We start from the raw sequence: 112,284 nt of genomic DNA on the forward strand, positions 1-112,284 counted from the left end.
TCCCACAGCTGCACCTGGGTGCCGTCCGTGGTGCTCGCGCCGGGCACGTCCAGGCAGCGGCCGGAGGCCACCCCCTTGATCGGCCCGCTACCGCCACCGGCGGTCGGAGTCACGGTGGGGCTGGGGGACGAGGTCGGTGACGCGGTGGGCGACGGGGAGGGGTTGCTGTCGCCGAGCGTGAGGTTCTTCTGCTGGACCTGCCACTGGGTGTTGCACAGGCCACAGTTGGGGCCGACGAAGTTGGTGCCGGCCGTCGTGTCGCCCTTCAGCCGCCACTTGAGGTACAGCACCGCCACGCGGCCGAACTCGCCGCCGTTGGTCTGGGTGTAGGTGCCACCGTGTCCGACGTTCAGGTTGCCCATGAACGCGGGCAGCCCCGCCGGCAACTTGCCCCAGTCGTCGAGGGCGTTCGGGTAGGCGATGTCACTGGGCCCGCCGATGAAGTAGGCGATCGGCTTCGTCAGCCGGCGGAGCTGGTAGTCGTCGGAGTCGTTCAGCAATCCGCTGCTGAAGATGGTGGTCGTGGTGATACGCGAGTCGTTGGAGACGGCGTAGGCCTCCAGCCCCCCACAGGACCAGCCTCCTACAGCGATCTTGCTGGTGTCGATCCTGCCGTTGTATTTGCTGCCCTGGCGGCTGTTCTCCGCGATTGCCCAGTCGATGGACTGGGTGAGCATCTGGGACGTCGTCGATCCGGAACCGTTCGGGCTGCCGCTGGCGATGACCAGAAACCCGTGCGAGGCGATCTCGCGGAGGAAGGGCAACTGCCCCGTCCCGTTGGCGGAGCATCCTCCGTTGCCCCATACGAAAATGGGGAGTTTCTCGGACGGGAGGGTTTCGGGCCGGTAGATGGTGTGATTGGGCAGGCTGGTGGAGGTCTCGTAATCAGCCGGGTAAGGGCCCGAGCCGCCGACCGCCGCGGCGGCCGGCGTCGTGGTCAGCCCCACTACTGCGGCGCAGACCGGGGCGACCGCGGCCACCAGTAATGCGCTGATGATCGAGCGTTTTCTCATTTCGCCCTCCGGCATTGTCACGACGGCGCTCCGCGCCGGATGTGGCATACACGGCGCACGCCGACGGAGTCCGACAACGGAACGACAACTCCCACCGCGGTCAGGCTGGTCGGCGCCGACCGAATCTGGAAATCGATATGGCGAACAATCGACTGCAAGTTCCGCCCATGTCAGGCGAAACGAGCCGATGAGAGCAGCGTGCAGTTACTATCACTGCGGTAATACAAAGTGTCAAGCAATAGAACTCGGCCAGTCGAGTGGTACGCGCACGGACCGGTGACGCCCCTGGCTCATCCGGATCCGGGCGTGGGCAGGCCGACCATAGGGACGGTCGCCACCGGTCCCTGCCCGGCGCCGGGAGGGCGGATCGGTGCCGACGATTTCGACGCAGGTCACGATGCCTGGCAGGCCTGACGCTCCGGTGGGATCTCGCGGGCGGCGGCCCAGCCGAGAAGCCGCGCACCGCAGCGGGCACGAAACGCCCCCCGGCGGCCGGGCGGTCGTTCGAGTGCGTGAAAGTTTCTTCAGCCGTCCCCGCCGACCGGGGCCGCAACGGGGTTCTCCGATGCCTGGAAGTGGGTGATCCAGGACGCGGCGTCCGGCCAGTACGGCGTCGCGACCTGGATGAGCCGCGCCTCGGCGAGCGAGCCCAGAGCGGAATGGATCTCCAGCATGAGGTCCCTGGCAGCCTGGCGGGGCCACGGCGCGGGCAGGAGGTGCTCAGGGAGGTTCGGGTCGATGTCCGGGAACTTCCGCCAGGAGTCCATGACGGAGGTCCGGGCCACCAGCGCCCGGGTCGCGTCGATCTCCCCGTTGCGGACGGCCGCCCGCAGGTCCGAGTACTGAGCGATGAAAGCCTCGTAGGCTGAGGCGAGGCCGGCCAGATCGTAGGCGGCGGCCGGGCCGTGCGGGCCGGCTTCCTCGGCGAACCGCGTGTGCATCACCGACCATCGAGCGCCGTCGACGCCGTCCAGGATGTCACGCAGCGCCTGAGTCACCGGACCGGAGTCGGATCCAGGCCGGATCCACACGCTGTCGTACAGTCGCGCGAAACCCAGCGCACCCAGAGCCTTGCGGACCGCGTGCCGTGGGGCCTGGCCGGACTGTGCCTGATTGGACTGTGCCTGACCGGACTGTGCCTGTCTGGACTGGGGGATCGAGAAGGAGACCGTCACCCAGTCGCCGGTCCATGGCCGCGGGCGTGCGCCGAAGCTCAGGAAATGATCCATCCGGACGCGATGCCTGGCGATCGCCTGAGGCGTGAGGTGGTAGACGGGCGGCCGTCCGGACCCCCGTACGGCGATCAGTCCTCGCTTCGTCAGCCGGGACAGCGCGGCCCGCGCGCTGGGCTCGCTGATGCCGAACTCCCTGAGCATCGCGACCACCGCCATCGAGGGAAGGCCCGCGTCGGCGGAGTCGAGGTACTCACCGAGCAAGGTCGTCAGCAGGTGCTGCGGGTTGGGGCCGACCTGCGCCCGTGGGGCTCCGACATCGTCCGGAGGTAGATGGACACTCACGTCATCAGCTTGCCGCAGGACAACGCCCTTGCCGTACGACTCCGGGCCTGAGCTGTCATCCTGCTCGGCAGTGTGTGCTCATCCCGCTCTGAGGAGTTGCTCAAAGGCTCCCCGTGCCAGCGCGGACACGAAGCCAGCCTTCGCGTCCTCGCCGGTGGCACCGGCTACCTGGGCGAGGACCCGGGTCTCGCGTCCCTGCACGACGCCGCCGTGCTTGTCATGATGTGGAGCGTCCTGAACGCCTTTCTCCACGGGGTGGCGCTCCTCACCAAGGCAGGCATACCGGCGAAGGCCGCCGCTGCGGTCATCCAAGGCGGACTCGCAACCACAGCCGGCTGGCTTGCCGGCTACGCCGAGCAGATCGACCAGGGTGCCCACCCAGGCGATGACTCCACTATCGCCACCCACCTCGCCGCGATGGACCACCTCATCGAGGAGTCCGCGGCCAGTGGCATCAGCACAGAGCTGCCGGCGTTCATCAAGGCCATCGCCCAACGCGCGGTCGACGCGGGGCACGGCGCGAAGGGCTATACCGCGCTCATCGAGCTGTTCTTGTCGGACCGGTCGTGACTCGAGCACGGTTCGACCCGCGCGAGCTGCTCGCGAGAAGCGACCTGGGCGTGTTGGCGACGACCAGGCGAACGGCCGGCCGCAGCTGTGACCCGTCACGCCCTTCTACGACAGGGCGCGATCTGCCGGGCAGGCCGCTTCCGTCGTCTCGGTGGAGGGGCGCGGTGTACTCCCGAAACATAAAACCGTCGGACCGATTGTTTCAGACACATCACCGAGAAAATATTGACGCTCAGGTCAGCGGAGGCCTAGTGTCCTGGAGCAATGATCGACGTGACAGCCCGAAACTTTCACACTCAAGAGTGATGTCAGAAGGCTCTGTAGGCGAAACACCAGGTCGGCACGGCGGTGCTGAACTGTCCGGCACGCGCGATCCGGAGCCTGAAGCGGCACGGCACCGTCGCCGTCCTGCACACGTCGGAGGTGCGCGGCGAGCGCAGCGCATTCTCCCGATGCCGGGCCGCACATCAGATCCCTGACCACAGCAAGCGAAAAGAGGTCGCCGTGAAGTTACGCAACGTTTCAGCGGTCGTGTTCGCCGCTACCGCGGCCCTCAGCATGGCGGCGTGCTCAGGCTCGTCGTCCGGGACTTCCTCCGGCGGGTCCGACGGCAAGTCGTTCGAGTTCTGGTCGTTCACCGGGATCAACGCGAAGGGGTCCGCCGAGGAGTACAAGAAGATAAAGCCGGACGTGCAGATCAAGCTGACCGAGGTGGGGAACGCACAGGAGACGGCGCAGGCCCTCACCACCGCGCTCGCCGGCGGCAAGGTGCCCGACCTGGTGCTGATCCAGGGCGACGACTTGCCCAAGTTCGTCCAGCAGCCGCAGAACTTCGTCGACCTGCGCACGATGGGCGCCGACAAGATCAAGGGCGACTACCTCGACTGGGTGATCAGCCAGTCCACGACCAAGGACGGCGCGATCATCGGCATCCCGACCGACGTCGGCGGCATGGCCATCGCCTACCGGACCGACCTGTTCAAGGAGGCCGGGCTGCCGACGGACCGCGAGGAGGTGAGCAAGCTCTGGCCCACCTGGGACGCCTTCATCGAGACCGGCAAGAAGTACAAGGCGGCCACCGGCAAGGCGTTCATCGACAACGCCGGCGGGAGCATCTACTCGCAGGTTGTCAACCAGGGGCAGGAGAAGTACTACGACCCCGCTGGCAATCCGGTGTACGACCGGAGTCCTCAGGTCAAGATCGCCTTCGACCAGGCGCTCAAGGCCGTGGCCGCCGGGATCACCGCCAAGCAGAGCACGTTCACCGACGGCTGGAGCGCCGCGATGAAGAGGGGGGACTTCGCCGTCGTGGCGGCACCGGTCTGGTTGCTCGGCTCCATCCGCGACAACGCCCCCGACACCAAGGGCAAGTGGGACATCGCCACGATCCCCGGCGGCTCGGGCAACTGGGGCGGCAGCTTCCTCGCCATCCCCAAGGGCGCCAAGAACCCGAAGGCCGCCTGGGACTACATCGCTGCCACGCAGTCGCCGCAGGGCCAGCTTGATCACTTCTCTCAGGCCAGGTCACTGCCCTCGACCCCGTCGGTCTACAAGGACCCGAAGCTCACCTCGGTCAAGGACCCGTTCTTCTCCGGCGCGCCCATCGGCACGATCTACACCAACTCGCTGCTCGGCCTGAAGCCCTTCCTCATCGGGCCGGACAGCACCACGATCGGCACGGAGTTCACCAACGCCATCCAGAACGTCGAGCAGGGCAAGGGTGATCCCGCGAAGGCATGGGACGCGGCCGTGACGAACATCAAGAACGCGATCGGCGGCTAGAGCGGCCCCCTGCCACGAGCGCTGCCGGCGCCCGGCGTCCCGGACGCCCGGCACCGGCGGCGGGAAAGTGATCACACCCGTGACGACGAGCATCAGCCTCACCAAGGAGGCCGCGCCTCCGCCGGCGCCGGTGGAGACCAGGCGGGGCCGCCTCACCGAGTTCGTGGCTCCCTACGCCTACATCACTCCGTTCTTCGCGCTCTTCGCGATTTTCGGCCTCATCCCGCTGCTGTTCACCTTCTACGTGGCGTTGTTCGACTGGAACCCGATCGGCGAGCACGTGTTCGTCGGCCTCGACAACTTCGCCCGGCTGTTCCAGGACGTGCGGTTCTGGAACGCGGCGCGCAACACCGTCAGCATCTGGGTGCTGTCGACCGTGCCGCAGTTGCTGGTGGCGCTCGTGCTGGCGCACCTGCTCAACCACGTCCGGCTGCGCTTCGCGGTCTTCTTCCGCATGTCGATGCTCGTGCCGTACATCACCTCGGTGGCCGCCACCGCGATCGTGTTCGCCCAGATGTTCGACCGCGACTACGGGCTGCTGAACTGGCTGCTCGGCCTGGTGGGCATCGGGCCCATCGACTTCATCCAGTCGGTGACGGGCAGCCACGTGCTGATCGCCGTGATGATCACCTGGCGGTGGTTCGGCTACACGGCGCTGCTCTACCTCGCGTCCCTGCAAGCCGTCCCCCGGACGATCTACGAGGCGGCCGCCGTGGACGGCGCCGGCAGTGTGCGGCAGCTCATACACATCTCCATCCCCGCGTTGCGGCCGGTCATCGTGTTCACCATCGTGACGTCGACCATCTACGGACTGCAGACCTTCACCGAGCCCCTGCTCATCTCCCGGAGCGCGCCGAGCACCTGCGGGCCGATCCGCCAGTGCCAGACGCTGACCCTCTTCCTCTTCGAGCAGGGCTTCACCCAGTTCAAGTTCGGTTACGCCGCGGCCATCGGCGTGGCGCTGTTCGTCATGGTCGTCGCGTTCGCCGGGATGAATTACCTGCTGTCCACCCGGATCCGCCCGGAGAAGGCATGAGGAGCGATCATGAGTAGGACGAGATCGCGGTCCGGCGACCGCCTCCGATGGTGGGTCTACGCTCTGCTAGCCCTGGCCGTGTTCGCCTGTGTGTTCCCCCTGTACTGGATGTTCGTCGTCGCCACGACCGACACCGCGACGGCCACGAACCTGCCCCCCGAGATCGTGCCCGGCGGCAACTTCTTCCACCTCGCGGGCCTGGTGTTCTCGACCGTGCCGTTCGTCCGGTCGATCGTCAACAGTCTGATCGTGGCCGGAACGATCGGCGTAGGCCAGGCGATACTGTGCGCGCTGGCCGGTTTCGCGTTCGCCAAACTGCGCTTCCGGGGACGCGATCCGCTGTTCCTGCTCGTCGTCCTCACGATGACCGTGCCGACCCAGCTCGCCATCGTCCCGCAGTACATGATCATCTCCTCACTGGGCTGGGTGGACACGCTCCAGGCGCTGATCGTTCCAGGCCTGGCCAACGCGTTCGGGATCTTCTGGATGCGCCAGCACATGGCCAACGCCATCAGCGACGAGATCCTCCAGGCGGCCCGCATCGACGGGGCGACCACCTGGCAGATCTTCTGGCGCATCGCGTTCCCGCTGGTGCGTCCCGCCGCGTTCGTGCTCGGCCTGCTCGGGTTCGTCTATGCATGGAACGACTTCCTGTGGCCGTTCGTGGTGCTGAAGTCGCCGGAGATGTACACCGTCCAGATAGCCATCAAGGCTCTGCAGAACAGCTTCAGCATCGACCTGGGGCTCGCCATGTCCGGTTCCTTCCTCGCCACTCTCCCGTTGATCGTCCTGTTCGTCTTCGTCGGGCGGCGCATGGTGGCCGGGATCATGGACGGCGCCTTCAAGGGCTGAGGCCGCCGCTCACGGGGCCCCGGCTGTCACAAACGGGGTGGTCGTGACCATGTTCGCGCCGCCGGGTACCCCGGTTCTGACCATGGTCAGCGCCGAGGAGCTGGCCGAACGACGACACCTACGGGTTACCCGGGCATGATGACCATCAGTATTCAGGGTCTCTCTTTCCGCCCGGACCGAAATCGGCCCTCGCGTGCCCTATTCGCTCGGGTTCACTTGGCGATACATACGCATCAGAAGGTCAGGCCGTGGATGGTGACCCGTTGATCAGGCAACCCCCGCGTTCTGCCGAGAGGCGAGAAAGTTGTCGAACTCGGCCTGCTGCTCACTGGTGAAGGCACGCCTGGGGAGGAAACCTGTGAACTGCCTGTTCACGAAGAACAGCCAGAACTCGGTGCCGGTCGTGATCCGTCCGAACAACGCCCACCGCATCGCGGTCGTGGACTGTTCGGTTCGGCACTCGTACCCGTCGTCGCTCACCCGGATCGTGGTCGGCACGCAGAGGTGGGCGAGCTGCCGCCTGCCGGTCCGCCGGATCGACCAGGTCAACACGAGCGGGAAGACGACCGCTCCGACGAGCATGCCGATGCCCGGATATGTGCCGCCGACCAGGATGCAGACAAGCCCCGACAGGATGAGGACCGGCGGCAACGCCAGATAGACGACCTTGAGTTGCTGCCTGAGGCCCTGTCCGAGGGCTCGCGCCATCTCATCGGGAGTGGGTTCGTACCTGACCGTGAAGTCCACCATGCCGCCTTCGTCTATGTGGTGACACATCATTCAGGGGTCTGCGTGGACCCGCAACGCCGCATCCACACGGAGCCGCTCCGGCTGTCTTACGACTGTGCGGCCGCTCGAAAGGCGCGCGGGGTCGCGCTCGGTGACTGCCGGGTGCTCATGCAGGAAAGGGCCGGGACCAATGCCCTTCTGTTGCGGCGCCGGACAGCAGGATAACGAAATCGGTGATCCGAGCCGGGCGTGTGGCGGTCGGTCGTGGTCCAGGGTTGGGTGGGTGCGACCCGACCACCCGTTCGTCGATCTGAGGTCCTGGCGTCGCCCTCGGCGGACATTCCGTACGGTTGTCCGCAGTTCGATTCATCTCGCACCGCTGGAGCGATGTATGTCCTCTTATGTTGCTCAACTGAACGGCCGCGCGGCGAGCGCCGAGGAGTTGGCGCCGCTCGCCTTCGCGGGCTACGCCCACTTCACCGCCATGCAAGTGCGTGGCGGCCGGGTCCGGGGTCTCGACCTCCATCTGGAGCGGCTGCGATCCGCCTCCTTGGAGCTGTTCGGCCGGGCGTTGCCCGACGAGCGAGTGCGGGCCTGTCTGCGGGCGGCGCTACAGGCCGGTCCAGCCGACCTTTCGCTGACAGCCACGATGTATCCCTCACCGGGCGGCACGGTGGTGGAGGCTGATGTGGAGCCCGAGTTGCTCGTGCGTACCGGACCGGCCGCGTCCGGACCGCAGGGCCCGCTCACGCTGGCGGTGGTCGAGCACGAACGGGTCCTCCCGGCGATGAAGCATGTCGGCGAGGTGGCCAAGACATATTTCGCGCGACAGGCCGTCCGGCAGGGCTTCGACGACGCCGCCTTCGTCGACCGCCGGGGCCGGCTCAGCGAGGGGTCGATCTGGAACCTGGCCTTCTGGGACGGCGCCGCGGTGGTATGGCCTGAGGCCGAGATGCTGAGCGGCGTCACGATGGGTATCGTCCGCCGGCAACTGGATCGCCTCGGTGTGCCCCAACGCGTACAGGAGATCACGCTCGCGGACCTGCCGGCTCTGGCGGGGGCTGTGGTGATGAACTCATGGACCCCGGGAGTGCCGGTGCACCGGATCGGCTCTGTGTCCTTGCCCGAAGCGTCATCATTCGTGCAGTTGTTGCATCAGGCCTACCAGGCCGAACCGCTCACCTCGCTGTAGCGGCAGGCCCGGCCGTGTCCCGGACCGGCCTTCGGGTACGGCCGGCCCACCTCGGCCTCGCCGCCCCCGTGCGATCCGCTGGACGGGGGCGGACGGCTCAGCCGTGGGCGCGGAGGGCGGCGATCAGCCAGGTGAAAGCGGGCATGGCCGACGGAGCGGGCTCACGGCCGTTGAGCACGGCTGTCAGCTGCCAGTAGCGCTCCACCCGGGCGTCTGCGACGGTCTCAAGCCAGCGACGCAGTTCGTCGCGTTCATCGGCCGGCATGCCGGGCTTGATGATCTGGTCGAGAATCGACCGGCCCTCGGCCGAGTCCGGTGCGATCGACTCGGCTGTCGCCCGGTCGGCGTGTCGCAGGGCCAGTGACCGGAGCTCATAGCCGTAGCGCGACGCCGCGGATGAGGCACCGGCCAGGGCGATCCGCCGGAGCCGTTGCCGGAAGTCCTCGTCGGTGACCAGGTCGGTCAACTCGATCCAGGCGTCCACCTGGCCTGGTGCCGGGTCGTCCGGGAGCTCGTCGGGCAGCTCCCGCATCCACGTCGCGACCACCTCGGCGTCGTCGTCCAGCGCGATCCCCGAGAACGTGTTCTCGATGAACTCGTCGATGACCTGCTGTCGTTGGGCGGCGGACAGATGGGCGAGCTTGTGCGTCATCGTCGTCTCCTCGGTTGTGCCGCCGCGCTTGGCGATCGTGCGGAGCACGGCGCGGCGAAGCTTCAGAGCCTTGATCTCCGCGTCCAGCGCTTGGGCGTGCACTTCGGCCACCTCGGCCACCGTTGCTTGTCGCGCCAGGATCCTCCGGACGGCCTCCAGCCCGATGCCGAGTTCGCGCAGGGCCCGGACCAGGTCGAATCGGGCCACGGCGGCGGCGTCATAGAGGCGGTACCCGCCGGCCGAGCGGTCGGTGGGTGCAATCAGGCCGCTGTCGGACCAGAAGCGGATGGTGTGCACCGAAAGACCGGTACGCCGAGCGATCTGGCCCACGGTGTACAGCTCTGTTCCGTCAGTCACACGACGAGCCTGCACCTTCGAGCAACTCGAGACTCAAGACGGTTCAGCCCCAGGGGGCTCGGTCAGCCCATGCTCTTGGCGCCGTCCAGGGACTCGCGGATGATGTCGGCGTGGCCGGCGTGCTGCGCGGTCTCGGCGACGATGTGCATCAGCACCCGGCGGGCCGACCACCGCGCGCCCGCCTCGAACCACGGGGCCTTCGGCAGCGGCAGGGTCGCGTCGAGGTCGGGCAGGGTGGCCACCAGTTCGTCCGTACGGCGGGCCACCTCGGCGTAGTCGGCCAGCACACCGGCGAGCGTGTCGCCGGGCAGCATCCGGAACTGGTCGGCCCACGCGGTCCAGTCGGCCTCGGTCATGGTCGTGGCGTCGCCCATCGCCGACGGGCCGTTCAGGATGAAGTCCGCCCAGTTCCGCTCGACCAGCGTGACGTGTTTGATCAGGCCGCCCAGGCACAGCTCACTGGCCGTGGTCCGCTGCCCGGCCTGCTCGTCGGTGAGGTCCCGGGTGGTGAGGCGCAGGAAGTGCCGGCTCTGGGCCAGCATCGCCAGCAGGTCGGCGCGCTCGCCGCTGAGGGCCGGGGCGTCGGCGAAATCGCGAGTGATCTGCTCGTTGGTCACAGTTGCCGCCTTCCGTTGTTCCGCTCGTCGGTCAGGGACCACGTTAGGAGCCATAGCGGTCACTTCTTGACCTGAATCGACGGGACAATCGCAGACATGGCGAACACCAGCACGCGGACGCTGCGGCTGCTCTCCCTGCTCCAGACCCACCGCTACTGGCAGGGCACCGAACTGGCCGAACGGTTGGGAGTCTCCGTACGCACTCTGCGCCGGGACATCGACCGGCTGCGTGAGCTGGGTTATCCCGTCGAGGCGCAGCGCGGCGTCGACGGCGGCTACCAGCTCGCCGCGGGCGCCGCGCTGCCGCCGCTGGTCATCGACGACGAGGAAGCGGTCGCACTGGCGGTGGGGCTGCAGACCGCCGCTCAGGGGGCGGTGGAGGGCATCGCCGAGTCATCGGTGCGGGTGCTGGCCAAGGTGGTGCAGGTGATGCCGGCCCGGCTGCGGCACCGGGTCGAGGCCCTGCGCACGATGACCGTACCCGCCGAGTGGGGCGGCCCGGCCGGGGCGAGCATCGATCCGGACGTGCTCACCACGGTCGCGCTGGCCTGCCGAGACAGTGAACGGCTTCGGTTCACGTATCAGGCGGCCGACGGCAGGCAGACCGACCGGCACGTCGAACCGCATCGGCTGGTCTGTCTCAGCCGCCGCTGGTATCTGGTCGCGTACGACCTCACCCGGCACGACTGGCGGAGCTTCCGGGCCGACCGGCTCATCGAGCCGGAGGGCACCGGCACCCGTTTCCTTCCCCGGGAACTGCCCGCCGCCGACGCCGCCGCGTTCGTCCGTGCCGGCCTGGGCAACCTGCCCCGCCCGTACCGCATGGAGGCGCTCGTCGACCTCCCGGCCGCCGTCGCGCGCCAACGGGTCGGCCGGTGGTGCACCGTCGAGGAGGTCGACGCCGAGCAGTGCCGGGTCCGGATGACCACCAGCTCCCTGGATTGGGCGACCATGGCACTGGGTGTGGTGGGCGCCGGCTTCCGCGTCATCGGCCCGCCCGAACTTCTCGACCGGATCCACGACTGGGGAGCTCGATTCCAGCGCGCCTGAGCCCGGTCGTCGGCGTGACAAGGCGGGACACCCCGTCTACCACTCACGAACCGCGTCCACGCCTGCGGTGAGAGCGTCTCTGGCTGATCTGAGTAGTACGCCAAGAGCCGCCTCGGCGTCGCCCACCATCGCGTCGAGGGCAGCGAAGAGTTCCTCACGTTCCACGGTCTCGATGAACAGTGTCTTGCTATTGAGGAGGTTGAAGCCCCTGCCGTACTCGCGGCCGATCTCGTACAGGCGGGCCGGCTGGTTTTCCTGAGAGCGATCCGATAGCGCTGTCATAAGTTCCGCGCGGGTCTTCTTGTACTGCGCGACGGCCTTCGTGAAGCAGGTTCCGCTGATGTGCGCGCGGCCACCCCAGTCGCGCAACGGGTTATCCCGGTTTTCCGCCACCCACTCAGGTGCGCGAGCAGCGGTGATGTCGACGAAGGTGCCGTACGGGATCTGCGGGCGCCATTTCGACCGCATCGCCCCGGCGTATTCGCGCGGAATGCTGTGCAGACACAACGTCTCCAGCCCCGGAACGCACTCGGGTAGCAGCGCATCGGAGGCGTTCATTCCGAAGAGGCCGGTGATCCGCAGCCGCCGAAGCGACGCCAGCCGGTTGAGACCCGATGCATGGAGAAGCAGGCCGAGGTCGCCGGACAGAGAGAGCGTCGCCAGATCGGGAAAGCGCTCGGCGAGCCGGTCGCAGTCGAGTGACTCGACCTCGGTGACATGCAGGTGACGAATGTCCCGGCGAGGGTCGCCCGGTTCGCTTGTCATCCGGCCGACGTCCGCGCCGGTGATGCTCATCTCATGCGGGTCCGACCAAGGGGCGCGCTCGCCTCTGTCCCAGCGTCTCTGGATGGCGAGCTGTTCGCCGAGCCGCCACCCCGTGGAGTAAATCGGCGAGGGCTTGGTGCACAACAGCGGCAACGAGCCGATGACTGTGTAACTGCGGGGAAGAACCCACTCGTAATTGCAATGGGAAAGGCACCCGTTCCAACTGTGATGGGTCAGCACCAGGGCCGACACCTCGCCGAGGTCCGCCACCGAAGAGGGCTCCGGGCCCGACCAGTTCAGCTCGAGCACTCCCGCCGCTTCCCACTCAGGATTGAGATCGGTGATCTGTGCGACCGTCCACGCATCAAGGACGTCGGAGAACGCAGCCACGACGTCCCCTGGTGCGATCGGCCGTGGGGGCGAGCCCGGCTTCCGGCCAGCCATGCCTGAAGGGTAGTCGGCAGGCGGATCACCCGCATACGCGGGCGATCCGCCCATGCGACACTCAGTCGTCCGCCGGTTGGATGGGGAAGTTCGCGCGGAACACGTTGTCCGGGTCGTAGGCGCGCTTGACCTGCCGCAGCCGGGCGAGGTTGGCCTCGCCGAACGCGTCGAGCAGCCGTTCCGGCCGGATGTCGGTGTCGAAGGACAGGTAGAGGCCGTCGGTGTACGGCGCGACCTCGGCGTCCCACGCGGCATTCAGGGCCGGCTGCGCGGCGCCCATGGCGGTGAGCACGAAGTTCTGGTGCCGGTGCGGATACGCGGTCGCGTCGGGAGCCAGGTCGTGCGCGGCCCCGCCGGTGGCGCGTATCTGCAGGAAGTAGGACAGCCCGGAGTGCGCCATCCGCTCGAAGGCGCGGCTCACGTCGCCGTCGAGATGGGTGACCAGGCCGGAGCGTACGGCCGGGTTCCCGCCGCCGGTGTGGTGCCGTTCGGCCGGCTGCACCACCTCCGAATAGGGCAGCACGTATCCCTGGTGTCCCAGCAGCGGCCCTGCCTCGGCGAGTTTCTCGAGCTCGCTCACCGCGGCCTCGGTGTCCGCGCCGGCGTACACGGTCATGAGCTGGGCCACCGCGTCCTGGCCGCGGCGCGCCGGGGAGAGGATGAGGAAGCTCGTCAGCTCACGCGGGGCCTTCTCCACCGCGGCCCCCCACCGTTCGAGGAGCCCGGCCGTGTCACGGGCGTCCAACGCCATCTGGGAGAAGACGACGTCGCCGAGTTCCATCGCCTCGATCTCGACCCAGGTGACCACGCCGAGGTTGCCCCCGGCGCCGCGCAGGCCCCAGAACAGGTCGGGGTTCTCCTCCCGCGAGGCGTGCAGCACCCGCCCGTCGGCGGTCACGACCTCCGCGGCGACGACGTGGTCGATCGTCAGGCCGAACGTGCGCCCGAGCAGGCCGATGCCGCCCGTCGTCGCGAGGCCGCCCACGCCCACGCCGCCGAAGTCGCCTGAGCTGATCGCCCATCCGTACGGCACCAGGGTCTTGGCGACCGCGCCCCACGTCGCGCCCGCGCCCAGCCGCACCCGGCGTGTGGCCGGATCCACGACCTCGACGGTGTCGAGCGCGCCGACGTCGAGCACGATGCCGCCGTCGTTGGTGGAACGGCCGCTGATCCCGTGCCCGCCGGAGCGCACGCCGAGCGGGACGTCCTGGGACCGGGCGTACGCGAGCCCCTCGACGACCTGGCCGACGGTCCGGGGGCGCAGCACCAGGCCGGGGGACCCGGCGCGCAGGTAGTTGTGCCGCACGGACTCGTAGGCGCGGTCGCCGGGCTCGACGGCGTCGGCCGCGAGGCTCGCCGGGACCTTGTCGTAGTCGATGCCGTCGCGGCGCAGCGCGATCGCGGCGGCTCCGCGGCGGGCGGCCGCGGGGACGGTGCCGGTGGTGGCCCGCTCGCGCGCCACCGCGTCCCGTACGGCGGGGGCGATCTCCTCGCCGTACACCTGGATGAGTCGCGGGTCGTCCGAACCCAGGATGAACGTGCCGATGCCGTCCTCCAGCGCGAGGGCGGTCAGCTCCTCGACCCACTGCTCGACCGGCCCCTGCAGAAAGCCCTCACGGGCCTCGGCGAGTGCGCCACTGATGTTCAGCAGGCGGCGCACCTGCGCCGGGTCGCGGCCGGCCTCCTCGGCGGACTCGTCGATGATCGTGTTGCCGCGCCGCAGGTCGCCGTCCTTGAGGTAGGCGAGAGAGGGCAGCCAGCCGTCGGCCTCGCGCGCCACCAGGCGCAGCATCCGGGGCTTGTAGGCGCCGAGCCAGATCGGGATGTCGTGCGCGGGGGCCGGGCCGCGCTTGGCCCCGGCCACGCGGTGGTGTTCGCCGTCGACGCGGAGGATGCGGCGCTCGCGTACGTCCCAGATGCCGCGGATGATCTCGATGGCCTCCTCAAGCGCGGTCACGGACTCGGCCGGCGTCAGGCGGGTGCCGCCCATCGACTCGATGGCGTCCCAGAAGCCGCCCGCGCCGATGCCGAGCGCGAACCGGCCGCCGGAGAGCAGGTCGAGCGACGCCGCGGCGCGGGCCAGCACGGCCGGCGGGCGCAGCGGCAGGTTCAGCACGTTGCCTGAGACCGTGATCCGCTCGGTGCGTGCGGCCACCCAGGACAGCAACGTCCAGGTGTCCAGGAACCCCGGCTGGTAGGGGTGGTCCTGGAACGTCACGAGATCCAACCCGGCGGCCTCGGAGACCTGGGCGAGCCGGACCGGCCCCTGCGGGTCGTGGTTCTGCGGGGTGAGGAACGCGCCGAAGGCCAGTTCGTGGCCGTAGTCCGTCATGCCAGCCTCTTCCAGAAACTAATCTGTCAAACAGATGATATGTGGCACAACTTATCGAAGTGTCATCCTATTCCGGGCTAGAGTGGACGGTGTGACCGCCCGCGAACCAGCCGACTCCCCGACGCCGTCAGCGCAGGGTTCGTCAGCGCACGGTTCCGTGCTCGGGTGGTCCCTCACCGTGCTGCTGCGGGAGTGGAGCGCACGCGTCGAGGACGCCTCGCGCGACCTGCCGCACGGCGTGCGCGGCTACCAGGTGCTTTCCGCGGTCGTGCACGACGCCCCGCCCACGCAGGCCGCGCTCGCCGCCCGCCTCGGCATCGATCGCACGGTCATGACCTACCTGCTCGACAAGTTCGAAGGGTGCGGCCTTCTGGAGCGCAAGCAGGACCCGGCCGACCGCCGGGCGCGGCGCATCGTGCCGACCGACCACGGGCGGCGGGTCCTCGCCGAGGTGGACGCGAGTGTCGCGCGGGCCGAGGACGCGCTGCTCTCCACCCTCCCGCCCGAGGATCGGCGTGTCCTCCTGGCGCTGCTGGAGCACGCCGCCGCCGGGGCGGCTCCCGGCGAGGACCGCTGCGCCGCCGTCGCGAGATCGGCCGGGCTGACGCAGGAGGCATGACCCGGCCCGGCACGTCCCGGCCGGTCGAGGTCCGTCAATCGGTGCGCTTGTCGTGGAGCTCCGCCGTGGCCTCCACGTACGCGTCGGCGGCGCGGGCGAAGTAGTCGAAGAGGACGGCCTGCTGCTCGGGCGAGTAGCCCTGGACGATGGCGCCGATCTTCTTTCGGGCCGGGGCCAGAGCCTCGTCGAGGCCGCCGGGGCTCGCGACGAGTTCGACGATGACCTTGCGACGGTCGTCCGGGTCGGGCGCCCGGCGCACGTAGCCCGCCTGCTCCAGCCGGTCGATGAGTCTCGTCGTGGGCCCGGTGGTCAGGCCCGTGCGCCGGCCCAGCTCGCCGGGGGTCATCGCGCCGCCCAGCCCCAGGATGTTCAGCGCGTACAGGTCGGTCGCGCCCAGGCCGACCGCCTTGGCGCCGGCGTGACCGTGCAGCATCACGGCGCTGAGGTAGCGCCGGTACACCGCTCCCGGGTTGTCCGGTGTTGACACGTGCCGACCCCTTCCCTAATCTCTTCTTCAGAGAAGAGAAATCTTTCAAGAAGCAAATGCTTCAAAGAAGCTATCACGAGAGGGCATATGCCATGGACGCCTCCACCACCCCCACCACCCCCGCCTCCACCGCCGACGTCGCCGCTGTCACCGCCGTCCTGGATCGCCTCACCACCGCCTGGAACGCGGGGAACGGTGCCGCCTACGGCGCGGAGTTCACCGCCGACGCCACCTACATCACCTACGTCGGCACGCTCTACGTGGGCGGCACCGAGATCGGCACCGCCCACCAGGCCCTGTTCGAAAGCTTCCTCAAGGGCACCCGGCTCGCCTGCGAGATCGTCGGCATCCGCTTCGCCGGCCCGGACACCGCCCTGGTCGTCACCCGCGGCGACGTCCACAAGGGCAGGCCCGGCAAGCTCGGCAAGATCCAGACCTACACGCTGGTGCGCCAGGCGGACGGCGACTGGAAGGTGGCCGCCTTCCAGAACACCAAGCACAAGGCCCTCATGGAGGCCATCTCCTTCAAGGCCCAGCCCGCCACCAAGCCCGCCACCAAGCCCGCGGCCTGACCACCATCGAAGCCCGCCGAAGCCCGCCGCACCGGAGGACCCCCATGACCCGACTCGCCGTCGTCGGCGCCGGCGGCCGCACCGGCCGCCTCGTCGTGGAGCGCGCCCTGGCGGCCGGTCACCACGTGACCGCCGTCGCCCGCCGCCCCGAGAACCTCGACCTCGACCACCCGCGCCTCGTCCGCCGCGCCGCCGACGTGCTCGATCCCGGCGCGCTCCGTGACGCCCTCGCCGGACTACGCGTCGTGGTCTCCGCGCTCGGCTCCACCGGGCGCGGGCCCACCACCGTCTACTCGGCGGGGACGGCCGCGATCGTCGCGGCGCTGCCGCCGGACGCCCGGCTCGTGGTGATCTCGTCCGCCGGTCTCGCGGTCCCGGCCGACGCCGGGCCGGGCGCCCGGCTGCTCGGCCGTGTCCTGCATCGGCTGATGCGGCATACGTACGCCGACATGGCCCGGATGGAAGAACTGCTCGCCGCCGGCGGCCTCAGATGGACGGCGGTGCGGCCGACCGGGCTGACCGACCGGCCGGGGACGGGCCGCCCGCGCGTCTCGATCGGCGCGACAGGGCGCGTCGGCAACCGGACCTCCCGCGCCGATCTGGCCGCCTTCGTGGTGGACCGTCTCGACGACCCACTGACCTTCGGCCGTCCCGTCGCGGTCTCGTCCTGAGCGCCGCCGGTCGTGGCTCGGGGCCTCGCCTACCCGTTCGACGGCACGGGGGCGTGCGGCCCGCGGAAGGGGAGCGTCTCGCTGTAGACGATGTTGGTGGTGGTGCTGCCGAACCGGGCGAGCTCGTCCACCACCTTCTCCAGGTGGGCCATAGAGGTCGCGGTGATCTTGAGCGTGTAACAGTCGTCGCCGGTGGTGCGCAGGCACTCCAGGATCTCCGTACGCTCGCCGAGCAGCCGGTGCAGCGGCTCGTGCCGGCTGCCCGGATACTTCAGCCGCACCACGGCGAGCACGGCGTATCCGACCTTTCCCAGGTCGACCACCGCGCGGTAGCCGCTGATGACGCCGGCCGCCTCCAGGCGCCGCACCCGCTCGGTCGTCGCGGAGGCGCTGAGGCTCACCCGCCGGGCCAGCTCGGTGAGCGGCACGCGGCCGTCGCGCTGCAGCTCGGCCAGGATGGACCAGTCCGTCGTGTCAAGACTCTCGGCCATCGGCCGAATATACCGGGGAATCCACGGCCTGACCGCGTGTAAGCAGGGACTTCTTTCTTCCCGGCGGCCTGATCGCCTGAATACTCTGGTCCGGTGAAACTAGGCGTCAACGTCCCGAACTTCGGGCCGGGCACCCGTCCGGACGTGCTGCGCGGCTGGGCCGAGACGGTGGAGGGGCTCGGGTTCGACCTGCTCATGGTCTCCGACCACGTCGTGGTGACCCCCGACGTGGCCGAGCAGTATCCCGCGCCGTTCTACGAGCCCTTCACCACGCTGTCCTGGCTCGCCGGGATCACCACGAGGATCAGACTGGGCACCACCGTGCTGATCGTGCCCTATCGGCACCCGCTGCTGACCGCCCGGATGGCGGCCAACCTCCAGGAGCTGAGCGGGGGACGGCTGGTCCTCGGCGTGGGCGTGGGCTGGGCCCGGCAGGAGTTCGAGGCGCTGGGCGTGCCGTACGAGCGGCGAGGGGCGCTGACCGACGAGCACCTGCGGGCGATACGCCGGGCCTGGCAGGACGAGGAGGACTACCGGGCCGGGCACGTGCCGATCTGGGTCGGCGGCGGCAGCGACACCGCTCTCCGCAGGGCGGTGCTCCTGGGCGACGCGTGGCATCCCCTGCGCTTCACCCTCCCGTGGCTGGGCGAGCGGGTGGACAAACTGGCCGCCGTCGCGGAGAGCCTGGGGCGGCCCGCACCCGTGCTCGCCCCACGCATCCTGCTGCGGCTCACCGGCGCCCCGGTGACGGGCGAGGGACGCCGGGCCGGCGAGGGCACCCTCGACCAGGTGATGGACGACCTGGAACGGCTGCGCCTCCTGGGCGCCGAGACCGTCCTGCTCGACCCCTTCGGGGGAGACCCCGATGAGACGAACCATCCGGAGGCGGCGTGGCACATGCTCGAGACGGTGGCCGCCGCGTACACGAAGGAGCATTCATGACACCCGACGACGAGAAGTTCCTCCGCAGGGCGATCGAGCTGGCCGCCGAGGCCCGGGCGGGCGGCAACCCGCCGTTCGGCTCCCTGCTGGTGGGCCCGGACGGCGACGTGCTCGCCGAGGAGCGCAACACCTCGCTCACCGAGGCCGACATCACCGCTCATCCCGAGCTGAAGCTGGCGCGCTGGGCCGCCCGCGAGCTCGACCCGGCCGCCGCGGCCGGCACCACCATGTACACGAGCTGCCAGCCGTGCGGCATGTGCACGGGCGCCATCGAGCGCTCCGGACTCGGCCGCGTCGTCTTCGCGCTCTCCGGCGACCAGCTCGGCACGCTCAAGCCGCCGGCGGCCGGCCCGTCGTCCTTCCGGCAGGAGGGGCCGGCGCTCTTCGACGAGGCGCGGGTGCCCGTCGAGGGCTACTACCTCTGACGCGCGCCGTCAGCCGGCGTCCGGGACGTAGCTCAGGTTGAGCACACCGGTCTTGAACGTCTCGGACTTCACCAGCTTCAGCTTGTGCGTCGGGGTGTCCTCGAACAGCCGCTGCCCGCGGCCGACGACGATCGGGTGGACGAGCAGGTTCAGCTCGTCGAGCAGCCCGTTGGCGAGAAGCCACCGCACGGTCGTCGCGCTGCCGGACATCTGGAGGTCGCCGCCCTGGGTCCGCTCCTTGAGCTCGCGCAGCCTGGCCGCGACGTCACCGTTGACGACGGTGGTGTTGTTCCAGTCCGCCTTCTCCAAGGTGCCCGACACGACGTACTTGGGGGCGTTGTTGAAGGCCTCGGCGATCTCGGGGTCCTGGTCCGTCGTCGTCCAGTAGGCGGACCACTCCTCGTACAGCTTGCGGCCCATCAGCATCCCGGCCGAGTTCTGCATGCCCGCCTGGACCACGGCGCCCATCTCGTCGTTCCAGTAGGGGAAGTGCCACTGGTCGGGCGACTCGACGACGCCGTCGAGCGAGATGAAGAAGTTCGCGACGATCCTGGCCATGTGCTCCGCTCCTTGTGTCGTATGACGGTGGCTGCGAAATGAGAGGTTAGGCCGTGACGCCCGCGCGGGTCTTGTACGGAAACGACACGGCCGTACGGCCGGTCGGATCGACGAGGGGGTCACGCTCGGCGGAGCCGCCAGAGCAGGTAGGCGGCGACGGACGACGAGTCGCTGACGGAGCCGTCGAGGATCATCCGTTCGAACTCGGTGCGGTGCACCCACCGCTGGCGCATGTCCTGCTCGGTGTGCTCGCGGTGGGGGTCGCCTCCGGTGAGACCGGTGGCCACGTAGACGTGCAGCCCCTGGCCGGTCATCCCGTGGGCGTTGTCCATGCGCCCGAGATAACGCAGCGCGGCGGCCCGGAGCCCGGTCTCCTCGACCAGCTCGCGCCGGGCCTCGTCCTCACGGGTGTCCGCCTCGGCCGACCCCTGGGGGAAACTCCATGAGCGGCGGCCGATCGGGTAGCGGTACTCCTCCACGATGTGGAAGCCGTCGTCCTCTTCCGGCACGATCAGCACGAAGTCGGGCTTGACCACGTATCCGTACAGGCCGGGAGAGCCGTCCGGGTGCTCGATCGCGTCCTCTCGGACCGTCATCCACGGGTTGCTGTAGACGATCCGGGAGGAGACCTGCCGGATCACGGGCTGCGCTTCGGTCACGTGGCCGGATACTACCCACGCTCCGGCCGCGCGTCCGCGTACGCGCGGCGTGCTCGGAACGCGCGACCGGCCGGCGCTTCTCCGGCCCCGGCGGTCACTTCCCCGTGGTCTGGCCGGAGACGGGCTGGTAGGCGAGGGACAGCACACCCGTCGGGAAGGTCTCCGAGGACGTGAGCGTCATCGGGATCTCCAGGCCGTCCTCGAACAGGCGCTGGCCCTTGCCCACCACGATGGGGTGGACCAGCAGGCGGAGCTCGTCGAGCAGGTTGTGCCGCATCAGCGAGCGGACGAGGTTCGTGCTGCCGCTGATGCCGATCGTCTTGCCCGGCTGCCGCTTGAGCTTGGTGATCTCCTCGGCGAAGTCGCCGGTGACGAGGGTGGAGTTCTGCCATTCGACCGTGTCGAGGGTCGACGAGACGACGTACTTGCGGACGTTGTTGATGAAGCTCGCGAAGGGGTCGTCGGCCTCGTTCTTGCCGGGCCAGTAGGCCGCCCAGCTCTCGTACATGACCCGGCCCATCATCATCGCGTCGGACTCGGACATCAGCGCGCCGACGGCGGCGCCCATCTCCTCGCTGAAGTAGGGGAAGTGCCACTGGTCGGGCGACTCGACGACGCCGTCGAGGGACATGAAGAAGCTGGTGACGATCTTGCGCATCTGGATCTCCTCTGTCTCGCGCTTGCGTGACTCCAGACTCGCAGCCGACGAGTTCAACTGTCAAGACAATTCTTTTTGTCGGAGTGTCGGAGGAGTGCCAGGAGGGATATGCCCCTGCCGATATCCCACCTGGCCCTGGGGTTCAGCTACACCTCGAGCCATCCCTCCGAGCTGTGCGGCTCGAGCGACCCCGCCGAGCGCGAGATCAGCGGAGGGGCGTTGTTGCGGGTGCGGGCGCGGTAGGGCTCCGCCGAGGCAGGCCCGGCGACCAGCACCGTCCCCAGGAACGCCGACGCCATGACTGCGGCCGCCGTCAGACGCCGGAACGGGATTCGCGCTCCGTTTCGCGCGGGGTCATCGTGTCTCCTCTTCGTGGTCCGGCCGGCTTCGAGCCGAATCGGGATCGGGTCGGACCGAGCATCGGACGTGCCGGTATACGAGGCGTATAGCCCCTGGTGGAGACGCCTTCGCCGCCCGGCGGACAGCCCCGATCGGAGGTGCGTCGCCGCCCTGACTGAGACGTTGACAAATCAGGCGATGATCCTGGATTCTTCACTCCGGTGTCCGACAGAGGCGGAATCTGAGTGGAATTTCACGTCCTGGGGCCGCTCAGCGTCTCCCGCGATGGTCACCCGGTCCCTGTCGGCGGAGCGCCGAAACTCCGGCTCACCCTGGCCGCGCTGCTGTCGAAGGCGGGGCAGCCGGTGTCCGTCGACTGGCTGATCGCCGCCGTCTGGGGCGACCGGCCGCCCGCGTCCGCGCGGCGCAACATCCACCTCTACGTCCACCAGTTGCGACGGGCGTACGGCGCCCGCGTCCTGCCTGGACGGCCGGGCGGCTACGCGATCATCCCCGACGCGCTCGACGCGGCGCGGTTTCGCGGCCTCGCCGCTCAGGGAGGCGCGGCCCTGGACCGGGGAGACCTCGAATCCGCGTGCGACCGGCTCCGCGCGGCGCTGAACCTCTGGCGGGGGCCGGCGTTCGAGGAGTTCGCCGACTGCGCGCTCGTCGCCGACGAGGCCCGGCGGCTCGAGGAGTCGCGGCTCGTGGTGCACGAGCGGCTGGCGGAGGCCGAGCTCGCCCTGGGCCGGCACGTCGAGGTGGCCGCCGAACTCGCCGACCTCACCAGGGAGCATCCCTACCGGGAGAACCTGCACGGGCATCTCATGCTCGCGCTGTATCGGTCCGGGCGTCAGGTCGAGGCGCTGGAGGTCTTCCGCAGGACCCGCGACGTCCTGAATACCCAGCTCGGCATCGAGCCGGGCCCCGTGCTCCAGCGTCTGCACGAGGCCATGCTCCGGGGCGACGAGGACCTCCTCCCCGCCCTGGCCCCGCCCCCGGATGCTGAGCGGCGCAGGACGGACGACTGCCCCTATCGGGGCCTGATGGCGTTCCAGCCGGAGGACGCGGACTGGTTCTTCGGCCGTTCCTCGCTGGTCGACCGGCTGCGCGAACTGGTCGACCGGCTTCCCGTGGTCGGCGTGTTCGGCGCGTCGGGGAGCGGCAAGTCGTCCCTGCTGCGCGCCGGCCTGCTGGGGTCCGTCTCCGGCGAGCACGGCGCCGCGGTGCCGTGGCGGGGGCTGCTCATGACGCCGGGGGACCACCCGCTGGACGCGCTGGCCGACGTGGTGGCCAAGACGTCGGGCGGCGACCCGGTCGCGCTGCGCGACGACCTCGCCCGCGATCCGGATGCGCTGGCCGCCGCACTGGCCGCCGCAGTGGGCGGCGCACAGCAGACCCGCCTGCTGCTGGTGGTGGACCAGTTCGAGGAGATCTTCACGCTGTGCGCCGACGACGCGGAGCGCCGCCGGTTCGTCGAGGCCCTCCTCGGCGTCGCACTGGATGCGGGCCGCCGCGTCGTCCTCGTGCTCGGCGTGCGCGCCGACTTCCTCGCCCACCTGACCCAGCACCCCGCCCTGGTCGAGGCGCTCGGCGGCGAGGCCCAGATGCTCGTCGGGCCGGTGTCGTCGCCGGACCTCCAGGAGATCGTCGTACGGCCCGCCGCCCGGGCGGGGCTCACCGTGGACCCCGACCTGCTGGCCACGGTGCTGGCCGACGCCGCCGAGGAGCCGGGCAGCCTGCCGCTGGTCTCGCACGCGCTGCTGGAGACCTGGCGGAACGCCACCGGCCCGAGGCTCACGCTGGCGGCCTACCAGGCGGCCGGCGGCGTACGCGGGGCCATCGCGCAGAGCGCGGAACGGGTCTTCGGCGAGTTCGCCCCTGCGGAGCGGCAGGCCGCCCGCAGGATCTTCCTACGGCTGACCGCGCTGGGAGACGGCACGGAGGACACCAGGCGTCCCATCTCCCGTACGGAACTGGTCGGCGTGGCCGACCCCGACGTCACCACCCGGGTGCTCGACCGGCTCGCCGCCGCGCGGCTCGTCGTCCTCGCGGAGGAGACGGTCGACGTGGCGCACGAGGCGCTGATCAGAGCTTGGCCGCGGCTCCACCGCTGGCTCACCGACGACCGCGAGAACCTGCTCGTCCACCGGCGGCTCACCGACGCCGCCCAGACGTGGCGGGAGCTGGACCGCGACCCGGGCGCCCTCTATCGGGGCGCCCAGCTTCTCGTGGCCGGGACCTGGGCGGAGGACCACCCGCAGGAGCTCAACGACGTCGAAAGCGCCTTCCTGCGGGCCAGCCGCGCGCTGGAGGACGGCGAGCGCAGCGCGGCGCGGCGCCGCACCCGGCTGCTGCAACGCCTGCTGGCCGGGATGGCCGCGCTCTTCCTGCTCGCCCTGCTCGGCGGCGGCGCCGCCGTACGGCAGGGCAGGGAGGCCGGCCACCAGCAGCTGGTCGCCCTGTCGCGGCAGCAGTCCCTGCAGGCCCGATCGCTTCTCGCCACCGATCCCGATCTCGCCGGCCTGCTGGCGATCGCGGCCTATCGGCTCGACCCGGAGCCCGAGACGCGGGGCGCGCTGCTGAGCGTGTCCGCCGCGGCGCGCCGCCGCATCGAGCTCAACGTGGAAGGACCCGCGGTCTTCGGGCTGGCGTTCAGCCCGGACGGGTCGCGGCTGGCCGCGGCCGGCACCGACGGCGCCGTCGGCCTCTGGGACCTGCGGACCCGCACCCACATCGCCTCCTTCCCCGGGCCGCTCATGCCGACGGGGCCGGGGGAGATCCACGCCAGGGCGGCGGCGTTCAGCCGCGACGGCAGGTTGCTCGCCTCCGTGGTCAGGGACGCCGCGCTCGCGTCGAGCAGGGGTGTGGTCGTCGTGTGGGACGTGGCCTCCCGCCGCCCCGTGTTCCAGCGGCAGCGGGAGCGGCTCACCGACGCGATGGCGCTGAGCCCCGACGGCACGAGGATCGCCGTCGGGGTGGGCGAGGGCGCGGTCGAGCTGTGGGACCTGCGCGACGGGAGCAGGCGCATCCTCAAGGGACACCGGGAGGAGGTCGTGGCTCTCGCCTTCAGCCCCGACCAGGCGTTCCTGGTGTCGACCACGGGCGGAACCGAGAAGCCCCTCGTGTGGGACGCGGCCTCCGGGGCGAAGCTCGCCGCGCTCGACGCCGTGAACGTCCACAGGCTGGGCTTCGATCCCGCCGGCGGCATCCTCGCCACGGGATCGTCGCACTACGGCGTGCGGTTCTGGCGGATCGCGCACGACCGGGTGACTCGCCTGCCGGGGCTGCCCAAGCGGTCGCCGTACACCTGGGACATGTCCGCTCCGGTCGCCGGCCGGATCGCCGTGGCCGACGAGGACGGCCTGATCACGATCTGGGACGTGGCACGACGGCAGCCGGTCGAGACCTACCAGGACAGAAGCCGCACGGAGACGCTGGCCCTCGCCCTGAGCGCCGACGGCTCCATGCTCGCCTCGGCCGGGCTGGGCCGGACGATCGTGGTGCGTGAGCACGCCGTTCCTCCGTTCAGCGGACACAACGAGGCCGTGAACGACATCGAGATCAGCCCGGACGGCCGGCTCGTGGCCTCGGCGAGCAGCGACAGGACCGTCCGGCTGTGGGACGTGCGCGGCGATCCGATCGCCGCGTTGGGCGACCACCCCGATCACGTCAGGTCCGTCGCCTTCAGCCCCGACGGCCGCCTGCTCGCGACCGTCACCCGCAGCCACACCCTCACCCTCTGGGACGTCGGCAGCGGACGGAGGCTCGGCACGGCGGCGTACCGGGGGCTCGGCGCGTCCACCGACGTCGGTTTCGATCCGCACGGGCGCTTTCTCGTCGCCACCGCGCTCGGACGGTTCCGCTGGGACATACGCGATCCGGGAAAGCCGGTCGAGGTGCCGTTCTCCGGCGGCTACCTCGTCTCGGCGCTGGCCTTCAGCCCCCGCGATCGGCTGCTCGCCACCACCGGTCCCTCCGGCGACCTGGTCGTCTGGGACCTCGCCCGCGACAGGGAGGTGCGCGCTCTCAGGACCAGGCAGGGCTCCGTGCTCGACGTCGCCTTCAGCCCGGACGGCAGGTCGATCGCCACGGCGGGCGCCGACCGCACCGTGAAGCTCTGGGACACGCGGACCTGGGCGTCGTACGCCACGCTGACCGGCCACACCGCCCCGGTCCAGACCCTCGCCTTCAGCCGGGACGGCCGTTCGCTCGCGTCCGCGGGGGACGACCGCACGATCCTGGTCTGGGATCTGGCGACCAGGCGGCCGGCGGCCACGCTGACCGGGCACACGGCTCCGATCAGGGGCCTGGCCTTCACCGCCGAGGGAGACCTGATCTCGGGCGGCGAGGACGGCAGGATCATTCGCTGGGAGCTGCGGCCCGGCCCGCTCGTGGGACGGCTCTGCGAGGAGATCGGCCGCGACCTCACCCGCGCGGAGTGGGCCGCCCACTTCCCCACCGTGGACTACCGGCACACCTGCTGACGGTCGTCGCGGCCCTGGACCGGCTCCGCTCGCGTTTGTGAGACTGCCGGGCATGACACGCCGGCCTTCCACCGCCGATCTCCGCCGCAGGCTCGCGCACGTCCGCTGGATAGCCGGCGGCACCGGAGCCGGCAAGAGCACCGTCACCCGTGCCCTGGCCGAACGGCACGACGTGCTCGTCTACGACGGCGACCGAGCCGAACCCGGCTACGTCCACAGGTGCGATCCGCAGCGACAGCCCCACCTGTGGGCGTTGCTGCGGACGCCCCGCGAGGACAGATGGGCGAGCCGCACCGCCGAGGAGATCTTCCACGCCATGCCCAGCCTGCACGGCGAGACGTTCGGCTTCGTCCTCGACGACCTGCTCGCCCTGCCCGCCGACCGGCCCGTCCTCGTCGACGATTTCCGTACGCTGCCGAGGGAGGTCGCGCCGCTGGTCGCCCGGCCGGAGCACGCCGTCTTCCTCCTGCCGGCGCCCGGATTCCGGGCCCGTGCGCTGGGCGACCGGTTCGCCGATCCCGCCCGGGCGCACGCCAACTGGGGAAACGGCGACCACGCCGCCGCCCTGGCCACGCGGCTGGCCCGCGACCGGCTCTGGGACGAGGAGGTGCGACGCCAGGCCCGCGAACTCGGGCTGCCGGTCCTGCCCGTCGACGGCTCCCGCAGCGTCCCGGAACTGGCCGCGGAACTGGCCGCGATGTTCCAGCTCGTCAGATGACGTAGGTCCGGGTGACGGCGACGAGTTCGCCGTCCTCGCGGGTCGAGGCGACCAGGTCCGGGGGTCTCGGCACGAAGCCCGGCACGGCCGCCAGGCCGTCCCTCTCCGCGATCGCGGTGAGGCGCGCCGTGCGCGTGCCCGGGATCCGGACAGTGATCCGAGCGCCCCGGGGCGGGATGCCGCGCACGCGGATCTCACCCGGCCAGGTGCGGGCGCGGGTGCCGGTCACGGCGGCCGTGACCGGCCGCATCCCGTCGGCGACGGCCGTCACCGAGGTGATCGGGTGGTCGACGCGCAGCGTCACCGAGCGGGCGCCGCGACCGGCGGCCACCCGCAGCGTGACGGTGTCCCCGGCCCGCGAGAGCACGGTCACCCGAGGGCCGGCGGCGTCGATCGCCTGAGCCGGGCCCGTCCACAGCTCCCCCCGGGCGTAGCCGGGCGGCAGCGTCCGCATCTCGTGGCCGCTCACGTAGCGCCGGGTCCACGTGGGCGGATCGACGTCCCCGCTGACCCAGTGGGCCGTGCGCGTGTCCGCGTCCAGCACGTACGCCAGATGGGTCCGCTGGGGGGCCGCGGCGCCGGGACTGTTCGCGTGGAGCCCGAGAGCGGTCAGCGCGAGCACGAGCACGGCGCCGGTCGACGGCACGGCGACGGCGAGGCGGCGGCCCGGCCGGCTCCCGGGCCGGGGCAGCGCCAGGTCCGCGATCGGCAGCAGGGTGAGGCAGAAGAGGGCGAACACCAGCGCCGCGGCCCCGCCGAGCGCGAGGCCCATCCCGTCGAAGACGTTCCCGGCCAGGGCGGGCAGCAGCGCCGCGCCCGCGACCGCCCCGAGGGTCGCCGCGACGACCTGCCCCGGCCGCGCTCCGGGTGAGCGGGGAAGAAGCACGGCCACGATCCCGCCGATCGCGCAGGACAGCGCCGGCAGCGCGAACAGGAAGGACGCCCCGGGCGCGACCTGGGCGCAGACCACTCCCAGCCCGGCCGGCCAGGCCAGTGCGCCGACGGCCGCCCCCACGGGGCCGATCACGCGGCGCGCCCACAGATACCAGAGCAGCACCGCCGGCATCGCCATGACCACGACGGCGGCCCGGTAGGGCAGCGGACGATGCAGAAGACCTCCCATGGCGTCGTAGGCGGGCCGCCACGTCGCCAGTGCGGCCCACAGCCCCTGCGCGAGGGCCACCGCCGCGACGAGCGGCACGATCGCGGACGCGGCGCCGGCGACGACCCGGGGAACGCTGGTGATCCCCCGCCGCCGCGCGAGCATCGTCAGCACGGCGAGCGCCGCGACGGCGGCCGCCGCGAGCGGCCACACCAGGGACGCCGGATAGGTGACCATGACTCCGAAGATCCGGAAGTACGTTGCGTCGTGGTCCGAGGGCAGCGCGGTCAGGTCGGCCCCGCCGAAGGCGCGGGCCAGCGCGAGCATCGTGGCGCCGTGGTGCTGCAGGCTCCCGCGGTCGAGGTTCGCGATCGAGTCCCCCGCGGTGTGGTATTTCGCGGAGTCCTCGATGTAGGCGAAGTTCATGCCGGTGAAGCCTGCCCTGGTCAGGGGAGTGAAGTCGGTGTTGTTCGGCAGGAGCCGATACAGCTCCGCCATCGAGGAGTCGCCCCGGGGACGCGGCGCGGCGTCCGCGTACGTCGCGACCAGGCCGGCGTTGTTCCTCGACGTCTCGAACATCAGTGAGGGGCCGCTGACGCCGCGGGCCTCGAAGTTGAGCAGCACGCCGCCCGCGCGCGCCAGGGGGTGCTCGCGGACGAAGGCCTCGGCGCCGAGCACGCCGTCCTCCTCGCCGTCGGTGATCAGCAGGACCAGGTCGTTGCGGAGGGCGGCGCCGGTGCGCAGCGCGCGTACGGCCTCCAGCATGGCGGCGACGGCCGCGCCGTCGTCCGACGCGCCGGGTCCCATGGCCGCGGAGTCGTAGTGGGCGGCCAGCAGGACGGTGCCCGTCGGGTCCGTGCCGGGCAGCGTGGCCACGATGTCGTCCACCATGCCGAACGTCGCCAGCCCGGCGGACGACCACGTTCCGACGGCCCGGTGGACCTGGACCTTCAGGCCGTCCGCCCGCAGCGTGGCGGCCAGGTAGTCACGGGCGCGGTCCCCGGCCGGGCTGCCGAGGGGACGTGGTTCGGTCGCGAACCTCCGCAGGTGGGCGAGCGCCCGGTCGGCGCTGAACTGTCCGGCGGCGGCCGACGCGGGGAGCGGCTGCATGGTGCTTCCCGACATGGCGGTCAGCATGATCACCGCTGCCAGCACCCCCAGGGCCGCGATCGCCGAGATCATCCGGCGCGGCACGTCGATCAACGCTTCTTTCATGGGTGGGAACGCTAGGCTCGGCCGCCCCGCACCCGGAATGATGCGCGTTTCCGTTCCCTCCTGCGGTTTTCCGCAGGCCGGGGCTGGGGGCCGAGCGCAACTGCACGCAAGACGCCTGCGATTTCCAGCGCAAACAGCCGCAAGATTTTGGCCTATTGCACGAAGAAGTCGGACGCGGTAACCATTACGGCAAGCGGTCCGCCGGACGGAAACGGCCCGGGCCGCTCCGTGCCTCCTGGCGTCCCCGGAGCTCTCCGGAAGGACGGCGCGGTCAGCGAACGCTGCCCAGCAGACCTGCCAGCAGAGGAGTGCACGTGCCGTTCTCTCGCCGTACGTTCATCACGTCCGTCGTCTCCGGCTCCGCTTTGGCCGCGGTGTCGTCCAGTCAGCTGGTGTCCGCGCTGACCGCCGCCGCGAGCGCGGCGAGCGGCCCGGGCGACGTGGTGGGCAAGATCACGGTCGGCTACCAGGGCTGGTTCGCCTGCCCCGGCGACGGGGCCCCCATCAACGGCTGGTGGCACTGGAGCCAGAACTGGTCGCAGGCGCCCTCCCCCGGCAACACCGCCATCGTGGCCTGGCCCGACATGCGGGAGTTCACCCACGCCTACCCGACCGCGTACGGCAACCTCGGCAACGGGCAGCCCGCCACGCTCTTCTCGTCGTACGACCAGCAGACCGTGGACACCCACTTCCGCTGGATGCGGGACAACGAGATCGACACGGCCGCCCTGCAGCGCTTCAACCCGAACGGCGGCGAGGGCGCCACCCGCGACGCGATGGCCGCCAAGGTGCGCGCCGCCGCCGAGGCGTACGGCCGCAAGTTCTACGTCATGTACGACGTGTCCGGCTGGACGAACTTCCACCCGGAGATCAAGACCGACTGGACGACCAAGATGTCGGCCCTGACGGCCTCCCCGGCGTACGCCCGCCAGAACGGCAAGCCGGTCGTGGGCATCTGGGGTTTCGGGTTCAACGAGGACAAACACCCGTCCGACCCGGCGGCCTGCCTCGACGTGGTCAACTGGTTCAAGGCCCAGGGCTGTTACGTGATGGGCGGAGTGCCCACCTACTGGCGTACGGGCGTGGAGGACTGCCGGCCGGGGTTCATCGACGTCTTCAACGCCCTGAACATGCTCTCGCCGTGGATGGTCGGGCGGATCGGCAACGCGGCCGACTCCGACCGGTTCTACACCAATCTCAACGTCCCCGACCAGGCGTACTGCGACGCCCACGGCATCGACTACCAGCCCTGCGTGCTGCCGGGGGACGTGAAGTCGCGGCAGCGCGCGCACGGCGACTTCATGTGGCGGCAGTTCTACAACATGGTCCGCGCCGGAGCCCAGGGCATCTACATCTCGATGTTCGACGAGTTCAACGAGGGCAACCAGATCGCCAAGACCGCCGAGAACGCCTCGATGATCCCGGTGGGCTCCGGTCTCCTCGGGCTGGACGAGGACGGCACGGTCTGCTCGTCGGACTACTATCTGCGGCTCACCCGCGACGGCGGCCGGATGCTCAAGGGTCAGATCGCGCTCACCTCCGTACGCCCGACGCCGCCCGTCGTGAACGGCGGAGGCGACGCCAACCTGGCACGCGGGAAGGCGACATCGGAGAGCGGGCACACCCAGACCTTCGCCTCCGGCAACGCGGTGGACGGCGACGCGAACAGCTACTGGGAGAGCCCGAACAACGCGTTCCCGCAGTGGGTGCAGGTCGACCTCGGGGCGGCCGCGACGGTCGGGCGGGTGGTGCTGAAGCTGCCGCCGTCCGCGGCGTGGGCGGCGCGTACGCAGACGTTGTCGGTGCAGGCGAGCACGAACGGCTCGTCGTTCAGCACGATCGCCGGTCCCGGCGGCTACACGTTCGATCCCGCGTCCGGCAACACGGTGACGATCAACCTGCCGTCCACCTCCGCGCGGTACGTGCGGATCACCGTCACCGGCAACACCGGCTGGCCCGCCGCCCAGATCGGCGAGTTCGAGGTGTACGGCACGGCGGGGAGCGGCGACACGAAGGCCCCCACCGCGCCGGGCGATCTCATCGTGACCGCGAAGACCGCCACCAGCGTCTCGCTGTCGTGGTCGGCCGCGACCGACGACACCGGGGTGACCGGCTACGAGGTCCGCCGGGGGAGCACGGTCGCGGCCACCGTCCAGGGCACCGCGCACACGGTGACCGGGCTCAGCCCGGCGACCGCGTACACGTTCACGGTCGCGGCGCGGGACGCGGCGGGCAACGTCTCACCCGCCTCGAACACCGTGTCGGTGACGACCGACGCGGCGCAGAACACGAACCTCGCGCGGGGGAAGGCGACGTCGGAGAGCGGGCACACGCAGAACTACGGCAGCGGCAACGCGGTGGACGGTGACGCGAACAGCTATTGGGAGAGCCCGAACAACGCGTTCCCGCAGTGGGTGCAGGTCGACCTCGGGGCGGCCGTGACGGTCGGGCGGGTGGTGCTGAAGCTGCCGCCGTCCGCGGCGTGGGAGAGGCGTACGCAGACGTTGTCGGTGCAGACCGGCACCAACGGGTCGTCGTTCACCACGGTCGCCGGGCCGGGCGGCTACACCTTCGACCCGGCGTCGGGCAACGCGGTGACGATCAACCTGCCGCCGGCCTCGGCAAGGTATGTGCGGATCACCGTCACCGGCAACACCGGCTGGCCCGCCGCCCAGATCGGCGAGCTGGAGGTCTACTCCGGGTAGCGGGACGGGACGGCGGCTGCCCCCCGGCGATGTCACCGCAGCGTCTCCCCCTCCGGCAGGTCCAGTGAGGGCAGTTCGGCCCGGGTGGGCAGCCCCTCCCAGTCGCCGGCGCAGGCCACGGAGGCCGCGCCGAGCAGGGTGGCCCGTTCGAGCCGGCCGTACGCGTCGAGCCCGTCGAGCCGCCCGGACAGATATCCGGCGGTGAACGCGTCGCCCGCGCCGACGACGTCCACCACGGGCACCCTTCGAGCCGGGACGTCGAACGAGGTCCGCGCGTCGTGGTAGCTCGCGCCCGCCGCGCCGCGCTTGACGACGACCTCCTCGACACCGGCGTCCAGCAGAGCCGCCACGCGGTCGCGTTCGCCGTCGCCGTCCACCACCAGGTCCAGCTCGTCGTCGGACGCGATCAGCACCGTGACGTACGGCAGCAGCGGGCGCAGCGCCCGCGCGGCCGCCTCCCGGGACCACAGCAGGGAACGGTGGTTGACATCGAGGCTCACCCAGGCGCCGGACCGGTGCGCCTGCCGGGCGGCGGCGGCGACGGCCTCCAGCGGCGCGGGTCCCAGCGCGGGCGTGATGCCGGTGAGGTGCAGGCCCGCCTGGCCCGCGTCGACGGCGGGGCGCACCTCGTCCCACGTCAGCGTCGAGGCGGCCGAGTCCCTGCGGTAGTAGTGCACCCGGGCCCGGCCCCCGGCGGCCACGTCCCGCAGCAGCAGGCCGGTCGGGGCGTCCGTACGCCGCACGACATGGTCGGTCAGCACGCCCTCGGCCCGCAGCGTGCGCAGGACCAGCTCGCCGGGCTCGTCGTCCCCGAGTGCGCCGGTCCAGCGGGCCGTGTGCCCGAGGCGGGACAGGGCGATCGCGACGTTGGCCTCCGCGCCGGCGGTGGACACCCGCGAGTCGCCGCCGAGACGCAGCGGCCCGGCGCAGCGGACCGTGACCATCGCCTCGCCGATCGTCAGGACGTCCGCCCTCATGGAGCACCCACCAGGTCGAGCGCCGTCCTCACCCGGCGGCGTAGGCCGTCCAGGTCGCCGCCGCGCGGGGCGTCGCCCAGCAGCGGCGAGCCGAGGCCGACCGCGACGGCGCCGGCCTCCAGATAGGTATGGGCACTGTCGAGGCCGACGCCGCCGACCGGCACGAACGGCACGGCCGGGAACGGATCGCGCAGCGCGCGCAGATAGGAGACCCCTCCCGCGGAGGCGGGGAAGAGCTTGACGGCGGCGGCGCCCCGCGCGGTCGCGGCGATGACCTCGGTGGGGGTCATCGCCCCGGCGAGCACGGGCAGGCCGAGGCGCAGCGCCTCGTCCACTCCTTCGCCGAGCCCAGGGGTGACGGCGAACGTCGCGCCCGCGTCCCTGGCCGCGACGGCGTCCCGCGCGGTCAGCACGGTCCCGGCGCCGAGGTGCACGCCCGCGCCCAGGGTGGAGGCCGCCTTCCGGATGACCGACAGCGCGTCGGCGCCGCTGAGCGAGACCTCCATCAGGGTCACCCCCTCTTCGGCGAGGACGTCGATGCTGCGCAGCGCCGCCGCCGGGTCGTCGCCGCGGACGATGGCCAGCAGGCGCCTGGTCCTGAGGAGGTCGAGCAGATCGTGTGGTTGCACGCCGGTCACCATTCTGCGAAGGAGCGGTCGGGGTGACGCCAGATCGGAGAGCGCCACGTGTGGCCGTGTTTGCCGGCCTCACGCACCGCGGCCTTGTGCACCACGATGCCCAGCCGGGGCGGGCTTTCTGCGCGCCCGCTGGGAAAGTACCCCAAGGAGGACCTGGAGGGCCTGCGTCCCGCCGCCCGTCGCCGGGGAGTGATCCGAACCGGATAACGTCGGGGCCATGCGGCTTCATGTGGGGTGCGCGATGTGGACGCACGCGCCGTGGCAGGGGCGTCTCCTGCCGCACCCGCTTCCTCCGGGGGAGCGGCTGCGGGCCTACGCCACCTGGTGCAACGCGGTCGAGGGCAACACGACGTTCTACGCGACGCCCTCGCGGAGCACGGTGGAGTCCTGGGCGCGGCAGACGGATCCCGGCTTCCGCTTCGTGGTCAAGCTGCCCAGGCCGATCACCCACGAGCGCCGCCTGGCCGGGGCCGACGACGACCTGCGGGCCTTCCTCGACGCGATCGAGCCGCTGGGGCCGCGCGTCCACGCGCTGTGGGTCCAGCTTCCGGGCTCGTTCGGTCCGGCGGACGCCGGCGCGCTCGCGGCCTTCCTCGGCCGCCTTCCCGGCGACCACCGCTACGCCGTCGAGGTCCGTCACCGCGCGTTCTTCGAGGACCCCCGGGCCGCGCGGCTCCTGGAGCGGGTGCTGACCGGGGCCGGCGCCGAGTGGGTGCCGTTCGACACGACCGTGCTGTTCCGCACCCCGCCGACCAGCGACGCCGAACGGGACGCCTGGTCGAAGAAGCCGCGCGTGCCGCTGCGGACCGCCGCCCTCACCGACCGCCCGATCGTCCGCTACATCGGCCGCGACGACCCGGAGCGTACGGCCGAGGGCTGGCGGCACTGGGTGGACGCGGTCGCCGGGTGGCTGCGCGAGGGCCGCTCGCCGACGGTGTTCGTCCACACCCCCGACAACGCCGACGCGCTGACGCTCGCCCGCCGGTTCCACGACGACGTACGCGCCGAGGTGCCCGGCGTGGAGCCGCTGCCCGAGCCCATGAAGGAGACGCTGCCGGACGAGCCGCTCACCCTGTTCTGAGTCAGCGCTTCACGGCACGGAGCACGACGAACTTCGGGTCGCTCGCGACGACCTCGCAGTTGCCGAAGAGCCGGCGCAGCTTGACGTGGTAGCCGAGGTGGCGGTTGCCCACCACCCACAGCTCGCCGCCCCGCCGCAGCGCCGCACGCGAGCCGTTGAACATGCGCCAGGCGGTCGCGTCGGTCCTGCCCCGATGGGTGTGGAACGGCGGGTTGTTCAGCACCAGGTCCGCGGTGCCCGGCGGGAAGCCCGCGAGGCCGTCGGCCGCAACGAACCTCGCGACGGCACCCCCTCCGGCGTTCGCCCCGAACGTGGCCTCGGCGGAGGCCAGCGCCTGGTAGGACTCGTCGATGAACGTCACCTCGGCCGCGCCGTTGGACAGCGCCGCGGCGAGCCCGATCACCCCGTTGCCGCAGCCGAGATCGACCACGTGCTCCGGCCCCGTACGCGCGGGCAGGCTGCGCAGCAGGAGGCGGGTGCCGGCGTCGAGGCGCTCGGCGGAGAAGACGCCGGCGTGGTTGACGACGGTCAGGCCGGAGACCACCCCGGCGTCGGCGGGCAGCGCGTAGCTCCGCGGCCACGGATTCGCCCCTCGCGACAGCCCGGGGTCGGGCGAGCAGAAGATCAGCCGCGCCTTCTTGACCGCCAGCGAGGTGCGAGTGGGCCCGAGGACGCGCTCGAACAGCTTCAGCGTCGAGGTGTGGATCTCGGTGACCATCCCCGCGCCGACCACCACCGTGTCCTCGTGCACGCGGGGGGCGAGGCGGTGCAACTGGTCCTCCAGGAGGGCGAGGCTCTTGGGCACCCGCACCAGCAGCACGTCGATCCGGTCCGGCGGCTCGTCCCTGGTCGTGCGCAGCAGCACGGCGTCCGCGTCGAGGCCGTTGCGCTCGAGGTTGGCGCGGGTGGCCTGCTGGCCGAGGAAGGAGTCGCCGATCTGGACCGGGCGGTGGACGGGACGATGGACGGCGAGCGCGGTGGCGAGGGCGCCCCACCGGTCGCCCAGCACGACCAGGCTCCCCGACAGGTCCACCGGCCCGCCCTCGCGTTCGTCGAGGTGCCGCAGCAGGTATTCGTCGGCCGCGTCCCATGCGCGGAGCTGGTCGCGGGGATCCTCGGGAAAGCGGGCGAGGTCGAGAGCACCCCGCGCCGTCGTCATACGGTCCATCGCCGCTCAGGCTAGCGGGCCCTCCGCTCGGGTCCGTGCGACGAGTCCCGCATCAGCCGCGCCTGACGTCTCAGGACAGGCGTGCCGGCGGTCGGGTGTCAGCCGGCTGACGTCCCGGCAGTGGTCGCCGAGGCTGTCTGCCCGCGATCTGGGCGTGCTAGGGAGCGCTGTCCGAAGTCGTGTCGGTTCTCGTGTGGAGGATCTCGCGGGCCTGGTCCGCGGCGCGGACGATGCTCTCGGAGACGAAGGCGACGAAGCGGGCGATGTTCTCCAGGCGCGCGGCGGCCGGGGTTCCGGGGCCGAGGACGCCCACGCCCTGGCGTGCGACCTCGCCGAGGTGGGCGGTGGCGCGGGCGCTGGCCATCATCGACTGGTACAAGACGTCGTCGTCGACGACGTAGCGCTCGCGGCGGCGTTCGTCGCGTTCCCGGCGGATGAGGCCCTGGCTCTCGAGGAACGTGGTCGCTTTGGAGACGGACGCCGGGCTGACCTGCAGGCGTCCGGCGAGCTCGGAGGCGGTGAGGCTGCCGGCGTCGGTGGTGTAGAGGCTGGCCAGCACCCGTGCCGTCATCTTGGGCAGACCCGACTGCATGAAGACGGTGGCGAACACCTCCTCGTACTCGCGCACCGCCTCGGCATCGCGTCCGTGAGCCTGGGAGGACGTGCCGGAGTTCCGGGGCGCGGCCTTCCTGCGGTGGTGGGTGCGGCGTTCGGTGGCGCGGTGCGCCAGGTCGGCACGGTAGGCGGTGGGACCGCCGTTGCGCATCACCTCACGTGTGATCGTCGAAGTGGGTCGGTCGAGGCGCCTGGCGATCTCCGCGTAGGCGAGGCCGTCGGCCAGTCCCAGCGCGATCTGCTGGCGGTCCTGCTGGGTGAGCCTGCCTCCCGGCATCGCGGTCTCCTCCGTGGTCTGCGGCCTCGCAAGCATAGCGTTCACTTTTGATCCGTTGCAACGATTTCATCGGGCACCGTTGCATTGAACTTAGATCCACTGCAACGATTTCTGCACTCTGACGTGCATATATCTCTCACCAACGCAACAGATTCCTTGCATGGTCTGGAAATGCAACGTAGCGTTTCCGGCGTTGGAAACGAAAAGTCACAGGAGAGCGCGATGCAGAAGTTCGACACTCCCGCCCCGATCTCGGTCGTCCTCGACGTCCCCGCCGGGCGCGTCCAGCTCCTCGCGGCCGATCGGGCCGACACCGTGGTCGAGGTCCTGCCCGTCGACGCCTCGAAGGGCCGCGACGTGAAGGCGGCGGAGCAGACCAAGGTCGAATACGGCGACGGTGTCCTGCGGATCAAGGCCCCGGAGGGGAAGAACCAGATCCTCGGCCCCTCCGGATCCATCGAGGTGACGGTCCGGCTGCCTGCCGGTTCCCAGGTCGAGGCGAAGGCGGCCAGCGCCGAATTCCGGGTGGTCGGACGGCTCGGCGACGTCGCCTTCGAGGGCGCGCACGGCTCGATCAAGCTGGACGAGGTCGCGAGCGCCTGCCTCACCACCGCCGCCGGCGACGTCTCCGTCGGCCGGCTCAACGGTCCCGCGAAGATCAGCACCGGCAAGGGCGACATCCGCATCGCCGAGGCCGTGCGCGGCACGGTTGTGCTGCGCACCGAGGCCGGCGAGGTGTCGGTCGGCGCCGCCGCCGGAGTCTCGGCCTCGCTGGACGCCGGCACTTCCTACGGCCGGATCCGAAACGCGCTCAACAACACCGAAGGCGCCGCCTCCCAGCTCGACATCCACGCGACCACCGCCTACGGCGACATCGTCGCCCGCAGCCTCTGACCCGCAGCCTCCATTCGTCCGTCAAAGCGAAGTCATCACAGACCTGAAGGAGCCACCACCATGTCCGTCACTCTTACCGGCCAGGACCGCCCGGAGCTGCAGAAGATCATCGAGGAGATGGTCGATTCCGGCTTCGTCGGGGTGTCGCTGCGCGTGCACGACGAGCGGGGCGAGTGGGCCGGCAGCGCCGGGGTGCGCGAGCTGGGCGAGGCCGCCGAGCCGCCGATCAACGGACACGTCCGGATCGGCAGCAACACCAAGACCTTCATCGCGACCGTGGTGCTGCAACTGGTGGCCGAGGGCAAGATCGGGCTGGACACTCCGGTGACCGACTACCTGCCCGAGTTCGGCCTGGACGAGCGGATCACGGTGCGGATGCTGCTGCAGCACACCAGCGGGGTGTTCAACTTCACCGGGGAGTACTTCGAGGACGGCACGTTCGTGCCGGGCATCCCCTCCACCACGGCCGGCAAGGAATGGGTGGACAACCGGTTCACCACCTACCGGCCCGAGGAACTGGTCCGGCTGGCGTTGTCCAAGCCGGCACGGTTCGAGCCGGGCACCGACTGGAGCTACTCCAACACCAACTACGTGCTGGCCCGGCTGCTGATCGAGAAGGTCACCGGCCGCCCGGTCGCCGAGGAGATGCGGCGGCTGATCCTGGGGCCGCTCGGCTTGTCGGGCACCATCCAGCCGACCACCGAGACGGACATCCCCGAGCCGCACGCCCACGCCTACTACCGCTACGAGAAGGACGGCCAGAGCCAGACGGTCGACGTCACCCGCCACAACCCGTCCTGGATCTCCAGCGGCGGAGACATGATCTCCACCACACAGGACCTGCACACGTTCATCTCCGCGTTGTGCGGTGGCAAGCTGCTGCCGGCCGAGCTGCTGGCCGAGATGCGCACGCCGGAATCCAAGGCCGGCTACGGACTGGGCGTGTTCGTACAGCAGGCGCCGGGCGGCGGCACCGTCATCACGCACAACGGCGGCATGGCGGGCCACGCGGCGCTGATGTACAGCACGCCCGACGGCGGCACGACCCTGACCGCCGCGCTGAACTACGTCGACGACGCCGCGCTGTCCCTGGGAGTGGCGTTCCAGCAGGCGACACAGCGCCTCGTGCAGGAGGTGTTCGGCGGCGGACGGGCCGGATCGGCCGACGCGGCCGAGCCGGCTCAGCAGACGGGCTGAGAACCCCGGACGGAAGGCCCGGCGGCGGGCTCAGGGACGGCGGCGGCCCGTCCACAGCCACATCGCCGCCAGGGCGGCGATCGCGACGCAGCCTCCGGCGGCCATGCCGGCGAAGAAGCCCGGTCCGTCGCCGTCCGACGGTTCCCACAGGATCGCGGGCACGACCAGGGCGAGCAGGGCCACGGCCAGCACCAGGTAGAACCGCCGGCTGAAGAAGACGTTGCGGCCGGGGGCAGCGGGCGGGGAGTCGAGCTGCGCGGCCGGTCCCACGCTGGCGGCCCTGGGCCGCTTGAAGTACCGCCAGTACATCCAGGTGCCGCAGGGCTCCCAGCCCTCGGGCGCCAGCCGCGCGGCCGGCGCGGAACCGCCGATCGACGGTTCCCTGCGGTACTCCCACCGTTGCGGCCGTTCCGGGTCGCGGTGGCTGACGAACCTGCCGAGGTGGTCGACGCGGTCGATCTCCCAGCCCTGGTCGCCGAGCCGGGCCAGCATCTGGCGGTCGGTGAAGATGTCGGCGGTCCACCGCCACTCGGTGGCGTCCGTCGCGTCGGCCTCGGGCGCCCGCGCCGCCAGCAACTGCCCGGCGAACTCCCCGGCAGGCCCGAACTCCTCCTCCGGGTCGGCGCCGGTCTCCGCGACGTACGCGGCGAGGTCGGCGATCGTGGCCTCGGCGTGCGCCGCGGGCACGCCGCCCTCGCACAGCAGGGCCTCCAGCTCGTCGAGGTAGGTGCTCATTTCAGCCCTCCCGAGGCCAGCACCGTGCGTACGGACTCGTCGAACGCCAGCCACAGGCGGCCCTGCTCGGCCAGCGTCTGCCGGCCCTGCTCGGTCAGCCGGTAGTAGCGCCGGCCCGGTCCGCGTTCGGTCACCCGGAACTCGGCCGACACCAGGCCCGCCTCCTCCAGCCGGTTGAGCACCGGATAGAGGGTGCCGCCGCGGATCTGCCCGAGCCCCGATCCGGCGAGCATCTTGGCGATCTCGTAGCCGTAGTTCTCGCCCTCGGTCAGGGTGGCCAGCACCAGCAGGTCGAGGACGCCCTTGAGCCAGCTCGCGCGGCGGTCGGTCGCCATGTGCTTCATCCTCGCACGGTAGGAGTACTACCTAGGCCGCTTGACCGACCGTCTTCCCGGTGGGTGCCGGCGTGCACACGAGGCCCCGGACGTCGATCAGGACGTGCACCAGGATCGGCAGCAGCAGGCTGCCGGTGGACAGGTAGACGTTGGTGAGCCAGAAGCCGAGGAGGGCCACCACGACCATGCCCTTCCAGCCCTGGTAGAGGTGGCCCGCCACGAAGACCGCCAGGGCCAGGGCGGCGGCCGCGGTGGTGCCGAGGCCCAGCACACCGACGCCGAACGCGATGAGCAGGCCGCGGTAGACGATCTCCTCGCAGACACCCGCGGTGACCGCCATGGCCAGGCCGTGCCACCGTTCGGCGGGAGTGCGCGGCATCAGTTCGGCGAAGGCCGCCTGACCGGGTACGGCGCGGCCGGAGCGGGCGAGGCGGCGCAGCAGCAGGGTGCCGATCACGATGGCGCCGGTCATTCCGGCGACCGCAGGGGCGACCCGGTCGAGGTGGCCCGGCATCGCGAATCCCAGATCCGCCGGGCCGAGCGCCGGCGACAGCACCAGGACCAGCGCGGTCGCGGCGACCCAGACCCACTCCTCCGCGATCCACAGCCGGTACGCGTGCACCAGCGCCCGGGGGTCGTGGGCGCGGCGTCGTGCCAGCCGGTCGTACTGGCGCCTGCCCAGCCAGGGAGCGACGAAGGTCAGATAGGCCGTCAGCGCGACCGTCAGGAGCACGCCCGGGGTCGAGAAGCTCGCAGAGATGCTCATCGGTTGCCGTCCTTCTTACATGAGCGAACAACCTAGACCATAGAGCGAGCTAGTTAGGAATACAACCTATAGGCGCCGGTCTTGTCAGATCCGCCGGATCGCGGCGACATCGAGCTCCAGCGCGACCTCCTTGCCGACCAGGCCCGCGGCCCCGGCCCAGCCCACGCCCCAGTCCTTGCGGTTGATCGTGGCGCTGCCCCTGAAATGAACCCGGACATCGCCCTGCGGGTCGTGCTCGGCGCCGATCCGCGTGAAGGCCACGGTGACCGGATTGGTCACGCCGCGGATGGTCAGGTCTCCGGTGAGCTCGAAGGTGGTCTCGTCGACCTGCCGTGCGCCGGTCGAGACGAAGGTGATGATCGGGTAGTCGTGCAGCTTGAGGAACCTGCCGCGCAGCATGTCGTCGCGTTGCGGGTTGCGGGTCTGGATGCTGCCGGTCTGGATCGTGAGCGTGACGTTCGACTTGGACGGGTCGTCGCCGTCCAGGTGCGCGCCGCCCTCGAACTCCTCGAACTGCCCGCGCACCTTGGGTCCGATCGTGTGCCGGGCGACGAAGCCGATCCGGGTGTGGGCGATGTCGAGGGTGTAGTCGCCGGTCAGAGCCGCGGTTGTCACTCTGGTCGCTCCTGGAGATTGGGGGAATGCGCGACTACGACCCCGTCGCATCGCGTGAGCTCGGCGCGCAGCGCCTGGATCTCGAAGCGGTCGGCGACGGCCTGCGTGTCGCTCACCGGTTTGCCTGCCTTATCGATGTGCCGATCAGGCGTGTGCCGCCTGTCAAGGTGGCGCCGTGTCCAGCATCGAGGCAGGTCAGCGGCGGAACAATGTAAGCTTCGTGGGGCGATCTATAACAGTGGGGTTATTGGTGGAGCTACGCGACATCGAGATCTTCCTGACGCTGGCCGAGGAGTTGCACTTCGGCCGCACCGCGGAACGCCTCCGCGTGTCCCAGGCCCGCGTCAGCCAGGCCATCGGCAGGCAGGAACGGCGTCTCGGCGTCGCCCTTTTCGATCGCACCAGCCGGCGCGTGACCCTGACCCCTGTCGGCCGCCGCCTCCGCGAGGACCTCCAGCAGGCCCTCGACCTGCTCAAGGAGGGGCTCGCCCGCGCCGAGGCGGCCGGCCTGGGCGCGGGCCGGACCCTGCGGATGGGCGTCTTCGGCCATGCCGGACACGAACTGCGCCCCCTCGTCGAGGCGTTCCGCGCCCGCTACCCCGGCGCCGACGTCCAGTTCGGCGAGATCTACGGCAGCGACCCGTTCACCACTCTGCGTACGGGAGAGCATGACGTGAACGTGCTGTGGTTGCCCGTCGCCGAACCGGACCTCACGGTCGGCCCCACCGTGCTCACCGGAGGGCGCGTGCTGGCCGTGCCGGCGGACCACCCGCTCGTCGAGCGCGGCACCGCGTCCCTGGAGGACCTCGCCGACAACCATGTCGTCGACCTCGGCCCCGACGCCCCCGAGTATTGGGTCGCGTCCATGGTCCCCACGCGTACACCGCTGGGCCGCCGCATCCCGCGTGGGCCCACCGCGCGGACCTTCCACGAGATCCTTTCTCTGGTCGCCGCCGGGCACTGCGTCCACCCGCTGGGCGAGATCGCGGCCCGCTACAACAGGCCCCCCGGCATCGTCTTCCTGCCCATGCACGACGCCCCCGCCCTCCATTGGGCCCTGACCTGGCGGTCCACCGCCGACAGCCCCACCATCCGCGCGCTGGCCCAGACCGTCGCCGACCTCGGCCCCATCTCGCTGTGACGGCGACGTCCTTCCCGGGGGAGCCGGAAATCGACTCGGGGGTGATCACCGGCTGTGCTAACGTTCGCGGCATGATGCGCGCCTGCCTGACGACGACGCCGGAGACCGTCCCGGCGCGCTGACACGTACTTCCGACGAAGCCCCGGGGCGAGTGCCCCGGGGCTTCGTCGTCGTCCGGTCACTCGCCTCGCCGCAGCAGAAACGCGAGGAGACCGCGATGCACGACCACAGCAAGCACGACCACCGCAAGCTGGGCCGCGAGCTCGGCCTGTTCGACACCGACCCGCTGATCGGCTCCGGGCTGCCCTACTGGCTGCCCGACGGCGCCGCCATCCGGCACACCCTGGAGGAGTACATCCGCGACGCCGAACGGCGGGCGGGCTACCGGCACGTGTACTCCCCCGTGCTGGGCAAACGAGAGCTCTACGAGATCTCGGGGCACTGGTCGCACTACAGCGACGACATGTTCCCGCCGATGGACCTCGGGGGAGAGCAGGTCGTGCTGCGGCCGAGCCTGTGCCCCCACCACGCGCTGATCTACCGCTCCCGCTCGCACAGCTACCGCGAGCTGCCGCTGCGCGTCGCCGAGCTGGGCGGCATGTATCGCTCCGAGCTGTCGGGCGTGCTCGGCGGGCTCACCCGCGTGCGGGCGATCCAGCTCAACGACGCGCACATCTTCTGCACCCTCGACCAGGTCGCCGCCGAGGCGGCCGGGGCCCTGGAGATGATCCGGCGGGCGTACGCCGTGCTCGGCATCCGCCCGGTCCGCTACCGGCTGTCCCTGCCGGGGGCCGGCGGGAAGTACGTCGCCGCCCCCGAGATGTGGCGGCGGGCGACCGCCATGCTCACCGACGTCCTCGACCGCTCCGGACTGGCGTACGAGGCCGTCGAGGGTGAGGCGGCGTTCTACGGCCCGAAGATCGACGTGCAGATCGCCGACGGCGCGGGGCGCGAGGCCACCCTGTCCACCGTGCAGGTCGACTTCCACCAGCCCGAACAGTTCGGCCTGCACTACATCGGCCCGGACGGCGGCAGGCACCGGCCGGTCATGGTCCACCGCAGCATCATCGGCAGCGTCGAGCGGGCCGTGGCGCACCTCATCGAGGTGTACGGCGGGGCCTTCCCCGCGTGGCTCGCCCCCACCCAGCTGGTGGTCCTGCCGGTGACCGAGGCCGAGCTGCCCCCGGCCGAGGCGCTCGTACGGAGCTGCGCCGAGCTGGGCCTGCGGGCGGAGGTCTCCGGGCCCGAGCACGGCAGCCTGGGCGCCCGCGTCCGGGCCGCCCGGCTGGCGCCCTACCAGGCGGTGATCGGTGCCAAGGAGGCCTCCGGCGACGAGGTCGCGCTGCGCCTGCGCGACGGCCGCGCCCTGGACGCGATGCCCGCCGCCGAGGCGCTGGCCCGCATCGGCGGTCTCGTCGAGGCCCGCGCCGCCGCCCTGTGGGAGCCCGCGTCGTGACTCAGCCCGCCGCGAGCCGGGCGAACACGCGGGAGGCCTCGGGCTGCTTCCACTCGATCCGGTTCGGATCCTTCTCGTACGGCCGCCACGGCACGGTCAGGGCCGTGACCCGGGTGCCCGCCCGCTGCACGTCCACCGCCAGCGCGAGCATGGTGTCCAGGTCCAGCCCCGAGTCGGTGGTGACCGACGTCGCGGCCACGCGGACGAGGGCGGCCAGGGCGGCGGGTTCGTCGAGACGCGCGACCTTCTTCAGCATCGCCTGCATCAGGGCCACGTTCCGCTTGATACGGGCGATGTCGGAGCCGTCGCCCACGTAGCGCAGGCGCGCGTACGCCACCGCGGTCCTGCCGTCGACCACCGAGCGGCCGGCCGGCAGCCTGAGCTTCGACTTCGGGTCGTTCACCGCCTGCGGGAGGGTGACCTCGACGCCGCCGAGCGCGTCGACCAGCTTCTCCAGTCCGTCGTAGCGGATGGCGACGGCGTGGTCGACGCGCACGCCCGTGGTGGTCTCCACCGTCTTCCACGCGCAGGTCAGGCCGCCGATCCTGTACGCCTGGTTGATCATGTCCAGATGTGCGGCGACGATCCGGCCGTCGGCCGACCGGCACTGCGGGATCCGGACCATGGAGTCGCGGGGCAGGCTGACGGCCGTCGCCCGCTTCCGGTCGGCGGACAGCCGCAGGAGGACCATGAGGTCGCTGCGCTCGCCCTGGTCGCCGACATGGGCGGACGCCGGGCGCCGGTCGGAGCCGAGGAGCAGCACGGTCAGGGCCTCGCCCTTCTTGGGCGGACGGTCCCCCGCGGGCGGCGCCACGGTGTACGCGCCGGTCGTCCCGCGCAGCAGCACGGTCGGCACCGCGACCAGGGCGGCGGTGACCACCGCGACCGCCGCCAGCGCGATCCAGCCCGCCCGGCGGCCGCCGGTGAACGGCGTCAGCCGCCGCCGGCGCCCGCCCGCCGCCTCGTCGAGCAGGCGGCGCCGCTGGCGGGCGAGACCGGCCCGGGGCTCGTGCTCGAGGCCGCGGCCGAGGTCGCGGAGCATCGTGAGGTCGTCCATGGCTACTCCTCGTCCCGCAGCGGATTGGTGTGGCCGAGCGCCTCGCGCACCTTGCGCCGGGCCCGGTTCAGGCGTGAGCGCACGGTGCCCACGGGGATGCCGAGGGCCTGCGCCGCCTCCTCGTACGACAGATCGGCCCACGCGATGAGCAGCAGGACGTCGCGGTCGCCCTTCGACAGGCGCGCGAGCGCGGCGGCCAGCAGCGGGCGGACGGCCGTCGCGCTCACGCCGTCCTCGACGCGTTCGGCGGGGGACTCCGCGACCTCGTCGAGCGGGCTGCGGGTGAGCGCCCGATAGCGGGCGGCCTCGTCTCGGTGGTGCCGGGAGACGAGCTTGCTGACGATGCCGAACAGCCAGGGACGGGCGTCGGAGCGGGTCAGGTCGTAACGGTCCCGGCGCCGGAACGCGACCAGGAACGTCTCGCCCACCAGGTCTTCGGCGACCTCGGGACCGAGGCGGCGGGACACATAGCGGTAGAGCATCGCCGCGTAGCGGTCGAACAGCGTCGCGAACGCCTCGGGCCGCGCCCTGGACTCGGCGATCAGTTCCGAGTCCAGGTGTGGGGTGGCAAGGGGGATCATCGACGACACCATGGCATCGAGCCGGCCTAACGCTCGGGGATCTGACAGCCATGTCTCGCCACTTGCCGCGCTTCGGGTTCACGGCGGGGCGCGGGATGCTCGCGGACGCGCGCCCACGAGGGGACGCGTGCTCGCCCACGAGCGGGCGGTGTGCTCAGGTCGCGGCCGATACGCCTGACGGCTCCTCGCCGACGACCCGCAGCCCCCGTACGCCGGGGGCGAGCAGCGCGGCCAGCGTGACCAGGATGATGACCGCCCCGCAGGCGACCAGCGCCGGCCGCGGTCCCACCGCGATCGCCACCGGCCCGGCCAGCAGCAGGCCGAGCGGCCCGAACATCAGGGACCCGAGCGCGTCGTAGGAGCTCACCCGCGACAGCGACTCGGCCGGGATCTCCCGCTGCATGGTGGTCTGCCACAGCACGCCGAAGATGTCGAAGCACACCCCCATCACGAACGCCCCGGCCACGACCGTCCACAGCGGCGCGCTCAGGCCGAGCAGCACGTACGGCGCGGCGGTGGGCAGCGTGAGGAGCGTGGCGACCAGGATGGGCCGGCGGGGCCGCAGGCGCAGCGTGACGACCACCCCCACGATCATGCCGACCGCCTCGCCCGCGAGGACGGCCGACCAGGCGGGCGCCCCGCCCAGCGACTGCTTGGCGACCAGCGGCCCGAGCACGCCGTGGGCCGCCTGCAGCGCCATGACCAGGATCGAGAACTGGGCGACGACCACCCACAGCCACTGCCGCGAGACGAACTCCCGCCAGCCGTCCCGCAGTTCGGCCAGCACCGAGTGGCCGCCGCCGGCCGCGCGCTCGGCGGGCGTGAGGCGCAGCAGCGCGATCAGCACGGCGGCCACGGCGAACATCGCCCCGCTGGCCGTCAGCGCCCATCCGCCTCCCAGCAGGACCACGGCCGCGCCGCTCAGCACGAGGCCGGCGACGCGGGAGATGTTCTGTCCCAGTCCCAGCAGCGCGTTCGCGGTCTGCAACCGGTCGGCGGGCACCACGTCCGGGATGATTCCGGTGAGGGCGGGGAACAGGACCGCGGCGGCGACGCCGCTCACCGCGCTCGCGGTCACGAGGGCGGGCAGCGGCGTCCAGCCGGTGAGCATCATCGCGGCCAGGCAGAAGTACGCCGCCGCGTTGAGCGACTCCCCCGCCATCATGACCCGGTGGCGCGGCAGCCGGTCGGCGATCACTCCGCCGACGAGCATGAACAGCACCATCGGCAGCGCCTCGGCGGTGAGGACGGCGGACAGCGTCGTGGCGGTCGCGCCCGGGAGGCCGAGCACGCCGAAGGCGAGGGCCACCGGCGCGAAGGCGGTGCCGAGTACGGAGATCGTCCGGGCCGCCAGCAGCAGGGCGAACCGCCGATCCCTGAGCAGGCCGAGATCACGGCGGAGGCCAGGCACGGGAACAACTCCGGAGGATGTGGAACGGGAAGGGGGGCGACGTTCCATCGTGCCGTCCCCGACCGCGCCCGTCATCTGATTTACGGCCGCACGAGCTCCGGAGGCACGTCACTTCCAGCCGGATAGGGGTGCTTAAGCGGGGCAGGCCGCGAGAACTGTCAGCGCCCGACGATCGTGTGGAACAGAAGGACGCTCCCGCCGATCGCTCCGCCACCCACCAGGCATGCCGCCGGCAGCGGCTGGCCGGCGAGATGAGCGAGCAGGCCGGCGAGCAGGCCCACGACAGTGGCCAGCAGCAGGATCACGGCAGCACGGACAGACAGCAGCGGGCCAGGTGACGGTGCCACGGAGTTCTCCCAGTGAGTGATGATGGATCTTCGACTCGTAAGTCACCTATGGGGAGCCATCCCACGAAAATCCGTGACCGGGCTTCACGGAAAAATCTTGAAGGTCTTCCGTGGGGTACCTGTCGGGCGCGCACTTACAAGGGTCGTCTACGTCGGCGGCTAGGAGGCTTCGACGGGCCGCGCATCCCTCCGCGGCTATGGACGAGACCAACGGAAGGGCACGGGACGGTGAGCGACAGCGAACAGGCAGCGGGCAGGTTGCCCGCGGTCAGCGCGCGTACCGGACCGATACAACCTGCCGAGCAGAGCGCCTCCGTTCTCGGCGCGCCTATCTCTCTGTCGGACACTCTCAAGGGAATCCCGGCCACACGAGCGGCTGAGGCGAGGCGGCTTCAAGAAAGCCTTGAGCGCCGGGCGGCCGACCAACTGCTGCGCGACGAGCTGGCCCGGTACGACTTCAGCGGGAACAGGTATCAGAGGTTCGAAGAAGAATTGGCGCGTTACGGCATGTCCGTGCTTCGCGGCTGGATGTACACCGGGTACATCTTCAAGCTGACCGCGAGCCGCAAGTTCGCTCTGTCCCCCAGCGAGGCCGAACTCGAAGAACTCCACCGCGACTCCGACGCACGAGAAGAACTGGCGACGATGACCGTGGCCCTTGCGCTTCCGCGGTTTCGCAAGCACGCGCTCGTGGAGGGCGGCTGGCGTTACGAAGGGGGTGCCAGCCTGCCCACCTACTTCATGGGTGCCTGCTTGTACATCTTCCCGAACGAGTTTCGTAGGCGCCGGGTCCAACGGAAGAAGTGGACTCGGGCGCACATGCGGGAGGCCCTCACCATGCACCCGGATGGCGGCGTCACCACAGGAGTGGAGACCGAGGCACTGGGCAACATGCGCGTCCGCGACGATCTCGAACGCGCTGACGCGCGTACTCGGCCGATCGTCGCGCTGACGATTGACGGCTACACCCAGGAGGAGATCGTCGAACTCCTCGACGAGACGTCCGTACGGGCGGTGGAAGGAGCTCTGTACAGGTGGAGGGCGCGCGAGAAGAGACACCTGCAGCGGGGCGACCGTCCGTGAACGAGACCGCTGACGAACAGTTCGACGAGTTGATCGAACGCTCCTCGCTCGGCGCATCCGGGGCGCGCCGGTTGAGGGAGCGGACCCCGCAACCCAGAATTGACGAAGTTCGCCGGATCCAACGCGACCACAGGGTCATGAGTGCGGCGGAAAGAGTCGCCGATCGACGCGAGCGCCTTATCGCCGCTGCTTATACACTCTTCGCCCAACCGGGCTTCCACGCCACCACGATCGAGCGGCTCTGCGCGACCGCTCGTATCTCGGGCCGGGCCTTCTACGAGTGCTTTACCAGTCGAGAAGACCTTATGCGGGCCGTGTACGAGAGGTGCGTCGAGGAGACCCTTGCGTCGGTGATGGAGGTCATCGAAGCGGCCCCGCCGACGCAGGACGACCGGATCGCGGCCGGTATAGGGGAGTACATCCGCTTCGTTACCAAGGACGTACGGCGGGCGCGCATTATGCATCTAGAGGTCCGGCGCGCCGGGAACGTCCTGACCGGGGCCAGGCAGCAGGCGGTCGAGGCGTTCGCCAAAGTCATCCAGGGCACGGTTCAGGACGTGCCGAAGCAGCCCTCCCCGGACATTCATATGCTGACGCTCGGCCTCATCGGCGCCATTACCGAGTTGATCCTCGAATGGGTGACGGCCGATCCCGCGCCCCCCGTAGAAGGGCTGATCGACGTCGCGTTGCACATCTTCCGGCGCACACTCGCCTTCTGACGGGCGGCTCACGCCCGGGATGTCTGAGGGCTCACACCGTGTCAGCTGTACGAAGGCTGTCGATGGGCAAACGACTCCTGGTGGCACCTCCCGTCGAGCCAGGCGCGGTAGTCCGCGGTGTGGCTGGTCATCACGCTGTTGGGAGCCCGATCGAACACGGCCTGCCACTGCGGCACGTTGAGCTGCCAAGGGGGCGGTGGCTCGTCCCACTTGACGCCGTCGGTCCACTTCGCCGCCGAACCTCGCAGATGGTCCGGCAGCCGGTCGGCGAGTCCCGCCTCGATCCACTCGTCGTGCGAGTAGACGAGGATCGGCTGCGCGTCCTGCCGTTCGACGACGGGATCGACGATCTCTCGCCACGCGGCGGCGCCGTACTCCGGGTCGGCCAGGACGGGCTCGGCGGACGCCTTGATCTCCAGCAGCGCGATCAGCCCCAGGGCTCGGACGTGGTCGAGCCACTCCGGCAGCGCCGGCACGCGCTCACCCGCGTACGGCCCGCGGGCGACGCGGCGGTCGCGCAGGTTGCCGGGCCCGTCGGCCCACCCGATCTCGCGGATCTCCTGCCGGGGACCGGTGAGCCCGTTGGTCGTCCTGTTGTGCCACATGACGGCCTTCGTGCCCTGTCGTGTGAGCTGGACGTCGGCCTCGACGCCGTCGGCGCCCCACGACGCCTGGTCGTCGACCGCCCGCAGCACGTTGGGCTGGCGGATCGCGTCCTTGGTCCTGGCGCCGGCGCTCTTCGGGTAGCCGCCGTGGCCGATCACCAGCGGACACGGCGGCGGCTCCTGCGCGGGCGCGGGTGCGGGTGCGGCGAGCAGCGCGACCACGAGGGGCAGCGCGATTCCCGCCGACGCCCTGGTCACCGCTCGCCCTCCCCACTCCACCGCGGCCGACCAGCGCATTGTGCGCGGCCGTCGGGGGAGCGTGCGGCCTGTGCCGCGCGGGCGGACCCTTTCTTGACGACAACGGGGAGCGTTTCAGGCGAGCTGGGCGGCCTGGAGCCCGGAGTAGACGCCCGGCCTGCGGCTCAGCTCGTCGTGGGTGCCCACCTCGGCGATCCGGCCGTCCCGCATCACGACGATCCGGTCGGCGGTGCGGATGGTGGACAGGCGGTGGGCGACGACGAAGACCGTGCGGCCCGCGACCAGGCGGGCGAGCGCCTGCCGGATCAGCGCCTCGGACGCGGTGTCGAGCGCCGAGGTCGCCTCGTCCAGGATCAGCACCCGGGGGTCGCGGACGAGCGCGCGGGCGATGGCGAGCCGCTGCCTCTGGCCGCCGGACAGCCGCGCGCCGCGCTCGCCCACGATCGTGTCGAGCCCGTGCGGCAGCCGGTCGATGAACTCCAGGGCGTTCGCGTCGCGCAGGGCGGCCCGCAGGGTCTCCTCCGGCACGTCCCGCATGCCGTACGTGACGTTGTCGCGGATGCTGCCCTCGAACAGGATCGACTCCTGGGGCACCACGGACAGGAACCGCCGGTAGGTCCGCAGGTCGAGCTCCTCCATGTCCCTGCCGTCCAGCAGGATGCGGCCCGAGGTGGGACGCAGGAAGCCGATCACGAGGTTGAGCACGGTCGACTTGCCCGCTCCCGATGCCCCGACCAGGGCGATGGTCTCCCCGGGGGACACGGTGAGGCTGAAGTCGTCCACCGCGGGCCGGTCCGCCTCGTAGGCGAGCGACACCGACTGGAACTCGAACTCGCCGCGGACCGCCGTCACCTCGGCCTTGCCGTCGTTGTTCTCCAGGTCGGGCGCCTGGAGGACCTCGCCGATCGAGCGTACGGACTCCAGGCCCTTGCTGATCACGGGCGTCAGGCTCATCAGCGTGGTGACCGAGGTGGTGAGCGTGGTGAAGAACGTGCTCAGCATGACCACGTCGCCGGCCGTGACCGGCAGCACCTGGTAATAGGAGATCAGCGCGGAGCCGGCCAGGAAGCCCGCGGCGAGCACGTTCAGCGTGATCCAGGCCATCGCGCCGAACCGGCCGTTGAGCAGGTCGAGCCGCAGGCCCGTGCGCAGGACGCGGGTGAGCGTGCCGTCCATGCGGTGCAGCGCGTCCTGTTCCAGGCCGTGGGCGCGGGTGATGGGGATCAGGTGCGTCATCTCGGTCACGCGCGCCGACAGCCGCTCGACCTCCTGCCGGAAGCTCTCGTTGTCGGCCCGCAGCCGGTTGCGCATCCGCATCACCAGGACCGCGGCGGCCGGGACGACGAGCAGGAAGGCCGGCAGCGCGGCCGGCACCCGGAAGGCGATCACCGCGAGACCGCCCATGAGCATCGTCACCGCCGACAGGCCGCTGTCGGCCGTCTGCTGCACCATCTGCTCGACGCTCTCGACGTCCCTGACGACCTTGGTCTGCAGCACCCCTGCGCTCACACGGGAGTGGTAGCCGATCGACAGGTGCTGCATCCTGCGGCACAGCGCCGACCGCAGCGCCGTGCCCACCTGCCGGATCGCGCCGTGCAGGCACCGTACGTACAGCAGGTGGCCGGGGAGGTTCAGCAGGAGCAGGACGAGCAGCACGGCCGTCGATGTCAGCAGGTCGGTGACGGGCGCGTGCCGGACGAGCGCGTCGATGACGTTCGCGGTGACCAGCGGGAGGAGCCAGGTCGGGCTGTGCTTGACCGTGAAGGCCACGACGGCGAGGACGAGGCGGGGCCGGTGCTCCCGGAAGAGGTAGGCCAGTGTGCGGAGCGGGTGCTCGCCCCGGTAGCGATGGTCCAGAGCATTGTGCGGAAGCACCATCCCGACAATCCCCCTACCGGACCGAGAAGGGTAAAAAGTTCCTAAAAGATGCTAAGAGCGGGAAGGGGAGTGTGCGGACGGACGGCACCTCGCGGGGAGACCAAGGGGCGTCCAGTGCCTATCGTGAAGGACGGAGGGTAACCTCATCGGGAAGGCAAGAGCGATCCTTCCGACAGTCCGCTCTTGTGGATGCCTCACGGAAGGTGGCCGGCGGATTCATGAGCGGAGGTGATCGCATCCTGCGGCTTACTCCTGTCAACAGCCCCTCTCTCGACGGGGGCGACTCGTCCCCCGAAGCGATGGCCGGGCTGGTGCAGGCCATGCTCGATGCGATCTCGGTCCAGGGCGTCTGGCTGGTGCCCATCCGCGATCAGGCCGGTGCGATCCTCGACTTCGAGGTGTGCGCGGCCAGCCCCGAGGCCAGGGACGTCCGCGAAAGGACCGGCAAGGAGCTCGTCGGCCTGCGCACGCTCGAGGCGTATCCGGGCGTCGCCGGCTCCCCTCTGTGGGACGCCTACCTCCGTGTCATGGAGACCGGGGAACCCGAGGACGTCGATCCCTACGTGCACAGGGAAGACGGGGGCGGTGCGCCTCACCTGTCGGCCTACGGCGTCCGCCTGTCCCGGCTGCAGGGCGGCCTTCTCGTTTCGTGGGATCGCCACGACAGGGAGGAGCGCCTGTCGGCCCGGCTCCTCCACACCGAGCGCCTGGGCCACCTCGGCTGGGGACACTGGAGCCTGATCACCGGCGAGGCCGAGTGGTCCGACCAGCTCTACGTCATCCACGGGCGCGACCCGGCCGAGGGACCGTTCGCGCTGGAGCACTACCGCGAGATCGCCCACCCCGACGACGTCGCGATCGTCGAGCACGCGCTCACGACGCTGAGCGGCAGCGGCGGGCCGCACGAGTTCGACATCCGCATCCGCGTCGGTGACGAGTACCGGCACATCAGAGTGACGGCCGAGGTCAGCCGGGACGCGAACGGGAGGCCCGTCGAGATCCACGGCGTCGTGCAGGACGTGACCGACTGGCGCAGGACCGCCGACGAGCTCGCCGAGGTCACCCAGCGGCTGGAGGAGGAGTCGCAGCTCACCGCGCGGCTGCAGAGCATCATCCTGCCGATGCAGGACTCGGTGCCCGGGTTGCAGCTCGGCGTGCGCTACTTCCCGGCCGAGACGGCGCCGCTGGGCGGCGACTGGTATCAGGCCATCCACCTCGACCACGGGGAGGCGCTGCTGGCCGTGGGCGACGTCGCCGGGCACGGCCTGGCCGCCGCCTCCGCGATGGCCAAGCTGCGGCACGCGATCACCGGGCTGGCCTTCGCCGACCACGATCCGGCGCAGATCCTCGTGGCGCTGAACCGGCTGCTGCGGCGGATGCGGCCCGACGTGCTCGCGACGTCGGTCGTGGCCCGCTACCGCACCAAGGACCGCACGCTCAGGTGGACCCACGCGGGCCACCCGCCGATGCTGCTTGTCAGGGGCAACAAGGTGCATCGGCTGCTGCACCCCGGCGTGCTGCTCGGCGTCTTCGAGGACGTGAGCTACAGCTGTGCCGAGATGCGGCTGGAGCCGGACGATCTGCTCCTCATGTTCACCGACGGTCTCATCGAACGCCCGGGCCGGGACCTGTTCGAGGGACTGGACATCCTCAGCGCGGCGATCGCGGAGACCGTGCCGAAGGTGCCACCGCAGGATCGCGTGGCGGCGGTCATGGAGACCCTGGCCCCGAGCAACACCGGTGACGACACCTGCATCCTGGTCGCGCGCATTTTGCCGAACTCCTTGGAAGTGTCCTGATGTCTGACCTTCACAACATCTCGACAGCCGAGATCACGTTCGCCGCGGAGAGCAGCGGAAGCATCGGAGTGCTGACGGTGCGGGGGACGCTCGACTTCACCACGCACGAATCGGCCACCGAATTCTTCGACAAGGCGTTCGCCCAGTTCGGGCCGTATCTCGTGGTGAACCTGCTCGGACTGGACTTCCTCGACTCCCGAGCGACGGGCCTGCTGGTCAACTGCTGGAAGCGGGCGCTGGACGAGGGAGGCTGGCTGGGCCTCGTCGCGGTCGAGCAGGGCGCGGCCCGCGCGTTGTGGATCACCGGGCTGGCGTCCCACGTCCCGATGTTCCCCACTGTCGCGGACGCCCTCGCCGCCGCGCCGTCCCGCGACGCCGAATAGCCCGCGCGCCGTCGTCCCGAGACCGTCACCTCGCGTCCAACTCCTCCTCAGATGCCCGCCGGGGGGCGGGATAGAGCCCATGAGCGGGGGTAGCACCGAGGAAGTCGGCCGTGGAGGGGGCGAAGGCCATGAAACGTCTCGTTGCTGGAGCGGCGGCGCTCGCGGCTGCCGGCCTGGGGGTGGCGCGCTGGGCGGCCTCGCGTGACCGGGTGCGGGCCGCGGCGAAGGACCCGCTGGAGTCCAGCCGCTGGCTGGGCGTCACGATCAACCGGCCGCCGGACGAGATCGCCCCGGCCGGGCACCTGCCCGAGCCGCTGGCCCGGGTGGACGCCGAGGTCCGGATGAACCGGGCACCCGGCGACCGCGGCACGGAGATCTACGCCAGGCCGCGGGAGCACCGGGCCGGCGCCGACGGCGTCCTCGCCCGGCTGCGGGGTGAGGATCCCCGCACGACGGTCCGTACGGCGCTGCGCGAGACGAAGTCGCTGCTCGAGACCGGCGACGTGCTGCGCTCGGACGAGGAGATCGCGACGACCCGGCCGACCCTGCCGGGCAAGGTCCTCGACATGGCGCTGGGACGCGCGGCGGAAGGAGGGCGGCTGTGAAGGCGCTGTGCTGGCAGGGCGTGAACGAACTGTCGGTCGAGCAGGTGCCCGACCCCGCGATCCTCAACGCCCAGGACGCGATCGTGAAGGTGACGGCGAGCACCACCTGCGGTTCCGACCTCCACCTGCTCGGCGGCTACATCCCGGCCATGCGGGCCGGTGACGTCATCGGGCACGAGTTCATCGGCGAGATCGTCGACGTCGGCCCCGAGGTGAGCCGGCACCGGCCGGGCGACCGGGTCGTGGTCTGCTCGATCATCGGGTGCGGCCGCTGCTGGGCCTGCCGTCACGACGAGTGGTCGCTGTGCGAGAACAGCAACCCCACGCCGGGCATCACGGACCTGATGTGGGGCGGCACGACCGCCGGCATCTTCGGCTACTCCCATGCGATGGGCGGCTTCCGGGGCAGCCACGCCGAGTACATCCGGGTGCCCTTCGTGGACTACAACGCCTTCACCATTCCCGAGGGCGTCTCGGACCTCGACGCCCTGTTCGCCTCCGACGCGGCCCCGACGGGCTGGATGGGCGCCGAGCTCGGCGGCGTACGGCCCGGGGACGTGGTGGCGGTGTGGGGATGCGGCGGCGTCGGTCAGATGGCCGCCCGGGCCGCCATGCTCCTCGGCGCCGAGCGGGTCATCGCGATCGACCGCTACCCGGAACGGCTGGCCATGACCGCCCGCCACGTGGGCTGCGAGGTGATCGACTACACGAGCACCGACGTCACCGCCGAGCTGCGCGAGCGCACGGGCGGCCGGGGTCCGGACGTGTGCGTCGAGGCCGTCGGCATGGAGGCCGACAGCACCGGGATCCAGCGTGTCTACGACGGGATCAAACAGCAGCTGCGCCTGGAGCAGGACCGCCCGATCGCGGTGCGGGAGGCGATTCACGCCTGCCGCAAGGGCGGCTCGGTGTTCGTGCTGGGGGTCTTCGCCGGCTTCGTGGACAAGTTCCCGCTCGGCGCGCTGATGAACAAGGGCCTCACGCTGCGCGGCGCGCAGCAGCACGGCCAGCGGTACATCCCGAAGCTCCTCGACCGCATCGCGAAGGGCGATCTGAAGACCTCCTACCTCGCGACGCACACCATGACGCTCGACGAGGGGCCCAAGGGCTACGACATGTTCAAGCACAAGAAGGACGGCTGCGTCCGTGCCGTCTTCCGCCCCTGGGCCTGACCGGGGAGAGGGCGCCCGCCGCCCCCCTACGAGGCGGCGGGCTGGTGATCTCAGCGGACGGCCGGGGCGGCCAGCCGTTCCGCCTCGTGATGCAGTGCCTCGATGAGGACGAGCTCCAGGCGGAGCTCGTCGTCCACGAGGCTCTCGAGGACGTCCATCCGGGCCTCCTTGTTTCCAAAGACGTCCCGCGCCGCGCGACGGTTGACCATGGCGCGATGCGAATCCGGACGGAATGTGGTGATGCGTACCACTCATCGCGCCGTACGCCGATTACCCAGGACGGACGCGACATCACTCACATCAGTCACACAAGTCCCGTGAAAACAAAAAATCCACCCCAGAGCGGAGTGGACGGAGGCGTGCTTCGCCGCAGAGGCGCGATGCCCTATAGTGAGAGATTCCCAGTTATCTGAAAGTCAGATGTCCTCATTAGGAGTTTATCACAGGAATGGCTGACCGTCAATCCGACTCCGCTCGCGCCGAGGCCTTGCGGATCGAGCAGTCCTATGTCTCCATGCTGTACGGCCGTCTCGACATCGCCCGCGAACGGGCCGAGCGCGGCATGCGCGAAGTCCTGGCCCGCGGCGGCACGGGAACCCGCCAGGCCGTCGTGGAGCGGGAGGTGGCGGCGGCCGAGCACGCCCGCCGCCTCGCGCAACTGTCGGCCGTCGAACGCGGCCTGTGCTTCGGCCGCATCGACGACGCCGGGGGCGAGACCCTCTACATCGGCCGCATCGGGCTGCGCGACGACGACCACACGTCCGTGCTCGTCGACTGGCGGGCCCCCGCCGCCCGCCCCTTCTACGTCGCCACCCCCGGCGACCCGGGCCCGCTCGTACGCCGCCGGCATCTGCACACGCGCCACCGCGATGTCGTGGGCATCGACGACGAGGTCTTCGACCTCGACCGGATGGCCGACGGGGACCGCCGTACGCTCGTCGGCGAGGCCGCGCTGCTCGCGGCGCTGCGCCGCGGGCGCACCGGGCGCATGGGCGAGGTCGTCGCCACCATCCAACGCGAACAGGACCGGGTGATCCGCTCCGGCCTGGCGGGGGCGCTCGTCGTGCAGGGCGGCCCGGGCACGGGCAAGACCGTGGCCGCCCTGCACCGCGCGGCGTACCTGCTCTACACCCACCGCGACACCCTGGAACGACGCGGCGTGCTCGTCGTCGGTCCCAACGCGACGTTCTCCCGCTACATCAGCCAGGTGCTGCCCGCGCTGGGCGAGACGCAGGTGGTGCTGACGAGCCTGGGCGGGCTCCACCCCGGCGTGCGGGCCGCCGCCGAGGACGAGCCGGCCGTCGCCGTCGTCAAGGGCGACCCGCGCATGGCCGGGGTGGTCGAGGAGGCGGTCCGCGACCGCGAGCGCGTGCCGCAGGGCGACCTGGAGGTGAGGATCCCCGTCCGCACGTCGGTGCGCGGCGGCGTGGAGGTCGTCGTCGAGGAGATGACGCTGCGGGTGGACCACGCCACCTGCCTGGGGGCCCGGGACCGCGCACGCGGCCTGCGGCGGCAGCACAACATCGCCCGGTGGACGTTCGTGGACCAGGTGCTGCGGGCGCTGGCCCGGGACGAGGCGGCACAGCTCGACCGGCCGCTCGAGGACGGCGACCTGCGGTACGCCGCCACGACCCTGTGGGAGCACCGGTCGGTGCGCGACGCGCTCGACGCCCTGTGGCCGGAGATCACCCCGGAGCGGCTCGTCCGCGAGCTCCTGTCGGACGAGGAGCGGCTGCGTACGGCGGCCGGGCCCTACCTGACGGAGGAGGAGCGCGCGCTCCTGCTGCGGCCCCGCGAGGCGCCGTGGACGGTCGGCGACGTCCCCCTGCTGGACGAGGCCGCCGAGCTGCTCGGCGAGTACGACTACGGGGCGGGGGCCAGGCGACGCCGCGAGGAGGAGGAACGCCGCGAGGAGGAACTGTACGCGCGGGAGGTACTGACGATCACCGACGTCGATCCGGTGCTCGACGCGACCCTGCTGGCCGGCCTCAACCGCGACGACGGGCCGTACACGACGACGGCCGACCGGGCCGCCCGCGACCGCACCTGGGCGTACGGACACGTGATCGTGGACGAGGCGCAGGAGCTGTCGGCGATGGCCTGGCGGACGGTGATGCGGCGGGTTCCGGCCCGCTCCCTGACGGTCGTCGGCGACATCGCCCAGACCGGCTCGGCGGCAGGCGCGCGGTCGTGGGGCGAGATGCTCGACCCGTACGTGAAGGGACGCTGGCGGGAGGAGCGCCTGCTGGTCAACTACCGGACGCCCGCCGAGATCATGGAGGTCGCCGCCGACGTGCTGCGGGCCGTGGCGCCCGGGGAGGAGCCGCCCGAGTCGGTCCGGTTCGGCGGCGCCCGCCCCCGCGCCGTGCCCGCAGGCGGCACCGACCTGCGGCTGCTCGTGGAGTCGGAGCTGCGCGAGATCGGCGAGGGCCGGGTCGGCGTCGTCACGCCGGACGCCCGGCACGCGGAGGTCGCCGCGCTGTTCCCCGAGGCCGTCGATCCCCTGGACAGCCCGGTGGCCGTCCTCACCGTGCGCGGCTCGAAGGGCCTGGAGTTCGACGCCGTGGTGGTCGTGGATCCCGAGGGCATCCTGCGTCAGTCACCCAAGGGCGGCCAGGACCTGTACGTCGCCATCACCCGGGCGACCCGGCGTCTCACCGTGGTCTACGAGGACCGTCTCCCCGCCGTACTGCACCGCCTGGAGACTCCGACCCCCTGAACGCGGGCGACAACCGAGCGAGCCTGAGGGGCGCGCCGCCGGTCTGGACTGAGGAACGCGCGCAGCGAGGAACGAGCGAGCACGTGACGAGGGATGTGTTCATTGCGCGCCTCCGGCACGACCCGGCGGGTGTGAGCGCGCCGATGGCGATGCGGGAAACACAGTACGGCCGGCGTTGGGGGAACGCCGGCCGTACCGGGTGGCTGTGAGGGATGTGCTAGGACATTTTTCCCGAGATCTCGTCGGCGGCCTTGTCGGCCTTCTCGCTGACATCCTCGGCCTTGTCTCCGACCCACTTGCTGGCGTCGGAGCCGGTGTGCCGCATGCTCTCCCGCATGGTCTCGGTCCAGCGCTGGGCGTTGTTGCGGTACATCGCCACGCCCACAGCGCCGATCGCGACACCGCCCAGCAGCGCGACGACCGGCCAGCGCCGGCGGGTTCTCCTGGTGCTGGTCACGTCGATCCTGCGGGCCAACTCGGTCAGGAACGCGCTGACGATCGGAGCGATCTGCTCTTCGACCGACTGCGCCGCCTGGTCGAGCTTCGGCGCCGCCCAGATCCTGGCGTCCTCGATCCGGTGCGTGGCGAGATCCCGTGCGGTCTCCGCCACCGGACTCACCCGGCCGCCGGCCTTCATCGCCTGGTCTCTCATCCTGCTCAGCCACGTTTGCGGGATGACCACCTCGGCGCGGCGCCTTCTGTTCATTGTCAGGGACACGATCAACCTCCCCAATCGACGGGGCCCCGGAACGACCCCTTCCCGGATGGTCGTGGCTCAATCACGAGCGGTGCTTGAAGGCATGCTCGATACCCTGTTCACCGGACAACTAACACGAGCTACCAAAGGGGGCGGCCCTCGTGGCTGACAACCTCATCGCGAATCTGCGCACGAACCACGGCACGATCCGCGTCCAGCTGTTCCCCAACAAGGCGCCGAAGACCGTGCGCAACTTCGTCGAACTCGCCGAGGGCACCCGGGAGTGGACCCACCCGGAGACCGGCGAGAAGCAGACGAACACCAAGCTCTACGACGGCACGATCTTCCACCGTGTCATCAACGGCTTCATGATCCAGGGCGGCGACCCGCTCGGGCAGGGCGTCGGCGGCCCCGGCTACAGCTTCGACGACGAGATCCACCCGGAGAACCAGTTCAACCGGCCCTACCTGCTCGCCATGGCGAACGCGGGCAAGCGGTTCGGCAAGGGCACCAACGGCTCCCAGTTCTTCATCACGATGAGCCCGCAGCCGCACCTCAACCAGGGGCACACGATCTTCGGTGAGGTGATCGAGGGCGCCGAGGTGGTCGACGCGATCGGCAAGACCCCCACCGGCCGCAACGACCGGCCGGTGAACGACGTGGTCCTCGAAGAGGTCACCATCGAGCGGTCCTGACACCGCCCCTTCCGACGCTCCTGAGACGCCCCGGCCGCGCGAACACGCGGCCGGGGCGTTTCCGGCTTATAGGCTGGCTGGTGGATGCGCCCCCACAGGGATTCGCCCAGGAAAGGACCCGATGACCTCCCAGCCTCCGCCGCCCCCGCAGCCGGGGGCGCAAGCCGTGCCCACCTGCTACCGGCATCCCGATCGCGAGACCTACGTCCGCTGCCAGCGCTGTGAGCGCCCGATCTGCCCCGACTGCATGCGCGAGGCCGCGGTCGGCCACCAGTGCCCGGAGTGCGTCCGCGACGGCAACCGCGAGGTGCGGCAGGCCCAGGCGACCTTCGGCGGGGCCGCCGTGACCACGCCCCGCGTCACGTGGACCCTGCTGGTCCTCAACGTGCTCGCGTACGGGGCCGAGGTCCTGCGCCCGGACGAGGTCGTCCAGCGGTTCGCGATGTGGTCCCTCGGGGTCCACATGGGCGAGTGGTGGCGCCTGATCACCAGTGCCTTCCTGCACTCTCCGCCGCCGTCGTTCTGGCACATCCTGTTCAACATGTGGGCGCTCTACGCCCTCGGCCCCGAACTGGAGCGCAGGCTCGGCTCGGGCCGGTTCGCCGCGCTCTACCTGCTGTCGGCGCTGGGCGGCTCGGTCGCCATCTACCTGTTCGGCACGTCGGCCGTCGGCGCCTCCGGCGCCATCTACGGCCTGTTCGGCGCGTTGTTCGTCGTCGCCCGCAGGCTCGGCTACGACGCCCGCGGTGCCCTCTGGCTGATCGGCATCAACGTGGTGCTCACGTTCGTCGTGCCGGGCATCAGCTGGCAGGGCCATCTCGGCGGGCTCGTGACCGGCACGATCATCGCCGCCGGCTTCGCCTACGCTCCGCCGCGCAACCGCGCTCTCGTACAGGCCGGCGTCGCCGCCGCGGTGCTGGTGGCGCTGGTCCTGCTCGTCACCATGCTCCCGCCGTACGGGCTGCTGGAGGGCGCCCTCACCTGACGCTCCCCTCGCCGGGCTGCGTGATGCGGTCGAGCCAGCGCCGGAGCAGGGCGGTCTCGACCGGCTCGAGGGCGTCGGTGCCGGCGAGGTCGAGCTGCGCACGCAGGCGCAACGCGGCCTCGTGGAGGGGGTCGGCGTCCTCCCGCACGGTCGCCTCGGTGAGCACGTGCGCGAACACGGCGTCGCGCATGCGGTGGGACAGCGCGGGGTCGTCGAACAGCTCCGGACTGGCGATGTGGTCGAGCGCGGCCCCGACGCTCGCGGACAGGATCAGCCGGGCGGCGATCGGCGGATCCACTCGCAGCGCGCCGATCGCCGCACACCGCACGAGCGTCGCCTCCAGCAGCTCGAAGACGCGGTCGCGAGCCGTGGACCGGGACCACGGCCGGGGCGTGAACATGAGCTGGTAGAGAGCCGGGTTCTCCCGGGCGAACGCCATGTGGCCGTCCCAGCCGGCCCGCAGGTCGGCCACCGGGTCGCGCGTCTGCTCCTGGGCGGCCTTGAGCGCGGCGTAGCGCTCGTACCCGTGGTCGGCGACGGCGTCGAGGAGCCCCCGCTTGTCGCCGAACAGCCGGTAGAGCACGGGCTGGGTCACGCCGACCGCCTCACAGACCGCCCGCGTGGCGATGTCGTTGTCGGTGGACGTCGCCAGTTGCCTCTCGGCGGCCTCGATCATTTCCGCGCGTAGGGTGTCCGCACCTGCCATGTAACCAATGATACGTAACTCCGCTAGCGCCGATACGGCGATCGTGCTAATGTCCCTCTCGTAACGCCGATACGGGCAATACGTATCGACGATATAGACCTAGGGGGTTCTCCAATGAGTGCTCAGCGCGTGGCCGTCGTCACCGGCGGCTCCCGCGGGATCGGCCGGGCGATCGCGACGACGCTGGCCGCGCGGGGCTTCGCCGTCGTCGTGGGATATCAGGGAGCGGCCGCGGCCGCGGCCGAGGTGGTCGACGCCGTGACGTCGGCCGGCGGCCGGGCGATCGCGGCGCAGGCCGACGTCGCGGACGAGAACGCGGTCACGGCGATGTTCGACGCGGCCGACAAGGAGTTCGGCGGGGTCGACGTCGTCGTCAACTCGGCGGGGCGCCTGGCGCTGTCCCCGATCGCCGATCTCGACCTCGCCGACCTGGACGCCCTGCACCGCACCAACATCCGCGGCACCTTCGTCATCGCGAGGGAGGCCGCGCGCCGCGTGCGCGACGGCGGCACGATCATCACGATGTCCACGTCCATCGTGGGCCTGCAACTGCCCACCTACGGGGCGTACGCCGCCAGCAAGGGCGCCGTCGAGGCGATGACGCTCGTGCTCGCCCGCGAACTGCGGGGACGGGACATCACGGTCAACGCGGTCGCGCCCGGTCCGACCGCCACAGAGTTGTTCCTCGAGGGCAAGGACGAGGCCACCATCGAGCGGATGGCCAAGCAGCCCCCGCTCGAACGGCTCGGCACCCCCGAGGACATCGCGGAGGTCGTCGCCTTCCTGGCGAGCCCCGCGGGGCACTGGATCAACGGGCAGGTCGTGCGCGCGAACGGCGGCATCGTCTGACGCCCGCCGCGCGCTCCTCCTTCCCACTCCGGCCCGGAAACACCCGAAGCGACCTGAAAGGAACGACCATGCCGTTCGCCAACCTCAAGGTGCCCGCGGACACCCTGACCCCCGAGTCCAAGAAGAAGCTCATCGACGCCGTCACCGACGCCTACGCCAGTGTGTACGGCGAGCGGGCCCGGGCGACCACCCTGGTCCTCCTCGAAGAGGTGCCCGACGGCGGCTGGGGCCTCGGCGGGAACATCCTCACCGCCGAGATGCTCGGTCGAAGCTGACCTCTCGCGGCCGGGCCGGGCACCTCGACGCCCGGCCTGAACCCGGCGCTGACCCGTCCAGATAGCCGGTCATCGCCTGCTGCCCACAGGCTGTGGATAAAGGCTGTGGAAAGAATCTTAAGAAAGCAGCCTAACGCCACTTCGTCGACAGTACGACGCCGACGATGATGAGCCCGAAACCGATCAGCAGGTTCCAGTTCGCCAGGGCGGAGATGCCGGGAACGGTCGGCGCGATGTAGTAGATCGCGATCCAGGCGATACCGATGATCCAGCAGGCCACCATGACGGGGGCGAGCCAACGGGGGCTGACCTTCACCGTCTGCGCCTTCTGCGGCGGCGTGTAAACGGCCTTCTTACGGGTCTTCGACTTGGGCACGGGAGCTTCTCCTGGTGGGTACCCGCGCGGTCGTGCGGGCTGGTGTCAATAGCGTAATCGCTGTGGCGGTGAAGTCCCGAGCAAGGATAGTCGGCGCGGACCCGGCGGGCGATCCCCCATGCGGGATTGCCGTACGCTGAAAGTCCGATTTCCGCTCTGCGCACCCAGCCGCCCCGGTGAAGCGGGAGACACCTATGAGCCCGATCCGGGTGCTCGTCGTCGACAATCACGACAGCTTCGTGCACACGATCGTGCAGTACCTGCGCGCTCTGGGCGCGGACTGCGACGTGCGGCCGCGCGACCACGTCGTCGTGGGCGACGCCGACGCCTTCGACGCCGTGCTCGTGTCGCCGGGGCCCGGCACGCCGGAGGCCGCGGGGGTGTCGGTGTCCCTCGTGCGGCACTGCGCCGAGCGCGGCCTGCCGCTGCTCGGGGTCTGTCTCGGCCACCAGGCCATCGCCGTGGCGTATGGGGCCGCGGTGGGCCGCGCGCCCGAGCTGATGCACGGCCGCACCAGCCTGATCTCCCACGATGGGCGGGGCGTGTTCCGGGAGCTCCCGTCGCCGGTCACGATGACGCGCTACCACTCGCTCGCCGTGGTCCCCGGCACCGTGCCGGACGCGCTGGAGGTGACGGCCACCACCCCGGACGGCGTCATCATGGGCCTGCGCCACCGCGACGCCCCCATCGAGGGCGTGCAGTTCCACCCCGAGTCGGTCGTGTCCGAGCACGGCCATCAACTGCTCGGAAATTGGCTCGCGCAGATCGTGTAACGCTTTCCGCTCTCGTTACGACTAGAAGAGTGAGGGCTTCCGCCATTGCCCCCGAGTGGCGGAAGCCCTTCCTCATGCCCGGCCCGTCCGTCAGCCGGCCCTGTCGCGGCGGGGCCTTTCGGAACCCGGCGAACCCCGGCGAAACGCCGACGGCGGCCCCCGCCTTCGCGGTGACCGCCGTCCCTCGTCTCGTCTAGTTGCCGAACGGGTTGTCGCCCCCGTCCCCGGGCGGCCCGATCTGCACGCCGCCGCCATCGCCGCCGTCGCCGCCGTCGCCGCCGTCCGTCGGCGTGTCCCCCGTCGGCTCCTGGGTCGGGGGCTCCTGCGTCGGCTGCTCCTGCGAGGGGCCGCTGGAGACCGTCAGCGTGATCGTGGTGCCGGGGTTGAGCTTGGCCCCCGCCTGCGGCGACTGGTCGATCACGTTGCCCTGCGGCACCACGTCGCTCGGCTGCTCCGAGGTCTTGACCTTGAAGCCCGCGCCCTTCAGCGTCTGCGTCGCGTCCTCGAGCGTGAGGCCGACGACGCTCGGGACCTCCGTCATCTCCTTGGGCACGTACAGCCGGACCAGGGCGCCCTTCTCGACCTTCTCACCCGGCTTGGGGTTGCTGTCGAAGACCTTGCCCTGCTCCTTGGTGGAGGCCTTCGGCACGATGCTGACCTTCAGCTCCAGCGCCTCCAGTTCGGCCCTGGCCTCCTCCGGCGTCTTGCCGATCAGGTCGTCGGGGACGGTGACCTTCTCCTCGCCCTTGGACACGATGACGGTGACCGTGGCCCCGCGGTCGGCCTGCTCACCCCCGGGGGGGTCGGTGCTCACGACGGCGCCCTTGGGGACGTCGCCGTTGAACTCCTCCGGCCCGAAGGCGACCTTGAACCCGGCGGCCTTCAGCGCCTGCTCGGCGGCCGCCTTCGTCTGGTTCGTCACCGACGGCACCTGGACCTTGTCGGCCGTGGAGGAGCCGCCGGAGCCGAGGAAGGCGTAGCCGACGCCGATCATGGCGCCGATCACCACCAGCGGGATGAGGATCCACAGGGTGGTCTTCAGCGCGGTGTTGCCGCCGCCGCTGCGCCGCCGCCCGTCGTATCGGCCGCCGCCGCGCTCCTCCTGGGCGTACTCGTAGTCGGGGATGGCGCGCGTGCTCTGCGTCATGGGGGCGCCGCCGGCGGTGGTCATCGTCCGCGTGCGGTCGGGCGCGCCGTACCCGTTGTACTGCTGGGTGGCCATCGCCATCGTCTGCGGGTCGACCGGCATGCCCGACAGCGCCCGCTGGATGTCGCCGCGCATCTCCGCGGCGCTCTGGTAGCGCTGGATCGGGTCCTTGGCCATCGCCTTGAGCACGATCGCGTCGGCCCACTGCGGGATCTCGGGGTCGATCCGCGACGGCGGGATCGGGTCCTCCCGCACGTGCTGGTAGGCGATCGCCACGGGGGAGTCGCCGGTGAAGGGCGGCTGGCCGGTGAGCAGCTCGTACAGCACGCAGCCGGTCGAGTAGATGTCGCTGCGGGCGTCCACGCGCTCGCCGCGGGCCTGCTCGGGGGACAGGTACTGCGCGGTGCCGATCACCTGGGCCGTCTGGGTCATCGTGGCGGCGGAGTCGGCCATGGCCCGGGCGATGCCGAAGTCCATGACCTTGACCTCGCCGTTGACCGTCAACATGATGTTGGCCGGCTTGATGTCCCGGTGGACGATGCCGCCCCGGTGGCTGTAGTCGAGCGCACGGAGGATGCCGTCCACCAACTCCATGGCCCGCTCGGGCAGCAGCCGCCGGTCGGCGCGCAGCAGGTCGCGCAGCGTCCGCCCGTCGACGAACTCCATCACGATGTACGGCACCGGTGTGGCGTCCATCATGTCCTCGCCGGTGTCGTACACGGCGATGATCGACGGGTGGTTGAGCGAGGCGGCGGACTGCGCCTCACGCCGGAACCGCGCCTGGAACGTGTGGTCCCTGGCGAGATCGGAGCGGAGCGTCTTGATGGCGACGACGCGGTCCAGCCGGATGTCCCGGGCGCGATACACCTCGGCCATGCCGCCACGCCCCACGACGCCGTCCAGCTCGTAGCGTCCGCCGAGTAGTCGTGGCTGAGTCATTTCCTGCACTGTCCCTTGCCGTTCATCGTGGGGTGCCACCGGTCTCCATCATCGACCCCTCTCCTCATCACTCCCCCTCATCCGGAGGGTTCGTGTCGGGTGGGGCGTCCGTCGGGAGCGGAGTCTCACTGGGTTCCGTGGCCGGGGTGGACGTCGGAGTCGGGGTCGAGGTCGGGGACGAAGCCGGTGTGGGCGTCTGGGTGGTTGATGCCGACCTGCTTACGGTAGCCGACGGAAGGGCGCTCGGCTCGTCCGACGTCGCCGCAGCGGTCGGCCGTTGCGGCCGTGGGACCTCTGACCTGTGCGGACGTGCCGACGACGGCGATGGCGACGGCGAGGGGGACGATGAGACGGGCGCGGCCGTCTCACCCGGGTCCTGCGGCGGCTCGTCGGTGAGGGTGGTGAAGGCCAGGATCCCGATGCCGACCGCGGCGGCGCAGCCCGCCGTCGCGAGGAGCAGGGCCGGACGGCGGCGGCGCCCGCCTGCGGGCGCCTGACCTCCGGGGCGCCGCGTACGGGCGCCGGGGACGCTCGCGGGAGCGCCGCGCGGGGCGGCCGGCACCGGGCCCAGCGGCGCGGTGGCGCCGGAACGCGGGATCCCGGGCCCTGCGGGCTCACCCAGGGGTGTCGTCAGGCCGGCCGCGGCCGGAGGGACGGTGTGGCCGGCGCCGCCTGCCGCGGGGAAGCCGCGGGGGTCGGTCAGCGAACCGAGGACCGCCGTCGAGGCCGCCGTGCCCGCGAGGGTCTCGCGCAGCACCCGCACCCTGTCGAGGAGCACCGGCCCGGTCTCCGGCCGCGCGGCGGGGTCCTTGGCCAGCATGGCCATCACGAGGGCCGCCACCGGCGCGGGCACGTTGCCGGGCAGCGGCGGGGGCGTGTCGTTGAGGTGCCGCAGCGCGAGCGCCACCGGGGTCTCCGCCGTGAACGGCGGGCGGCCCGCGAGGCACTCGTAGGCCACCACACCGAGCGAGTAGACGTCGCTCGCCGGGGTCAGGGTGGTGCCCGACGCCTGCTCCGGGCTCACGTACTGGGCGGTGCCGAGGATGGTGCCGGTCGCGGTCAGCGGCGCGGCCTCCAGCGCGCGGGCGATGCCGAAGTCGGTGATCTTGACCTGTCCGCTCTCGGTGACGAGCAGGTTGCCGGGCTTGACGTCGCGGTGGATCACCCCGGCCCGGTGGGCCGCGTGCAATCCCCGGGCGGTCTGCTCGACGATGTCGAGCGTGACGTCCGGCCCGAGCGTGCCGTTGCGGGCGAGGATGGCCGACAGCGGCTCGCCCCGCACCAGTTCCATCACGAGGTAGGCCAGGCCGTCGCTCTCGCCGTAGTCGAAGACCTGCGCGATGCCGGGGTCGGTCAGAGCGGCGGTGATCCTGGCCTCGGAGCGGAACCGGTCGCGGAAAGTGGCGTCGCCCGCGACGTGGCGGCCGAGCAGCTTGATCGCCACCTCCCGGCCGAGCAGTTCGTCGTCGGCCCGCCAGACCTCGCCCATGCCGCCCGCGGCGATGGGGGAGGTCAGCCGGTAGCGGCCGCCGAGCACGGTGTCGGTCATGTGTCGGTCACCCTCCGAGCACCGCCTGCATGACGTCGTGCGCGATCGGCGCGGCCACCGCACCGCCGGTGGCGTCGTTGCCGGCGCTGCCGGACTCCACGAAGACCGCCACGGCGACCTTCGGGTCCTCCACGGGGGCGAAGGAGATGAACCACGCGTGCGACGGCTTGCCCGGCAGGGTCTCCGCCGTTCCGGTCTTGCCCGCCACGGTGATGCCCGGGAGCTTGGCCGCGCCGCCGGTGCCGTGCTCGATCACGCCGATCATCATCTTGGTCAGCTCGCCGGCCACCTCGGGGGTGACGGCCTCGTCCAGCTCCTCGGGGTCGGTCCCGTCGATCTCCGCGCCGTCCGGGCCCATGATCTTGTTGACCAGGTACGGCTTCATGACCGTGCCCTGGTTGGCGATGCCGGCCGCGACCATCGCCATCTGCAGCGGGGTCATCTGGTTGCTCTGCTGGCCGATCGCGGTCTTGGCGAGAGCCGCCTTGCCCTCGTCCGGGCCGATGTTGCTGGCCGCGACGCTGAGGGGGATCTCCAGCGGCTGGCCGACCCCGAACTTCTCGGCCTGCTCCTTGAGCTTGTCGTAGCCGACGTCCATGCCCATGATGGCGAACGGCGTGTTGCAGGAGATCGTGAGCGCCTGCACCAGCGTCGCCCGGCCGCCGCACGACTCGCCGTGGTAGTTGGGCAGTGAGATGTTCGTGTCCGGCAGCGGCAGCGAGTCGGGCGCGTCGACCTGCGTGTTCTCGTCGCGGGAGGTGTCGTCGCTGAGGTAGGCCGCCGAGGTGACCGTCTTGAACGTGGAGCCCGGGGCGAACGTCAGGTCGATGGCCCGGTTGAGCAACGGCTTGTTGCCGTCCTTGTCCAGCTTGTTGTAGGCCTTGTTGACGGTGTCCTTGTTCGCCTTGGCCAGCGGGTTCGGGTCGTACGACGGCACCGACACCATCGTCAGGATCTTTCCGGTCTTCGGCTCGAGCGCGACGACCGCACCGCGCTTGCCGGTGCCGGCCAGGTCCTTGTACGCGATCTCCTGGGCCTTGGTGTTCAGCGTGAGGTCGACGCTCGCGCCCTTGGCGGGCTTGCCGCTCACCATGTCGATGGCCCGGCGGACCACCAGGTCGGGGTGGCTGCCGTCGAGGTAGCGGCTCATCGCGGCCTCGATGCCCGACGCGCTCTCCGGCGCGAACCAGCCGACGACGTGCGTGAACGGCTTGCCGAGCGGATAAGCCCGCTCGAACCGGAACTGCTTGTCGCCGGTGTCCACGGTCTTGGCCAGCGTCGTCTTGCCGTTGTCGGCCGTGATCCAGCCGCGGTCGATGTTGTATCGGCCGTACAACATGCGCACGTTCCGCGAGTCGTTGCGCAACCCCTCGGCCTTCACCGCGCCGAGATACGTCACGTTGGCCATGAGCAGGCCGAACATGAGCAGGCAGGCCACGGCGACGCGCTTGATCGGGTTGTTCATCGCTGCATCACCTGGGTCAGTCCCTCGTCCTGGATCGCCTGCGGCGGCGGCCGGCGGGCCGCGTCGGACATCCGTACGAGCAGGGCGATGAGCATCCAGTTGGCCAGCAGGGCCGAGCCTCCGGCGGACATGAACGGCGTCACGAGACCGGTCAGCGGGATCAGCCGGGTCACGCCGCCGACGATGATGAACACCTGCCAGGCCAGGATGAACGACAGTCCGCCCGCGAGCAGCTTGGTGAAGGGGTCGCGGGCCGCCAGCGACGTGCGCAGCCCCCGCTCGACGATCAGCGCGTAGACCATGAGGATGGCCATCAGGCCGGTGAGGCCGAGTTCCTCGCCCGTCGCCGTGAAGATGAAGTCGGAGAACGACAGCGGGACCTTGTACGGGTACCCCTGCCCGAGGCCGGTGCCGAGGATGCCGCCTGAGCCCATGGCGAACATGCCCTGCATGAGCTGGAAGCTACCGCCGCCCGCGTCGTACAGCGCGGGGTCCTCGGCGTGCAGCCAGACGTTGAAACGGGCCTCGACGTGACTGAAGATCTGCCCGGCGAGGAAGGCGCCGCCGACGAAAAGCAGGATGCCGATGAGCACCCACGAGGTGCGCTGCGTCGCGATGTAGAGCATCGCGATGAACGCGCCGAACAGCAGCAGCGAGCTGCCGAGGTCCTTCTGCATGACCAGGACGCCGAGGCTGATCCCCCAGGTGATGAGGACCGGACCGAGGTCGCGGGCCCGGGGCAGGTCGATGAACAGCAGGCGGCGGCCCGCCAGGGCCAGCACGTCGCGCTTGGCGACCAGGTATCCCGCGAAGAAGACGACCAGGGCCAGCTTGGCGAACTCGGCGGGCTGGATGCTGAAGGGGCCGACGCCGACCCAGATGCGGGCTCCGTTGATCTCCCTGCCGATGAAGGGCAGCATGGGCAGCACCAGCAGTGCGATGCCGGCGAAGCCGGCGGTGTAGGTGAAGCGCTGCAAGACGCGGTGGTCCCTCAACGCGATCAGAGTCGCGGAGAACATCACCACGCCGAGCGCCGTCCACATGAGCTGGTTCGCCGCCGAGGCGAGATCCTCACCGGCCAGCTCGATCCGGTAGATCATCACCAGGCCGATGCCGTTGACCAGCGTCACGAGGGGAAGCAGAAGAGGATCGGCCCACGGCGCCCACTTGGCGAGCACCAGGTAGGCCGCGAGCATCAGACCGCCGAGGCCGAGGCCGTAGCCGAGCATGCCGGACGGGACCTTGCCGTTGATCCCGAGCCCGACGCTGGCGTACGCGCCCATCACGATCAGCACGGCGAAGGCGAGCATGCCCAACTGGGCGCCGCGCCTCTTCGCGGTCATCGGTACGGGCGTGGCTTCGACAGCAGTCACTTACTGGACCTCGTGGGGGTCGGCGTCGACTTGGCGTCCGGCGTGGGCGTCGCCGAGGCGCCGAAGCTCTTGATCCTGGTTATCCCGGTCTGCAGGTTGTCGACCGGGATGCCGCTGCGGACCTGGTCCTGCTGCACGGCCGGCAGCGACGAGACGCGTACGTGGTCGGTGTAGGCGACCTTCTTGAAGGACACCGGCCCGACCTCCGCGTCGACGCCCTGGAAGACGACGAGCTCGTCTCCCTTGGCGCCTATGTAGAACTGGCTCTGGGTCCACTGGTAGCCGAAATAGCCGCCGACGCCGAGCGCGGCGGCGACGACCAGCACCCCGACGGCCGCTTTCGGGCCCGACCGGCCTTTGCGCGAACGCCGCGCGGAGGCCTGGGCCTCGCGCGCGGGTTCGTCGTCCAGGTCGTCGTCGGTGATCACGGGCTGGGGCGCGGTGACCGTGGTGGCCCGGCCCGCGGGGGTGTCGGGCGGCGCCGAGCGGACCCGGCCGGAGCCGGCCGCACCGACGACCGCCGCCGCCCCAAGGGGCGGCTGGAGGTCGTCCACCTCGATCACGTCGGCGACCACGCAGGTGATGTTGTCCGGCCCGCCGCCTCGGTTGGCGAGGTCGATGAGCTGCCGGACGACGTCCTCGGGATCGTCGATCGTGGTCAGGGTGTGGTGCAGGGTCTCGGCGCTGACCACCGTGGACAGGCCGTCCGAGCACAGCAGGTAACGATCGCCCACCTGGGCCTCCCGGTCCTGCAGGTCGGGGTCGACCTCGCCGCTCCCGTCCAGCGCGCGCAGCAGAATCGAGCGCTGGGGGTGGTTGGCGGCCTCCTCCTGGGTGATCCGCCCGTCGTCCACCAGGGACTGCACCAGCGTGTGGTCGTGCGTGATCTGGTACAGCTCGCCGTTCCTGAGCAGGTACGCGCGGGAGTCGCCCACGTGGACCAGCGCGAAGCGTGAGCCGCTCCAGAGCATCGCGGTGAGGGTGGTGCCCATGCCTTTGAGGCTCGGGTCCCGGGCCACCATCGCGTGCAGCTGGTGGTTGGCGTCCCGGACCGCCGCCTCGATGGCGCTGAGCAGGTCACCGCCGAAGGCGTCCCGGTCGAGGGACGACAGTGCGGCGATGGCGACCGAACTGGCCACCTCGCCGTGGGCATGCCCGCCCATGCCGTCTGCGACGGCCAGCAGGCGGCCGCTGGCGTACGCCGAGTCCTCGTTGCCTTCACGGAGGAGCCCGACGTCCGAGCGAGCGGCGTAGCGGAGTGCGATGGTCATTTGCGCAATTCGATGACGGTCTTGCCGATGCGGATCGGAACTCCGAGGGGCACCGGGGTCGGGCGGGTCACTTTAGAACGTTCGAGGTACGTGCCATTGGTGGAGCCGAGATCCTCCACGATCCACTGGCCGTCCTGGGGAAAGAGCCGGGCGTGCCGGCTCGAAGCGTAGTCGTCGCTGAGAACCAGCGTGGCGTCGTTCGCCCGGCCGATGGTGATTGGCGTCTCCGTGAGGTTGATGATGGTCCCTTGCAGGGGGCCACCGGTGACGATCAGCTGGCGGGGTTCGCCCTTTTTGGGCTTGGAAACCGTTCGGGGCTGCTTGGCCGGTTTACGTGCGGGCGCGGGAGCCGTACGCGGACCGAACAGGTCTGTCCGGATGACGCCGACCGCGGCGATCACGAAGAACCACAGCACCGCCAGGAAGGCGAGCCGGATCAGCAGCAGCGTTAGCTCGGACATGGACCGTTTGTCTACCTCTAATCGCGCCTGAACACCAGTGTCGTGCGGCCGAGCGTCACTCTCGTCCCGTCCTGCATCTCGATCCTGCGGACCGGCTGGCCGTTGACGAAGGTGCCGTTGGTCGACCCCAGGTCCACGAGCACGACCTGTGGCCCTTCCACTCTTAGCTCGGCATGATGCCGTGATACGCCGGGATCCACCAGCCGAAGATCACAATCGGTACCGCGGCCCAGCAGAGTGACCGGTGTGGTCAGCTCGTACGAGCGCTGGCCCTGGGGATCGTCCTGGGTGGAGACGAGCAGCCGGGGGCGGCCCTGGAACGCGCTGGGGCGGCTGGCGGGCAGGTCGCTCGGCGGCTGACGGATCTCGTCCTGCTCGACCGTGGCGCCCCGGATCACACCCGACCGGATGCGGAAAAGCCCGACCGCGAGATCGTCGGCGGTCTCGAAGCGCACCCGCACCGGCCCGACGAACGAGTAGCCCTGCTCCTTGGCGTACTCCCGCGCGAGAGTCGCGAGCTCGTGACTGATGCTGTCGGCGTACACCTCCAGCCGTTCGCTGTCGGTCGTCGACAGCTCCACCACGAAGTCGTTCGGCACGAGCGTGCGACCCTGAGCGACGATCGCGGCGCGCTCGTCCATCTCCCTCTGCACGGCGCTGGCAACCTCGACCGGCTGGAGATCGGACTTGAACGCCCGCGCGAAGGCCCCTTCAACCAACCCTTCGAGCCTGCGCTCGAAGCGCTGAAGGACTCCCACCGGATACCTCCCTTCCAATGCCACTACGGTCGCGATCGCTCCGGTGCTGCACTGAGCTCCTTCGCATCGTCGTTTAGAAGGATCGTATCCGGGTTCGTAAGCACGGGCGGATACGTGCTAACCTTTCCAGGCACCCAGAGATGGGGGCCAACCGCAAGGGCAAGTGGCGGAATGGCAGACGCGCACGGTTCAGGTCCGTGTGTCCGAGAGGACGTGGGGGTTCAACTCCCCCCTTGCCCACGAGAAAGCAGCCTCGTGTGGTCGGAAGCAGAGCTTCCTTCCCACGGGGCTTTCTCTTTGTGTCGCCCAGGGGGACGACCCCCTGGAACCCCCGGGCAGGTGGGCAGCCTCGCCCGGTCGGGAGAAAATCTTCGACCCGGCGGGGATTTTTCTTTGCACCGCCGAGGGGGACGACCTCGTGCGGCCCCCGGACAGGTGGGCGGCCTCGCCTGGTCGCAAGCGAAGCGTCCACGTCCGGCCTCCCCTCCCGGCCCGTACGGCACGGGCCCTCCTGGCGATGTCGCGGCGGAGGCCCCGAAGATCGGGACCCTCCGTCGCGCACTGCACATTCTCAGGAGGCCGCCTTTCAAACCACTTTCCCCGCGCTTGCAGGGGCGACCTTTACCTTCTGTCCCAGTTCGTGAGCGCAGATGTCTCGTGATGGGAGATTGCGGGGAAGTCGCAGGCGCGGGACGGGTCGTGACGTCCCAGGTCGGCGCGCCCGCTCACGCGGCGGGCGCGCCGCCCCCACCGTCAGGCGACGAGCAGTTCGCCGACCAGGGTGGTGAGATCGATCACACCGACGGGCGTGCCGCCGGCGTCCGTGACGAGCCCGAGCTGCGCGCGGGCCTCCTGCAGCAGGGTCACGGCGTCGGAGATCGTGGTGTCCTTCGCCATGCGGGGGACGGGGGTCGCCAGCTCGCCGGCCCTGCGTCCCGGCTGGAGGACCGCGTCGCGCACGTGGAGCACGCCGACCACGTCGTCGGGGGTGACGACCAGCACGCGCAGGCTCCCGCCGCGCGCGGCCGTCCGGCGTACGAGCAGGTCGTCGGCGTTCGCGGGCACCGAGGACGCCTCGCCGACGGGCACCATCAGCCGCTCCACCGGCTGGGAGTGGACCCGCAGCGCGCGGGTGAGCAGATCGTGCTCGTCGCGGTCGAGCATGCCCATCCGGCCCGACTCGGCGACCAGCATGGCGAGCTGGCGGGGCGTGCGGGTGGTGGCCAGCTCGTCGCGGGGCCGCACCCCGGCCAGTCGCAGGATGCCGTTGGTCAGCGCGTTCAGCAGGGCCAGGATCGGGCGGACGACCCAGGCGAAGCCACGGAACGGCAGCGCCAGCCCCATCGCCGCCCGCTCGGGGTGCGTGAGCGCCAGCGACTTGGGCGCCATCTCGCCGACGACCATGTGCAGGAACGTCACCAGGGCGAGCGCCACGACGTACGCCACGGGCGTGCGCAGCGACTCCGGCAGCAGCGTGAGCACCGGCTCCATCAGGTGCTCGATGGAGGGCTCGGCGACCATGCCGAGGCCCAGGGAGGCCAGCGTGATGCCGAGCTGCGCCCCGGCCAGCATGAGCGACAGCTCGCGCCCGCCCCTGACCGCGGCGCGGGCCGTGACCTTGGCCAGCCGGCCGCCGCTGACGGCGATCTCCTCCAGCCGGTGGCGGCGGGCCGAGACCAGGGCGAACTCGGCCGCGACGAAGAACCCGTTGACGGCGAGCAGGGCTACGCCGAGCAGAACACCGGTGAGAGAGCTCATGCGGGCCTGCCCTGGAACAGCGCGGAGAACAGCTCGGGGGCGTAGTCGGCGCCGCCGCCGCCGCGGGCCGCCGCGCGGGCCTTCTCCCGCTCCGGCCGCTCCTGCGGGTCCGCATCCGCGGCCTCGGCCGGAGCGTCCGCCGACGCCTTGGTCGACACCCGCACCCACTCGGGGACGCGGCGGCGCACGCTCAGGACCGTGAGCACGGCCCGCTCGGCGTTGTCGTCCTCGTCGTCGAAGAGGTGGGGCTCGGGCACGAGGGGGGAGACGACCTGGTCGCCCGGCTCGGCCATCCGGCCGAGGAGAGCGAGGACGAGGCCGGCCACGGTCTCGTAGTCCTCGCTCTCGGGCAGCCGGACGTGGGTGGCGCGCTCGACCTCGTCGAGGCGGAGGGTGCCCGGCACGTCCCAGACGCCGTCGCCCTGCCGTACGACACCGAGCGGTTCGGGGTCGTTCTCGTCCACCAGCTCGCCGACGAGCTCCTCGGCCAGGTCCTCCAGCGTCACCACGCCGGCCAGACCGCCGTACTCGTCGATCACGCAGGTGAACGTCTCGCCCGCGGAGGTCATCCGCCGCAGCAGCTCGGGCAGCGGCAGGGTCGCGGGCACGAGCAGCGGCGCCTGGGTGATGCCGCCGACGAGCCCGCCGGAGGGAGAGCCCGCCTTCAGATACTCGGGCAGCCCGGCCACTCCGACGACGTCGTCGGCGTCGGTGCCCAGGACCGGATAGCGGGAGTGTCCGTGCGTGCGCAGGGCGTCGAGGAACTCGCCGATCGGCCACTCGGCGCGCAGCGAGACCACGCGCGGCCGGGGGACCATGACGTCCTCGGCGGTGCGGTCGCCGAACTCCAGCGCCCGCTCCAGCGTCTCGGCCAGCCGGGGCGGCAGCTCTCCGGCCGCGGCCGACTCCGTCACGATGCGCGACAGCTCCTCGGGGGTGGCGCCGTGTTCGAGCTCCTCCACGGGCTCGATGCCGAACAGGCGCACGAGCCGGGTGGCCGCGGCGTCGAACAGGCGGATGAGCGGCCCGGCGACCACGAGATAGACGTGCGTCGGGCGGGAGAGGAACTTCGCGACGTCGTCGGGCCGCGCGATGCCGAGGTTCTTGGGGGCCAGCTCGCCGACGATCATCTGCACGACGGTGGCGATCGCGACGCCGAGGGCCACCGCGACACCGGGGACGGCCGAGCCGGGCAGCCCGGCGGCCTCCAGGGGCCCGCGCAGCACGCCGGCGATCGCGGGCTGGGCGATGAAGCCCACCAGCAGGGTGGTGACGGTGATCCCGAGCTGCGCGCCGGAGAGCATGAACGACAGGCGTCCGGTGATGTCGAGGGCCCGGCGCGCGGCGCCGTCACCGGCCGCCGCCTGCTCGCGGAGGGTGCCGCGGTCGGCGGCCACGAAGGCGAACTCCTGCGCCACGAAGAATCCGGTGGCCAGGGTGAGGAGGAGGACGGCCAGGAGGCCGAGGGCGGCGCTCATCGGGCGCCCGCCGTGCGATCATGAGATCCCGTGCCTGTGCACGGGCAGGTACTCCAGGGGTCCGGAACGGACACGACGATCCTTTCGCGTGGTGGTATACCACCGTAACGGCTGGAATCTCTCCTGTGTTTCCCGGCAGCCTTTACTGACTGCTTAGAGGGCGTCTGGGTACCGTGAAGAAGGGGACGCATCGGCAAAGACTTCCGCCGCTGCGGTCAAAGCAGTCGTAAGACGCCGAGGGCTGGGGGTTCACGTGGCCGACGAGGATGAGGCGACCCGTGCATACCGGCGTTCGGCGCAGCCCCCGCCGGCACAACCCCATACGGCACAACCCCGTACGGCACAGCCCCCGGCGGGGCAGCCTCCGGCCGGTCGGCCCCGGGCGGCCGCGCCGGCGGGGTCCGGCAGGGAGGACACGGTTCCCCGGGTCCGGTCCAAGGTGTACGGCAAGCCGCGTTCCGGCGACACCCCGGTCCGGCCGCTCGGCGGGAGCAGGCACGAGGCCGGGGACGGGGGAAGCGCCCCGCATGGCGGTGGCGGCGGCCCGACGGGCCGTGACGGGTCCGTGCGCGGCGGCGGACGCGGGCCGCGCCGGACCGGCAGGACCATCCTGCGGATCGTCGTCGTGGTGGTCGTGCTCCTGCTCGTCGCCGCCGTCGCCGGATATTTCTGGATCGGCTCGCGGCTCCGGCCGGTCGAGTCGCTGACCGACTACGACGGGCGGCCCGCCGAGACGCCGGGCGAGGACTGGCTGCTGGTCGGGTCCGACAGCCGGGCGGGCCTGACGGCGGCGCAGCGCAGGAAGCTCGCGACCGGCAAGGCGGTCGGCAAGCGCACCGACACGATGATGCTGCTGCACATCCCCGACAGCGGCCGGCCGACCCTGGTCAGCCTGCCCCGCGACTCGTACGTCCCGATCGAGGGGCACGGCAGCGGCAAGCTGAACGCGGCGTACGCCTTCGGCGGCCCGGAACTGCTGTCCAAGACGGTCGAGCGGGTGACCGGCATCAGGATCGACCACTACATGGAGATCGGCTTCGGCGGTTTCGTCGGCATCGTGGACGCGATCGGCGGGGTCAACATCTGCGTGAAGCAGGACATCAAGGACCCGAAGGCCGGGATCGACCTGAAGAAGGGCTGTCAGGACATGGACGGCGGCACGGCGCTGGGCTACGTGCGCACCCGGGCCACCGGCGCCATCCCGGACTTCGAGCGCACCCAGCGGCAGCGTCAGTTCTTCTCCGCCGTCGTGCAGAAGGCCGCGAGCCCGGGCACGCTGATCAACCCGTTCACCTCGGTCCCGCTGGCGCTGAGCGCGGCCGACTCGGTCTCCGTCGACCCCGGCAGCGGCCTGTTCGACCTGCTGTCGGTCGGACTGGCCATGCGTGAGGGGCCCGTCGCCACCGCCGTGCCGATCGGCTCGCTGCCCACGATCGGCGGCCAGGCGGTGGTCAAGTGGGACACCCAGAAGGCGCTGCGCCTGTTCGAGGCGCTCGCCGCCGACAAGCAGGTGCCCAAGGACGTGATCACCAAGTAGCTCTCGGGCTCCCGAGTGATGCGCACGGCCCGCGGGCCGTGCGCATCACAGGGGTCAGCTCCCGGCGGTGGCGGCGACCGTCGCGGCGGTGGTGGCGGCGGCCACGGCGGCGTGGATCGAGGCGATCGTCTTGCGGACCGCCGCAGCGGTCCACTGGCCCTCGGCGATCTCCTTGATCCGGCCCTTCGGCGCGTCGGGGAACGCCTTGCGGTCGAGCTTGGCGGCGTGCATGACCGCGATCAGGACCGCCGTCCGCTCGTCCGGCTCGGCTCCGGCCAGCACGTTCAGGACGCGCTCCCGCACGCCCTGCTCGTGGCTCGGGTCGAGCTCCGGATAGCGCGTGGTGGGGAAGATTCCCAAGATCTTGCCCATCTGCTCGCTCAGCACGCCCCGGGCGGCGAGGCGGGTCAGCAGCCGCTTGCGCACCCTGCCCGCGCGGAGTTTGCCCACCCACCAGTCGGCCTTGCGCGGCCCGCGCTCCTCGGCGATGCGGGTGAGCGTCGCGTCCAGCTCCTCCTCGCCCACCGGGGTGGGATCGACGGGCACGACCTTCGCGCCGTCGAGGTCCACCCGGCGGCGTACGGCCAGCTCCGCGAGCAGGGCCCCGGCCAGGGCGCAGTCGAGCTCCACCGAGCCGATGATCGGCTTGCCGGTGTCCTCCCGGTAGGCCAGCAGCAGCACTTCCTCGGCGATCGTCAGCGTCACGGAGACGAGCCTAACTCGCGGGTTACGGCCACAATGAGCCCTTATGGGAATCTCTACGGACCTGCACGCCATCGGGCGGCCGATGCTGGACGCCCAGCTCGCGCACCCGACCGTACGCGGCATCGCGGCGGGCGACCTGCCCGAGGCGGTCTTCCGGTCGTGGCTGGAGCAGGACTACCTGTTCCTGCTCGACTACGTCCGGGTGTTCTCGCGGCTGGCCTGGCAGGCTCCGGACGCCCACCTCGGCGACCTGGTCGACCTGGCGCACGCGACGTGGCACGACGAGCTCGACCTGCACCGGTCGCTGGCGGCCGGCTTCGGCGCCGACCTCGACGGCGCGGTGAAGGGGCCGGCCTGCGCGGCGTACACCTCGTTCCTGCTGGAGTCGGCGGCGGACTACGGCGAGGGGCTGGCGGCTCTCTACCCCTGCATGTGGGGCTACTCGACGCTCGGCCGGATCCTGGCCGCCGACCCGCCCGCCGAGCCGCGCTATCGGGCCTGGGTGGACACCTACGCCGACCCCGGGTTCGCCGCGCTCGCCGCGCGCATCGCCGTGATGATCGACGAGGCGGCTCCGGACCCGGCGCGTGCCCGGGAGCTGTTCGTCCGGGGCATGGAGCACGAGCTCGCGTTCTGGGACGTCCCCTGACCGGCGGAGCTAGTGTGAGGGCATGCCGGAGCTGCCCGAGGTCGAGGCGCTCGCCGAGTTCCTCCGCGAGCACGCCGTCGGCCATGCCGTCATCGGGGTCGACGTAACCGCCTTCCAGGCGCTCAAGACCGTCGACCCTCCCGTCACCGCGCTCGCCGGGCTGCTCGTCACCGGCGTGGCGCGGCACGGCAAGTTCCTCGACGTCGACTGCGACGGCCTGCACTTCGTCACTCATCTGGCCCGCGGCGGCTGGCTGCGCTGGCGTGACGACCTCACCGGGGCGAAACCGGTGCGGCCGGGCAAGGGCCCGCTCGCGGTCCGGGTGAGGCTGTCGCCGGGCGAGGACGGCCGCGCCCCCGGGTTCGAGCTGACCGAGGCGGGCACGCAGAAGCGCCTGGCCGTCTACGTGGTGCGCGATCCGGAGGACGTTCCCGGCATCGCCGGGCTCGGGCCCGACCCGCTGGCCGAGGACTTCACGCCGGACCTGCTCAAGACGATCGTGGGCGGGAGCCGCGCGCAGATCAAGGGCCTGCTGCGGGACCAGAAGGTGATCGCGGGCATCGGCAACGCCTACTCCGACGAGGTGCTGCACGTCGCGAAGATGTCCCCCTTCAAGATCGCCGGAACGCTGACGGACGGCCAGGTCGCCGACCTGCACGACGCGATCGTGAGCACGCTGCGGGACGCGGTCGGGCGGGCCAGGGGGCTGGCCGCCAAGGACCTCAAGTCGGAGAAGAAGTCGGGTCTGCGCGTGCACGGCCGTACGGGCGAGGCGTGCGAGGTGTGCGGCGACACGATCAGGGAGGTGTCGTTCGCCGACTCCTCGTTGCAGTACTGCCCGACCTGCCAGACCGGCGGCAAGCCGCTGGCCGACCGCCGGCTGTCCCGCCTGCTGAAGTAGGCCCGCGAAGGAGCACCCCGTGGAGCTCGCCGGCCGGCGCCGCGCGTCGAGCGCGTCGAGCGCGTCGAGATCGGCGACGAACCGGGCCGCGGACCACCGTGGGTCACAGCTCGCCGCATGGGCCCGGGCATCGGCGGTGTGCCGTCAGAATGGGCGCATGACATTGCCGGAAATCGCCCCCGAGGCACTGCCCGAGGACGCGTACCTGCTGGACGTCCGCGAGAACGAGGAGTGGGTGGCCGGCCACGCTCCCGGCGCCGTCCACATCCCGCTCGGCGAACTGCAGGTGCGGGTCGACGAGGTGCCGCACGACCGGCCGGTGTACGTGGTCTGCCGGGTCGGCGGCCGGTCGGCGCACGCCGCGATGTGGCTCAACCACATCGGCAGGGACGCCGTGAACGTGGACGGCGGCATGCGCTCCTGGGCCGCCGCGGGGCGTCCGATGGTGAGCGAGACCGGTGAGGCGCCCTACGTGGCGTAGGGACCGGGGCGGCGTAGGAAAACGGTCAAAGAAGTGTCATAATCCCAAAGACATCATCAATACCCGCGGGAGCTCGGGCGTGACCGGGCTGAGAGGGCGGATCCACATCGTGCCGCCGACCGCATGAACCTGTCCGGATAATGCCGGCGTAGGGAGCGTGTGATGACTTCTGCCGTCGTCGACGACGCGCACGCGGAGGTTCCGCTCACTCTTGACGAGGAGGCTCCGAGGACCCTGGGCGTGCTCGACCAGGGCGCCTTCTGGGCCAACCTCGGCGTCAGCCTCCTCGGCTTCTCGGGGGCGCTGTTCCTGCTCGACCCGCTGGGCGGCAAGCCGCTGACCTTCACCGCGGCGGTGCTCGCCGCCGTCGTCGGCAGCCTGCTCGGGACGGCGATGGTCGGCCTGGCCGCGATCCCCGGCGTACGCACCGGGCGGCCCGCGATGGTGCTGCTGCGCGGCCTGTTCGGGGCCCGCCTCTCGTACATCCCGACCGTGCTGAACATCGTGCAGATGCTCGGCTGGGGTGCCTTCGAGCTGTGGGTCATCGCCAACGGCGCGCAGGCGCTGTTCGGCACGGCGGTGCCGTACGCGGTGTGGGCGGTCGCGGCGGGCGCGCTGACGATCGCGCTGACGATCCGGCCGCTCGGCGCGCTGCGGCTGCTGCGGCGGTACGTCACGGCGGGCGTGGTGATCGCGATGATCTGGCTGTCGGTCGCCCTGTTCCGGCAGGGGCCGTCCGTGGGGGGCGGCTCCTGGGACGCCTTCGCCCCCGCCGTCGACTACGTCATCGCGCTGTCGGTGTCGTGGGTGCCGATGGCCGCGGACTACGCCAGGCACTCGCGGTCGAGCGGCGCGGCGTTCACCGGCGTGGTCGTCGGATACACGATCGCCCAGGTGGCCTGCCTGGCCCTCGGCATCGCCGCGCTCGCCCTGGTCGGCAACGACGGCGACAAGGTGTGGGACCCGTTCGTGGCCGCCCCTCTCGGAGTCGTGTTCTTCGGCATCCTGGTGCTGCGCGAGGCCGACCAGTCGTTCGCGAACGTCTACTCGACGACCGTGTCGATCCAGAACCTCGCGCCGCGCTGGGACCGCCGGGCGATCTCGGTCGTGATCGGCCTGCTCACGACCCTGATCGCGCTGTTCGCCGACGTGAACTCCTACGGCGCGTTCCTGAGCGTGATCGGGGCCGTGTTCGTGCCGATGTTCGCCGTGCTCGTGGTGGACTACTTCCTGCTCGGCGGGGCCGCCCGGTGGAACACGGCCGAGGACGCCCCCTCCCGCTGGCTCATGATCGTGCCGTGGATCCTCGGGTTCGCGGCGTACTGGATCGTGACCTCCACCCCGACCGTCGGCTGGTGGGACGGGATCTGGACCGAGGTCCGCCTCGCCCTCGGGTTCGTCCACCAGCCCTGGATGAACGCGGCGCTCGCCGCGTTCCTCGTCGCCGGGCTGGCGACCGTGGCGCTGTCTCTCCCGGCCCGCCGCCTGCGGGAGCGCCGTTAGAGGCGCGCGGCTCCTCCCTCCGGCCGGTCTCTCACCCATAGGCAAGTGAGTTGCAAGACGACGCCTCGAGACTGCCGCCCAGGGAAGGCCCGCGCCGGCCTTCACCGGCAGGGAGGCCGTGGGGGCAGTGGAATTCCGGGTTCTGGGTCCTTTCGAAGTCCGGGACGGCGAGGCGCCGGTCGGCGTCGGAGGCCCGCGGCAACGGGCCGTCCTGGCCCGGTTGGTGCTCGCCGCGGGCGCGGTCGTCTCGACGGACACGTTGATCGAGGACCTCTATCGCGGCACGCCGCCGGCGACCGCACTCGAGTCGATCCACGTCTACGTCTCGAACCTGCGTCGTGTGATCGAACCGCAGCGGGCGCCGCGCACCCCTCCCCGGCTCCTCGTCGCGAAACGCCCCGGGTATCTGCTCGCCACCTCGGACGTCGACGCGCTGCGGTTCGGCAAGCTCGTCGCCGACGCGGAGCGCCGGCCGCCCGCCCGGGCGCTCGCGCTGCTCGACGAGGCGCTCGGGCTCTGGCGCGGCCTGCCGTACGCCGACTTCGCGGGCGAGCTGTGGGCCGCCACCGAGGTGAGCCGCCTCCACGAGCTGCGGCTGGTCGCCGTCGAGCGCCGCGCACAGGCACGGCTCGACCTGGGCCGGCCCGAGGCGGTGATCCAGGACCTGGAGGCGGAGGCCGGGGAGCATCCGCTGCGCGAACGGCTGTGGTGGCTGCTGGCCCTCGCGTACTATCGGGCCGGTCGCCAGGCGGACGCGCTGGCCACCTTGCGGCGTGCCAGGAGCCTCATCGCCGATCAGCTCGGGCTCGATCCGGGCCCGCAGCTGCGGGCGTTGGAGAAGGACATCCTCCGCCAGGCCCCGTCTCTCACCGCCCCGTCTCCCACCGGTCCGCATTCCCCCACCTCCTGCGAGCCGGCCGTACCCGCGTCCGCCCGGCCGGCTCCCGGGGAGGCGCGCTCGCCGCACGGGCGTGACCGGCAGCTCGCGGAGATGGAGGCGATGCTCGGCGGCGGGGTGAGCACGATCGCGGTGACGGGGGAACCGGGCATCGGCAAGACCTGGCTGCTGAAGGCGTTCAGGGACCGGTGCGCGGAGAGGGGACACCTGACCCTCTGGGGTGGCTGCCACGATCTCGACAGCGCACTGCCGCTGCGGCCGTGGATCCGGGTTCTGCGCTCGCTGGAGCGCGTTCATCCGGCTCCCGACCCCGGGGCCCTGGCCGGGCTGCTCGGCGAGGAGGCCCCGCAGGAACCACCACAGAGGCCGGCGCGGGAGTCGGCACAGGGATCGGCACAGGGGTCGGCACAGGGCGCGCGTCAGCGGCGTCATCAGGCCGTCGCCGACTGGCTCTGCGCCGCCGCCCGGGACCGGCCGATCGTGGTCGTCCTGGACGACCTCCAGTGGGCCGACTCGGCGACCCTGGGGCTGCTGCGCGACGTGACGGCGCTCGCCGGCGAGGCGGCGGAGGATGTCCCGCTCACGCTGGTGACCGCGTTTCGGGACACCGCCCGGGCCGGACCGCTCGATGACCTGCTCGCCAGGTTCGCCCGATACAACCTGCTCCGCGTCCGGCTCGGGGGCCTCGAAACCCCGGCCATCCGGGCCATCGCCGTGACCGCGGGCGCGGAGGTCGACGAGCGGACCGTCCACCTGCTGGCCCGGCGCACCGGCGGCAACCCGTTCTTCGTCCGCGAGACGGCCCGGCTGCTCGCGCAGGGCCGCCCGCTGGAGACGGTGCCCGACGCCGTCGCCGGCCTGATCCGCCAGCGGCTGGCGGCGCTGGATCCGCGGGTCGCCGAGGTGCTCGAGATCGCCGCGGTGATCGGCAGGGACTTCGATCCCGGCGTCGTGGGCGAGGCGTGGGCGGCGCCCGTGTACGACCTGCTGGACCAGGCCGTGCGGACCGGCCTGGTCGTCGTCGCCGGGCGCCGGACGGGTTTCGCCCACGACCTGGTGCGGGAGACCCTCCTGCGGGAGATCCCGCCGCTGCGCAGGGCCGTCATCCACCGGCAGGTGATGAACGCGCTGGTCGACCGGCCCGGCGCCGACGTCGCCGTCATCGCCCACCACGCGATCCACGCCGGGCCCGTGGCGTACGCGGAGGCGGCGCACTGGGCCGCCGCGATGGCCGAGCAGTCGGGTCTCCGCCTGGCCTACGAGGAGGCGGCCACCTGGTGGGGCCGTGCGGTCGAGGCGCACGGGGCCGCGGCCGGCGACCCGGCCGACCACGTCGAGCTGCTGCTGCGGCAGGCCCGCGCCCTGCTGGACGCCGGCGACGCCCTGGCCGCCAGAGGCGTGCGGGCGCGGGCGATACGGGCGGCCGACCGGGTGGCGGGTCCCGACGGGCCCGTGCTGCGCGCCCGGGCGCTCACCGCGCTGGACGCGCCCTCGATCTGGAACCTGCGCAACCCGTACGAGGAGGTCGAACTCCAGCTCGTGCACCGGTTCGAGCGCGCGCTGGACGCCGTGCCCGAGACCGCCGGCCCCGAGCGGGTGCGGCTGCTCGGCGGTCTGGCCCAGGAGCTGTACGACGGGTCCGACGACCCGCGCTGCCACCTCTACTCGGCGCAGGCGGTCGAGACGGCCCGCGGGCTCGGCGATCCGCACCTGCTGATGCGTGCGCTGAACGCCCGCTATCTGTCGATCCCCAGCTCGATCTACACCGAGGAGGCGCGGGAGATCGCCGGGGAACTCGAAGACCTGGGCCACAAGACCCGGACCCCCGAGTTCGAGCTGCTCGCGCAGATGATGTGGACCTACCGCCGCATGGAGGTGTTCGACATCGCGGGAGCGGACGAGGCGGCCGCCCGGTGCGACGCCATGCTGGCCCGCATGCCGCTGCCCTGGCCGCGCTTCCAGCACACGATGTGGCGGGCGGGGCGGCTCACGCTCTGCGGACGCCATGACGACGCCGAGGCCCTCTACGCCGACCTCGACCGGCAGGCCGGACGCATCGGCATGTGGTACGCGGGATCCGTCGTGTCCCTGGGTCGCATCCTCCTCGCCTACGACAAAGGGACGATGGGCGAGGCGGAGCCCCTGATCGGCTCGATCGCCGGCGCCAGCCCTTGTGCCGACCAGGCGCTCCGCGTGCTCCTGCGGGGTGAGCGAGGCGGCAGGGAAGAGGCGCGCGAGCCGGCCGCCGGCGGGTGGCGGCAGGCGCCGCGCGACTGGTCGTGGCTGACCCTGACCTGTCTTCAGGGGGCCGCGCAGGCGGCGGTCGGCGACGTCCACGCCTGCGCGGCCACGTACTCCGCCCTCCTGCCCTACGAGGGACGGATCTCCGTCGGAGCCGCCATCGCCTTCCTGGGGCCGGTGGACTGGTTCCTGGCGATGCTCGCCTCGGCGACGGGGGACGACGACGCCGCGGCGCGCCACCTCGCCAGGCTCGCGCGGCTCGCCGGCAGGGCGGGTCTCACCGGGTGGCGGGACCGCGCCGTCGCCGCGGCCGGTCGATCGCGCCGGGCCGGATGAGGGCTACCGCGAGCGCGCGCCGGCCGCGACGAGCGCGGCGTACGCGCCGCCCTGGGCCATCAGCTGGTCGTGGGTGCCGCGTTGCACGACGCGTCCGGAGTCGAGGACGAGGATGAGGTCGGCGTCCCTGACCGTGCTCAGCCGGTGGGCGATGACGATCCGGGTCTGGGGGAGCCGGGCGAGGTTCGCCTCGACGGCGGCTTCGGTGGCGCTGTCGAGGTTGCTGGTGGCCTCGTCCAGCAGCGGCACCTTGGGCCGGGCCAGCACGGCGCGGGCCAGGGCCAGGCGCTGCCGCTGGCCGCCGGACAGCCCGCCGCCGTCGGTCAGCACGGTCTCGTATCCCATGGGCATGGCCGTGATCTCGTCGTGCAGCGCCGCCAGCTCGGCGGCCTGTGTGATCCGCTCCAGCGGCGCGTCGGGGTCGTTGAGCGCGATGTTGTCCCGGATGGAGCCGTTGAACAGGGCCACATCCTGGGTGACCACCCCGAACTGGCGGCGCAGCGTGCTCAGGTTCAGCTCGGCGGCGGGGACGCCGTCGTAGCGGATCTCGCCCTCGACCGGGGCGTGCAGCGCCAGCAGGAGCCGGGCCAGCGTGCTCTTGCCCGAGCCGGACGCTCCCACCAGCGCGACCTTCTGCCCCGGGTGGATCGTCACCGACACGCCGCGCACGGTCCACGGCCCGCGCGGGTCGTGCCGGAAGCCGACATCGCGCAGCTCGATCGCGCCGCGCAGGCGGAGCACCTCGATGCCCTGGCTCGGCTCGGGGGTGGAGGCGAGGATGTCGGTCAGCCGGTCGAAGCGCGCGCCCGCCTGCTGGAGGCTCTGCAGGCCGGCCATGAGCGAGGCGAGCGGGGTGAGCGCGGCCAGCACGACGGCGTTGAGCCCGATGAGTGCGCCCGCGCTGAGCTGCCCGTCCAGCACCCGCCAGGTGCCGAGCCACAACAGCCCGAGCGGGGTGATCACGCGGATCGCCGACAGCGCGGCCTCCAGGAGGCCGTGGGTGAGCCCGCTGCGCACATCCGCGTCGAGCTGCCGGGCGAAGTGGGACGACCACTGCTCCATCGCCCTGCGTTCCGCGCCCGACGCCTTGAGCGTCTCGATCCCGCTGATCGTCTGGATGAGGCTGCTCTGCGAGGCCGACAGCGCCGCGAGCTCCTGCTGAGCCAGCCGGTGCACGCGGCGGGACATGACCGCGAGCAGCGCCGACTGCAGCGCGACCACGCCGGTCAGCGCCGCTCCGAAGACGGGGTCGCGCAGATAGACGAGCGCCAGGTAGCCGACGGCGAGCGGCCCGTCGAGGAGCGCGGTGACGATCTGGCCGGTGAGCAACTCGCGCAGCGTCGTGACGCTGGTGGCCCGGGTCACCAGGTCGCCGGTGCCGCGCCGGGTGAGCACTCCCACGCCGAGCAGCGGGAGCAGGGCCGAGGCGCCTCGCGGGATGACCGTGTCGAGCAGCAGCTCGGTCAGCAGCGGCAGGGCCAGGCCCAGCACCTGCAGCAGCAGCGAGGCCGCGATGACCTGCACGAGCAGTCCGCGCCGCCGCCGCAGCAGCGTGCGCACGAACTCCCGCCGCCACGCGCCGGCCAGCGACGACGACCCGCGCCGGAACCCCTCCCCCGGCTCGAAGACCAGCAGCACCCCGGTGAAGGCGGCGGAGAACTCCTCCTGGGTCAGCCGTCGCCGCCCCTGCCCGGGATCGACGATGTCCACCCGGTCGGGCGACCACCGCTCGACCACCACGAAGTGGTTGAACTCCCAGTGCGCGACGGCCGGAAGCGGCACCCGGGCCAGGTCCTCGGGATCGAGCGAGAACCCGCGCGCCTTGAGACCGTGCTCACGGGCGCCCTGCAGGAGCGCGCGGGCGCTCAGCCCGTCACGGCCGACACCGAGGCGTTCCGACAGCTCGGTCAGCGTGACGCGGTGGCCGTGATGCGACAGCACCATGGCCAGGCACGCGGCGCCGCACTCGGTGGGCGTGTTCTGCAGCACCACCGGGACACGCCTCACCGGGCCGCCTCCGCGACCAGCACCGCCACGACCACTCCGGCGACCGCGAGCACGGCCACCGTGATCCACAACAGCAGGAACGACGACCCCCGGAGCACGACCGGCACGCCCGGCTCCCGGCGGCGTACGGCGTGCCGCCGCAGCGCCTCCTCCCGGAAGACGCCGCGCTCCCGGCCAGGGGCGGGGAGGACCGGCGCGACGACGGGCCGGGTGGGGCCGGGATCCGGTGCCGGCGTGGGGGACGACGCGGTCATCGGCGTCGCCTCGTGCCGCTCACGGCGTCGCCTCGTGCCGCTCACGGCGTCGCCTGTGCTGTTGACGGCGTTGCCTCGTGCCGTTCAGAGCCAGTGCCAGGTGATCTCGGCCGCGGCGCGGCGGGCCGCCATGAACGCGGCGAAACCCGCCCGTCCCGCGGCGGCCGGCGTCGCCGGGTCATCGAGGTCCGCCGGCCGCCGGTCGCGAACCACACCGAACAGGTGCCCGGCGCGATACGACACCGGCCCCACGACCTCGCCGGCCGCGGCGCCCCTGAGCGGTTCCGGCAGTTCGCGGGCGGCCCGGACCGCCGCCGTCACGTCGAGGTCGCCCTTCGACAGCACGGCCGTGCCGAGGGCCGCCAGCGGTTCCCCGGACGCGGCGAGGCCGGCCAGCCGCTCCGCGCTCCCCGTGGCCCATACCGCCCAGACCTGGTCGAACTCCTCGGGATGGCGCTCCAGGTAATCCCGTGCGGTCTCCCGCTCGATCCGCGCCCTCACCCGCCGCTTCAGGGCGAGCCCGTGGATGTGGTTGTCGTAGGCCTCCTGGGTGAGCCCGACCTCGCGGAGCCAGCGCAGCATCCGCTCACGGGTGCGCAGCCCGCGCCGCAGCCGGTAGGCGTCCGACGCCTCCTGCAGCTCCTCCCGGGTCGGCTCGGGCTCACGCGCGATCAGGTCCTCCAGGACGCAGTGGTCGACCAGCTCCTCCTGCATCGACGGATCCCGATCGGCGCGGGCGCGCAGCGTCAGCAGCGCGTTCTGGATCAGCAGCTCACGCCCGTCGACGGTCACGACCCGTCCCGAGGCCCAATGAGTGGAGTGGTCCACCGTCCAGGGGACGCCGTCGTCGGCGGGGGCGGTCAGCGCCACGGTTCCACCGTCCGGATGACCGAGCACCAGGTCGTAGTCCACCACCGGGCTGCCGGGCCGTACGTCGGTCACGAGCTGGGCCCGCACGTCCGGGTGGCCGGCCCGCCAGAGCTCGGCCGCGCGCCGGGCCGCCGCCACGCCGTCGCGCGTACGCGGCAGGCTCCGCAGCAGTTCCACCGCCTCGGCCAGGACGCCGGCGAAGGAGGTCTCCTCGATGTGTGCGGTCATGCGGTTTCCATCGTGGTCTCGGGCATCGTGGCCTCGGGCCTGGGGGCGGGTTCCGCGGCGACGAGCCAGTCGGCGATCGCCGCGGAGATGGGCAGGCCGGTGGCCGACTCGATCCAGCCCCACTGGCCGGTGGGGTTGATCTCCAAGTACACGTACCGCCCGCCGGGGGTGAGGATCATGTCGATGCAGCCGTACGGCAGGCCGAGCGAGGCGGTCAGCGCCAGGCAACGGCGCTCCACGTCCTCCGGCAGCCGGTGGACGCCGTACGCGGAGAAGCTGCGCTCGTAGTGGCGGTAGTCGTACCGGGTCGTCCGCGAGCCCTGGGAGTGGATCTCGGCGGCGAACACCCGGTCCCCCACGACCGTGATCCGCAGCTCGATCGCCTTGTCCACGTACGGCTGGAGGATCACGGGGGAGGCGCCGAGCCGGTGCCGATGAGTGAGGTGCCGCCGGGTGACCGGCGTGGTGTAGAAGACGTGCTCCTCGCCGCCGACGTGGAAGGGGACGTACTCCACCTGCTTGGCGATCAGCTCGCCCCCCGCCTCCTCCCAGAACGGGATCAGCTCCTCGGGGTCGTTGGTGACGAGCGTCTCCGGCGTGGTGAAGCCGAGCCGGGCCGCCGCGGCGAGGTTGAGCAGCTTGTTCTGCAGCCGGATGACGTCGATGGTCCGGCCCGGGAACCACCGGGCGTCGAGGGTGTCCTCCCAGCCGTACAGCAGGATCTGCGCGATCTTCTCGACGTATCGCCGATGGTCGTCGCCGGTCACCGAGTCCGGCGCCCGCGACGGAGAGGGCCGGCGGTTCCAGACGGCGCTGAAGAGGGACGTGTCGTACGTCCTGCCGCCGGTGCGCAGGCTGTGGCGCCAGCCCTCGTCCGTCAGCCGGGAGGTGATCCGGCTCTCGGCCGGGTAGTCGCCCGGGTCCCACCACAGGAACTCCGCCCCGCGTTCGCGCAGACGCGGGACGACCATCTCCACCGAGGCGTCGTCCGCGGCGCTGAGAATCAAGATCAACGTACTGTTTCCCGTCGAGGAGGCGGCGTGGCCGGGCGCCCGGCCACGCCGCCGTGCTGGTCCGGCCGTCAGATGCGGACGTCGATGGGGTCGCTGCGCCCGCCACCGAGGGAGGAGGACACCCAGGCGCATTCGGGGCCCATCAGCGGCGGCAACCCGCCGACGACGTCGTCCAGGAAGTCCTCCGGCAGTTCGGCGTCCCCGTTGAGGTCGTCGATGCGAACAGACATGCTTCTCACCACCTTTCATTCGGATTGGCGGCATGCCGGGAAGCCCGCCCACGGCCGGAGAGCCGCGGCGGGACGAAGCCGGTATGCCGACACCGAAGAAGCCTGGCGAGCGCGCCTAAAGGCGCACTTGTGATCTCTAAAGACGCCCGGAGGGCGCCGGCGCCCGAGGGGAGTCCGGGGTGGTGGTCAGAGGGCGCCTTCCAGGCGGAGCAGGTGCTCCTTGGCTCCCGGGCCGCCGGCGTACCCGCCGAGCGCGCCGGGGCCCTCCACCGCCCGGTGACACGGCAGGAGCAGGCAGACCGGGTTGCCGGCCAGGGCGTTGGCCACCGCGCGGGGCGCCTGCGGCCGCCCGATCCGCTCGGCGATCTCCTGGTAGGTGGTGACGCTGCCGTACGGCACGGCCGGCATGAGCTGGATCACCGTACGGCTGAAGCCGGTGACCAGGCGCAGGTCCACCGGAAGGGAGAAGGTGCGCAGCCTGCCCGTGAAGTACGCGTCCAGTTCCCTGCGCAGGGGGTCGAGGCGGCGGGGGTCGGGCCCGATGAACGAGCCGACGGCGCGGGAGACCCGGGCGAAGACCTCGTGCTCGTCCTCATAGGTGCAGGCCAGCACGCCGCGCGCGGTCACCGCGAGGACCAGGCGGCCCACCGGCGCGTCCATGGTGCCGAAGGCGACCTCGGGCGGGGCCACGCCGACGTAGCCCGGCGAGGTCACGCGGAGCAGGGCTTCGAGGTCCTCGGTGGACATGGGCGCCCCACTTTCTCTTCTCTGCGTGCAGGCAGCGTATCGGAGCGGTCGCGAGGTGACGGAAAACCCCAAGATCAAAAGGTGAAAGCGGGCACGATGGGGACGTGGGTGACAGCAGCGTGGACGGCCGGGCGGCGGACCTCGCCCCCGCGGTCCCGGACACCGTGGCTGCGGACGCCGGGGTTCCCGACGCCGTGACTGCGCACGCCGGGGTTCCGGACGTCGCGGCCTTCGGTGACGCGGCCTTCGATGACACGGTCTTCGGCGACGCCGAGGAGGGCCTCGCGCGTGCGGTCCTGGCCGGCTCCCCCGACGCGATCGTCGCGCTTGACCGCGACCTGGCCGTGCTGAGCTGGAACGCGGCGGCCGAGCGGCTGTTCGGCTGGCCCGCGTCCGATCTGCTGGGCAGGCGGGCCCCGATCGTGCCCGACGAGCTGATGGCCGAGCACAACGCCGTGCTCGAACGCGTACGCGCGGGCGGCCGGGTGTCGCTGACCACCAAGCGCCTCCACCGCGACGGGCGGCTGCTCGACCTGCGGGTGGACACGAGCGCGTTGAACTCACCGGGCGGTGCCCTGCTCGGATATGTGAGCGTCTACCACGCCGCGGAGGACGACGACGCCGCGCACGGCAGGATGGTGCGGCGTGCCCGCCTGGTGCGGCGGCTGACCGACGTGGTCGGCGACATCAACGCCGAGCTCGACCTGCCCGTCGTGCTCGACCGCATCGCCGCGAGCCTGACCGAGCTGACCGGCGCCGACGCCGGCGGTTTCGTCTCCATCGAGGGGGAGCGGCTGCGCCTGGTCGGCGTCCACCAGTTGCCCGAGACGCTGCGCGGGGCCACCGCAGGGCTGCACACCAGCCTGGTCGCCAAGCTGCTGCGCACCGGCAAGACCGTGCTGCTCGAGACCGGCCCGGAGGGCTTCCAGGACCTCATCTGGGCCCGCCTGCCCGGCCTGCACACGATCGCCGTCGGCATCGCCGCCGTGGGCGGGCGTCCCTATGGAGCGCTCTACGCGTTGTTCGCCCGGCGCAAGGCGAGCCATCTGGAGCTCGAACTGCTCGAACTGCTCGCCGGGCACGCCGGCATCGCGGTCGCCAACGCGATGGCGTACCAGGACGCGGTGCGGCAGCGCGCCCACGAGCGTGCCGTCTTCGACGCCAGTGCCGACGGCATCGCGGTGCTGGACGGCGCGGGCGCGGTCGTGCGGTGGAACCCCGCGGCGGCCGAGCTGACCGGCCACCCGGCGGACCGGGTGATCGGGGGGCCACCGCCGTTCCCGCTGCCGGCGCCGGGGGAGAAGCTCACCTTCCAGCTCCCGTCCGGCCGATGGCTCGACGTGCTGTGCGCGGAGATCCGGGAGACGGGGGAGACCGTCGTCGACTTCCGCGACGTGACCCGGGCCAAGGAGCTGGAGGAGGCCAAGGACCTGTTCCTCGCCACCACCAGCCACGAGCTACGTACGCCGATCACGATCGTGCACGGCTTCGCCAGCACGCTCGATTCGCGCTGGGACCATCTGTCCGACGGGGAGCGGCGGTCGGCGGTCCACACGATCGCCGAGCGCGCCCGCTCGCTCGGGCAGCTCATGGACCACCTGCTGCTCGGCGCGCGGGCGGGCGCGGAGGAGCTGAAGGTCAGGGTCGAGCCCTTCGACCTGGCCGCCCGGGTGCACGCGGCGACGCTCGGGCTGCCGGTCCTGTCCGACCGGCACCGGCTGGAGGTGGACATCCCGCCCGATCTCCCCTTCGTCTACGGGGACGCGCTGGCCACCGACATCCTTCTGGCCCAGCTGCTGGAGAACGCGTTCAAGTACTCCCCCGACGGCGGGCTGATCCGAGTCGAGGCATGGCCGGAGGACGACCGGGTCGTGCTGGTGGTGGACGACGAGGGAGTGGGCATCGCGGCGGACGACCGGGAGCGGATCTTCGAGCGGTTCGTCCAGGCCGACAGCGGCAACCGGCGCAGGTTCGGCGGGGTCGGGCTCGGGCTCTACATCGTGCGCAACCTCGCCCGCGCCCAGGGCGGGGACGTCGCCGCGCTGCCCCGATCCGGCGGCGGAACCCGCATGCGCCTGGTGTTGAACTCGGCAGGATCTTCGTCCTGACGGGACAGATCGGAGCGTGGCGTCACCACTTAAGGACTGAACTATTGTCCAATGTGCACAAGCTGTGATCCGGGGCACGGTTTCCCGGCCGAGTAAGCGGGGCATTTCGGTCGTACTGGCTTGTGCAGCAGGAACGGGGGGAACGGGGAGGTGAGTGCGTCGAGCGTCGTGATGCTGCCGTACGCACCGTCGAGCGTCGCCGTCGCACGTCAGCGCCTCAGCGCCGATCTTTCGAACGCGGGGCTGCTCGCCTCCGCCGTCGACGACGTCGTTCTGATCATGAGCGAACTGCTGAGCAACGCGCTGCGCCACGCCCACCCTCTCCCGTCCGGGCAGCTCAAAGTGGCTTGGCTCTGCTCGGACACCCAGGTCGAGGTGGCGGTGAGCGACGGCGGCGCGTATACGGAACCGCGTGCCGGCCGCCCGACGCTGTCGTCCCTCGGCGGCCGCGGGCTCGGCATCGTCGAATATCTGGCCGAGCGCTGGGGGGTCAGACACGAGGAGGAGGCGACCACCGTCTGGGCCGTCGTCTCCGCCTCATGGCCTGCCCAAAACGGGCATCCCGAGCTGTCCGAAACCCCGGTGCTGCGCGAGGTCGGCTGAACGCCCCTGCCGCCGGGCTCCGCCCCTGCCGTCACGCTCCGCCGTCATGCGCTGCGCCTCTGTCGCTACGCCGCGCCCCTGTCGCTACGCCGCGCCCCTGTCGCTACGCCGCGCCTCCGCCGCCGAAGGCGTGCTCCATGCACACCAGGTCGCCGCGGGGGTCCCACGACTCGGTGACGATGAAGCCGAGCCGCTCGTAGAGGGCGATCGCCGTCGTCCGCCAGCGCCACACCGACAGCCGTACCGACCGCAGACCGGTCGCGTGCGCCCGGGTGAGCGCGGCCCGGACGAGCGCGCCGGCCGCGCCCCTGCCGCGCTCGCCCGGGTCGACCCACAGCCGTTTGATCTCCGCCCGCCCCTCGACGGGGGCCGCGAGCACCACGCAGCCGATCGCGGCGTCCCCGTGACGCGCGACCAGCACGACGTCGTCCGCGAACGCCGCGCCCGGGTCCTCGACCTCCACCCGGTAGCGCTCGGGCAGATGCGCCGGGCCGGCCACCGGCACGCCCTTCTCGGCCTCGGTGCGCAGGTGGTAGGCGGCGAGGAGCGCCCGCAGGTCGTCCCCGCCGGTGTCCCCGGCCGCCCAGGTCACGATCGCGTGGTCACGGGTCATGCCGTCAGCATTCCAGCTCCCCGGTCTCACGCGGTGCGCGGATAGAGCACGGCCCGCTCGGCCGTCGTCCAGGCGCTGCTCACGAGCAGGTAGACGCCCGCCGCGAGCGGGAGGAAGGCCGCCACGGCCACGGTCCAGAACGGCGCGAGGAGCTGGAGGCGCCGCATCGGCGCCGTGGGCTCGACCCTGCGGGCGGTGATCACGGCCACGGCCACGAGGAGCGCGAGCAGCCCGGCGAAGACCAGAGCCGGCGGGCTGACCAGGCCCGCCCCGGCGACCGCGGCCGCGAGGTGCTCCCCCAGTGGCACGCCGAGCACGCTCTGCGCCAGCAGCAGGTTGGGGTGGCCCGCGATCACGGCGGCCGTGAACAGCCGGTAGGTCACCATGAAGAACGGCGACTGCGCGAACGCCGGAAGGTAGCCGGTGAACTGGCCGACGCCCTCTTTGGCGTACACCGCGTTCACCTCGCGCAGGAGCCGCTGCGGGTCGTTCTTCCACCGCGTGCGCAGCCGGTCCACCTGGGGAGCGAGCCGGGTCCGGATCCGCTGGGCACGCGCGACGCGGACGCTGAGCGGCAGCAGCGACAGCCGTACGGCGAGGGTGACCAGGACGATCGCGAGCCCGGCGCCGGTGACATGGCTGAGCGCTTCGATGAGCCGGTAGGCGGGGTCGAGCACGAAGTCGAACATGGGAAGCCTTTCGTCTGAGACCTTCTGCCGATGGATGAGGGCATGACGAAAGCGCTCGTGACCGGATGGCCGGTCAGACGAGCGCAGGGCTTCCAGATGGTGCGCGGGGACGAGGACGGCCAGGCGTGCCGGGATCGCGCAGCCTGACCATCGCCGTCTCACCGGTGTACGACGGCCTGCCCGGCCCCTGGCGCAGAACGGGGACGCCGGTCAGGCGGCAGAGCATCCAGGCGAACACCAGGACGGCCGCGCCGGCCAGGCCGGCCGCGGTCAGCGCGCCGGGGCCCGAAGACCCGGCGGCCGACACGGCCAGCAGCCAGACGAGCGATCCGATGGTGGCCTGGAGAGCGTTCACGTCAGCGGGACATCTTCCCGACGACGGTGACCGCCACGACGGCGACGAGGGCGATGATCCCGATGATGAGCAGGAACTTCAGCGTCGCGAACAGTGCGGGGATCACGAATCCGAACACCAGCCAGAGGGCCAGGAGGATCCCCAGTACGGTCAGTACGGTACGGGCCATGGCCCCAAGGTACGCGGTGGCACCGACAACCGCGAGCTTGATCCAGAATCGGTTCGCATACCCGCGATCCATGAGGTTTCACGTGAATCATCGTGTTCGGCGGCAGTTCGCCAACAGACGGTCGTGGCTCCGCTGCCGGCCCAGGCGGCCCCACCGGCGGTCCTCACCGCGTGCGCCGTAGACTCCACATGATCCCTGCAGATCGTGGCGATCTTGACGCGGCTGCTCGGCGCACACGACCCGGTCCACTGGCTGAGGCATGAACGTTCCACAACTCACACCGGCCCTCCACGGGCGTTTCAGTCCTCTGCGCTTCGATCCGCACCATCGGCTGTCCGGCTCGGACGTCGAAACCCTGCTGGAGGCGGCCCGATGGGCTCCGTCCGCCGGCAACGCGCAGCCCTGGTCGTTCCATCTGCGCCGCCGGGGAGAGGACGGGCACGAGCACCTCGTCGCACACCTCGCCGGCAGCTCGCGCCGATGGGCGCCTGCCGCCAGCGCGCTGGTCGTCAACCTGGCCCATCACGAAGTGGACGACAGCGGCATGCTCTACTCCGAGTTCGCCGACTACGACCTCGGCCAGGCGGTGGCCCACATGACGGTGCAGGCCCATGCGATGGGCCTGTCCTGCAGGCAGTTTCGCGCCTTCGATCTCGAAGGGCTGCACACCCTGCTCGGCGTCAGGCCCGGTTGGCGCATCCTCACGATGACGGCCATCGGCGTGCCGCTCCGGGACGACGGAACACCTCCTCCGCGAGAGCGCCGGAGCATCGTGGACCTGCGCACCGCAGGAGTCTCGTCTCCCTGATGTGGATACGCGGCGCGACGGCGCCGCGAGCGGCCGGTTCTTACGAGACGATGACGGGGCTCGGCCCGGTGGCCCGGCGGACTTACCGTTGAGAGCGTGCCGCCCTCGAAGACTCCTCCGAATCCCGCCCGCGTCCTCGTGGTGGACGACGACCCCACCGTCGCCGAGGTGGTGGCCCGCTACCTGGAGCGGGACGGGCACGAGGTCGAGTGCGTGGGCGACGGGGCCGAGGCGCTGCGGCGGGCCCTGGCCGACCCGCCCGACCTGATGGTGCTCGACCTGATGCTGCCCAAGCTCGACGGCCTGCAGGTCTGCCGCAAGCTGCGGGAGCGCTGGCCCGTCCCGGTGATCATGCTGACCGCCCTCGGCGAGGAGATGGACCGGGTGGTCGGCCTGGAGACCGGCGCCGACGACTACGTGACGAAGCCGTTCAGCCCGCGCGAGCTGGCCCTGCGGGTGCAGTCCGTGCTGCGGCGGGCCCGCGGCGCGCTGGTGCCGACGGGCACCGGCGTGCTGCGCGACGCAGACCTGGTGGTGGACGTCGGCGCCCATGAGGTGCGCCTGGGCGGCAAGGAGATCACCCTGACCGCCCGCGAGTTCGACCTGCTCGTCTACCTGCTGCGCAATCCCCGCCAGGCGTTCAGCCGCACGGCCCTGCTCGACCAGGTCTGGGGCTGGTCGTTCGGCGACTCCTCCACGGTGACGGTCCACGTGCGCAGGCTCCGGGAGAAGATCGAGGACGACCCCACCGACCCGCGCCGGATCGTCACGGTCTGGGGCGTCGGCTACCGTTACGAGCCGCTGTCATGATCGTCCAGATCGTCGGGGTCGCCGCCGGGCTCGGTCTCGTCATCGCGGCCCTCGGCCTGGCGCTGCTGCGGGTGCTGCGCCGCCGGTCGATCGGCGTGATGCTCGCGGTCGTCGCGGCCGTGACGGTCTCCGCGACGCTGGCCGGGGTGGTCGCCATCACCCTCGCCATGATCATCGACGGGCGGCCGAAGAACATCGTGCTCACCGTCGTCGGCATCGGCGGCCTGGTGGGCCTCGGCGTCGCGCTGGTGAACGCCCGCACGGTGGTGCGCGCCAGCAGGAGCCTCGTCGGCGCGCTGGAGAGCGTCCCGCCCTCCGGCCGGTTCACCCCGCCGCCCGCGCCGCTCCCCGCCGAACTGCAGACCATCAGCACCGCGCTCGAGCAGGCGTACGAGCGGCTGCGGCTGGGCCGCGAACGCGAGCGGGCGCTGGAGAGCGCGCGGCGCGAACTGGTCGCGTGGGTCAGCCACGACCTGCGCACCCCCCTCGCGGGCATGCGGGCGATGGTGGAGGCCCTGGAGGACGGGGTGGCCGACGACCCCGAGACGGTCAAGCGCTACCACGTCCAGATCAGGGTGGAGGTCGACCGGCTCGCCGGGATGGTGGAGGACCTGTTCGAGCTGTCGCGCATCCACGCGGGCACGCTGCGGCCCGCGCTCACCCGCACGGGACTCGGCGACCTCGTCGCGGACACCCTCGCCGCCGTCGAACCGCTGGCCCGCGCCGAGGGCGTGCACCTGACCGGCGGGGCGGACCCGCGGGTCCCGGTGCAGGCGGACGCCGGGCAACTCGGCCGGGCCGTACGCAACCTGGTGGTGAACGCCATCCGCCACACGCCCGCCGGAGGCACGGTCGTCGTGCGGGCGGTGGCGGAAGGGACGACCGCGCGCCTGTCCGTGCTGGACGGCTGCGGCGGCATCCCGGAGGAGGACCTTCCCCGGGTCTTCGACGTCGCGTTCCGCGGCGAGGCAGCGCGGACGCCCGGCCCCGACGGCGGCGCCGGGCTCGGCCTCGCGATCGCGCGGGGCATCGTGGAGGCCCACGACGGCGAGATCGGCGTGGTCAACGAGGGCCCCGGCTGCCTGTTCACGATCACGCTGCCCCTGGCCTGAGAGCACGGCTGGCCTGAGAGCACGCTGGCCTGAGAGCACGCTGGCCTGAGAGCACGGCTGGCTTGAGAACGCGGCGTCAGCCGACCTGGTATCCCTCCGCCTGGATCGCGAACAAGCCCGCGTACAGGCCGCCGAGGCGCATCAGGCCGGCGTGCGAGCCGCGCTCGGCCACCCGTCCCTCGTCCAGGACCACGATCAGGTCGGCCTCCCGGATCGAGCCGAGACGGTGTGAGATGAGCAGGTTGGTCCGCCCTGCCCGGTGCCGCCGCAACCCGCTGTGGATCTCGTGTTCGGCCTCGGCGTCCAGGCCCGAGCTGGGCTCGTCCAGGATCAGCAGGTCGCGTCCGCCCCTGAGGTAGGCGCGCGCCAGCGCGAGACGCTGCCACTGACCGCCGGACAAGTGGACGCCCGCCTCGCCGCCGTCGAGGAAGATCCGCGACAGCAGCGTGTCGTAGCCGCGGGGCAGCGCGCCGACGAAGCCGTCGGCCCCCGCCCGGCCGGCCGCCTCGGTGATCCGCTCCCGGTCGCTCATCGCGTCGAGATCGCCGAGGCCGATGTTCTCGGCCGCGCTCATGTCGTAGGTCATGTAGTCCTGGAACACCGAGCCGATCCGCCGCCGCAGCTGCGCGGGATCGACATCCCTGAGGTCGACGCCGTCCCAGAGGATCGCACCCCGCTCCGGGTCGTACATCCGGCACAGCAGCTTGACCACCGTGCTCTTGCCCGCGCCGTTGCGGCCGACGAGGCCGACCGAGTGTCCGTACGGAATGGTGAACGAGACGCCCCGCAGCGCCCACTCATGCTCGGCCGAGTATCGGAACCAGACGTCGCGGAACTCGATCCCCCGCCGCAGCGCGGGCACCGATCCCGGCTCGGACCGCACGGGGAGGTCCGGCGGGGCCGTCAGCACCGACAGGTAGTGGCCGAAGAGCAGCGCCTGCCGGTGCATCGTCGCGATCTCCCCGACGAGGCCGACGATCGCCCCTTGGACTCCGGCGACGGCGGCGACGAACAGCGCGACGTCCCCCACCGTCCGGCCCCCGCCGAGCGTCTCCAGCAGGGTCCAGAGCAGACCCGCTCCCGCCAGCAGGGCGCTCGTGCCGCTCATGACACTCTGGACGGCGAGTTCCCGGCGGTCCGTGCTGCGGCGCTCGGCGTTGGCCGTCACGCGTTGCTCGCGCATCAGGCCGCGAAGGTGGCCCGCGAGGCCGAACAGCCGGATCTCCTTGGCCGCCTGGACGCTCAGGAGGAGGTCCTGGAAGAAGATTTCACGGCGCTCGTTCGGGCCTATCACGAGCAGCATCGCCGCGCGGCGCCGGGACAGCCAGACCTCGGCCGCGAGGCTCGGCACGGCGATCGCCGCCACCAGGACGGCCATCCACGGGCTGATCAGGGCGAGCGCGCCGAGGAAGCTCACGCCCGCCATCACCGACCTGACGATCCCGAAGGCGGCCATGACCACCATGCCGGGCGTGGCGCCGCCGTACTGCAGGGCGAGCCTGAGCCTGTCGAGGAAGGCGGGTTCCTCGAACCTGGCCAGCCCGACGAACCGCTCGGTGGCGAGGAACAGGCGGTCCTGCGCGATGACCCCGACTCTCCGGCCGATCTCCTCCTTCAGGTACAGGGAGGCCTGGGGGACGACGGCCGCCGCGATCCCGCAGGCGGCCAGGGCCGCGCCCAGCCAGGCGATCGAGGCCGGGGTCGCCGTTCCGTGGGCGACCAGGTCGACCACGACCTTGGTCAGCCAGGCGACGGCCGGTGGGATCACCGCGCCGGCGACGGTCAGCGCGCCGTAGGCGGTCAGTCGCGCCCTGCCCGACTCCCAGGCCAGCCGTATGGCCGCCCAGACCGCCCTCACGCGCCCAGGCCCTCCATGCTGGTGCCGCTCGCGAGGATCGTGCGGGAGGCGTCGACCAGCGCGAAGGCGGGGAACCCGGACACCGACAGCGCCCTCGCGAGGGCGCCGCCGGGGCCTTCGATCACCACGCGGGCGACGGGTTCGAGCGCGGCCCGCTCCGCCGCGACGTCCTCCTCACGGCCGGACAGTACGGCGAGGACCGACGACCTCCCGCCCGCGTGGTTCTTGGCCGCGTTGACGAACGACGGCAGGCGCTCGGCGCAGGCGGAGCAGCTCGGCGAGAACACGCCCACGAGCGTGGTCGTCTCGGAGAAGGTGCCGTCGGAGACGGTCTCCCCGCCCGTGGTCACGGCGGTGAACGGCCCGACGGCCGATCCGGCAGGGGCCATGACCGCCGGCCCGGGCCGCAACGTGGCCAACGCCGCCGAGTGCTCACGGAGCCTTCTGATGATGCCCACGGACAGGACGAGGTCGACGGCGCACAGGACGCCGACGACCGCGACGAAGGCGATGAGGAACGGCATGAGATCTCCCTGCTCGGACCGTGGTTTTCAGCGACTGCCGTCCGGCGGCAACCGCCGCAGGACCACTCCCAGGACCCGGTCGGCGGGCACGAAGCCGCGCTGGCGCGAGTCCAGGCTGGAGCGTGGGTCGTCCCCCAGAACGACCAGATGGCCGGCCGGCACCCGGTCGGCGTGCCGGAGCGCGGGCGCGTCCGCCACCGGTGCGGGCACCGGATCGCCCCCGACCGCCGCCACACGCTTGATGTGCCACATGTGTTCCGGCCTCTGCCGGTGATTGCGGGGCCGCGGCGCCTCCACCACCACGACCTCGCCCACCCGTACGCCGTGCGACGCGACACGCCGCACCAGGACGCGATCTCCCGTGCGGAAGCTCGGCCGCATGCTCGTGCCGGACACCTCCACCACAAGGAAGCGGCGGCGCAGCCAGGTGACCACGGCCAGGGCGCAGAGCGCCACGGCCACGGCAGGAACGAGGATCGGCAGCCCCCGGACCGGACGGGCCACCGCTACCTGCTCTCCCGGGTGAGCCCGAACAGGTCGGCGATCTCCCCCGTCAGCACGACCAGGACCGTGACCAGGAGCGCGGCCAGGGCCGCGACCGCCGCTCCCGCGAGCTCGGCCGGTCCGCGCACGGGGACGAGGAGCGTCAGCGCCAGGCCGGTGAGGGCGATCAGCCCGAGGAGGGCGTTGCGGGCGAGGTCGGCGGGCCCCACCGGCAGCTTCCGGCCGCCGAAGCAGTGACAGGGGACCGCGAGGCCCCTGCGGATCGCATGGTGGATGACCAAGGAGAACGCCCCCAGCGCGGCCAGCGCCACCGTGAATCCCGCGGACGCCGTGACCGGGACGACCAGCAGAACGACGACGGCTCCCTCCGCTGCGGCCACCGCGGCGGCGAGCGTGCGGTGCCGCTGTGTCGCCCGCGTGGTCACCGTACGGCTGGGAAGCAGCCGCGCCGTGGCGTCGGCGAACCGCAGCCAGGACTCCCGGCCGCGCAGCTTCGAGGCGAGCGAGACCAGGAATGTCAGCCCGATGGCCATCCGGCAGGCGAGGAGCACGTAGTTCACGGATTCCCCCTTCGGTGTCGACTCCGCCGCGCACTACCGCGTGCGGACGTCGTCCGCACGCGGCCCGCCGCGGCGGGGTCTCAGCAGGTGCCGACCTGGCCGCAGTAGTAGCCGTAGTTGCCGCCGTAGCAGCACCACTGCTTCTGCATGCACCAGCACGGCACCGCCGCCGACGCCTCGGTCCTCGGCACCAGGCGGGCGAGCAGACGATCGCCCCAGGATTGGAACGTGCGAACCATGGAGACTCCTCCCTTCGCGGGCTGATCATCCGACCAGCCGCCCTCACGTTCTCATCGGGGCGACGGAGATCAACCGATGAGAGGCCGGGATTCGGTCCGGTGGCCCTCGCAGTCAAGGATTTCGGCGCGGTGACGTGCGGGGTCGCCGTCCGGACCGGGACCCGATCCGGCATGGGCGAAATGGCCTGTCATGAAAGGTTCACGGCCGGGGGCGGAGCGTTCCATTGACGAGAGCGGGTCGTGGTCCGGCCTCCGCGAGGTCCTCGCCTCGGCCGGGAGTCACTCCGGTTCGTTTCCGGCCGTCCCGCCCACGGTGAAGGGTGTGGTGACCCCCTCGTACATGAGGTGCGCGACGAGACCCTCCGTGGCGTGCGGCAGGTTGTGGCAGTGGTCCATCCAGATGCCGGGATTGTCGGCGACGAAGGCGATGTCGTACGACTCGCCGCTGCCGACTTCGAGGGAGTCCACCCACCAGGGGCTCCCCGTCGCCCGCACGCCGCCGCGGCTCAGCACCACGGCGTGGTGGCCGTGCAGGTGCATCGGGTGTGGCTCGCCGCTGTCGTTGACGATGCGCACCCGCACCACGTCGCCCTCGGCGACGACGAACATCGGCACGTCGGGGAACATGTGGCCGTTGATCGTCCACCAGATGCCCGGACGTCCGTCCAGGAAGCCGGGGCGGCGTCCGATCTCGTAGTCGAACCGCCGGTCGGGCCGGTCCGGGTCGAACCCGAGCGGCGCCGGCGTGCCGTAGGACAGCAGGTCCAGCGATTTCGCGGGCCGGGAGACGACGGGCACGTCGTACGACCGCGAACCGAGCACGATGCCGGCCGGGCCGCCGACGTGCACCCGTACAGGCGAGCCGTCCTCGGGCATGGTCACCTCGACGTCGGCGCGGCCTCCCGCCGTGACCATCACGGCGGTGTCCCGTAGGGGAGCGGGCTCGTGCAGGTCGGTGCCGTCGACGGCGGCGAGCCGGAACGGGGCGCCGCCGACCCATACGGGCGTCTGGCCGTTCTCCGTATTGATCACTCGGACGCGCACCCGCTCGCCGGGGCGCGCCTCGGCGCGGACGTCTCCCTCACGCCCGTTGATCGTGCGGGCCCCGTCGTAGAGGTGCAGCAGCGCCACGACGTCGGCCGTGCCCGCGGGCGGTCGCGCCGCCGGGGCCACCACCAGGGCGCCCAGTAGACCGCGGCGCACCTGCTCGTGGGACACCTGGTGCGAGTGGTACCAGAAGGTGCCGGCCTGGCCGGCGACGAACCGGTAGGTGAACGACCGGCCCACGCCGACCGCGTCCTGCGTGACGCCGGCGACCCCGTCCGCGGCGTTGGGCACGTCGACGCCGTGCCAGTGCAGGGTGATGCCGTCCGGCACCGACTCGTTGACCAGGCGGACCTGCACCAGCTGCCCGACGGTCGCGTGGATGACCGGGCCGGGCGAGGTGCCGTTCAGCGTGTACCCGTCCACCGAGCGGCCGGTGGCCAGCCGGAACCGCTGCTTGCGCGCGACCAGGGTGATCGCGACGTCGGCCGCGCGGTCCGGGTCGGCCGTCAGCGAGGTCAGGCTGCGCGCCGACGCCGTGTGCTCCGAGTGGCCGGCGTGCTCGGAGTGGCCGGCGTGCCCGGAGTGCGTGTGCTCCGCGTGCGCGGAGGTGCCGGCGGCCACGTGGGTCAGGGCGCCGCCGTAGTCCGCGTACCCCATGTCCATCACGGAGTACGCCCCGGGCATGAGGCTGTCCTGCCACATCCAGGCCAACGGGCCGAGCAGGGCGATGGTCGCAGCGCCCGCCAGCGCGAGGCGGAGGCGGGCGCCGCGACGACGAGTCCCGTCCATGCGAGATGTCGTCAGACGACGGTCTCGGCGCGGGCGTGGGGCTGGGCGGTCGCGATCGCCGCGGCGCCGCGGCCGCGAAGCGCGGCGTGGACGGCCGCACTGAACAGCAGCAGCGCGTTGAGGCCGTGCAGGGCGCCCAGGGCGGGGATCTCGTGGCCGAGGAGGCCCAGGGAGACCTGGACGGCGACGAGCAGGACCACGAGGGCGGCCCCCTTGACCGCTCCGGGGACCTTCGCGAAGAACGAGGAGATCAGCAGGAGCAGGGCGATCACGGGGATGACCATCATCCCGTTGATGCCGTGGACCACGAAGGCGAAGAACTCGGGGAACTCCATCCCTCCGCTCTCCGCGCTCGCCTTGTCGACCACGCCGCCCTGCTCGACGTACTTGAACAGCCCGGCGTCGCCGAGCACGACCATCATCGCCTGCACGGCGACCTCGGCCGCGACGAGTGAGGCCAGGACCTTGTAGACCAGTTTCATGACGCTCTTCCCCTCCTGTGTCGGCCGGCGCACGTCTGCGCGCGCCGGCCCTTACACAGAGGAAGGTAGGTACGCCTCCATGGAGAACACTTAATGATGACTTGTAACTCTCGGCGTCGCCGGCCTTCGGCCGGAAGCCCGGCTCGGAGCGGCTCCGGCGGCCCGGGTCACAGGTCGCGCTGGTGCTCCAGTTGGCCGCGCCAGGAGGGGACGTCGGGGGCGGCCTCCCGCTGGCGCGGGGTGAACGCCTCCGCCATGGCCCGGAACGTGGGGCACGGCCAGCGCCACATGCAGCTCCGGCACCGCAGGATCGGGTTGGCCGGGTCGCTCGAGATGCCGCCCGCGTCCCTGGGCTGGTGCAGATCGAGCAGCCGGATGCCGAGCTCGGAGAAGCTCAGCAGCTCCTCGCGTGCCTCGGCGAGGAAGTCGAGGTCCTCGGCCGCCAGCCGGGCGCTGACCGGGACGTACCCCTCGCGGTTGACCAGGCCGCGCAGCGGCTCGGCCGCGTCGCGCCACGACGAGGCCTTCTCGGTGCGCACCTGCATGGTCTCCAGGTGCTCGCGCAGCACGCGCCGCTGTGGATCCTCGGGTATCTCACTGTTCATCTGCTCTCGGGCCCGCTGTGCTCGGCGCCCGCCCTCCTTTGCGAAGTGACGACCAAGACGCGGAGGTTCCGGGCCCTCCATCCGGCGACGCCGGTGTCGCATAGCGTCAAGCTTCGCGCACTCCGCGTTTACATGGGGCGTGAATCGGGGACAAAGGGCGGACGACTCTTCGACGAATCCGATGGAGCGTGACCCGGGGCCGGGACGACGCTAGTGTGCGCCTCGTGGAGCTCAAAGTCGCGACGCAATCCCACGCCGGTCAGGCCGTCATGGCCGTCTTCGGCGAAATCGACCTATATACCGCGCCCCGGCTGCAGGGGGAGTTCACCCGCCTGCTGGAGACCGGGCCCGACCGCGTGGTCATCGACATGTCCGGAGTGGAGTTCTGCGACTCCACCGGCATGAACGTGCTGCTGTCGGCGCTCAAGCGGCTGCGCGAGCGGGGCGGCACGCTGGAGGTGGCGGCGCCGAGACCGGCGGTACGCAAGATTCTGCAGGTCACCGGCCTTGACTCGGTGTTCACCGTGCACGACACGGTGCCCGCCGACCTGCTCACGGCCGAGCATCAGGGTTAGGCGCATGGGGGAGATGGCAGTGCCCGAGCCGGACACCGCGGTGGTGATCCCGGCGAAGGACGAGGCCGACCGGATCGGCGCCACCGTGACCGCCGCCCTGAAGCTGCCCGGCGTGGATCTCGTGGTCGTGGTCGACGACGGCTCGTCCGACGAGACCGGCCGGGTGGCCAGGGCGGCGGGCGCCCGGGTCGTACGGCACAGCCGCAACCGGGGCAAGGCGGCGGCGATGGAGAGCGGCGCCGAGGCCGTGCGCCTCCTCGACGAGGACCATCCCCGGCACCTGCTGTTCCTCGACGCCGATCTGGGCGAGACGGCGGCGGCGGCACTCCCGCTGATCGCGCCGGTGCGCGCGGGCGAGGCCGACCTGACCATCGCGAGGTTCGCGACCAGGGTCAAGCTCGGCGGGCACGGCATCGTCGTACGGCTGGCCCGCGACGGCATCAAGCGGCTCACCGGCTGGGAGGCGACCCAGCCGCTCAACGGGCAGCGGTGCCTCACCCGAGCGGCGTTCGAGGCGGCCCGGCCGCTCGCCCACGGCTTCGGCGTCGAGACCGGCATGACCGTCGACCTGCTCAGGAAGGGCTTCCGGGTGGTCGAGGTCGAGGTCGAGATGGCGCACCGGGCGACCGGCACCGACTGGCGCTCCCAGTTGCACAGGGCCAAGCAGCTCCGCGACGTCGGCCTGGCCCTCGCCGCCCGCGAACCCGCCGTGGACCAGGCGCGCGCCGCCCTCCGCCCGCCGCGCCGCTGAGCCGCGCTGTCGGGCCGCGCCGTTAAGCCGGGCCACCCGGTTGCTTCGCCCATGCCGGTCGGCCGGTGTGGTGGAATTCTCGGGTGGATTCGCGGGGGCGCGCACGGATCGCCGCCCGGCTGGCCCCGGCCGCCGGCGGCCTGTCGATCGTCCTCACGATCACGATCGGCGTCCTCGGGCCGTCGGCGATGGTGCCCGGGTTGCCCGGGCGGTCGTGGCAGCCCCCCTACTCGCTCCATCTCGCGCCCGACGGCCATCTCGTCGTCGCGCTGGCCGCCGCGGCGCTCGTCCTCGGCACGGTCGGCCTGGCCGCCGGCCTCGCGTACGCCGACCGGATGCCGCGGGCGCGCACGCTGGTCGTCGCCGGGTGCGCCGCCGCCGCGGTCCTCGCGTTCCTGCCGCCCTCCGGGTCGGCCGACCACCTCAACTACGCGGCGTACGGCCGGATGGCGGCCCTCGGCCACGACCCGTACGCGACCGTGCCCGCCGACCTTCCCGCCGATCCCGTCATCGGCCGGGTGGAGGAGTGGACCAGGACGCCCAGCGTGTACGGCCCGGTCGCGACGGCCGTGCAGGCGCTGGCGAGCCACGTCGGGGGTGATTCTGTCCGCCTGACGGTCTTCGCGATGGCCCTGGTCAACGCCGCCGCCTTCGTCGCCGCCGGCCTGCTGCTCCACCGCGCCACCGCGGGCGATCCCCTACGGCAGCGCCGCGCGGCCCTGCTGTGGACGGCGAACCCGCTGATCATCTACGAGCTCGTGGCCGGGATGCACCTCGACACCGTGGCGATCGCGTTCGTCGTGGCGGGGCTGGTCGCCCGCCGGGGCGTGCCGCTCGGCCTGGGCGTCGCGGTCAAGGCCACCGTGGGCCTGGTGGCGCTGGGCACGGCGTGGGAGCTGCGCCGCAGCCCCCGGCGGCTCGCCCTGGTCGCCGGGTCGGCGGCGCTGACCGTGCTCGTGGCCTACCTGCTCGCCGGGCCCCACTCGCTCGACCAGTTGCTCGACGCCAGCAAGTCGGTCTCGCTGGCCACGCCGTGGGCGCTGGGGAAAAAGGCCCTGCAGACGGTGTTCGGATCCGGGGCCTACCACGCGTGGATCCAGGCCGGGTCGCTGCTCCTGCTGGCCGTGCTCGCCGCCCTCCTCCTGCGCGGCCGTCCCGCCGCCGGCCGCGAGGGACCGGTGGTCGCCCTGGCCGTCGCCGTGGCCTGGCTGTTCGCCACGCCGTACGCGCTGCCCTGGTATGACGGGCTGGGGTTCGCGCTGCTGGCCCTGGTCGCCTGGCCGGGCCTGGAGGCGTTCCTGGTCGCCCGGCTCGCCGTGCTCTCACTCGCCTACCTGCCCGCTCGCCAGGCGGACCAGCCGGACGACCTGGGCTGGCTCGTCGACGTGGTCAGGGGCTGGGTGGCGCCGTCGCTCCTGCTGGCGCTGACGATCGCGCTGCTGTGGTGGGCGGCGCGGTCTGGAGCGCGCGTACGGACGCCGCCAGCGCCAGCGGCACCGCGACCGTCAGGGCCATCGCCGGGATCGCGATCCCCGAGTCGTTGATCAGGAACCCGGCGAACGCCGCGGTCAGCGCGCCGAACAGCCCGGCCCGCAGCTGCGGCGCCCGTTCGTAGGCCAGGCTCAGCGCGGGCGCGCCCCACCGGGACGGCCGGGCCAGCACGAGGAACAGGAACGCCAGCGCGACCAGCGACAGCAGCGTCAGCGGCAGGTTGCCCAGCGTGTGGAGCATCGCGCCGAGCTTGCGCCCGACGACCGAGCCGCCCTCGCCGCCGACGACCTGCTGGACGAACGCCCCGAGGTGGGTGCGCCGGTCGGCGGGGCGCAGCCAGTCGGCCACCGCGATCAGTGAGATGAGCACGACCCCCGCCACGGCGATCAGCCCGAGCCGGAGGACCGACACCCGCCTGCCCGCGACCATCAGCACGCACACCGCCACGCCGAGGACGAACGACGGCACCCCGCCGAAGTCCGCGCCCCACGTCGGCCAGCCGTCCCCGGCGATCGCGAGCAGGCCGTACGCCCCGCAGACGGCCACGGCGAGCCTCGGCCGGCGGCGCAGCGCGCAGACGACGGCCGCCAGGAGCAGGATCGTGCCCGTCGAGTAGACGGCGAAGGCCATGTTGCCGAAGCCGTAGAACCTGCCGCCGGTCACGGGCTCGTAGCCGGCCACCGCGTTCACCTGCAGCCGCGAGCCCGTCACCACGTCGGCGAGGAGCGCGAGCGAGCTGATCCCGGCGACCACGGCGGGCGGCCCCAGCACGTGGCGGCGCCACGGCCCGGCGTACCCGAGCCCGGCCACCAGGAGGGCGAAGCCCAGGATCGTGCCGAGCAGGGCGGGCATCGGATGCGCGAACGCCCACCACGGCACGAGCTGCGCCAGGAAGATCGACACCGGGAGCGCGCCGCTGACCGTCGCGACGACCCGGGTGGTCGTCAGCATCCGCCGGTGACGCCTGATCACGAGCGCGGCCAGGCCGTAGAAGAGCAGTTGCGCGGCGACCAGCGTGATGAAGAACGGCTCCCTGACCTGTCTGAGCACCTGGCTCGCCAGGTCGGCGTCAGCCAGCGCGGAGGCCGCCTCGGCCACCCGCGGCGCCGCGCCGCCGCCCGACCACGCCCTGCCGACCGCGCCCTCGGGAGTGGGGAGGCCGAGCAGGTGGGTGACCGTCGTCGTGACGTCGGTGATCGTGACCAGCGCCCGCTGCCGGGTCGAGGCGGCGGTCAGCCACCCGTGCCCGTACGGCCCGCCGACGGCGATCGCGACGTGCAGGTGGGCGATGGAGCCCTCGCCGCGGCCGGGGGAGTCCGACAGCCCCGCCACGAGCACGGTCGAACCGGCGGGCACCTTGGCGAGCACCTCGGCGACGGTCCTGTCGGCCGCGCTCACGGCCGCCGGACGCGCCTGCCCGCGTCCGTCGGCGGCCGGGTCGTCGGCCTGGGCCCCGGTGATCTCCCCGGCCTCGGCGACCACGAGGGCGTACGGCGTGAGGTCGGGCAGCGCGGCGGGGGTCGCGGCGTAGGTCGCGACCCTGCCGGACCGGTCGGCGGCGGCCAGGGCGGCCCCCGGGCCGATGGCCGCGATCTTCCCCCCGGCGGCGGTCACGGCGTCGGCGAGGAGCCCGAGCCGGGCCTTGAAGGGGCCGGACTGCTGCACGGCGACCAGTTCGGACCAGTTCGGGATCGTCGCCGTGCCGCCGGCGGCGGTGACGGGCCGGGGAAGGGGCCCGCAGCCGGTGCCGGGCGCTCCCGCCCGCTGGCCCGCCGAGACCGTCAGCCAGCCGGCGGCCGGACAGGTCACCGGCAGGCCCTCGGGAGGGACCGTCCGCGTGGACAGCGACGCGCTGGAGCCGTGGGCGGCCAGCCCCCACAGCGCGGGGGTCCGCCGCGGGTCGAGGTCGTCCCAGCGGAGGCCGGGCACCCCGATCACCACGACCCGGCCCGTCACCGCGGCGGCCTGTGGTGCGGCCGACGCGGGAGCGGCGGGCAGGACGAGGGCCGCCACGACGAGCACCAGGATCGACGCGAGGAACCTCGCCGCGACTCGGGCCGCCGGGACCGGAGCCGGGGCTGATCCAGGTGGCACGGCGGCGCGCTCCCCCATGATCGATAACGGTGCGGACACGGTCCACGGTAGCCTGCCTGGTCATGACGACTGGCCGGATCGCCGGGGCCCGCCGGCCCGCCTGGGCGTGGGCGCTCGCCCTGGTGGCGCTGGCCGCCGCGGCGTCGCCGCTGATCGCCTACTGGCTGACCAACCCCGAGGACCAGCGTCTGGTGGACCTGGACGTCTACCGTACGGGCGGCTGGGCGCTGCTGCGGGGTCTGCCCGTCTACGACGTGATCACGCCGGCTCCCCAGCTCCTGCCGTTCACCTATCCGCCGGTGGCCGCGATGCTGGCGGTGCCGCTCGCCATGATGTCGTGGCCGGTCGCGCAGTGGGTGTGGACGGTCGCCCTCGTCGCCGTCCTCGCCGTGTCGGTCCGGCACGCCTTCCGGGCCTTCCTGGACGGCGCGCGCGGCGCCCTGGCCGCGCCGCTGCTGTTCGCCGTGCTGTGCGCCGCGTGCACCTATCTCATGCCGGTCAGAGACCAGTTCAGGTTCGGCCAGGTGGACCTGTTCCTCCTGGCGTTGTGCCTGCTCGACTGCGTGGCGCGCCGGCCGTGGTGGCCGCGCGGCATGCTGATCGGCCTCGCCACGGCGGTGAAGCTCACCCCCGGCGTGTTCCTCGTCTACCTGGCGATCACCGCCTTTCCCGCCCGGGAGGGAGACGAGGGACAGCGCCGCGCCCTGTTCATGGCGGTGTTCACGGCGGCCCTGCTCACGCTGCTGCCGTTCCTGGTGATCTTCGATGACGCCCGGGACTTCTGGTTCGGGGCGCTGCTCGACTCCGAGCGGCTGGGCGCGAACGCCGCCACCACCAACCAGTCGCTGCGCGGCATGCTGCTCAGGCTCTACCTGCCCGGCTGGCTGACCACGGTGCTCTGGCTCGCCGCCGTCGCCGGGATCGGCTGGTACGGCTTCCGCCGCGCCCGGCGCGCGTACCTGGACGGCGACGTGACGACCGCGGTGGCGCTCACCGGGCTCATGGCGGTGCTGCTGTCGCCGGTCGCCTGGATCCACCACATCGCCTGGGTCGTGGTCGTGCTCGCGGCCCTCGCGGGATCCGGCCGCGACCCGGCCCGGCTGCTGGTCGCGGCGGGCGTGTGGCTCTACTACGTGCTGCCCATCCCGTGGTGGGGAGTGACGCTCAAGGCGCTGGAGATCCCCGTGCTCAGCCCGGTCGCGGGAAAGATCGTGCAGAACGCGTTCGGGCTCGGCGCGATCGGCCTGGTCTGGCTCCTCGGCGCCTGGCTGCCCCGGCGGCGGGCCGCTGTCGCCGTTCCCGCTGCGTCCACTTGACCAATTCATTACGCTCGGTGTCGTGCTGGTTACCGTTGTGGAGTTGGCCGGTGTCCTCGCGGGAGCGACCGGCGTGGCCGTCGGCCTGATCGCGCTGCGCGCCGCCCGCCGTTCCGTGCGGGTGTGCCTGGACGCCCTGGACCGGCGGGCCGCCGTCGAGGGCCCGGTGGACAGCAGGGCGATCCGCGACGTGGCGCTGTACCGGTACGACGCGCTCGACGAGATGACCGGCAGGCTGTCGTTCTCGCTCGCGCTCATCAACGGCTTCGGCGACGGCGTCGTGCTGACGTCGATCAACGGACGCACCGAGACCCGCACGTACGCCCGTGCCGTACGCGGGGGGAAGGGGCTGCAGCCGCTGTCGCCGGAGGAGGAGCACGCGGTGCGGGCGGCCAGGCTCGGCATCGGGCCGGAGGTCGAGCCGCAACGCCTCCCCCGCTGAGCCGGGCGGAGGTCCACGGGCGAGAGCCGGCCGGCGCAGGAGTGTCTCCGCATGCCCGCCACACCTACCTGCGGATACCCTTGAGGACATGTCGAAGCTCGCGTACCTGGGGCCTCAGGGCACCTTCTGTGAGGCGGCCCTGCGGCTCCTGGCGCCGGATGCCGAGCGCCTGCCCTGCGCCAACGTCGGAGCCGCGCTCGACGCCGCCCGCGACGGCGAGGCGGACGGCGCGGTGGTCCCGCTGGAGAACTCGGTGGAGGGGGCGATCACGCAGACCCTCGACGAGCTGGCCGGGGGGAGGCCCCTCCACATCACGGGCGAGTGGCTGCTTCCGGTCGAGTTCTCCCTGCTGGTGCGGCCCGGCACCGAGCTGGCCCAGATCAAGCGGGTCATCACCCACCCGGCGGCGCACACCCAGTGCCGTGGGTTCGTCGAGCGCGAGATGCCCGGCGCCGTGGTGATCGCGGCCTCGTCGACGGCCGCCGCCGCGCAGGAGGTCGCCTCTCCCGGGTCTCCGTACGACGCGGCGATCAGCCCGGCCATCGCCGGGGAGTACTACGGGCTCGACGAGATCGCCTCGGACATCGGCGACCGCTCCGACACCGTCACCCGGTTCATCAAGGTGAACCGCCCCGGGCGGCTGCCCGAGCCCACCGGCGCCGACCGCACCTCGCTCGTGGCCTTCCTGCGCGACGACCACCCGGGCGCCCTGCTGGAGATGCTGAGCGAGTTCGCGGTGCGCGGGGTCAACCTGACCCGCATCGAGTCACGTCCCACCGGCGACGGCATCGGCCGCTACTTCTTCCACTTCGACTTCGAGGGGCACATCGCCGACGCCCGGGTCGGGGAGGCCGTCACCGGTCTCCACCGGCTCTGCGACGACCTGCGTTTCCTCGGCAGCTATCCGCGGGCCGACCGGGTTCCGACGCAGATCAAGGAGGGTACGACCGACGCGGACTTCGCCGAGGCCGCCGAATGGCTCGGAAAGATCCGCGCCGGTCTCGCTTGACGGGCGGGAGCCGCACCGGCTCCGGTAGCCTTTGAGCCGTGATTGACCTGCGAACCCTTCGTGAGGACCCTGACCGGCTCCGGGCGTCGCAGCGCGTCCGCGGCGAGGATGACTCGGTCGTGGAGACCCTGCTGTCGCTCGACGAGCGCCGCCGTGCCGCGCTCAACGCCTTCGAGTCGCTGCGCGCCGAGCAGAAGAGCATCGGCAAGTCGGTGTCCCGCGCGTCCGGAGACGAGCGCCAGGCGCTGCTCGACCGCGCGAAGGAACTGGCCGCGCAGGTGAAGTCGGCCGAGACCGAGGCCGCCGCGCTGGCGAGTGAGCTCGACGAGCTGCTCATGACCGTGCCGAACATCGTCGAGGAGGGCGCGCCCTCCGGCGGCGAGGACGACTACGTGGTGCTGGAGGAGGTCGGCGAGAAGCCGGTCTTCGACTTCGAGCCGCGCGACCACGTCGAGCTGGGCGAGCTGCTCGGCGCGATCGACACCGAGCGCGGGGCCAAGGTGTCCGG

General features: G+C 71.6%; 108 protein-coding genes, 1 tRNA gene and 1 riboswitch (1 of these 110 only partly in view). Of the genes, 51 read left to right on the plus strand and 58 right to left on the minus strand.

Translation table 11 applies throughout. From position 1 onward, the window contains the following. Together ABZ860_RS00005 and ABZ860_RS00010 are read right to left on the minus strand one after the other, a co-directional pair. Positions 1-1,028 (minus strand): hypothetical protein (locus ABZ860_RS00005; RefSeq protein ID WP_357214679.1); only part of this gene is annotated, 1,028 nt, incomplete at its 3' end. 509 nt (positions 1,029-1,537) lie between these two features. Next, positions 1,538-2,530: a PaaX family transcriptional regulator C-terminal domain-containing protein gene (locus tag ABZ860_RS00010; RefSeq protein ID WP_357212731.1), complete on the minus strand. Its 993-nt coding sequence runs from the start codon at positions 2,528-2,530 to the stop codon at positions 1,538-1,540. Positions 2,531-2,626: 96 nt separating this feature from the next. Here ABZ860_RS00010 and ABZ860_RS00015 point away from each other — a divergent pair, with 96 nt between their 5' ends. The 4 genes from ABZ860_RS00015 (at position 2,627) to ABZ860_RS00030 (ending at position 6,770) form a co-directional block, all read left to right on the plus strand. Then, complete coding sequence (locus tag ABZ860_RS00015) at positions 2,627-3,100, plus strand: hypothetical protein (RefSeq protein ID WP_357212734.1); 474 nt, start codon at positions 2,627-2,629, stop codon at positions 3,098-3,100. Between the two features lie 504 nt (positions 3,101-3,604). Further along, positions 3,605-4,882, plus strand: coding sequence for an extracellular solute-binding protein (locus ABZ860_RS00020; protein WP_357212736.1), 1,278 nt, complete (start codon positions 3,605-3,607; stop codon positions 4,880-4,882). 79 nt (positions 4,883-4,961) lie between these two features. Continuing rightward, a complete protein-coding gene (locus ABZ860_RS00025) occupies positions 4,962-5,918 on the plus strand; it encodes a sugar ABC transporter permease (RefSeq protein WP_357212739.1) in 957 nt (318 codons plus the stop codon). Between the two features lie 9 nt (positions 5,919-5,927). Continuing rightward, positions 5,928-6,770, plus strand: coding sequence for a carbohydrate ABC transporter permease (locus ABZ860_RS00030; protein ID WP_357212742.1), 843 nt, complete (start codon positions 5,928-5,930; stop codon positions 6,768-6,770). Between the two features lie 267 nt (positions 6,771-7,037). Here the strand turns inward: ABZ860_RS00030 and ABZ860_RS00035 are convergent, their stop codons facing one another. Then, the gene (locus tag ABZ860_RS00035; protein WP_357212745.1) at positions 7,038-7,520 is read right to left on the minus strand and encodes a YcxB family protein; all 483 of its coding nucleotides are present in this window, start codon (positions 7,518-7,520) and stop codon (positions 7,038-7,040) included. Positions 7,521-7,890: 370 nt separating this feature from the next. Between ABZ860_RS00035 and ABZ860_RS00040 the strand changes: the two genes are divergently transcribed. Further along, positions 7,891-8,691 (plus strand): aminotransferase class IV family protein, encoded by an 801-nt coding sequence (locus ABZ860_RS00040; protein ID WP_357212747.1) that lies wholly within the window; start codon positions 7,891-7,893, stop codon positions 8,689-8,691. Between the two features lie 97 nt (positions 8,692-8,788). On the opposite strand, the gene ABZ860_RS00045 is transcribed toward ABZ860_RS00040, so the two are convergent. Both ABZ860_RS00045 and ABZ860_RS00050 read right to left on the minus strand, forming a co-directional pair. Continuing rightward, complete coding sequence (locus ABZ860_RS00045) at positions 8,789-9,700, minus strand: MerR family transcriptional regulator (RefSeq protein ID WP_357212750.1); 912 nt, start codon at positions 9,698-9,700, stop codon at positions 8,789-8,791. A 62-nt stretch (positions 9,701-9,762) separates the two neighbouring features. After that, positions 9,763-10,317, minus strand: a complete 555-nt coding sequence (locus ABZ860_RS00050; protein ID WP_357212753.1) for a DinB family protein — start codon at positions 10,315-10,317, stop codon at positions 9,763-9,765. Positions 10,318-10,413: 96 nt separating this feature from the next. On the opposite strand from ABZ860_RS00050, the gene ABZ860_RS00055 reads away from it, so the two are divergent. Then, positions 10,414-11,367, plus strand: a complete 954-nt coding sequence (locus ABZ860_RS00055; RefSeq protein ID WP_357212756.1) for a YafY family protein — start codon at positions 10,414-10,416, stop codon at positions 11,365-11,367. Between the two features lie 36 nt (positions 11,368-11,403). Here the strand turns inward: ABZ860_RS00055 and ABZ860_RS00060 are convergent, their stop codons facing one another. Beyond that, positions 11,404-12,522 carry a hypothetical protein gene (locus ABZ860_RS00060; RefSeq protein ID WP_357212759.1) on the minus strand — a complete coding sequence of 373 codons (1,119 nt, stop codon included), beginning with the start codon at positions 12,520-12,522 and terminating at the stop codon, positions 11,404-11,406. Between the two features lie 115 nt (positions 12,523-12,637). Then, positions 12,638-14,908, minus strand: coding sequence for an LLM class flavin-dependent oxidoreductase (locus ABZ860_RS00065; protein WP_357212760.1), 2,271 nt, complete (start codon positions 14,906-14,908; stop codon positions 12,638-12,640). Between the two features lie 157 nt (positions 14,909-15,065). On the opposite strand from ABZ860_RS00065, the gene ABZ860_RS00070 reads away from it, so the two are divergent. Continuing rightward, positions 15,066-15,527: a MarR family winged helix-turn-helix transcriptional regulator gene (locus tag ABZ860_RS00070; protein WP_357212762.1), complete on the plus strand. Its 462-nt coding sequence runs from the start codon at positions 15,066-15,068 to the stop codon at positions 15,525-15,527. Positions 15,528-15,561: 34 nt separating this feature from the next. Here the strand turns inward: ABZ860_RS00070 and ABZ860_RS00075 are convergent, their stop codons facing one another. Next, positions 15,562-16,014 (minus strand): MarR family transcriptional regulator, encoded by a 453-nt coding sequence (locus tag ABZ860_RS00075; RefSeq protein ID WP_357212764.1) that lies wholly within the window; start codon positions 16,012-16,014, stop codon positions 15,562-15,564. A 92-nt stretch (positions 16,015-16,106) separates the two neighbouring features. Here ABZ860_RS00075 and ABZ860_RS00080 point away from each other — a divergent pair, with 92 nt between their 5' ends. Both ABZ860_RS00080 and ABZ860_RS00085 read left to right on the plus strand, forming a co-directional pair. Further along, positions 16,107-16,586 carry an SgcJ/EcaC family oxidoreductase gene (locus ABZ860_RS00080; protein ID WP_357212766.1) on the plus strand — a complete coding sequence of 160 codons (480 nt, stop codon included), beginning with the start codon at positions 16,107-16,109 and terminating at the stop codon, positions 16,584-16,586. 44 nt (positions 16,587-16,630) lie between these two features. Then, positions 16,631-17,257, plus strand: coding sequence for an NAD(P)H-binding protein (locus ABZ860_RS00085; protein ID WP_357212768.1), 627 nt, complete (start codon positions 16,631-16,633; stop codon positions 17,255-17,257). A 29-nt stretch (positions 17,258-17,286) separates the two neighbouring features. On the opposite strand, the gene ABZ860_RS00090 is transcribed toward ABZ860_RS00085, so the two are convergent. After that, positions 17,287-17,748: an Lrp/AsnC family transcriptional regulator gene (locus ABZ860_RS00090; protein WP_357212770.1), complete on the minus strand. Its 462-nt coding sequence runs from the start codon at positions 17,746-17,748 to the stop codon at positions 17,287-17,289. Between the two features lie 93 nt (positions 17,749-17,841). Here ABZ860_RS00090 and ABZ860_RS00095 point away from each other — a divergent pair, with 93 nt between their 5' ends. Beyond that, a complete protein-coding gene (locus ABZ860_RS00095) occupies positions 17,842-18,690 on the plus strand; it encodes a TIGR03619 family F420-dependent LLM class oxidoreductase (RefSeq protein WP_357212773.1) in 849 nt (282 codons plus the stop codon). Beyond that, positions 18,687-19,115, plus strand: a complete 429-nt coding sequence (locus tag ABZ860_RS00100; protein WP_357212776.1) for a nucleoside deaminase — start codon at positions 18,687-18,689, stop codon at positions 19,113-19,115. Before ABZ860_RS00095 ends, ABZ860_RS00100 begins: the two co-directional genes overlap by 4 nt. A gap of 9 nt (positions 19,116-19,124) precedes the next feature. Here the strand turns inward: ABZ860_RS00100 and ABZ860_RS00105 are convergent, their stop codons facing one another. From ABZ860_RS00105 to ABZ860_RS00115, 3 genes are all read right to left on the minus strand, one after another. Continuing rightward, positions 19,125-19,673, minus strand: a complete 549-nt coding sequence (locus ABZ860_RS00105; RefSeq protein ID WP_357212778.1) for a dihydrofolate reductase family protein — start codon at positions 19,671-19,673, stop codon at positions 19,125-19,127. A 119-nt stretch (positions 19,674-19,792) separates the two neighbouring features. Further along, on the minus strand, positions 19,793-20,332 hold the full coding sequence (locus ABZ860_RS00110) for an NUDIX hydrolase (RefSeq protein WP_357212781.1): 540 nt from the start codon (positions 20,330-20,332) through the stop codon (positions 19,793-19,795). Between the two features lie 94 nt (positions 20,333-20,426). Next, positions 20,427-20,990 carry a dihydrofolate reductase family protein gene (locus tag ABZ860_RS00115; RefSeq protein ID WP_357212784.1) on the minus strand — a complete coding sequence of 188 codons (564 nt, stop codon included), beginning with the start codon at positions 20,988-20,990 and terminating at the stop codon, positions 20,427-20,429. A gap of 108 nt (positions 20,991-21,098) precedes the next feature. Between ABZ860_RS00115 and ABZ860_RS00120 the strand changes: the two genes are divergently transcribed. From ABZ860_RS00120 to ABZ860_RS00130, 3 genes are all read left to right on the plus strand, one after another. After that, on the plus strand, positions 21,099-21,233 hold the full coding sequence (locus ABZ860_RS00120) for a hypothetical protein (RefSeq protein ID WP_357212787.1): 135 nt from the start codon (positions 21,099-21,101) through the stop codon (positions 21,231-21,233). 341 nt (positions 21,234-21,574) lie between these two features. After that, positions 21,575-25,816 (plus strand): BTAD domain-containing putative transcriptional regulator, encoded by a 4,242-nt coding sequence (locus tag ABZ860_RS00125; protein ID WP_357212789.1) that lies wholly within the window; start codon positions 21,575-21,577, stop codon positions 25,814-25,816. A 52-nt stretch (positions 25,817-25,868) separates the two neighbouring features. Further along, positions 25,869-26,534, plus strand: a complete 666-nt coding sequence (locus ABZ860_RS00130) for a hypothetical protein (protein WP_357212792.1) — start codon at positions 25,869-25,871, stop codon at positions 26,532-26,534. Here the strand turns inward: ABZ860_RS00130 and ABZ860_RS00135 are convergent. After that, positions 26,527-28,851: a M20/M25/M40 family metallo-hydrolase gene (locus ABZ860_RS00135; RefSeq protein WP_357212795.1), complete on the minus strand. Its 2,325-nt coding sequence runs from the start codon at positions 28,849-28,851 to the stop codon at positions 26,527-26,529. The two genes, ABZ860_RS00130 and ABZ860_RS00135, sit on opposite strands and share 8 nt — an antisense overlap. A gap of 314 nt (positions 28,852-29,165) precedes the next feature. Between ABZ860_RS00135 and ABZ860_RS00140 the strand changes: the two genes are divergently transcribed. Beyond that, complete coding sequence (locus tag ABZ860_RS00140; protein ID WP_357212798.1) at positions 29,166-31,556, plus strand: discoidin domain-containing protein; 2,391 nt, start codon at positions 29,166-29,168, stop codon at positions 31,554-31,556. A 32-nt stretch (positions 31,557-31,588) separates the two neighbouring features. Here the strand turns inward: ABZ860_RS00140 and ABZ860_RS00145 are convergent, their stop codons facing one another. Both ABZ860_RS00145 and ABZ860_RS00150 read right to left on the minus strand, forming a co-directional pair. After that, a complete protein-coding gene (locus tag ABZ860_RS00145) occupies positions 31,589-32,533 on the minus strand; it encodes a sugar kinase (protein WP_357212801.1) in 945 nt (314 codons plus the stop codon). After that, on the minus strand, positions 32,530-33,162 hold the full coding sequence (locus ABZ860_RS00150; protein ID WP_357212804.1) for a bifunctional 4-hydroxy-2-oxoglutarate aldolase/2-dehydro-3-deoxy-phosphogluconate aldolase: 633 nt from the start codon (positions 33,160-33,162) through the stop codon (positions 32,530-32,532). The genes ABZ860_RS00145 and ABZ860_RS00150 overlap by 4 nt, the downstream gene beginning before the upstream one ends. Before the next feature lie 226 nt (positions 33,163-33,388). Here ABZ860_RS00150 and ABZ860_RS00155 point away from each other — a divergent pair, with 226 nt between their 5' ends. Continuing rightward, positions 33,389-34,252, plus strand: coding sequence for a DUF72 domain-containing protein (locus ABZ860_RS00155; protein WP_357212807.1), 864 nt, complete (start codon positions 33,389-33,391; stop codon positions 34,250-34,252). Between the two features lies 1 nt (position 34,253). Here the strand turns inward: ABZ860_RS00155 and ABZ860_RS00160 are convergent, their stop codons facing one another. Next, a complete protein-coding gene (locus ABZ860_RS00160; protein WP_357212809.1) occupies positions 34,254-35,420 on the minus strand; it encodes a methyltransferase in 1,167 nt (388 codons plus the stop codon). A 157-nt stretch (positions 35,421-35,577) separates the two neighbouring features. After that, positions 35,578-36,312 (minus strand): helix-turn-helix domain-containing protein, encoded by a 735-nt coding sequence (locus ABZ860_RS00165; RefSeq protein ID WP_357214682.1) that lies wholly within the window; start codon positions 36,310-36,312, stop codon positions 35,578-35,580. Between the two features lie 222 nt (positions 36,313-36,534). Between ABZ860_RS00165 and ABZ860_RS00170 the strand changes: the two genes are divergently transcribed. Together ABZ860_RS00170 and ABZ860_RS00175 are read left to right on the plus strand one after the other, a co-directional pair. After that, positions 36,535-37,206, plus strand: a complete 672-nt coding sequence (locus ABZ860_RS00170) for a DUF4097 family beta strand repeat-containing protein (protein ID WP_357212811.1) — start codon at positions 36,535-36,537, stop codon at positions 37,204-37,206. Positions 37,207-37,266: 60 nt separating this feature from the next. Further along, entirely contained in the window at positions 37,267-38,403 is a 1,137-nt protein-coding gene (locus tag ABZ860_RS00175; protein ID WP_357212814.1) for a serine hydrolase domain-containing protein, read from the plus strand. Between the two features lie 30 nt (positions 38,404-38,433). On the opposite strand, the gene ABZ860_RS00180 is transcribed toward ABZ860_RS00175, so the two are convergent. From ABZ860_RS00180 to ABZ860_RS00195, 4 genes are all read right to left on the minus strand, one after another. Continuing rightward, positions 38,434-39,138 carry a hypothetical protein gene (locus ABZ860_RS00180; RefSeq protein WP_357212816.1) on the minus strand — a complete coding sequence of 235 codons (705 nt, stop codon included), beginning with the start codon at positions 39,136-39,138 and terminating at the stop codon, positions 38,434-38,436. Next, complete coding sequence (locus ABZ860_RS00185; RefSeq protein WP_169983967.1) at positions 39,135-39,473, minus strand: PadR family transcriptional regulator; 339 nt, start codon at positions 39,471-39,473, stop codon at positions 39,135-39,137. Before ABZ860_RS00185 ends, ABZ860_RS00180 begins: the two co-directional genes overlap by 4 nt. A 31-nt stretch (positions 39,474-39,504) precedes the next feature. Then, positions 39,505-40,239, minus strand: a complete 735-nt coding sequence (locus ABZ860_RS00190) for a CPBP family intramembrane glutamic endopeptidase (protein WP_357212819.1) — start codon at positions 40,237-40,239, stop codon at positions 39,505-39,507. Between the two features lie 84 nt (positions 40,240-40,323). After that, positions 40,324-40,854 (minus strand): YceI family protein, encoded by a 531-nt coding sequence (locus ABZ860_RS00195; protein WP_357212820.1) that lies wholly within the window; start codon positions 40,852-40,854, stop codon positions 40,324-40,326. A gap of 250 nt (positions 40,855-41,104) precedes the next feature. Between ABZ860_RS00195 and ABZ860_RS00200 the strand changes: the two genes are divergently transcribed. Together ABZ860_RS00200 and thrS are read left to right on the plus strand one after the other, a co-directional pair. Then, the gene (locus tag ABZ860_RS00200; protein ID WP_357212823.1) at positions 41,105-41,995 is read left to right on the plus strand and encodes a LysR family transcriptional regulator; all 891 of its coding nucleotides are present in this window, start codon (positions 41,105-41,107) and stop codon (positions 41,993-41,995) included. 217 nt (positions 41,996-42,212) lie between these two features. After that, positions 42,213-43,451: a threonine--tRNA ligase gene (gene thrS / locus ABZ860_RS00205; protein WP_357212826.1), complete on the plus strand. Its 1,239-nt coding sequence runs from the start codon at positions 42,213-42,215 to the stop codon at positions 43,449-43,451. A gap of 1 nt (position 43,452) precedes the next feature. Here the strand turns inward: thrS and ABZ860_RS00210 are convergent, their stop codons facing one another. From ABZ860_RS00210 to ABZ860_RS00225, 4 genes are all read right to left on the minus strand, one after another. Further along, positions 43,453-44,508 carry an LCP family protein gene (locus ABZ860_RS00210; protein WP_357212828.1) on the minus strand — a complete coding sequence of 352 codons (1,056 nt, stop codon included), beginning with the start codon at positions 44,506-44,508 and terminating at the stop codon, positions 43,453-43,455. 2 nt (positions 44,509-44,510) lie between these two features. Further along, positions 44,511-45,089 carry an RNA polymerase sigma factor gene (locus ABZ860_RS00215; RefSeq protein WP_357212831.1) on the minus strand — a complete coding sequence of 193 codons (579 nt, stop codon included), beginning with the start codon at positions 45,087-45,089 and terminating at the stop codon, positions 44,511-44,513. A 154-nt stretch (positions 45,090-45,243) separates the two neighbouring features. Beyond that, positions 45,244-46,500, minus strand: coding sequence for an MFS transporter (locus ABZ860_RS00220; protein WP_357212834.1), 1,257 nt, complete (start codon positions 46,498-46,500; stop codon positions 45,244-45,246). Positions 46,501-46,658: 158 nt separating this feature from the next. Continuing rightward, positions 46,659-46,847 (minus strand): hypothetical protein, encoded by a 189-nt coding sequence (locus tag ABZ860_RS00225; RefSeq protein WP_357212836.1) that lies wholly within the window; start codon positions 46,845-46,847, stop codon positions 46,659-46,661. 228 nt (positions 46,848-47,075) lie between these two features. Between ABZ860_RS00225 and ABZ860_RS00230 the strand changes: the two genes are divergently transcribed. Both ABZ860_RS00230 and ABZ860_RS00235 read left to right on the plus strand, forming a co-directional pair. Next, positions 47,076-47,930, plus strand: a complete 855-nt coding sequence (locus tag ABZ860_RS00230) for a hypothetical protein (RefSeq protein WP_357212838.1) — start codon at positions 47,076-47,078, stop codon at positions 47,928-47,930. After that, positions 47,927-48,649 (plus strand): TetR/AcrR family transcriptional regulator, encoded by a 723-nt coding sequence (locus tag ABZ860_RS00235; RefSeq protein WP_357212840.1) that lies wholly within the window; start codon positions 47,927-47,929, stop codon positions 48,647-48,649. Before ABZ860_RS00230 ends, ABZ860_RS00235 begins: the two co-directional genes overlap by 4 nt. 41 nt (positions 48,650-48,690) lie before the next feature. Here ABZ860_RS00235 and ABZ860_RS00240 read toward each other — a convergent pair whose 3' ends face one another. Together ABZ860_RS00240 and ABZ860_RS00245 are read right to left on the minus strand one after the other, a co-directional pair. Beyond that, positions 48,691-49,512 carry a glycerophosphodiester phosphodiesterase family protein gene (locus tag ABZ860_RS00240; protein WP_357212842.1) on the minus strand — a complete coding sequence of 274 codons (822 nt, stop codon included), beginning with the start codon at positions 49,510-49,512 and terminating at the stop codon, positions 48,691-48,693. A gap of 114 nt (positions 49,513-49,626) precedes the next feature. Then, a complete protein-coding gene (locus ABZ860_RS00245; protein WP_357212844.1) occupies positions 49,627-51,390 on the minus strand; it encodes an ABC transporter ATP-binding protein in 1,764 nt (587 codons plus the stop codon). A 218-nt stretch (positions 51,391-51,608) separates the two neighbouring features. Here ABZ860_RS00245 and ABZ860_RS00250 point away from each other — a divergent pair, with 218 nt between their 5' ends. From ABZ860_RS00250 to ABZ860_RS00270, 5 genes are all read left to right on the plus strand, one after another. Next, the gene (locus ABZ860_RS00250; RefSeq protein ID WP_357212847.1) at positions 51,609-53,189 is read left to right on the plus strand and encodes a SpoIIE family protein phosphatase; all 1,581 of its coding nucleotides are present in this window, start codon (positions 51,609-51,611) and stop codon (positions 53,187-53,189) included. After that, a complete protein-coding gene (locus tag ABZ860_RS00255) occupies positions 53,189-53,572 on the plus strand; it encodes an STAS domain-containing protein (RefSeq protein WP_357212850.1) in 384 nt (127 codons plus the stop codon). Before ABZ860_RS00250 ends, ABZ860_RS00255 begins: the two co-directional genes overlap by 1 nt. Positions 53,573-53,700: 128 nt before the next feature. After that, positions 53,701-54,177: a hypothetical protein gene (locus ABZ860_RS00260; RefSeq protein WP_357212853.1), complete on the plus strand. Its 477-nt coding sequence runs from the start codon at positions 53,701-53,703 to the stop codon at positions 54,175-54,177. Next, positions 54,174-55,349 (plus strand): zinc-dependent alcohol dehydrogenase, encoded by a 1,176-nt coding sequence (locus tag ABZ860_RS00265; RefSeq protein ID WP_357212856.1) that lies wholly within the window; start codon positions 54,174-54,176, stop codon positions 55,347-55,349. Before ABZ860_RS00260 ends, ABZ860_RS00265 begins: the two co-directional genes overlap by 4 nt. A gap of 448 nt (positions 55,350-55,797) precedes the next feature. Continuing rightward, positions 55,798-58,068: an ATP-binding domain-containing protein gene (locus ABZ860_RS00270; RefSeq protein WP_357212859.1), complete on the plus strand. Its 2,271-nt coding sequence runs from the start codon at positions 55,798-55,800 to the stop codon at positions 58,066-58,068. A gap of 217 nt (positions 58,069-58,285) precedes the next feature. Here ABZ860_RS00270 and ABZ860_RS00275 read toward each other — a convergent pair whose 3' ends face one another. Beyond that, positions 58,286-58,774: a hypothetical protein gene (locus ABZ860_RS00275; RefSeq protein WP_357212862.1), complete on the minus strand. Its 489-nt coding sequence runs from the start codon at positions 58,772-58,774 to the stop codon at positions 58,286-58,288. Between the two features lie 152 nt (positions 58,775-58,926). Here ABZ860_RS00275 and ABZ860_RS00280 point away from each other — a divergent pair, with 152 nt between their 5' ends. Both ABZ860_RS00280 and ABZ860_RS00285 read left to right on the plus strand, forming a co-directional pair. Then, a complete protein-coding gene (locus tag ABZ860_RS00280) occupies positions 58,927-59,460 on the plus strand; it encodes a peptidylprolyl isomerase (protein WP_357212865.1) in 534 nt (177 codons plus the stop codon). Between the two features lie 121 nt (positions 59,461-59,581). Further along, positions 59,582-60,445 (plus strand): rhomboid family intramembrane serine protease, encoded by an 864-nt coding sequence (locus ABZ860_RS00285; protein ID WP_357212866.1) that lies wholly within the window; start codon positions 59,582-59,584, stop codon positions 60,443-60,445. Here ABZ860_RS00285 and ABZ860_RS00290 read toward each other — a convergent pair. Beyond that, positions 60,438-61,151, minus strand: a complete 714-nt coding sequence (locus ABZ860_RS00290; RefSeq protein WP_357212869.1) for a TetR/AcrR family transcriptional regulator — start codon at positions 61,149-61,151, stop codon at positions 60,438-60,440. The two genes, ABZ860_RS00285 and ABZ860_RS00290, sit on opposite strands and share 8 nt — an antisense overlap. A gap of 114 nt (positions 61,152-61,265) precedes the next feature. On the opposite strand from ABZ860_RS00290, the gene ABZ860_RS00295 reads away from it, so the two are divergent. Together ABZ860_RS00295 and ABZ860_RS00300 are read left to right on the plus strand one after the other, a co-directional pair. Further along, positions 61,266-62,000 carry an SDR family oxidoreductase gene (locus ABZ860_RS00295; RefSeq protein WP_357212871.1) on the plus strand — a complete coding sequence of 245 codons (735 nt, stop codon included), beginning with the start codon at positions 61,266-61,268 and terminating at the stop codon, positions 61,998-62,000. A gap of 68 nt (positions 62,001-62,068) precedes the next feature. Continuing rightward, positions 62,069-62,275 carry a 4-oxalocrotonate tautomerase family protein gene (locus ABZ860_RS00300; RefSeq protein ID WP_357212874.1) on the plus strand — a complete coding sequence of 69 codons (207 nt, stop codon included), beginning with the start codon at positions 62,069-62,071 and terminating at the stop codon, positions 62,273-62,275. A 130-nt stretch (positions 62,276-62,405) separates the two neighbouring features. Here the strand turns inward: ABZ860_RS00300 and ABZ860_RS00305 are convergent, their stop codons facing one another. After that, on the minus strand, positions 62,406-62,651 hold the full coding sequence (locus tag ABZ860_RS00305; RefSeq protein ID WP_193201883.1) for a cell division protein CrgA: 246 nt from the start codon (positions 62,649-62,651) through the stop codon (positions 62,406-62,408). 194 nt (positions 62,652-62,845) lie between these two features. Here ABZ860_RS00305 and ABZ860_RS00310 point away from each other — a divergent pair, with 194 nt between their 5' ends. Further along, entirely contained in the window at positions 62,846-63,424 is a 579-nt protein-coding gene (locus tag ABZ860_RS00310; RefSeq protein ID WP_357212878.1) for a gamma-glutamyl-gamma-aminobutyrate hydrolase family protein, read from the plus strand. Positions 63,425-63,617: 193 nt separating this feature from the next. Here ABZ860_RS00310 and pknB read toward each other — a convergent pair whose 3' ends face one another. From pknB to ABZ860_RS00345, 7 genes are all read right to left on the minus strand, one after another. Continuing rightward, positions 63,618-65,510 carry a Stk1 family PASTA domain-containing Ser/Thr kinase gene (pknB, locus tag ABZ860_RS00315; RefSeq protein WP_357212880.1) on the minus strand — a complete coding sequence of 631 codons (1,893 nt, stop codon included), beginning with the start codon at positions 65,508-65,510 and terminating at the stop codon, positions 63,618-63,620. 67 nt (positions 65,511-65,577) lie between these two features. After that, positions 65,578-67,059, minus strand: a complete 1,482-nt coding sequence (locus ABZ860_RS00320; protein WP_357212883.1) for a protein kinase — start codon at positions 67,057-67,059, stop codon at positions 65,578-65,580. A gap of 7 nt (positions 67,060-67,066) precedes the next feature. Next, on the minus strand, positions 67,067-68,524 hold the full coding sequence (locus tag ABZ860_RS00325; protein WP_357212886.1) for a penicillin-binding transpeptidase domain-containing protein: 1,458 nt from the start codon (positions 68,522-68,524) through the stop codon (positions 67,067-67,069). After that, a complete protein-coding gene (locus ABZ860_RS00330) occupies positions 68,521-69,867 on the minus strand; it encodes an FtsW/RodA/SpoVE family cell cycle protein (RefSeq protein ID WP_357212889.1) in 1,347 nt (448 codons plus the stop codon). The genes ABZ860_RS00325 and ABZ860_RS00330 overlap by 4 nt, the downstream gene beginning before the upstream one ends. A 26-nt stretch (positions 69,868-69,893) precedes the next feature. Next, entirely contained in the window at positions 69,894-71,168 is a 1,275-nt protein-coding gene (locus ABZ860_RS00335; protein ID WP_357212891.1) for a Stp1/IreP family PP2C-type Ser/Thr phosphatase, read from the minus strand. Beyond that, on the minus strand, positions 71,165-71,629 hold the full coding sequence (locus ABZ860_RS00340) for an FHA domain-containing protein (RefSeq protein ID WP_357212893.1): 465 nt from the start codon (positions 71,627-71,629) through the stop codon (positions 71,165-71,167). The genes ABZ860_RS00335 and ABZ860_RS00340 overlap by 4 nt, the downstream gene beginning before the upstream one ends. Positions 71,630-71,646: 17 nt before the next feature. Further along, positions 71,647-72,387 (minus strand): DUF3662 and FHA domain-containing protein, encoded by a 741-nt coding sequence (locus ABZ860_RS00345; RefSeq protein WP_079313435.1) that lies wholly within the window; start codon positions 72,385-72,387, stop codon positions 71,647-71,649. 157 nt (positions 72,388-72,544) lie between these two features. Between ABZ860_RS00345 and ABZ860_RS00350 the strand changes: the two genes are divergently transcribed. Beyond that, positions 72,545-72,627, plus strand: a tRNA-Leu gene (locus ABZ860_RS00350). A gap of 513 nt (positions 72,628-73,140) precedes the next feature. Here ABZ860_RS00350 and ABZ860_RS00355 read toward each other — a convergent pair. Both ABZ860_RS00355 and ABZ860_RS00360 read right to left on the minus strand, forming a co-directional pair. After that, the gene (locus ABZ860_RS00355; RefSeq protein ID WP_357212896.1) at positions 73,141-74,145 is read right to left on the minus strand and encodes a hemolysin family protein; all 1,005 of its coding nucleotides are present in this window, start codon (positions 74,143-74,145) and stop codon (positions 73,141-73,143) included. Next, a complete protein-coding gene (locus ABZ860_RS00360) occupies positions 74,142-75,623 on the minus strand; it encodes a hemolysin family protein (RefSeq protein WP_357212898.1) in 1,482 nt (493 codons plus the stop codon). Before ABZ860_RS00360 ends, ABZ860_RS00355 begins: the two co-directional genes overlap by 4 nt. 253 nt (positions 75,624-75,876) lie before the next feature. Here ABZ860_RS00360 and ABZ860_RS00365 point away from each other — a divergent pair, with 253 nt between their 5' ends. Then, positions 75,877-77,160 carry an LCP family protein gene (locus ABZ860_RS00365; RefSeq protein ID WP_357212901.1) on the plus strand — a complete coding sequence of 428 codons (1,284 nt, stop codon included), beginning with the start codon at positions 75,877-75,879 and terminating at the stop codon, positions 77,158-77,160. Positions 77,161-77,214: 54 nt separating this feature from the next. Here ABZ860_RS00365 and ABZ860_RS00370 read toward each other — a convergent pair whose 3' ends face one another. Next, entirely contained in the window at positions 77,215-77,865 is a 651-nt protein-coding gene (locus tag ABZ860_RS00370) for a GPP34 family phosphoprotein (RefSeq protein ID WP_357212903.1), read from the minus strand. Positions 77,866-77,908: 43 nt separating this feature from the next. Between ABZ860_RS00370 and ABZ860_RS00375 the strand changes: the two genes are divergently transcribed. The 5 genes from ABZ860_RS00375 (at position 77,909) to ABZ860_RS00395 (ending at position 84,874) form a co-directional block, all read left to right on the plus strand. Beyond that, complete coding sequence (locus ABZ860_RS00375) at positions 77,909-78,514, plus strand: TenA family protein (protein ID WP_357212906.1); 606 nt, start codon at positions 77,909-77,911, stop codon at positions 78,512-78,514. 22 nt (positions 78,515-78,536) lie between these two features. After that, positions 78,537-79,415 carry an Fpg/Nei family DNA glycosylase gene (locus tag ABZ860_RS00380; RefSeq protein ID WP_204051266.1) on the plus strand — a complete coding sequence of 293 codons (879 nt, stop codon included), beginning with the start codon at positions 78,537-78,539 and terminating at the stop codon, positions 79,413-79,415. Between the two features lie 157 nt (positions 79,416-79,572). Then, positions 79,573-79,896 carry a rhodanese-like domain-containing protein gene (locus tag ABZ860_RS00385; RefSeq protein ID WP_357212909.1) on the plus strand — a complete coding sequence of 108 codons (324 nt, stop codon included), beginning with the start codon at positions 79,573-79,575 and terminating at the stop codon, positions 79,894-79,896. Positions 79,897-79,951: 55 nt separating this feature from the next. Continuing rightward, positions 79,952-80,068, plus strand: a riboswitch (TPP riboswitch). Further along, on the plus strand, positions 80,059-81,399 hold the full coding sequence (locus ABZ860_RS00390) for a cytosine permease (RefSeq protein WP_357212912.1): 1,341 nt from the start codon (positions 80,059-80,061) through the stop codon (positions 81,397-81,399). (Overlaps the previous riboswitch by 10 nt.) Before the next feature lie 118 nt (positions 81,400-81,517). Further along, positions 81,518-84,874 carry a BTAD domain-containing putative transcriptional regulator gene (locus ABZ860_RS00395; protein ID WP_357212915.1) on the plus strand — a complete coding sequence of 1,119 codons (3,357 nt, stop codon included), beginning with the start codon at positions 81,518-81,520 and terminating at the stop codon, positions 84,872-84,874. A 3-nt stretch (positions 84,875-84,877) separates the two neighbouring features. Here ABZ860_RS00395 and ABZ860_RS00400 read toward each other — a convergent pair whose 3' ends face one another. From ABZ860_RS00400 to ABZ860_RS00425, 6 genes are all read right to left on the minus strand, one after another. Next, positions 84,878-86,881 carry a peptidase domain-containing ABC transporter gene (locus tag ABZ860_RS00400; protein ID WP_357212917.1) on the minus strand — a complete coding sequence of 668 codons (2,004 nt, stop codon included), beginning with the start codon at positions 86,879-86,881 and terminating at the stop codon, positions 84,878-84,880. Then, positions 86,878-87,180 carry a hypothetical protein gene (locus ABZ860_RS00405; protein ID WP_357212920.1) on the minus strand — a complete coding sequence of 101 codons (303 nt, stop codon included), beginning with the start codon at positions 87,178-87,180 and terminating at the stop codon, positions 86,878-86,880. Before ABZ860_RS00405 ends, ABZ860_RS00400 begins: the two co-directional genes overlap by 4 nt. A gap of 39 nt (positions 87,181-87,219) precedes the next feature. After that, entirely contained in the window at positions 87,220-88,233 is a 1,014-nt protein-coding gene (locus ABZ860_RS00410; RefSeq protein ID WP_357212922.1) for a TIGR04500 family putative peptide maturation system protein, read from the minus strand. After that, positions 88,230-89,246 carry an MvdC/MvdD family ATP grasp protein gene (locus ABZ860_RS00415; RefSeq protein WP_357212925.1) on the minus strand — a complete coding sequence of 339 codons (1,017 nt, stop codon included), beginning with the start codon at positions 89,244-89,246 and terminating at the stop codon, positions 88,230-88,232. The genes ABZ860_RS00410 and ABZ860_RS00415 overlap by 4 nt, the downstream gene beginning before the upstream one ends. A 68-nt stretch (positions 89,247-89,314) precedes the next feature. Beyond that, positions 89,315-89,476 (minus strand): hypothetical protein, encoded by a 162-nt coding sequence (locus ABZ860_RS00420; RefSeq protein ID WP_357212928.1) that lies wholly within the window; start codon positions 89,474-89,476, stop codon positions 89,315-89,317. Positions 89,477-89,662: 186 nt separating this feature from the next. Next, positions 89,663-90,223 carry a methylated-DNA--[protein]-cysteine S-methyltransferase gene (locus ABZ860_RS00425; RefSeq protein WP_357212931.1) on the minus strand — a complete coding sequence of 187 codons (561 nt, stop codon included), beginning with the start codon at positions 90,221-90,223 and terminating at the stop codon, positions 89,663-89,665. Positions 90,224-90,327: 104 nt separating this feature from the next. On the opposite strand from ABZ860_RS00425, the gene ABZ860_RS00430 reads away from it, so the two are divergent. Together ABZ860_RS00430 and ABZ860_RS00435 are read left to right on the plus strand one after the other, a co-directional pair. Beyond that, positions 90,328-92,331, plus strand: a complete 2,004-nt coding sequence (locus ABZ860_RS00430; protein WP_357212934.1) for a PAS domain-containing sensor histidine kinase — start codon at positions 90,328-90,330, stop codon at positions 92,329-92,331. Positions 92,332-92,481: 150 nt separating this feature from the next. Then, positions 92,482-92,934, plus strand: a complete 453-nt coding sequence (locus ABZ860_RS00435; protein WP_357212937.1) for an ATP-binding protein — start codon at positions 92,482-92,484, stop codon at positions 92,932-92,934. A gap of 103 nt (positions 92,935-93,037) precedes the next feature. Here ABZ860_RS00435 and ABZ860_RS00440 read toward each other — a convergent pair whose 3' ends face one another. The 4 genes from ABZ860_RS00440 to ABZ860_RS00455 form a co-directional block, all read right to left on the minus strand. Continuing rightward, on the minus strand, positions 93,038-93,547 hold the full coding sequence (locus ABZ860_RS00440; protein ID WP_357212940.1) for a GNAT family N-acetyltransferase: 510 nt from the start codon (positions 93,545-93,547) through the stop codon (positions 93,038-93,040). Between the two features lie 26 nt (positions 93,548-93,573). Further along, positions 93,574-94,236: a membrane protein insertase YidC gene (yidC, locus tag ABZ860_RS00445; protein WP_357212942.1), complete on the minus strand. Its 663-nt coding sequence runs from the start codon at positions 94,234-94,236 to the stop codon at positions 93,574-93,576. Between the two features lie 73 nt (positions 94,237-94,309). Beyond that, positions 94,310-94,591: a DUF6412 domain-containing protein gene (locus ABZ860_RS00450; protein WP_357212944.1), complete on the minus strand. Its 282-nt coding sequence runs from the start codon at positions 94,589-94,591 to the stop codon at positions 94,310-94,312. Between the two features lies 1 nt (position 94,592). Beyond that, complete coding sequence (locus ABZ860_RS00455) at positions 94,593-94,760, minus strand: hypothetical protein (protein ID WP_357212947.1); 168 nt, start codon at positions 94,758-94,760, stop codon at positions 94,593-94,595. Positions 94,761-95,019: 259 nt separating this feature from the next. On the opposite strand from ABZ860_RS00455, the gene ABZ860_RS00460 reads away from it, so the two are divergent. The 3 genes from ABZ860_RS00460 to ABZ860_RS00470 all read left to right on the plus strand — a co-directional run bounded on the left by ABZ860_RS00460 (position 95,020) and on the right by ABZ860_RS00470 (position 97,490). After that, positions 95,020-95,568, plus strand: a complete 549-nt coding sequence (locus ABZ860_RS00460; RefSeq protein ID WP_357212949.1) for a nitroreductase family protein — start codon at positions 95,020-95,022, stop codon at positions 95,566-95,568. Between the two features lie 96 nt (positions 95,569-95,664). Next, positions 95,665-96,378, plus strand: coding sequence for a response regulator transcription factor (locus tag ABZ860_RS00465; RefSeq protein ID WP_357212952.1), 714 nt, complete (start codon positions 95,665-95,667; stop codon positions 96,376-96,378). Further along, positions 96,375-97,490 (plus strand): ATP-binding protein, encoded by a 1,116-nt coding sequence (locus tag ABZ860_RS00470; RefSeq protein ID WP_357212955.1) that lies wholly within the window; start codon positions 96,375-96,377, stop codon positions 97,488-97,490. The genes ABZ860_RS00465 and ABZ860_RS00470 overlap by 4 nt, the downstream gene beginning before the upstream one ends. Before the next feature lie 76 nt (positions 97,491-97,566). Here ABZ860_RS00470 and ABZ860_RS00475 read toward each other — a convergent pair whose 3' ends face one another. From ABZ860_RS00475 to ABZ860_RS00510, 8 genes are all read right to left on the minus strand, one after another. Further along, a complete protein-coding gene (locus ABZ860_RS00475; protein WP_357212958.1) occupies positions 97,567-99,348 on the minus strand; it encodes an ABC transporter ATP-binding protein in 1,782 nt (593 codons plus the stop codon). Continuing rightward, entirely contained in the window at positions 99,345-99,872 is a 528-nt protein-coding gene (locus tag ABZ860_RS00480; protein ID WP_357212960.1) for a TlpA disulfide reductase family protein, read from the minus strand. The genes ABZ860_RS00475 and ABZ860_RS00480 overlap by 4 nt, the downstream gene beginning before the upstream one ends. 27 nt (positions 99,873-99,899) lie before the next feature. Next, a complete protein-coding gene (locus tag ABZ860_RS00485; RefSeq protein WP_357212963.1) occupies positions 99,900-100,376 on the minus strand; it encodes a S26 family signal peptidase in 477 nt (158 codons plus the stop codon). Between the two features lie 2 nt (positions 100,377-100,378). After that, entirely contained in the window at positions 100,379-100,936 is a 558-nt protein-coding gene (locus ABZ860_RS00490; protein WP_357212966.1) for a MauE/DoxX family redox-associated membrane protein, read from the minus strand. An 80-nt stretch (positions 100,937-101,016) separates the two neighbouring features. Continuing rightward, entirely contained in the window at positions 101,017-101,175 is a 159-nt protein-coding gene (locus ABZ860_RS00495) for a hypothetical protein (RefSeq protein WP_357212969.1), read from the minus strand. A 279-nt stretch (positions 101,176-101,454) separates the two neighbouring features. Continuing rightward, positions 101,455-103,011 (minus strand): multicopper oxidase family protein, encoded by a 1,557-nt coding sequence (locus tag ABZ860_RS00500; RefSeq protein WP_357212972.1) that lies wholly within the window; start codon positions 103,009-103,011, stop codon positions 101,455-101,457. Positions 103,012-103,022: 11 nt separating this feature from the next. Next, positions 103,023-103,493, minus strand: coding sequence for a hypothetical protein (locus ABZ860_RS00505; protein WP_357212974.1), 471 nt, complete (start codon positions 103,491-103,493; stop codon positions 103,023-103,025). 167 nt (positions 103,494-103,660) lie between these two features. Beyond that, complete coding sequence (locus ABZ860_RS00510) at positions 103,661-104,098, minus strand: hypothetical protein (protein ID WP_357212977.1); 438 nt, start codon at positions 104,096-104,098, stop codon at positions 103,661-103,663. A 224-nt stretch (positions 104,099-104,322) separates the two neighbouring features. On the opposite strand from ABZ860_RS00510, the gene ABZ860_RS00515 reads away from it, so the two are divergent. From ABZ860_RS00515 to serS, 7 genes are all read left to right on the plus strand, one after another. Continuing rightward, a complete protein-coding gene (locus tag ABZ860_RS00515) occupies positions 104,323-104,673 on the plus strand; it encodes an STAS domain-containing protein (RefSeq protein WP_169984010.1) in 351 nt (116 codons plus the stop codon). Between the two features lie 4 nt (positions 104,674-104,677). Beyond that, a complete protein-coding gene (locus ABZ860_RS00520; protein WP_357212980.1) occupies positions 104,678-105,424 on the plus strand; it encodes a glycosyltransferase in 747 nt (248 codons plus the stop codon). 83 nt (positions 105,425-105,507) lie between these two features. Continuing rightward, positions 105,508-106,968, plus strand: coding sequence for a polyprenol phosphomannose-dependent alpha 1,6 mannosyltransferase MptB (gene mptB / locus ABZ860_RS00525; protein WP_357212983.1), 1,461 nt, complete (start codon positions 105,508-105,510; stop codon positions 106,966-106,968). Between the two features lie 2,103 nt (positions 106,969-109,071). Then, entirely contained in the window at positions 109,072-110,325 is a 1,254-nt protein-coding gene (locus tag ABZ860_RS00530; protein WP_357212986.1) for a glycosyltransferase 87 family protein, read from the plus strand. Positions 110,326-110,347: 22 nt separating this feature from the next. Next, positions 110,348-110,767, plus strand: coding sequence for a DUF4446 family protein (locus tag ABZ860_RS00535; RefSeq protein ID WP_357212989.1), 420 nt, complete (start codon positions 110,348-110,350; stop codon positions 110,765-110,767). 88 nt (positions 110,768-110,855) lie between these two features. After that, a complete protein-coding gene (pheA, locus tag ABZ860_RS00540; RefSeq protein WP_357212991.1) occupies positions 110,856-111,776 on the plus strand; it encodes a prephenate dehydratase in 921 nt (306 codons plus the stop codon). Positions 111,777-111,814: 38 nt separating this feature from the next. Continuing rightward, positions 111,815-112,284, plus strand: partial view of a serine--tRNA ligase gene (serS, locus tag ABZ860_RS00545; protein ID WP_357212993.1) — the 5' portion only. It continues 796 nt past the right edge of the window; the window shows 470 of its 1,266 coding nt (coding positions 1-470); its start codon is at positions 111,815-111,817; its stop codon lies off the right edge, out of view.

The organism is Microbispora sp. NPDC046973, assembly GCF_040644495.1.
Taxonomy (GTDB): Bacteria; Actinomycetota; Actinomycetes; order Streptosporangiales; family Streptosporangiaceae; genus Microbispora.

What these genes read in the sequence shown, in the direction of transcription:
- ABZ860_RS00030 (WP_357212742.1), top strand. Translation starts at nt 5,928, where the DNA reads ATGAGTAGGACGAGATCGCGGTCCGGCGACCGCCTCCGATGGTGGGTC.
- ABZ860_RS00035 (WP_357212745.1), bottom strand. Translation starts at nt 7,520, where the DNA reads ATGGTGGACTTCACGGTCAGGTACGAACCCACTCCCGATGAGATGGCG.
- ABZ860_RS00040 (WP_357212747.1), top strand. Translation starts at nt 7,891, where the DNA reads ATGTCCTCTTATGTTGCTCAACTGAACGGCCGCGCGGCGAGCGCCGAG.
- ABZ860_RS00055 (WP_357212756.1), top strand. Translation starts at nt 10,414, where the DNA reads ATGGCGAACACCAGCACGCGGACGCTGCGGCTGCTCTCCCTGCTCCAG.
- ABZ860_RS00065 (WP_357212760.1), bottom strand. Translation starts at nt 14,908, where the DNA reads ATGACGGACTACGGCCACGAACTGGCCTTCGGCGCGTTCCTCACCCCG.
- ABZ860_RS00080 (WP_357212766.1), top strand. Translation starts at nt 16,107, where the DNA reads ATGGACGCCTCCACCACCCCCACCACCCCCGCCTCCACCGCCGACGTC.
- ABZ860_RS00085 (WP_357212768.1), top strand. Translation starts at nt 16,631, where the DNA reads ATGACCCGACTCGCCGTCGTCGGCGCCGGCGGCCGCACCGGCCGCCTC.
- ABZ860_RS00090 (WP_357212770.1), bottom strand. Translation starts at nt 17,748, where the DNA reads ATGGCCGAGAGTCTTGACACGACGGACTGGTCCATCCTGGCCGAGCTG.
- ABZ860_RS00100 (WP_357212776.1), top strand. Translation starts at nt 18,687, where the DNA reads ATGACACCCGACGACGAGAAGTTCCTCCGCAGGGCGATCGAGCTGGCC.
- ABZ860_RS00105 (WP_357212778.1), bottom strand. Translation starts at nt 19,673, where the DNA reads ATGGCCAGGATCGTCGCGAACTTCTTCATCTCGCTCGACGGCGTCGTC.
- ABZ860_RS00115 (WP_357212784.1), bottom strand. Translation starts at nt 20,990, where the DNA reads ATGCGCAAGATCGTCACCAGCTTCTTCATGTCCCTCGACGGCGTCGTC.
- ABZ860_RS00120 (WP_357212787.1), top strand. Translation starts at nt 21,099, where the DNA reads ATGCCCCTGCCGATATCCCACCTGGCCCTGGGGTTCAGCTACACCTCG.
- ABZ860_RS00130 (WP_357212792.1), top strand. Translation starts at nt 25,869, where the DNA reads ATGACACGCCGGCCTTCCACCGCCGATCTCCGCCGCAGGCTCGCGCAC.
- ABZ860_RS00135 (WP_357212795.1), bottom strand. Translation starts at nt 28,851, where the DNA reads ATGAAAGAAGCGTTGATCGACGTGCCGCGCCGGATGATCTCGGCGATC.
- ABZ860_RS00145 (WP_357212801.1), bottom strand. Translation starts at nt 32,533, where the DNA reads ATGAGGGCGGACGTCCTGACGATCGGCGAGGCGATGGTCACGGTCCGC.
- ABZ860_RS00155 (WP_357212807.1), top strand. Translation starts at nt 33,389, where the DNA reads ATGCGGCTTCATGTGGGGTGCGCGATGTGGACGCACGCGCCGTGGCAG.
- ABZ860_RS00160 (WP_357212809.1), bottom strand. Translation starts at nt 35,420, where the DNA reads ATGGACCGTATGACGACGGCGCGGGGTGCTCTCGACCTCGCCCGCTTT.
- ABZ860_RS00165 (WP_357214682.1), bottom strand. Translation starts at nt 36,312, where the DNA reads ATGCCGGGAGGCAGGCTCACCCAGCAGGACCGCCAGCAGATCGCGCTG.
- ABZ860_RS00170 (WP_357212811.1), top strand. Translation starts at nt 36,535, where the DNA reads ATGCAGAAGTTCGACACTCCCGCCCCGATCTCGGTCGTCCTCGACGTC.
- ABZ860_RS00175 (WP_357212814.1), top strand. Translation starts at nt 37,267, where the DNA reads ATGTCCGTCACTCTTACCGGCCAGGACCGCCCGGAGCTGCAGAAGATC.
- ABZ860_RS00180 (WP_357212816.1), bottom strand. Translation starts at nt 39,138, where the DNA reads ATGAGCACCTACCTCGACGAGCTGGAGGCCCTGCTGTGCGAGGGCGGC.
- ABZ860_RS00185 (WP_169983967.1), bottom strand. Translation starts at nt 39,473, where the DNA reads ATGGCGACCGACCGCCGCGCGAGCTGGCTCAAGGGCGTCCTCGACCTG.
- ABZ860_RS00190 (WP_357212819.1), bottom strand. Translation starts at nt 40,239, where the DNA reads ATGAGCATCTCTGCGAGCTTCTCGACCCCGGGCGTGCTCCTGACGGTC.
- thrS (WP_357212826.1), top strand. Translation starts at nt 42,213, where the DNA reads ATGCACGACCACAGCAAGCACGACCACCGCAAGCTGGGCCGCGAGCTC.
- ABZ860_RS00210 (WP_357212828.1), bottom strand. Translation starts at nt 44,508, where the DNA reads ATGGACGACCTCACGATGCTCCGCGACCTCGGCCGCGGCCTCGAGCAC.
- ABZ860_RS00215 (WP_357212831.1), bottom strand. Translation starts at nt 45,089, where the DNA reads ATGATCCCCCTTGCCACCCCACACCTGGACTCGGAACTGATCGCCGAG.
- ABZ860_RS00245 (WP_357212844.1), bottom strand. Translation starts at nt 51,390, where the DNA reads ATGGTGCTTCCGCACAATGCTCTGGACCATCGCTACCGGGGCGAGCAC.
- ABZ860_RS00250 (WP_357212847.1), top strand. Translation starts at nt 51,609, where the DNA reads ATGAGCGGAGGTGATCGCATCCTGCGGCTTACTCCTGTCAACAGCCCC.
- ABZ860_RS00255 (WP_357212850.1), top strand. Translation starts at nt 53,189, where the DNA reads ATGTCTGACCTTCACAACATCTCGACAGCCGAGATCACGTTCGCCGCG.
- ABZ860_RS00260 (WP_357212853.1), top strand. Translation starts at nt 53,701, where the DNA reads ATGAAACGTCTCGTTGCTGGAGCGGCGGCGCTCGCGGCTGCCGGCCTG.
- ABZ860_RS00270 (WP_357212859.1), top strand. Translation starts at nt 55,798, where the DNA reads ATGGCTGACCGTCAATCCGACTCCGCTCGCGCCGAGGCCTTGCGGATC.
- ABZ860_RS00275 (WP_357212862.1), bottom strand. Translation starts at nt 58,774, where the DNA reads ATGAACAGAAGGCGCCGCGCCGAGGTGGTCATCCCGCAAACGTGGCTG.
- ABZ860_RS00285 (WP_357212866.1), top strand. Translation starts at nt 59,582, where the DNA reads ATGACCTCCCAGCCTCCGCCGCCCCCGCAGCCGGGGGCGCAAGCCGTG.
- ABZ860_RS00290 (WP_357212869.1), bottom strand. Translation starts at nt 61,151, where the DNA reads ATGGCAGGTGCGGACACCCTACGCGCGGAAATGATCGAGGCCGCCGAG.
- ABZ860_RS00295 (WP_357212871.1), top strand. Translation starts at nt 61,266, where the DNA reads ATGAGTGCTCAGCGCGTGGCCGTCGTCACCGGCGGCTCCCGCGGGATC.
- ABZ860_RS00300 (WP_357212874.1), top strand. Translation starts at nt 62,069, where the DNA reads ATGCCGTTCGCCAACCTCAAGGTGCCCGCGGACACCCTGACCCCCGAG.
- ABZ860_RS00310 (WP_357212878.1), top strand. Translation starts at nt 62,846, where the DNA reads ATGAGCCCGATCCGGGTGCTCGTCGTCGACAATCACGACAGCTTCGTG.
- pknB (WP_357212880.1), bottom strand. Translation starts at nt 65,510, where the DNA reads ATGACTCAGCCACGACTACTCGGCGGACGCTACGAGCTGGACGGCGTC.
- ABZ860_RS00320 (WP_357212883.1), bottom strand. Translation starts at nt 67,059, where the DNA reads ATGACCGACACCGTGCTCGGCGGCCGCTACCGGCTGACCTCCCCCATC.
- ABZ860_RS00325 (WP_357212886.1), bottom strand. Translation starts at nt 68,524, where the DNA reads ATGAACAACCCGATCAAGCGCGTCGCCGTGGCCTGCCTGCTCATGTTC.
- ABZ860_RS00330 (WP_357212889.1), bottom strand. Translation starts at nt 69,867, where the DNA reads ATGACCGCGAAGAGGCGCGGCGCCCAGTTGGGCATGCTCGCCTTCGCC.
- ABZ860_RS00335 (WP_357212891.1), bottom strand. Translation starts at nt 71,168, where the DNA reads ATGACCATCGCACTCCGCTACGCCGCTCGCTCGGACGTCGGGCTCCTC.
- ABZ860_RS00340 (WP_357212893.1), bottom strand. Translation starts at nt 71,629, where the DNA reads ATGTCCGAGCTAACGCTGCTGCTGATCCGGCTCGCCTTCCTGGCGGTG.
- ABZ860_RS00355 (WP_357212896.1), bottom strand. Translation starts at nt 74,145, where the DNA reads ATGAGCTCTCTCACCGGTGTTCTGCTCGGCGTAGCCCTGCTCGCCGTC.
- ABZ860_RS00360 (WP_357212898.1), bottom strand. Translation starts at nt 75,623, where the DNA reads ATGAGCGCCGCCCTCGGCCTCCTGGCCGTCCTCCTCCTCACCCTGGCC.
- ABZ860_RS00375 (WP_357212906.1), top strand. Translation starts at nt 77,909, where the DNA reads ATGGGAATCTCTACGGACCTGCACGCCATCGGGCGGCCGATGCTGGAC.
- ABZ860_RS00380 (WP_204051266.1), top strand. Translation starts at nt 78,537, where the DNA reads ATGCCGGAGCTGCCCGAGGTCGAGGCGCTCGCCGAGTTCCTCCGCGAG.
- ABZ860_RS00385 (WP_357212909.1), top strand. Translation starts at nt 79,573, where the DNA reads ATGACATTGCCGGAAATCGCCCCCGAGGCACTGCCCGAGGACGCGTAC.
- ABZ860_RS00390 (WP_357212912.1), top strand. Translation starts at nt 80,059, where the DNA reads ATGACTTCTGCCGTCGTCGACGACGCGCACGCGGAGGTTCCGCTCACT.
- ABZ860_RS00410 (WP_357212922.1), bottom strand. Translation starts at nt 88,233, where the DNA reads ATGACCGCACACATCGAGGAGACCTCCTTCGCCGGCGTCCTGGCCGAG.
- ABZ860_RS00420 (WP_357212928.1), bottom strand. Translation starts at nt 89,476, where the DNA reads ATGTCTGTTCGCATCGACGACCTCAACGGGGACGCCGAACTGCCGGAG.
- ABZ860_RS00425 (WP_357212931.1), bottom strand. Translation starts at nt 90,223, where the DNA reads ATGTCCACCGAGGACCTCGAAGCCCTGCTCCGCGTGACCTCGCCGGGC.
- ABZ860_RS00440 (WP_357212940.1), bottom strand. Translation starts at nt 93,547, where the DNA reads ATGACCCGTGACCACGCGATCGTGACCTGGGCGGCCGGGGACACCGGC.
- yidC (WP_357212942.1), bottom strand. Translation starts at nt 94,236, where the DNA reads ATGTTCGACTTCGTGCTCGACCCCGCCTACCGGCTCATCGAAGCGCTC.
- ABZ860_RS00455 (WP_357212947.1), bottom strand. Translation starts at nt 94,760, where the DNA reads ATGGCCCGTACCGTACTGACCGTACTGGGGATCCTCCTGGCCCTCTGG.
- ABZ860_RS00460 (WP_357212949.1), top strand. Translation starts at nt 95,020, where the DNA reads ATGAACGTTCCACAACTCACACCGGCCCTCCACGGGCGTTTCAGTCCT.
- ABZ860_RS00470 (WP_357212955.1), top strand. Translation starts at nt 96,375, where the DNA reads ATGATCGTCCAGATCGTCGGGGTCGCCGCCGGGCTCGGTCTCGTCATC.
- ABZ860_RS00480 (WP_357212960.1), bottom strand. Translation starts at nt 99,872, where the DNA reads ATGCCGTTCCTCATCGCCTTCGTCGCGGTCGTCGGCGTCCTGTGCGCC.
- ABZ860_RS00495 (WP_357212969.1), bottom strand. Translation starts at nt 101,175, where the DNA reads ATGGTTCGCACGTTCCAATCCTGGGGCGATCGTCTGCTCGCCCGCCTG.
- ABZ860_RS00500 (WP_357212972.1), bottom strand. Translation starts at nt 103,011, where the DNA reads ATGGACGGGACTCGTCGTCGCGGCGCCCGCCTCCGCCTCGCGCTGGCG.
- ABZ860_RS00505 (WP_357212974.1), bottom strand. Translation starts at nt 103,493, where the DNA reads ATGAAACTGGTCTACAAGGTCCTGGCCTCACTCGTCGCGGCCGAGGTC.
- ABZ860_RS00510 (WP_357212977.1), bottom strand. Translation starts at nt 104,098, where the DNA reads ATGAACAGTGAGATACCCGAGGATCCACAGCGGCGCGTGCTGCGCGAG.
- ABZ860_RS00520 (WP_357212980.1), top strand. Translation starts at nt 104,678, where the DNA reads ATGGGGGAGATGGCAGTGCCCGAGCCGGACACCGCGGTGGTGATCCCG.
- ABZ860_RS00530 (WP_357212986.1), top strand. Translation starts at nt 109,072, where the DNA reads ATGACGACTGGCCGGATCGCCGGGGCCCGCCGGCCCGCCTGGGCGTGG.
- pheA (WP_357212991.1), top strand. Translation starts at nt 110,856, where the DNA reads ATGTCGAAGCTCGCGTACCTGGGGCCTCAGGGCACCTTCTGTGAGGCG.